Raw genomic sequence first — 115,343 nt, 5'->3', positions numbered from 1 at the left:
GAAAATGCCAAGCTGACAGTCAAGATTCCAGACAATCTGACCGATGATGCCGGTCGCAGCCTGAAGAACCCGCAGGTTTTGGCTAATGGTATGAGCACCACGACGTATCCGCCGCTGGTGAAGTTTGCGGTTGAGCCTTTCGGGATCGTGGAGCGATTTGGTCATGCTGACCGCGACGGCTCGGATGACTCCGATCCGCCCGCCATTGGTTTGAGCTTGCGTAATGTTGAGCCTAATCTACAGACCGAGCAAATGCTGGTGTCGGCCGGTCAGGTAGGCGCAATGGCTGTGACGGACGACAAAGAGGTCCTGGCTTGGTATGCCCGTTTGCGTCAGCTGAACTATTCCTGGATGGTGAGTGCCGAGCATCTGCGCAACATCATGGATAAGGATTTTCACATCACCGCTCCGGTTGACCAGCACGGCCAGCTGGACTTGCGTGGTCAACCTCTATTGATAGGCAAAGAGGTTAAAAAGCTGGATCTGCCGGGTATGGATCAGAAAGACGAACGTCCTTTTGAACTGATCGGTGTTCCTCTGAAAGACCCTGGCTTCCATGTGTTGGAAGTTGCGTCTCCGCGTCTGGGTGCGTCCTTGCTGGAATCGGCTGGCACTATGTACGTGCGCAGCTCTGTCCTGGTGACCAACCTGGGCGTGCATATTAAAAAAGGCGGCGACGACTTGCTGGTTTGGGTCACTACCTTGGATGATGCCCAAGTGGTGCCGGGTGCCAAGATTCGTGTCATGAACTGCCGTGGCGATGAGCTGGTGGTTGGCGAAACGGATAAGGATGGGATGTTCCATCATCCTCAGGCCGTTGGGAGTTCCGATTACTGCAATGACACAGGCCTGTCTGGTCTGTTTGTGACCGCCCGGATTGACAAAGATAATCCGATGGCTCGCGGTAAAGATGAATTCAGCTTTGCTTTGAGCGAGTGGAATTCGGGTATTGAGCCATGGCGCTTTAACGTACCTTACAGCTGGGGTGGCAGTGATGAACCCGTGGCCCACACCGTGATGGATCGCAGTTTGTTCCGTGCGGGTGAAGTGGCGCATATGAAGCACTACGTGCGTGAACGTGTGCGCGACGGTTTTAAAGCCCCCGACCGTTATCCCGACACCATGATCATCGAGCACGATGGGAGCGGCAAACGGATCGAACTGCCCCTGAAATGGCAGAAGACAGCCGGTGGCAGTGTGTTTGCCCTGAGCGATTGGAAGATCCCCAAGGACGCTGAACTGGGCGTGTACCGCCTGCGGACCGAAGGTGATAATCAATACTTCAACTTTGGTGAATTCCGTGTTGAAGAGTTCAAGTTGCCCGTTTTGGGCGGCAGCATCAAGTTGGGTGATGGCCAGGATCGTCCTTATCTGGTGAAACCCAAAGAAATGCAGGCGGATTTGCAATTGCATTATCTGTCGGGTGGTCCTGCTGACTTTCTGCCCGTGCAGTTGTCGGCGGTGGTGCGTAAGCAGTCGCCTTCGTTCAGTGCCTATGATGACTACAGCTTTGCTCCTCCCGAGAAAGTCGAGCAGTCCGATGCCTCGGAATCGCGTGTTTTCTTGAACAAACAGCGTTTCCAGCTGGATGCCCAAGGTGGTTTGCGTGCCAAGTTGGACAGTTTGCCTGTGGTGGACCAGCCGTCCGAGTTCTTGGTGGAAGCCACGTTTGCTGATCCGAATGGCGAAATTCAAACCCTGACGCAAACCGTGGCCGTGTGGCCTGCGGATGTAGTGGCAGGCTTGCGTGCCGGTAGCTGGTTGGCAGCAGGCTCGTCCACTAAGCTCTCGGCGATTGCCTTGAGCCCGGACGGCAAACCACTGAAAAACGTGCCAGTGCGTATTGAAGCGGCCAATGTGCAACGCTTCTCGATCCGCAAGCGCATGGTGGGTGGCTTTTACAGCTACGACAACCAAGAGCAGCGCGAAGACCTGGGCACGATCTGCGAAGGTCGCAGCGATGATCAAGGTCTGGTGCAGTGTGATGTGCAACTGGAGAAGGGCGGCCAGGTCGAGTTGCGTGCGATTGCACGTGATGGCGAAGGACGTGAGTCGGTTTCTGCCAGCAGCGTCTGGGTCAGTGGCTCGGGCTATCTGTGGTTCGGTGGTCAGAATGATGACCGTATCGACGTGATCCCGGCCAAAAAGACCTGGGCTCCCGGTGAAAAAGCTGAGTTCCAGGTGCGTATGCCGTTCCGCGAAGCCACAGCCCTGGTCGCCGTGGAACGTGAAGGTGTCTTGCAGGCTCAAGTGGTTCAGTTGGAAGGCGACAGCCCGAACGTTAGCGTGGAGATCAAGCCTGAGTGGGGCCCGAATGTCTACGTGTCCGTGCTGGTTCTGCGTGGCCGCTTGCGCGAAGTGCCTTGGTACTCCTTCTTTAGCTGGGGCTGGAGTCAGCCTTTGAATTGGTACAAGGCTTATTCGGAAGGCGGCGGTGAGTTTGTAGCACCGACAACAACCGTGGACTTGTCCAAGCCTAGCTACCGTTTTGGTCTGGCCAGCATTGAAGTCAGCAGCCAGCAAGACGCGCTGGATGTGAAGGTGACAACGGACCGCAGCCAGTACGCGATTCGTGAGCAGGCCAAAGTAGAAATTCAGGTTCTCAAGTCTGATGGCACACCGGCTTCTGGTGCCTCCGTGGCCTTGGCCGCGGTGGATCAGGCCTTGCTGGAACTGAGCCCGAACAATAGCTGGAACTTGCTCAACGCCATGCGTGCTTTGCGCGGCTACAACGTGCAGACCGCCACGGCGCAGTCTGAAATCGTGGGTCGTCGTCACTATGGTCGCAAGGCTGTAGCGGCTGGTGGTGGCGGTGGCAAGAGCCCCACCCGCGAACTGCTGGATACCTTGTTGCTGTGGAAGGGCAATGTGGAACTGGATGCACAAGGTCGCGCTACCGTGACCGTGCCGCTGAACGACTCCCTGACCCAATATCGCATCATGGCCGTGGCTGATTTGGCGGGTGATCGTTTTGGTAGTGGTTCGGCCCAGATCGTCACCACGCAAGACCTGCAAATCATTTCCGGTTTGCCTGCGATTGCTCGTGAAGGCGATGATTACCAGGCCCAGGTGACGTTGCGTAATAGCAGCCCACGTGCCATGACTGTGAAGGTGACGGCGCAGTACCGCGGCACCGGTTTGCCGTCGGCTGCTTTGCCTGAGCAAACCCTTGAACTGGCATCGGGTTCGGCCAAGGTGGTGTCTTGGCCCATGACGGTACCTTTGTCCAGCGGTTCGGCCGATTCGCACCAGATGGAATGGACGGTTAATGCGCAGGAAGTCCAGCAGTCCGGTGCCTCGGGTAAAGCAGCGAAAGATAGCCTGGCGATCAAGCAGGAAGTCTTTACTGCGACCCCCATTACCGTTCAGCAGGGCACACTGGTGTCAGTGGGGATCGATCAGCCGCTGAATATGTCGGTGCAGGCACCGGCTGGTGCCTTGAAGAATGAAAAAGGCGTGGTTCAAGGCGGTCTGCAGATGCTGTTCCGTTCCTCCTTGGGTGGTGGTATGGAAGGGGTGCGTGCCTGGTTTGAACGCTACCCCTACACTTGCTTTGAGCAGCAAGCCTCTCGTTTCATGGGCCTGCGTTCCGAGCAGGCCTGGGCGGGTTTGATGCAGCGTATGCCGTCTTATATGGACCAGAACGGTTTGTTGCGTTACTTCCCCAGCAACTATGGTTGGGGCAGCCGTGTGTTGACCAGCTATATCCTGGATATCAGCTACCTTGCCGAATCTATTGGCTTGAACTTCCCCATCCCGGACGGCTTCCGCAATGAGATGTTGCAAGGTCTGGAAAACGTGGTGAATGGTCGCATGCCCAATATGCAGACGGTGTCTCGTCAGGAGCGGGATCTGGAGGTGATTCGTGCGACCGCCGTGTTGGCCAAGTACGACCGGGCTCGCGTCAATATGCTGGACTCGGTGGAACTGAATCTGCAAAGCTGGCCGACGGAAATTCTGCTGGCCTGGGTGGATCTGACCCAGCGTTTGCCTGGCATCAAGAAAGCCGAGCAGACACGTAAAGAAGCCATGGGTCTGATCCAGGCGCGTTTGGTCAGCCGTGGTACCCGTCTGGTCTTTGGTGAGGACTCACTCAATGGCAGCCCTTGGGCCATGACCAGCCGTGTGACCAACCAAGCTCGCTTGATGTTCCTGGCCAATGAGATGCCTGACTGGGAAGAGGATATGCCTCGTCTGGCGCAAGGTCTGTTGGCAGAGCAGCAGCGTGGTGCCTGGCGCATGACCACGGAGAACCTATTGGGTAGCTTGGCGATTGAACTGTTCAGCCGTCATCACGAACAAAACCCTAGCGGCCAGTCCATGGTGATTCTGGGTTCGGAAACTGCTCAAGTGGTGGACTGGGACATGCTGACGCCTGATGGTCAGGGTGTACGTTCTACCAAGATTGACGTGCCTTGGCGCGGCGATCAGGCCGATAACCTGAGCGTTGAGCAAATGGGCGAGGGCAAGGCCTGGATCGAAGTGCGTTCCTTGGCGGCAGTGCCTGTGACCAAGCCGATTTCTGCTGGCTTGAGCATGGAGCGTCAGATTGAAGCGGTAGAGCAGGCCAAGCCAGGCGTGTGGAGTCGTGGCGACATCATGCGCGTGAAGATCAAGGTCAAGGCTCAAGGTCAGGCCAGCTGGGTTGTCGTGTCTGACCCGGTTCCTGCTGGTGCGACCATCTTGGGTAGTGGCCTGGGTCGTGACTCGGCCATGGCTACCGCCGGCGAAGAAAAGTCAGGTCAATGGCCTAGCTTTGTTGAGCGTCGTTTTGATGGTTACCGTGCCTACTACGAGCGCTTTGAAGAAGGCACGACCGAAGTTAGCTATACGGTGCGTTTGAATACAGTGGGTCAGTTTGTGTTGCCAGCCAGTCGTGCAGAAGCACTGTACGAGCCGGATGTATTTGCCGTCTGGCCTAACGAGCAAGTTTTGGAAGTTGTGGATGCACCCGCTCATTAAAGCAGGACCCTTGGTGATGGGACTGGCCCTATGGGCCAGTCCTGGGCAGACCATGCCCAGCTATAAGGAAGTTCGTCAGGCGCACCGATCTTCCGATGTTCAGGTCCTGGATCGCCAGGGCCAGCTTGTCCAGCGTGTGCGCCTGGACTTCGCTCAACGGCGTGGCGATTGGGTCGCACTGGAGCAAATTTCCCCGGCCTTGCAAATGGCGGTCTTGATGTCTGAAGACCGCCGTTTTGAATCCCACGGTGGAGTGGACTGGCTGTCAGTCGGCTCTGCCGCCTGGGACGGTTTGTTCGCTGGGCGTAGCCGGGGGGCTTCCACCATTACCATGCAGTTGGCCGGTCTGATGGATCAAGACCTGGTCGGTGGGCGTGGGGGACGCTCGGCCTGGCAAAAGCTGGACCAAGTGGTTGCCGCCCAATCACTGGAAGATAGCTGGACTAAACCAGAAATTCTGGAAGCGTATCTGAATCAGGTGGCTTTCCGGGGTGAGCTGGTTGGGGTGGACGCGATGGCGCGCACCCTGTTCCAAAAGCAGGCTGCCGCGCTGGATGCGCGTGAGTCTGCGATTGCCGCGGTCTTGTTGCGCGGCCCTAATGCTTCGGCGTTGACCGTCGAGCGTCGAGCATGTTTGACCCTGCAGGAAATGGGGCGTGCTCAACAATGTCGAGAATTAAGCAACTTGGTGCCGGTGGCTTTGCGCCGGGCCGGCCAGCCTCCTTTGGGGCAGGCGCAATTAGCGCCGCACTTTGCCCGCTGGTTGCTGGAACAAAACCCTCAGATTAAAGCCGGAGAGCGGGTGCGCAGCACCTTGGACGCTCGTCTGCAAACTCAGGTACAGGCCAGTATGCGGCGGCATTTGCTGAACCTGCGCAGCGCGCGGGTTCAGGATGCGGCAGTGGTAGTGCTGGATAATCACGGTGGTCAGGTGCTGGCCTATGTGGGTTCCAGCGGAGACTTGTCCGAGGCGGCGGAGGTAGACCATGCCCGCTCCTTGCGCCAGGCCGGTTCAACGCTCAAGCCTTTTCTGTATGAATTAGCCATTGAAAAACGCTTGCTGACGGCGGCCTCCTTGTTGCAGGACTCACCGCTCAATCTGGCGACGGGCAATGGTCTGTATATCCCGCAAAACTACGATAAACAGTTTGTGGGTTGGGTCAGTGCGCGTAATGCCTTGGCCTCGTCGTTGAACATTCCTGCCGTGCGTGTTTTAACCCTGCTGGGGCCGACCACCTTGGTGGACAGGCTGCGCGAGCTGGGCTTGAATCTGCGCCAGGACGGCGACTTTTATGGTTTCAGTCTGGCACTGGGCAGTGCCGATGTCACCTTACTGGAGTTGACCAATGCTTACCGAGCCTTGGCCAATCTGGGAAAGACGCAAACAGTGCAAACACGGATGGATCAGCAGGTGGCTGCGTTTCATCCAGTGATGGACGCAGGGGCCAGCTGGATTGTGGGCGATATGTTGTCGGACCGTCAGGCTCGTGTATTGACCTTTGGTTTGGACAGCGCCTTGAGCACCCCCTTTTGGAGTGCAGTTAAAACCGGAACCAGCAAAGACATGCGTGACAACTGGGCGCTGGGTTGGACCGAGCATTACACAGTCGGCGTATGGGTTGGAAATAGTGCGGGCCAAAGCATGCAGGACGTCTCGGGCGTGAGTGGTGCAGCTCCGATTTGGCATGAAGTCATTAAGGTGCTGAATCAGCGTCGTCCGGGCCGTCAGAGTGCCATGCCCGCTCAGGTTCAGGTTCGTCAAATTGAATTTGTTCCCGCTTTGGAACCCAGCCGTGAAGAGTTCTTTCTGGACGGCACACAAACCGAACGCGTGGAGCTCAGCGATGGGAATCTGGCCTACGCCGGACCAGCACGTATCCATGAGCCCGTGAACGGCACTATTTTGGCCTTGGACCCGGATATCCCACCGCAAAATCAGCAGCTGCGTTTGTTAGCGCAGGGGCAGATTGGCGAACCACTGGTGTGGTGGGTGCAGGGAGTAGAAGCAGGGAAGGGGGCGCAGCTGCGTATTCCATTGGTACCCGGCACGCTGCGCATTGAATTGAAAACAGAACAAGGTCGCTTAATGGATCAGGTCAGCGTGCAAATTAGAGGTGCGCAAATGGCAAGCTTTAACAAAGATTAACCGCTTGCACTTTTACATGACTGATACACTGCTATCCTTATTGATTCTTCGTAAAGAGAGGGGGGATTTCACTATGATGACTTTACGCACACTCGCTCGAATTCTGGCTCCTGTTGGCCTGGTTGCATTGGCCGCTTGTCAAACCGTTCAGGAAAAACCGAGCGATAAAACGGGCACGTCCAGCGCTGCCACACAAACCACTCCCTCCACGCCTGCAACGGGTACGCAACAAGCCGTTGCCCAGCCAGGCGCCGAGCAGCAAGCCGCTCCGGTACAGATCTTTCTGGCCGACACCCAGGAACAAGCCGGTTGGGCTCGCGTAGACGTGCAGCCTAATGGGGCTTTGTTTGTTAATCCGCGTGCCGTCGTGGTACGTGAAGATCTGGTTGGCGTGCAAGCTGGCACCAACGACAGCAAAGAAGGTTTGCTGGCTTTGGATCTGACTCCTGAAGCGGCTCAACGCCTGCTGCAAGTCACCACGCAGTTCCCTAAAAAGCGTCTGGCTTTGGTTGTGGGTGACACCATGTTGGCGGCCCCCGCTTACGGTTCGCCCGTTAAAGATGGTCGTTTGATTTTCATGGTGGGTACGGAAGCCAATGCCTTGGCGGCCGCCCGTGCGATTGCCGGTCCAGAAGCCACGCAGACCAACGGCAAGAAGTAAGCCCTGCTGGCTTGTTTGATGCTGTCCTGGCCCTGGGTTCACCCTTGCCCGGCTTGTTGAAAAATGCGGAGGGCGCAAGCCCACCGCTCTTGTTAATAACAGGAAAGTCGGTATGGTGACCCCGCCAGGCAGCCTTGCTTTTTACATTCTCTCTTTTCGCGTTCTGATCGGCTTACACGGAGCCGCTCTCTTGTTCGTCATGTTGATGGGCACCGGAGCCATTGGATCAGTATTTGTTCCTGCCTTCCTGCGCCTGCCCTTGTTTGTTTTTCTGATGGGACTGGTCTCGGCCTTTCTGGCCCTGTGCTGGAGCCATTGGACTTTGGCGTGGCACAGTTCTAAAGTCGGGCGACGTTGGGCTTGGATACCCGGTTTCTGTTCAGCGTTCTTTCTAGCCTTGAGTCTGGCACTTTTTGTAGTGGGCGTATGGGGCACGCTGGGCTTGGCAGACTTTGCGTATCAGCACAGCGAATGGCTGACTTCGGGCTCGCAAGATTCCGAGGGGTTTTCTTTCCCGAATAACGATCAGGCTGTGCCTTACACCACGCCATATCGGCAACACCCTTAAGGCGTATTAGCTGACTACATCGTGCCGCACGGTAGGCTTATACGTGTGGCCTCTTTGTAAGTAGCGTGCGCCTTGCGCAGTGTGTCGTTGTATTTTCTGCAATAGCCTACATTCCCTCTCGCTTTTTTATCGGCCATAGTCTTAAAATGTGCGCATTGCGTATATTTCATAAGCGAGAGCTGATATGGCCGTCTCCCAACAAGTTTTTTTGCGTGATGCAATGCGTCGCCTGAACCTGACTCGTGACGTTTTTGCGGCGCGTATTGGAGTCAAGCGTCGTGCACTGGATACTTGGCTGTTGCCTGAAGGCTCTTTGGAGTCGCGTGCCATGCCTGAAGTGGTGCAGCGTTTTGTCACGGAAATCGTGGAAAACGAGGCTTTGCTGAGTAAGTATGCGCAAAGCGCACAGTCTGGCCCATTGCGTGACCGTATTGCTACCGGCGGCAAGCATCAGCTTTTGTCCGTCGACCAGTTCACCCGTGAAACTGTGGAAGAGCTGTGCAGTCTGGCCGACATCATGCAGCCTATCGCTCGTCGCCAAAAAGTGTCGCGCGTGCTGGAAGGTGCTGTGCTGGGTAACCTGTTTTTTGAAGCCTCCACCCGGACTCGCGTCAGCTTTGGTTCGGCCTTCTGCCGCCTGGGTGGTTCGGTATGTGACACCACCGGTTTTACCTTCTCTTCCATGGCCAAAGGCGAGTCCATTTACGACACCAGCCGTGTGATGAGTGGTTATGTGGATGCCATGGTGATTCGTCACCCCGAGCAAGGTTCCGTCGCGGAGTTTGCGCGTGCCACTAATATTCCCGTGGTCAATGGTGGGGACGGTGCGGGTGAGCACCCTAGCCAGGCTTTGCTGGATCTCTACACCATCAGCACTGAGTTCTCCCGTCTGGGCAAGCTGCTGGATGGCGCGCACATCGCCCTGGTGGGTGACTTGAAATACGGCCGTACTGTGCACTCCTTGATCAAGCTGCTGGGCATGTACCGTGGCCTGAAATTTACGCTGATTGCGCCTCCCGGCCTGGAAATGCCCGAACACATTGTGGAGCAAGTCGCCAAGCAAGGAAAGCATGTCATCGAGCAAACCACTTCCTTGGAAAAAGGTCTGCCCGGCGTGGATGTGATTTATGCCACGCGTGTACAAAAAGAACGTTTTGAAGAAGGGCAGGACGGCAGCTTCACGGCAGACTTCCAAGTCAATAAAGCGATTATTGACCGCTGCTGCGGCCCTGATGTGATTGTGATGCACCCACTGCCACGCGATAGCCGTGAAGGTGCTCATGACCTGAGCGTGGACTTGAACCACGATCCGCGCCTGGCGATTTTCCGTCAGGCTGATAATGGGATTCCGGTGCGCATGGCTATCTTTGCCGTGCTGCTGGGTGTGGAAACGCTGGTGCAGCATTCCATGCGCGATGTGACTTGGGACCCACCGTCACATATTGGCCCTGAGGATGCGGTTTTTCACGGCATGTATTAATCTGAGTACGCCCTAGCATTGGGTACGTATCAGCATTAAAAAACCGGGGCTCTGAATCAGAGCCCCTTTTTTTTGTCTTTCAAAAAAGCGTTTTTCAAGTCAGGGATGTGTGCAGGCTTGAAGTTGCCGCTCCGAGCTGAAAGATTGCCCTGTTAAGGGGGATTCAGCCCGACAGACCTGCTGTTACTTGGACGTAGGCATGGCAAATTCTGCGCCCTTGCTAATGCTCTCCGGCCAACGCTGCATGATGGATTTCTGACGTGTGTAGAAACGCACGCCTTCTTCACCGTAGGCGTGCATATCGCCAAACAGGCTCTTCTTCCAGCCACCAAAACCGTGCCAGGCCATAGGCACGGGAATCGGCACGTTAATACCAACCATACCGACATGGATGCGGCGGCCAAATTCGCGGGCCACATTGCCGTCGCTGGTAAAGCAAGCGACACCGTTACCGAACTGATGCTTGTTGATCAGCTCAATGGCACTGGCCAGATCGGGTACGCGTACGCAGCACAGTACAGGGCCAAAAATCTCGTCCTGGTACACGCTCATATCCGGAGTGACGTGGTCGAACAGGGTGCCGCCCATCCAGAAGCCGTCCTTGCAACCTTCACCGGCCTTGGCACCATCAAAGTTGCGGCCATCTACCAGCAGCGTGGCGCCTTCTTCTACGCCTTTGTCGATGCAGCCACTGATGCGTTCTCGCGCCTGGGGCGTAACGATAGGGCCCATTTCCGCAGCGGCATTGGTGCCATTTAGAATCTTCAGGGAACGGGTGCGCTCTTGCAATGCAGGCAAGATGCGATCAGCCGAATCGCCCACCAACACAGCTACCGAAATTGCCATGCAACGCTCGCCAGCGGAGCCGTAAGCCGCACCGATCAAAGCGTCGACGGTCAGGTCCAGATCGGCGTCTGGCATCACTACCAGGTGGTTCTTGGCACCGCCCAAGGCTTGCACGCGTTTGCCGCCGGTTGCGCCCATCTCGTAAATACGATTGGCAATCGGGGTGGAGCCTACAAAGGAAACCGCTTGAATATCGGGGTGGTTCACCAAGGCTTCAACAGCATCTTTATCGCCTTGCACTACGTTGAACACCCCGTCAGGCAGCCCGGCTTGTTTCAACAGCTCGGCCATGTACAGGCTGGGGCTTGGATCAATGGGGCTGGGCTTAAGGACAAAGGTATTGCCAGCCGCAATCGCAACCGGGAACATCCACATAGGCACCATGACGGGGAAGTTAAAGGGCGTAATGCCCGCCACGACACCCAGAGGCTGACGCATTGTCCAGTTGTCAATATTGGTGCTGACTTGTTCGGTGTAATCACCCTTAAGCAGCTGGGGAATGCCGCAAGCAAACTCAACAATCTCAATTCCGCGTGTGACTTCACCCAGAGCATCCGACAGAACCTTGCCGTGTTCGGCCGTAATCATGGCTGCCAGCTTTTCCTTGTTCTCGTTGAGCAAGGCTAAAAAGTTGAACAGTACGCGGGCACGGCGCAGCGGTGGGGTATCGGCCCATGCGGGGAAAGCGGCCTGGGCGCTGGCGACAGCGGCATCAATATCTTGCTGGTTGCCCAGTTTGACCTTGGCACTGACTTGGCCCGTGGCGGGGTTATACACCGGCTGAGTGCGTGTACCGGTGCCAGCCTGCTGGCCACCTCCGATGTAGTGAGCGATGTCGGGGGTGTTTGACTCTGTCATGGTGATGCTCCTGCTGGAATGAATTAAAACAAGGGCGGTAGCCCGATCAGGCTGGACTACCGCCAGAGTACCAAGTACTCAGTGAGAGACGGCCGCAATACCTACCGCGGTCTCAGCCCGGACTTGCTGGGCATCAAACCCGGCGCGGTCTTGGCTGGCCCGGCTGCTGCGGTCCAGTTTCGAAACAAGATAAATCGTGATAAATGCCAAAGGCATGGAAATCAAGGTTGGGAAGTCATAAGGGAAGATGGCCTCGGAAAAGCCCAGAATGCGTACCCACACGGCGGGCGAGAGAATGACCAGGCCCAGTGCAACCAGCAGACCGGCCATGCCACCGAAAATAATGCCACGGGTGGTGACATCACGGCAGTACATGGACATCAGCAACACAGGGAAGTTGGCCGATGCCGCAATACTGAAGGCCAAGGCCACCAGGAAGGCAACGTTCTGGTCACGGAATAGCAAGCCCAGGAAAATGGCCACAAAACCGATGCCGATAGAAGCCAGACGGTTGACGCGCATTGCCTGGGAAGGGGTGACATCGTCGCGACGAATAACTTTAGCGTACAGGTCATGAGCCACGGCGGAGGCACCGGCCAGCGTCAGGCCACTGACCACGGCCAGAATCGTGGCAAAGGATACGGCAGCCAGCAATCCAAACAAGAGGTTGCCACCTAACGCTGTTGCCAGATGCATGATGGGCATATTGGAACCACCCAATACCATGCCGCCAACCTTGCCGTCCACGTAGAACTCGGGGAACTTGGGCAGAATCGCCATGGCGCTCAGACCCAAAAAGCAGATCACCACAAAGAACACGCCCATCAAACCCGTTGCCACAAAAACCGATTTACGAGCTGCGCGAGCATCCGGTACCGTGAAAAAGCGCATCATGATGTGCGGCAGGCCCGCAATACCAAACACCAGCGACACGGCCAAAGACAGACCCGAGAAGGGATCAGCCATCAGCTTCCAGGGGCCTTTCATCGCTTCACCAGCCTGATGATGCTCGGCAGCGGCGCTGACCAGGGCTGAAAAGTCGAAGTTGAAGTAATACAGGGCCAGGCCAGCCATCAAAAAGCCGTTACCCATCATCAAAATGGCCTTGATGATCTGTACCCAGGTTGTGGCGACCATACCGCCCACCACCACGTACACCATCATGAGCAAGCCCACAGCGACTACGGCATAGGTGTAGTCGATGCCGAACAGCAGTTGCACCAGTTGACCTGCGCCCACCATTTGCACGATCAGGTAGAACAGGACCACCGTCAGCGAGCTGATGGCGGTAAAGATGCGCGTGCTGCGCTCGTCCAGTCGGTAAGAGACGATATCGCTCAAGGTGTAGCGGCCCAGATTGCGCAAACGCTCGGCAATCAGGAACATGATGATCGGCCAGCCCATAAAAGCGCAAACCGCATACAGCAGCGAGTCAAAGCCGTTAGTAAAGGCCAGGGATGAAATACCCAGCAAGGTGGCGGCAGACATATAGTCACCCACAATGGCCAGGCCATTTTGAGTGCCGGTAATGCCACCGCCCGCGGTGTAGAAGTCCGAACTGGAACGAGTGCGTGACGAGGCCCAGTAAGTGATGCCCAAGGTAACCAGGACAAAGGCCGCAAAGATCAGAATGGCTTGTGTATTCATGCGCGCACCTTCGCCAGTACTCGCTCGCACAGCGGGTCAAAGCGGGTGTTGGCGACATGGATATAGACGCCAGTTAATAACCAGGACACAAAAATCAGTCCTATCCCGTACACCATGCCTGTGTTGACAGCTCCTCCACTGCCCAGGTTATGGGTCAAAACGCTGGGCCAGAAAATAGCCGTCACGATAAACAGGCCAGTCAGCCCCAGGCAGATGCCGGCGCAGGCAAATGCCAGACGCCGACGCTGCGACTTGAGTTGTTCATATTCCTGTAGTCCGGACAGGGCCCGGCTTAACTCTTGTTGCGACAGCATGGTTTTGTCTCCGTATTGTTGTGATTACTGCCCATGTCCGCCTGGCCGATATTATTTGGTCGGCTTCACTTTATGAGCTTTTTTATTAACGAACTCGCCCAAGCGGTCCTGCACATCCCGCCCGGTTTGTACTACGGCTGCCATCAAACCCTCGGCGAAAAGACCGTCGGTGGCAGACATATCGGCAATGCGGCTGATCGAGCTGACAATGGCGTAGTTCGACAAAAGGGCATTGCCTGCAATGCGCTGGGCCAATTCCAGGCTCAGCTCATAGGCTGTTTTGGGGTTGGCTTCGTTGTTGCACACGTAGTGCGCCAGCCCCAGTCGTTCTCCCTCCACGGCGTCCAGCACCCGGCCGGTCAGCATCAGTTCAATCATGCGGTTGGGGGAGATGATCTTGGCGGTACGCACTGTCGCGCCACCACCGGTAAAGATGCCGCGTGTGCCTTCAGGCAGGGCAAAGAACGTGCCGCTATCTGCCACGCGAATATGAGCAGCACTAGCCAGTTCCAGACCACCACCGACCACCGCACCTTGCAGGCAGGCAATGACGGGGATGCCGCCGTGTTCGATCTTGTCAAAAGCACGGTGCCAGCTTTGGCAGACGCGCAGAAAGTCGACGGCACCGCGCTCTTTGTCATGGTGCTCTTTCAGGTCCAGGCCCGCGCAAAAGTGGTCGCCTTCTGCCTTCATCAGAATGACCCGGATGTGCTCGGGAATATTGGAGAAGTACGCATCAATTTCAGCAATGGCATCTTCATCCAGTGCGTTGCGCTTGTGCGCCTTGTTCAGCGTGACAATTCCGATATTGTCTAACTCGGTGGCGAGCAGGAAAGGGGCGGCCATAAAAACTCCTTGTGTTACGTAAAGACGAGGGCTGCAGTGCAATCAGCTTAGATCTGTTTGATCCGCCAGCATTTTGCGCAGTGCCATTTTTTGAATTTTGCCAGTGGCCGTCATGGGCATCTGGTCGATGAAAATAACTTTGTCGGGGACGGACCAGCGGGTGACGCGGTCCTGATAGCGCTCCAGCATATGGGCCTCATCCAGATCGGCTCCCTCGCGTGGAACGACAAACAGCACCGGGCGCTCGCCCCATTTGTCGTCAGCCTGGGCAATGCAGGCGGCCAGCTCGACTAAAGGTTCTTCCATGGCGATGTTCTCGATCTCAATCGAGGAGATCCACTCACCCCCGGATTTGATGACATCTTTGCTGCGGTCGGTAATGTAGACGTAGCCATCTGTGTCGATAGAGCCCACATCGCCGGTGCGGAACCAGCCGTTTTCGCTGGCCAGGTCGGGCTTGCCGTAATAGCGGTCCATAATCCAGTTGCCCTGAATCAGCAGGTGGCCGCTGCTCTTGCCGTCGCGCGGCAAGGTATTGCCTTCGTCATCTATGGTTTTCAGACGAGCACCGAACAGGGCACGCCCTTGTGAGGCCAAGACATGCTGTTTCTGCGCTTCAGGCAGAGCCTGATGTTTGGGTAGCAACTGGCAGACCGTGCCCAAGGGCGAGGTCTCCGTCATGCCCCAGGCGTGGCGCACAGAAATGCCGTAGGACGCCCAGGCAGCAATCATATTGGGTGGGCACGCCGAACCACCAATCAAGATACGGCCCAATGTACTGAACGACTGGCCCTTGGCTGTGGCGTAATCAAGTACGGTTTTCCAGATGGTGGGCACACCGGCGGACAAGGTGACGCCAGCGCGCTCACATAGCGAGTAAATACGGTCGCCTTGCAGGTTGGCGCCCGGCAGCACAATTTTGGCACCGGACATCAGGCTTGAATAAGGCAGGCCCCAGGCGTTGACGTGGAACATGGGAACCAAAGGCATGACAGCATCCGAGCTGGCAATGCACAGTGCATTGGGATGGGCCGAGGCATAGGCATGCAAGAGGGTGGAGCGGTGGGAGTACAAGGCGCCTTTGGGCTCGCCCGTGGTGCCGGAGGTATAGCACAGGCCACTAGCCGTGTTTTCATCGAACACGGGCCATTCAAAACCGGCTGTGTCATTGCCCAGCCAGCTTTCATACTCGTCAGCCAAGGGGCCTTGGGTTTGGCTGCCCATACGCACCCAGTGCTTGACGGTGGGGCACTGGTTTTGCAGATACATCACCAGCTCATTGAAATGTTCGTCGTAGAACATCACCGTGTCTTGCGCGTCATTAATGATGAAGGCAATTTGCTCGCGCGTCAGGCGGGGATTGACGGTGTGGCACACCAGACCTATGCCCGAGGTGGCGTAGTAAATTTCCAGATGACGGTAGGTGTTCCATGCCAAAGTCGCCACGCGCTCGCCGGTTTGCAACTTATGCTGTTGCAATCCCAGGGCTAGATCCTGAACCCGGTGGGCAAATTCAAGATAGCTGTAGCGATGAAGATCGCCATTATCCAAAGCGGTAACAATCTCCTGCTCAGGGTTATTCTCTACGGCGTGGGAGAGAATGGAACTGATGAGCAAGGGCATATGCATCATATTTCCAGTGCCTAACATGGTGATGTCTCCTTGTATTATGCTTGTCAGCATAGGATGGTTTAGCACCTGACCCAATACCCAATACTGACGCTGGATATGCAAAAAGTGACAATCTTTGAAGAGCGTGGAAAATGAATGCCGCATCCGGCACCTTGCCGGTTCCTGTCGATGCGGCCCATACCGCCACTGTGGCACTGGATCTGGTGCAGGACTGGTTTCAGAGTTTGCGCACCAGCTACTCCGAAGAGGTGCTGGATCACTGCTTGAAACAAGCAGGAATCGTGAAAGATTTTATTGATCGTCCTGGGGCTCGCTTGACGCGCGATCAGCTGGTGCGCCTGTATCAGGAAAGCGCTAAGAAGACGGGGGATGAAATGATGGGCTTCTGGACGCGGCCTATCCGTTCTGGAGCCTTGAAATACATTGTGCGTACGGTGCGGGATGCACCTTCCATTAATGTGGCGTTGTACCGCTTCACCCAGTTCTGGAATCTGCTCCTGGATGATTTCAGCCTGAACATGATTCGTACCGACAGAGAGCTGGGCATTGAGTTGGTGCCGCGTTATCCCGCCGCCTATGTGCATCGTTTCGGGCACGCCTTAATGCTGAAATTCACGCACGGCATTGTGTCCTGGTTGATGGGGCGCGAGGTGCCGGTGCAGCAGGTGGCGTTCGCTTTTGCGCGACCGGCTTTTGCCTCTGACTACTCCGTCTTGTTTCCGGCCTCAGTCAGTTTTGATGCCCCGTATTCGCATATTTTGTTCGGGGTGGAATTGGGGCAGGTGCGACCGCAACGTACTCAGGTGGAAGCCCGCGCTTTTTTGGAACGAGCGCCGCGCGACTGGATTTTCACTTCGTATCACGAGCACGCTTTACGCTTGAAAGTACGCGAAATCTTGCACACAGACCTGGGCTATACCTTGCAGGACGTGTCGGGAAAACTGCATATGTCAGCGCGCACCTTGATACGCAGGCTGCACGAAGAGGGCCTGTCTTTTCAAGGTATTAAGGATGAGCTGCGCCGGGATTTGGCAATTTTCAAATTGCTGCGCAAGGATATGTCGCTGGCTGAAATTGCGTATGCCTTGAAGTTCAGTTCGCCAGCGACATTTCACCGGGCCTTCCGCCATTGGACAGGAATGACGCCCGGTGTGTATCGCGCCGCTCAGCAGGAACTGGCCTGATGGGCGTTTAAGGCCCAGATCCGGTCTGGGCCAGGTCTTACTTGCGTTCGCCGCCCAGCACTTCGACCAGATCACTGATCATCTTGGCCAGTTCGGCGGTCATCAGGGTCATGTCAGCATCAAAGATGTCGTCGTCGTTGACGGCAGTGACATCCTGCTTTTCAGTCAGGATATCCAGAGGAGCAACGCGTTTGACGTCCAGGGCATCGGTCAGCACAAAGCTGATGCGATCAGCCCAGGTCAGCGCCAAGCGAGTGCATTGCTTGCCGGCTTCGACGTGCTTGCGCACTTCGTCGATATCCGCGCTTTGCTTCACATAACGCACAGCGGCACCGCTATCGCCGGTAGAGCGCAGTTCGGTGTCCTGGTCCACGGTGAAGTTGGCCAGCTCTTCCTGATCAACCAGCCAAGAGGTCATGGCGGCGCCCGGAGACTGTTCGGTGTACAGCGGCAGAACGGGGAAGGGCTCCACGCTCTTAGCCAGCAGACCCAAGACCTCATCGCTCTTGGCAGTGGCCGCTGCGTCAATTGCCAGCCAGTGGTTGCGGGTATCCAGCCAGACACGGGTATCGCGGGACACGGCAAAGGCACGAGGCATCAAGTCAACAATGACCTGTTCCTTGATTTCCTTCATTTGCTTGCGGCCGGGTTTGTAGCCCTGCTGCTCTTCGATATCACGCGCCTTTTCACGGGCGACCTGATTGATCACCGTGGTGGGCAGCAGCTTCTTTTCGGCGCGCAGCGCGATCAGATATTGACCATTAACTTCATGAACCAGGGCGTTGTTCTCGCGTGGGCTAACCCAGCCCAGGCTCAGCGGTTCCTGGCTGGAACCAGGTGTAAAGCTGTGTTTGGCAAGAGCTTCTTCCAGCTCATCGGCGGAACATACCCAGTCAGGGGAGAGACGATAGATGCGTAGATTCTTAAACCACATGGATACGAAGATAAAAAACAGAGAAAAAGGGTCGGGTTTGGGGCCCGAGGCAATGTTCGATTGTACGCGCAGATCTTCCTGTGTCGTCCCGCCATTTACGGACCCTTGCATTTACTCGGCCGTCTTGTGCTGATGTCCTGCGATGGCGGGATGGGCACAGAACGTCGCTATCGATTGATATCGTTGTGACGGGTTTCACGCACAAAAGGCGCTCCAATGGCGACTGTAATCAGACAGATCAGGATGGGATACCACAAGCCATCATAGATATTGCCTGTTGTTGCAATCATGGCAAAGGACAGGGTGGGCAAAAAGCCCCCGAACCAACCATTGCCTATGTGATAGGGCAGACTCATAGAGGTGTAGCGGATCCGAATCGGGAACATCTCCACCAGCATGGCGGCAATGGGGCCATAAACAGCCGTCACCAGCGCGACCAGATAGGTGAGTAAAACTACCAGCATGACTTTGTTGATCCGGGCCGGATCGGCTCCGTCCGGATAGCCGTACTGACGCATGGTCTCTGTTAGTTCGTTTTTCAGCTCTTGTGAGTGGTGTGCAAATTCGGCCCGGTTCAGGCTTCCGCCTTCAAAGCCATCAATAAGGTGATCACCAATACGTACCTGCGCCACTTGGCCGGGCGCGCCTTTGACGTTGTTGTAGCTGACCGCGTGGCTGGCCATATAGGACTTCACAATGTCACAGGAACTGGTGAAGGCGTGGCTGCCTACCGGGTTGAACTGGAAGGAGCAACTGGCCGGGTCGGTAATAACGGTAACGGGCGCGTTGCGTTGGGCCTGGACCAGTGCGGGGTTGGCAAAATAGGCCAAACCCTGGAATGCCGGGTAATAGGTCAGGGCAGCGAGCAAACAGCCTGTCAGAATGATAGGTTTGCGGCCGATTTGGTCAGACAGCCAGCCAAAAAAGATAAACAGCGGCGTGGCCAGGAGCAGGGAGATCACCATCAGTGTCTGGGCCAAGGTGGCCTGTAGACCCAGCATTTGGGTGATAAAGAACAGGGCGTAGAACTGGCCTGTGTACCACACCACCCCTTGCCCAGCCGTGAGTCCGAAAAGTGCCAGCAAGGCAATACGTAGATTGGCCCAGCGCCCAAAGGACTCGGTAATAGGCGAAGTGGAGAGCGTGCCTTCTTCTTTGATGTGCTGAAAGGCCGGGGACTCTTTCAGGTTCATCCGTATCCAGACAGAAATGGCTAGCAGCAGGACGGAAATCAGGAAGGGGATGCGCCAGCCCCAAACCACAAAGGCCTCTTCGCCCACCAGGCTGCGTATGCCCATGATGACCAGCAAAGACAAGAGCAGGCCCACCGAGGCGGTGGTTTGAATCCAGCTGGTGTAAAAGCCGCGACGGTGCTGGGGGGCGTATTCGGCCACGTAGGTGGCGGCTCCACCATACTCGCCGCCCATAGCCAGACCTTGCAGCAGGCGCAAGACGATCAGCATGATGGGGGCGGCAATACCAATGGCCTCGTAGCTGGGCAGTACGCCAACTAAAAAGGTGGACAGGCCCATTAGCAAGATGGTGATCAGAAAGGTGTATTTACGTCCGACCCGGTCGCCGATGCGGCCAAAAAGAAGGGCGCCAAAGGGGCGCACGGCGAAGCCGGCAGCAAAGGCCAGCAGGGCGAAAATAAAGCCCGCTGTTGGATTGACTGCCGAGAAAAAATGTTGGGCCAGAATGGCGGCCATTGAGCCGTACAGGTAGAAGTCGTACCACTCGAACATGGTGCCCAGGGCAGAGGCAAAAATAACCTTGCGGCCTTGGGCGTCTAGCTTGTCTTTCCCCTGGGGAAGGTCGGCGCTGGTGTGTGTCGGGGGCATCCGCTCAGGCTCTCCAAGGTAAAGACAGAGGGAAACTGACACGCAGGCGCAGGCCGCTTTCCTGGCCCGAGCTCAGCGGCATAAAGTCGATGGTGGCGCCGTGAATATCGGCAATCTCTCGCACAATGGCTAAGCCCAGGCCGCTGCCGTCGGCCTGATTGCCGATGATGCGATAAAAGCGGTCAAAAATGCGCGCCCGATGCTCGGCAGGGATGCCGGGGCCGTTATCTTCAATTTCCAGCCAGCCCTTGCCTGGACTTTGACCCGTGCGTAGGGTGATCCACCCGCCTGCAGGTGTGTAGATCAGGGCATTGTCCAGCAGATTATTGATCAGCTCATCAAGCAGTACCGGATCAGCTTGCAAGAGAATGGCCTTGGCATTGTTTTCCAGACCCAGGTCCAGGCCCAGTTTCAAGGCATCCGGGACGCGCTGGGTCACGTACAACTCGGTCAAGGTGTTCAGGTCCAGCGTTTGCCGGGTGGGAGCGTAAAGCGCATCACTGCTTTCAGCTCGAGCCAGGGCCAACATCTGAGTGACAAGCCGGGTGGCGCGATCAGTGCCACGTACCAGTTGCAGCAGGCTGGATTCCGTCTGCTGGGGGTCGCGTTCGCGTAGGGCCAGCTCGGCCTGAGTGCGTATCCCGGCCAGCGGTGTTTTTAATTGATGGGCTGCATTGGCCACGAACTGGCGTTGGGTGGCTGAAAACTGTGCCTGCTGCGCCAGCAATCCATTCATGGCATCGATCAGGGGCACAATTTCGGCAGGGGCTTGTTCATGATCAACCGGGGACAGATCACCGGGCGCACGGGCACGCAAACGGGCCTGCAGCAGGTTCAGTGGCTCCAGTCCGTGAGTCAGTCCCAAGCCCGCCAGCATGGCAGCCAGTGGAACCAGAATGAATTGTGGTGTCAGCATGCCGATCAGAATTTCTCTGTGTAGCACCGCCCTATGTTCATTGGTTTCGGCCGCTACCGCCAGGAAGGGAGTGTCGTTTTTATCCTTGCCCCCCCAGACATAGGCCAGTCGCAGGCTCTGATCATCCAGGATGACGTCCCGATAACGCAGCAGGTCAGTGTCATAGCCCCAGCTATCAGGCACGGGCAAACTGGCATTGCCTGCGATGGGTTCGCCATTGGCATTACGGATTTGCCACAGCGTGGGTGTGGGGCTGTCCTGGCGCAAAATGGTCTGGGCGCCGTGTGATAAACGAATCGGTTGGCTCAGATCCTGATGGCTGATTTCCACGCGCAACAAATCCAGGTGATCACGCAAGGTGCGGTCATACGGGGAGTTGGCAATGTGCTGGGCAATGAAATAGGTAATGACAATGCCAATCGTCCACAGCAAAAACAGAGGCCCGAAAATCCAGATCATGATCTTGTGGATCAGCGGGCGTGGCGCGACGCGCTTGCCTTTGGCAGGTGCAGTAGAGGGCTTTGGAGAGGGTGGGGGTGAAGCGTGCTGCATGGACGTTCCCTTAGGCTGGAGCGTCTTCTCGCAGTTTTTCCGGTTCCAGGCAATAACCCAGACCACGTACAGTCAGAATGCGCACTCCACTAGGCTCCAGCTTTTTGCGCAGGCGGTGTATGTAGACTTCGATGGCGTTAGGGGTGACTTCTTCACCCCACTCACAGAGCAGGTCTACAAACTGGTTTTTGCTGATCATGCGGCCACTGCGCGATAAAAAAATCTCCAGTAAGCTGGTTTCGCGGGCCGACAACTCCAGGGGCTGGTTATCTATATACGCCATACGACCTTTCAGGTCGAAGCTAAGCCGTTTGTGATGCAGCAAGGCGCTGCTGGTACCGGTGCTACGACGCGTTAGCGCGCGTACTCGGGCTTCCAGCTCGGTCAGGGCAAAGGGTTTGGACATGTAGTCGTCCGCACCCAGGTCCAGCCCGCGCACCCGTTGTTCTACCGTATCGCTGGCAGTCAGAATCAGAACCGGCAAGGTGTCCTGGCGTTGACGTATGGACTGCAGCACCGACAGGCCGGGTTTTTTAGGTAAGTCCAGATCCAGGATCAGAAGGTCAAAACTTTGCAGTTGCAAGGCCGAGTCGGCGCTATCGCCGTCGTGCACGACATCGACCGCATAGCCTTCGTAGCGTAAGGAACGAGAAAGTCCATCCGCGAGAATACTGTCATCTTCAGCTATGAGTATGCGCATGACCCTACACAAACAAATGATTTAACGGCTGTTTGGCATTGTTGCATAAGGCTGTAAGGCCGGTCAGTAGGGGATAACGATGGCGCTTGGTTAATATATTTGAATATCTGTGTATATATACAGTATAATTTGATGCAATAATTAGGTTTGAATTTTAATTGCCGTGCCCGTCCGTTGGGGCGCCATTCCACAGTCAAGGATTTTTCATGGACGATAAAAACAGCAAAGCAGTGGCCTCGGAACGTTCCAAAGCGCTGGCCGCCGCTCTGACGCAAATCGAAAAGCAGTTCGGCAAGGGCTCGATCATGCGTTATGGCGATAACAACGTCGAGCATGACATCCAGGTGGTCTCCACGGGTTCTTTGGGGCTGGACGTCGCGTTGGGCGTTGGTGGTTTGCCACGTGGTCGCGTCATTGAAGTCTACGGCCCGGAGTCCTCGGGTAAAACCACGCTGACGCTGCAAGTCATTGCAGAGATGCAAAAGCTCAAAGGTACTTGCGCTTTTATTGACGCCGAACACGCCCTGGATGTGCAGTACGCTCAAAAACTTGGCGTTAACCTCAGTGATCTGTTGATCTCTCAGCCTGATACGGGTGAGCAAGCCTTAGAAATTACTGAAGCTCTGGTGCGTTCCGGTTCGGTGGACCTGATTGTGATTGACTCGGTAGCGGCCTTGACCCCTAAAGCGGAAATCGAAGGCGATATGGGCGATTCCCTGCCCGGTCTGCAAGCCCGTTTGATGAGCCAGGCCTTGCGTAAATTGACGGCCACCATCAAGCGCGCCAATTGCATGGTTACTGAAGTTCTATTCGTCCGTGCGTCTGGATATCCGCCGTATTGGTTCCATTAAACGTGGCGACGAAATGGTCGGCAATGAAACCCGCGTCAAAGTGGTCAAGAACAAGGTTGCGCCGCCGTTCAAGCAAACCGAGTTCGACATCATGTATGGCAGCGGTATTTCGCGTGAAGGCGAAATTATTGATCTGGGTGTGCAGACGGCTGTGGTCGACAAGGCGGGTGCTTGGTACAGCTATGATGGCAACCGCATTGGGCAAGGTAAAGACAATGTGCGCGAATACCTGAAAGAGCGTCCCGAGCTCGCCCGCGAAATCGAGAACAAGGTTCGTGAAAAACTGGGCGTCGCTTTGATGAGCGCCGCAGTCAGCCGTTCCGCTAAAGCAGCTGCTGCTCCTGCTGCTCCTGCTGCCGCTGCTGCCGCCTCCCCCGCACCTGAGGGAGAGGCCTGATTTTCCCCCCAGAGTTCGATGATGAACCCTTTGAGACGGACCCGGACGAAATCCGGGAACGTAGACAAGCTCAAAGGGAGCGTATTGCTGCCTTGTCTGCTCAGCCCAAACGGGCGAGCAGCAGCGTAGACGGCTCAAACGATTCCCCGGCCCCTGAAAAGAAAGCGGCATCCAAGCGGCCGGGTTTATCGCTTAAAGCCAGAGCATTAAACTTCTTGTCTCGGCGCGAGTATTCCCGCCTGGAATTGGGGCGTCGCTTAGCGGCTCATGCGGAAAGTGCCGAAGAGGTGGAAGCCTTGTTGGACGCCTTGGTCGAACAAAAATGGCTATCTAACGAACGTTTTGCCAATAGCGTTGTTAACCGTCGTGCCTCACGGGTAGGTGCGCGGGTCATTTTGCAAGAGCTGCGTCAGCATGGTGTGGATGTACACCAAACAGAAATAATTAAAGAAGAATTGATGGCAACCGAGCTGGAGCGTGCCAAACAGGTATGGGGCAAAAAATTCAGTGCTCCACCTGAGGATGCTCGTAGCTACGCCAAGCAGTATCGCTTTATGGCCAGCCGAGGCTTTTCGGGCCGTATCCTGCAACAAATCCTAGGTGATTGGGAAGAAGATCCTGCTTGAGCAGGCTCCGTCTTGATCAGGGCCGTGCCGCCACAATTCCTTGCAAGCTCTTGAAGCACGTTTCGCGTGCCTGCGTCAAAAAGGCTTGCACATAATCCGCCTGCAGATCCTCACTGCGCACCGTTGCGTAAAGCGTGCGCCAGATACCTTGTTCTCCCAGACGACACGTGCGGATAGAACCCGGATTCAGAAACTCGGTTAAGGCCCAATTGGGCAGGGCGGCGACACCGCGTTGGCTGGCGACTAACTGCACGATCATGGGGGTCAGCTCTGCTTGCCGGGTGGCGGCGGGTTCGACATCGGCTGGAATCAGGAACTGCGTAAAGATATCCAGGCGATTGCGCTCCACGGGATAGGTAATCAAGACCTGATCTGTCAGCTGGAAAGGCTCGACATAGCGGTATTGCGATAAGGGGTGCTGGTTGGCAACGGCCAGAACCAGCTCATAGCGAAACAAAGGCTCGTAATGCACTGCCGGATTGTCCTGCGGGTCGGAGGTAATCACCACATCCAGATCACCCCGCATTAAGGCGGGCAAAGGAGCAAACGAAAAAGCGGCACTCAGATCCAGTGTGACATCGGGCCATTGCTGCCTGAAAGCGTCCAGAGCAGGCATCAGCCATTGAAAGCAGGAGTGGCAGTCAATGGCTACGTGCAAGCGGCCGGTGCGTCCGGCGGCCAGTCGTTGCAGGTCGCGCTCGGTGGCGCGTAGTCTTGGCAAGATATCGTCGGCCAACACCAGGATACGCAAGGCGGCAGTCGTCAGACGGGCGGGGCGGGTGCGGCGATTCAGCAATTGCACTTGCAGGCGCACTTCCAGATCACGTAACTGATGCGATAGAGCCGATTGCGTGACATGCAATCGTTCGGCGGCTTCTTGCAGGCTGCCGCTATCTCGAATAGCGCTCAGGGTCTCTAAATGTCGAATTTCAAGCATGATGAATAAAGCTCATGATTAGCATGGTGTATTTGATTTTTTTTCAAGTAATTATACAGGCACAATAGGTTTTACACGCCTGATCTGGCGGTCCAATGACTTATTCGTGGAATTATCATGACTATTATTCATAATCTGGGTTTTCCCCGTATGGGTGCGCAGCGCGAACTGAAGCGCTCCTTGGAAGCATATTGGGCGGGGCAAACAAGTCAGGAAGAATTATTGGAAACGGGCAGGTCTTTGCGCGCCCATCACTGGGATCTGCAAAGCAAAGCTGGCCTGGACACGGTACCAATTGGCGATTTTGCCTGGTACGACCAGATTCTGGAGTGGAGCACTCTGCTGGGAGTGGTGCCGGCTCGTTTTGCTCAGGCTGACAACAGCCCTGTTTCTTTGGATACCATGTTTCGTATGGCGCGTGGTCGTGCGCCTAGTGGCACGCCTGCCGTCGCTTGTGAAATGACCAAGTGGTTCGATACCAACTACCACTACATCGTGCCGGAACTGGCTCCTGGTCAAACATTCCGTATCGCTCGCGAATCCTTATTCGAGCAGATCGAAGAAGCCAAGACCTTGGGGTATAAGGCCAAGCCTGTTATTCCTGGCCCTTTGACCTGGCTGTGGCTAGGCAAAGGCGATGCTTACGAGGGTTTGGCAGACGTTGGTAAGTTGGCTTTGCTGGATGCTTTGTTGCCCGTGTACGAGCAAGTGCTGACTCGCTTTAAGGCGCAAGGCGTAGAGTGGGTGCAAATTGACGAACCTATTCTGGTTCTGGATTTACCACAGCAATGGCAGGACGCCTTTGGCCGTGTCTATCAAACTCTAAACCAAGCTGGCTTGAGCGTTCTCTTGGCGACCTATTTTGATGATTTCAGGGAAAATGTCGCCTTGCTGAAAGGCTTGCCTATTGCTGGCGTTCATGTGGACGCCGTTCGCGCTCCTGCTGCTTTGCAGGCTGTTCACGCTGTATTAGGCCAGGAGCAAATATTATCTGCCGGTGTGATTTCCGGACGAAATATCTGGCGTACGGATTTGGACAAAACGGCTCAAACCCTGCAGCCCCTGAAAGAGGCCTTGGGTGAACGTTTGTGGATTGCTCCTTCTTGTTCGCTGCTGCACGTTCCTGTTGACCTGCACGGAGAAACAGGCCTTGATGCCGAACTGACGAGCTGGCTGTCCTTTGCAGTGCAAAAGCTGGATGAACTAAGGCTCTTGCAAGGTTTGCTAGACGGTACTCTGGACGAGGCTGGCAAGCAGGCTGTTCAGGCTCAACGTGCGGCCTTGAAAAGCCGCCGTGAGTCCCGGCGTACGCATAATCCTTCGGTGCAAGCCCAAATGGCGCAGATTGATAAGCTCACGCGTCAACGTGCCCCTTTTGCGCAGCGTATTGAAGCCCAGCGCAATAAGCTGAAACTGCCTGCTTACCCCACCACCACGATTGGCTCCTTCCCTCAGACGATAGAAATCCGTACGGCTCGCCGTGATTGGCGCGGCGGTTCTTTGAGTGACTCTGCCTATGAAAAAGCCATGCAGGCTGAAATCGAGCAGGTCATTCGCTTTCAGGAACGCATTGGATTGGACGTCTTGGTGCACGGCGAGGCCGAGCGTAACGATATGGTCGAATACTTTGGAGAGTTGTTGGCCGGCTTTGCCTTCACGCAAAATGGTTGGGTGCAAAGCTATGGCTCGCGCTGTGTGAAGCCCCCCATCATTTTTGGTGATGTGCTGCGGGTGGCCCCCATGAGTGTGGCCTGGTCTTCGTACGCCCAGTCCCTGACGGATCTGCCGGTGAAGGGCATGTTGACGGGGCCGGTAACCATGTTGCAGTGGTCCTTTGTACGCGATGATCAGCCGCGAGCCGACACCTGCCGCCAATTGGCGCTGGCCTTGCGCGAAGAGGTATCCGATCTGGAGCAGGCGGGTATTCACGTTATTCAGCTCGATGAGCCTGCATTCCGCGAAGGGTTACCACTACGCAAAGGGGATTGGCAGGTCTACCTTGATTGGGCGGTAGATTGCTTCCGTCTGTCCACCAGCGCGGTGTCCGACGAGACGCAGATTCACACGCATATGTGCTATTCCGAGTTTAATGACATCATGCAATCGATTGCCGATATGGATGCGGACGTGATCACTATTGAAACCTCGCGCTCTAATATGTTGTTGCTGGAAGCTTTCGAGAATTTTGAGTACCCCAACGATATTGGCCCTGGTGTGTATGACATTCACTCGCCTAATGTGCCGGACAAAGACTGGATGGTGCGCCTGATGGGGGAGGCGGCCAAGCGTTTGCCAGCTGACCGTCTGTGGGTCAATCCAGACTGTGGCTTGAAGACGCGTGGCTGGACGGAAACCGAGGCATCCTTGCTTGCGATGGTGGACGCAGCCAAGGTCTTGCGCGCGGCTGCCTGAAATAGTGCAGGCTTAAAATAAGTGGCTGACTTTGTGGGGATAGGCAAGCCCTTTTTCAGCCGGACACTCCTATTTAGTCACCCGGACAAAAACGACCGCCCATCAGGTGGTCGTTTTTTTATGCCAATTTGCTACCGATCCGAGGTGATGCCCCGCCAATCCTGGGTTTGGCCGGCTTGAGAGGCGCGGACGGTTTATGTAAGTGGCTGATACGGAACATACGAGGTGCGTTATACTTGATCGGTTTCAATCCTGCCGCCTCGTCCATATCAATGCCTTTGCCCCCGCCGTCCATTGCCCGTGAGCCACTGCATACCCGTACCATCACGGTACAGTCGTTTGCACGGGAAGATGGCCTCTGGGATCTGGAAGCCTCGCTGCTGGATGTGAAGTCTTACGATTTCCCCATACGCAATGGCCAGACCCATAAGGCAGGAGACCCCGTCCATCTGATGCACCTGCGTATCACCATCGATAGCAGCTTTGCCATTGTGGATGCCTTGGCGGTTTATGACGCGGCGCCGTACCAGGACAACTGTTCGTCTATCGCGGACGCCTACCAAAAACTGGTGGGGCTGAACCTGCTCAAGCAGTTTCGCCAGAACGTAAAAGAGCGCTTTGGGCGTTCGGCAGGCTGTACGCACATGAGCGAGCTGGCACAAGTACTGCCAACCGCGGCGGTACAGACTATGGCGGGCCGGCGGCGTAGCAGTGGTGAATCAGAAATCTATCGCACCGATAAGCAGCCCTTCCATCTGGATGGCTGTCATGCCTTGCGTTTGAGCGGTCCCGTGGTTGAGGAGTTTTATCCCGTCTGGTATCGACCCAAAGTCACAGAAGGGATGGATTAGTTTTTTGTTTTAGTCAGGTCTCGGGCTCAGGCCTTGGGTTCCTGCCTTCTTTTTTTATTGTGTTTTTAGACTGACAGGTATCACATGAAAATTCACGAATATCAGGGCAAAGCACTGCTTAAGCAGTTTGGCGTTGCCGTGCCACGCGGAATTCCTGCCTTTTCCGTCGATGAAGCGGTTGCCGCTGCACAAGAGCTGGGTGGCTCTGTGTGGGTAGTTAAAGCCCAGATTCACGCCGGTGGCCGTGGTAAGGGTGGTGGCGTCAAGCTGGCTCGCTCGATTGACGAAGTACGTCAATTGGCCTCGGAAATCCTGGGCATGCAGCTGATCACGCACCAAACCGGTCCAGAAGGCCAGAAAGTAGGCCGTCTGCTGGTGGAAGAGGGTGCTGACATCCAGAAGGAATACTACGTCGGTATCGTTACCGACCGTGCTACCCAGCGCGTTGCCTTGATGGCTTCCCGCGAAGGCGGTATGGAAATTGAAGAAGTGGCCGAGCGTAACCCCGACGCCATTTTGAAAGAATTCGTGGACCCGGCCGTTGGCCTGACCGACGAGCAAGCGACCAAGCTGGCCCGTGGTATTGGTGTGCCTGACGCGTCGATCGCTAAAGCGGTTGGCGAGTTCCAGAAATTGTACAAGTGCTACACCGAAACTGACGCTGAACTGGCCGAGATCAATCCTCTGATCCTGACCGGCTCGGGCGATATCATCGCTTTGGACGCCAAGTTCAACTTCGATAGCAACGCCTTGTTCCGTCATCCCGATATCGTGGCTTTCCGCGACTTGGCTGAAGAAGATCCAGCTGAAGTTGAAGCCAGCAAATACGATCTGGCCTACATCCAGCTCGATGGCAACATCGGCTGCCTGGTGAACGGCGCTGGTCTGGCCATGGCAACCATGGATACCATCAAGCTGTTTGGCGGCGAGCCTGCCAACTTCCTGGACGTGGGCGGTGGCGCTACGGCCGAGAAAGTAACTGAAGCCTTCAAGATCATGTTGGCCAACAAGGGCGTTAAAGCCATTCTGGTTAACATTTTTGGCGGCATCATGCGCTGCGACGTGATCGCCGAAGGCGTGATTGCTGCGTGCAAGGCCGTCAACCTGAACGTGCCTCTGGTCGTACGCATGAAGGGTACTAACGAAGAGCTGGGCAAGCAAATGCTGGCCGATTCCGGTCTGCCCATCATCAGTGCTGACACCATGGCCGAAGCGGCGACTGCTGTTGTCGCTGCCGCCAAGTAAGAAAAGGTTGAGGATTAGCAAATGTCGATTCTGATCAATAAAGACACTAAAGTCATCACGCAAGGGATTACCGGCAAGACCGGCCAATTCCATACTCGCATGTGCCGTGAATACGGTAACGGCATGGAAGCCTTTGTGGCTGGCGTGAACCCCAAGCGTGCTGGTGAAGACTTCGAAGGCATCCCTATTTTTGCCTCTGTATCCGACGCCAAAGCTGAGACTGGCGCGACTGTGTCGGTTATTTACGTTCCGCCAGCAGGCGCTGCCGCTGCCATCTGGGAAGCCGTTGAAGCTGACCTGGACCTGGTTATCTGCATCACCGAAGGCATCCCTGTTCGCGACATGCTTGAAGTGCGTAACCGCATGCGTGCCGAAAACCGTAAAACCTTGCTGTTGGGCCCGAACTGCCCCGGTCTGATCACTCCTGACGAGTTGAAGATCGGTATCATGCCTGGCCACATTCACCGCAAGGGCCGCATTGGTGTGGTCAGCCGCTCCGGCACGCTGACGTACGAAGCGGTTGCTCAAGTAACCGAACTGGGCTTGGGTCAATCCTCGGCTGTAGGTATCGGTGGCGACCCAATCAACGGTTTGAAGCACATTGATGTGCTGAAAATGTTCAACGACGATCCTGATACCGATGCCGTTATCATGATTGGCGAGATCGGCGGTCCAGACGAAGTCAACGCGGCTTTGTGGGCTAAAGACAATATGACCAAGCCTGTGGTTGGCTTTATCGCTGGTGTCACAGCGCCTCCCGGAAAACGCATGGGTCACGCTGGTGCGTTGATCTCCGGCGGTGCCGACACGGCCGACGCCAAACTGGAAGTTATGGAAGCTTGCGGTATTCGTACCACTCGCAACCCATCCGAAATGGGCAAATTGCTCAAATTGGCGCTGTAAGAAAGTAGTGACGGAACCCGCTTCGGCGGGTTCTTTGTCTGGCTGCCTGGCAGTCAGACAGGATTGGCCAGCCGGTTTCGCAAAGAAAAACACCATGTCCCGGCGCATTCCTTCCCGAATCTGGCCTGCCTGACCATGCTCAAACGTATTACGTAAAAAAATAAACCCCCAAGCTGCACAGGTCATCGCCTGTTTGCTGCTTCAAGGGGCACTTATGTCTTGGGAAAGCCCAGTGACAAAAAAGAGTGTCTGCCTGGGTAGGTAGATAAGTAATGTTTAGCAATACGGGAACGAAATGATTGAATTTCTCCAAACCCTTCATTGGGGTTCACTGTTTCAAATTGTATTGATTGATATTTTGCTCGGTGGCGATAACGCCGTCGTGATCGCGCTTGCCTGTCGCAATCTGCCCAAGCAGCAGCGCATGCAAGGCATTTTGTGGGGCACGGTCGGCGCAATTATTCTGCGCGTGATCCTGATTTTCTTTGCCCTGACCTTGCTGGATTTACCTTTCCTGAAAGTCGTGGGGGGTGTGCTGCTCTTGTGGATCGGCGTCAAGTTGTTGATGCCCGAAGATGATGAGCACGGCAGTATTCAAGGTGGTGGCACTATCTGGGCGGCGGTCAAAACCATTATCATCGCCGACTTTGTGATGAGCCTGGATAACGTTATCGCCATTGCAGGTGCAGCTCAAAACGCCCATCTGGATCACCAATTGGGCTACGTGATCTTTGGTTTATTGCTAAGTGTCCCCATTATTGTGTGGGGGAGTACCCTGGTTCTGAAGTTGATTGATCGCTTCCCGGTGGTTGTGACGCTGGGAGGCGCGTTGCTAGGTTGGATTGCCGGTGGCATGCTTGTCACTGACAAGATTGTGGAAAATCAATTTGGTGTCCAGCCCCAGCCTGTTAAACTCGGAATCGAGATTGTTTGTGCCTTATTAGTGGTGGCGCTGGGCAAATGGCTGGCGCATCGTAAAGGCTCTATCAAGGAAAATTAATTCTATGGCATTTTTTAAATCGTCCGACGCCAAAGGCCAGGAAAGCGGTTTGTCCCTGTTGCAAGGTTTAGGGCTGCTGGCCATTATTGGTATTGTTACCGCCGCCATCGTGCGCTACTTCGCTGCGTGATCGCTGTGGCTTCTACCCCTCAGGAATTGGTTATTGCCACTCGTGCTAGTCAACTGGCCTTGTGGCAAGCCAAGCATGTTCGCGACCGTCTGCAGCAGCTCTACCCGCAGTGCAAGGTGTCCTTACTGGAAATGACAACCCGTGGCGACCAGATTTTGGACCGTACATTGTCCAAAGTCGGTGGCAAGGGGCTGTTCGTCAAAGAGCTGGAAACTGCCTTGCTGGATGGTCGTGCCCATCTGGCGGTGCACTCCTTGAAAGACGTGCCGGTGGTTTTGCCCGAGTCTTTTGACCTGCCCATCATCATGGAACGGGACGACCCGCGCGATGCTTTTGTTTCCAATACTTATCCCAATCTTGCGGCTTTACCTGCTGGTGCCATCGTAGGTACCTCCAGCTTGCGCCGTGAGTCCCAGATTCGTGAACGCTATCCGCACCTGGACATTCGTCCTTTGCGGGGCAATGTGCAAACGCGCCTGTCCAAGCTGGACCGGGGTGATTACGACGCCATTATTCTGGCCTCAGCCGGCCTGCGTCGCCTGGAGCTGGCTGAACGTATTCGGGATTACATCTCCATTGACGACAGCTTGCCCGCCGCCGGGCAGGGGGCTTTGGGGATCGAAATTCTGAAGACCCGCAAGGATGTGGCGCAATGGTTGGCTCCCTTGGGTCATGAAACCAGTCACGTTTGCGCCTTGGCCGAACGTGCCGTGTCACGCGCCCTGGGAGGCTCCTGTCAGGTGCCTTTGGCTGCTTTTGCAACCCTGGATGGCGAGCAGCTAAACCTAAGCGGGTTGGTGGCTGAACCCGATGGTTCTACCGTCTACCGTGCCCAGATCAGCGGCCCGGCCGATCAGGCCGAGGACTTGGGCCTGTCATTGGCAGAAGATCTGAAGCAGCAAGGTGCCCAAGCGATCTTGGATCGCTTGCTGATGGAACAGCCTCAAGAAGGCCAGTAAATCGGCATGAATCTGCCCTGTGTATTGCTGACCCGCCCAGCGGGACGGAACGAAACCCTGTCGGTCACCCTGGCCGCGCAGGGTTTTTCTTCTTTGGTTTTTCCGGCCTTGACGCTGGAAGCGCAAAGCATCTCGGAGGCCCAGTGGCAAGATCCCGGTGATTTTGACCTGGTGCTGTTCGTGAGTAGCAGTGCGGTCAATTTTTACTTTGCTGCCTTGCGGGCACGTGCGCAAGCGTGGCCTAGTGGTGTTTTGTTAGCAGCGGTTGGCTCGGCCACCGCCGCCTGTTTACGCGCCCAGGATGGCGTGTCTCCTCAGGATGTACTGCATCCTGAAGGGGCCAATTCCTTACAGGACTCGGAGGCGCTGTGGGCGGTGCTTGAGCCGCGCTTGGGGGGTCTTAAACGTGTTTTGATTGTGCGTGGCCATAGTGGTCGCGAATGGTTGGGACAGCGTTTCGAAGATCACGGTGTTCAGGTCCAGCGTTTAGCCATTTATCAGCGTAGTGCTGCTTACTGGACTCCCGAACAGGGTCGCCAGATTCGTGACAGCTTGCAGTCCGGTCCCTTGGCCGTTTTGCTCAGCAGTTCTCAAAGTGCTGATGCCGTTTTTGCCAATGTGCAAAGACTGGGTTTGATGGATGTTTGGGCGCGTTGTACCTATGTGGTCATTCATCCGCGTATTCAGGAACATTTACAGTCCTTATTGCTGCAGGCTGGAATCGCAACGCCACCAATGGTAAAAAGGTGTACGCCAGACGATGATGACATTGTCGCTGCCTTGATGGCGGTGCTCTCGCGCGATTAGCCTCACACGGATTACAATCTTGCCATGAACGATAAAACAGAGAACGCATCCGCAAGCGAACCGGAGACTCCAATTTCCAGCCCAGCCAGTACAGCGGCTCCTCGTCCGTATTCCGAACCCAAGGAAAGCCCAGCTGCGCCCCAAAAGCGCAAAAGTGGCGCGGGTCCGGCGTATGCACTGAGCGCATTGGTGGTGGTTCTGGCTGCAGCCGGTCTTTGGTATCAGAATTCAATTCTGGAAAAACATAAAGCTGAACTGCAAGCGCAGTTGGCAACCAATGTCAGCACCACCGAGCAGGCTCGCCAAACGGCGCAACAAGCTTTGGCCCTGGCGCAACGTCAGTCCGACAAGCTGGCTCAGCTGGAAAAATCCTTTAACGATTCCACCGAACAGTTTCATGATCTGAGCCAGGCTTTCCAGACCATGACAGATAGCGGCTCGGAATTGGTTTTGCTAAATGATATTGATCATCTGGCCACCATTGCCCAGCAACAGCTGATGTTAGGTGGCAATGTGGCCAATGCCATTGTGTCTTTGGAAGCCGCTCAGGCTCAGTTGGCCCGCGCCAATCGCGTGGGGCTGGCCTCTTTGCAGCAAACCTTAAATGGCGATCTGGATCGCCTGCGCGCGGCCTCTACGGTGGATGTGGCCTCGTTGTCGCGTCAGTTGGACACCTTGTCGCGTTACGTCTCGGAAGCGCCTTTGCTGGTGCCTGACGATGTCGCTGGTGGTGCCAATACTGAAGCCTTGGATTTACAGACAGAAGCTGCCCAGCCCGTCGAGCTGGCGGCGGATGCCCCGTGGTGGGAACGTAGCTGGAATACGGTCGAGGAGTGGAGTGGTTCCGCGTGGCGTTCCCTGAGCCACGATTTGGGCCAGTTTGTGTCCATTCGTCGTGTGGACGATGCTGCTGCCTTGCTGATGTCACCCGATCAGGCCGCACGCCTGCGTGAAAATCTGCGCTTACGCATCATGGCTGCCCAGTTGGCCATGATGATGAATCAGTCCGCTGTCTGGCAGACCGAGTTGACTGCTGTGGCCACGGCGCTGGAAAAACGCTTTGACACGCAATCCACTCAGGTTCAGCAGGCGTTGCGTCTGACACGTCAATTGCAGGACACCCGCATCGGTGCGCGTTTGCCTACCGTTAACAACACCTTGGCGGCGATTGAAAGCTTGCGTCAGGCCCAGGCTGGCCGCAATCAGGAAGGCGCGGATGATGCCGGCACGGAGCCGGGTGATACGGATCCTATTTTGTCCGATCCTCCGCAGTCTGCCGAGCCAGTCAATCAGGAGTCTGGTGCTCCCGCCACTGAACAGCCTGAATCCGCTGATCCGGCCCCATCCGAGGCCGATCAGTCCGCTCAGGCGCAGGGGTAAGGTATGCGTACTTGGTTCTGGACTCTCATCTTATTTATTGCGGCCGTCGCCTTGGCACTGGTTCTGCGTGAACACGCCGGTAATGTCTATTTGGTTACCCCGCATTATCTGGCCCGCGCGTCGCTGACCTATGTGGTCTTGTGCACCCTGGGGCTGTTTATTGTCCTGTACGTGCTGCTGCGCTTGCTGGCCTGGTTTGGCGATGGCCCGGAGCGTTTTCGCCTGTGGCGTGGCCGTCGTGCTCAGCGACGCGATCAAACTCTTTTGGAAACAGGTTGGATCAGCATCCTGGAAGGGCGCTACGAGCAAGCAGAAAAAGACATGATGAAGCTGATGAGCAAAACCCGCTCGCAATCCAGCAAAGTCGTGGCTGGCTTGGCGGCTGCCCGTGCGGCGCATTATCAGGGACAGATTGCTCAGCGTGACCAAGCCTTGGCGGCCGCTCGTGCTGCCGCTGGCGATGATGTGCGCTTGAAAGAAGCCAGTGCGGTCGCGTCTGCCGAACTGTACCTGGATCAAAACCGAACTGAAGAGGCTATCGAGCTGCTGCAGGGCTTGCAAGACGCCAGTTCGCGTCATCTGCATGCGACACGCCTGCTGTTGCGTGCTTATCGTCAGCAGGGAAACGCCGAACGCGTTTATGAATTGACCCGTCTGCTGGTGCGCCGTAGCGGTATTGATCGCCAGGAAGCCTTGAATCATATCGAGTTTGCCGCTGCTGCTCGTTTGCGTGCCGGCGGCAACGAACAGTTCAAGGCCTTGTGGTCAGATCTGAAATCTGAAGAAAAACTCTTGCCTGGCATTGCCTTGGAAGCTGCTCTGATCCAGGAGCGTGAAGGTAATTACGACGAAGCTGGCCGTATTTTGGAACCTGCAATTGCCGTCAGTTTTGATGCTCGTTTGCTGGAAGCCTACGCTCAATGTCCTCCCGAGTTCGTGGGGCGCCGCTTGGCCAAAGCCGAAGAGTGGCTGCGTAGCCAGCCCAATAATCCGGTTTTGCTGTCCACCTTGGGGCATTTGTGCCTGACCAGCCAACTGTGGGGGCAGGGCGAACATTATCTGCTGCGCAGCCTGAAAATTCAGGGCGATCTGCGCAATCACGCTTTGCTGGGCAATCTATACGACAGCCTGGGCCGTCACGACGAAGCCGTTTCTTACTGGCGCAAAGCAGCGTCCATGGCAGGGACTTTGCCAGTACTGGCCATTAGCCGTGCCTTGCCGGCAGCCGATACGCGTCATGACCCCAGCCATACCGATGCTGACAGCCTTCCGTCTCAAGATGAGGATCTGCCGCGTTACACTTATGCAGCCAGTGCTGTGGCCGAGGACTTGCCGGATCATGGTCGTCCTTTGCCTGTCGTGGCCGAGCCTGTGTCACCGGCTACCGCGCCTAGCCAGGACACACTCAGCTCCTCGTCGGATCTGGATGATTATTTCGATACGGCTCCCATACCCGGGGTCGATCTCTCCCAAACTTCGGATCGTCCTCGACGTTCCAAGGATTAATTTCTTTTATTTTTAAAGGTTTGCAAGAATGAGCCTAGACCGCGTACCCGCTGGCGACAAGCTGCCCGACGAGTTCAATGTTGTTATTGAAATTCCCATGAACTCGGATCCCGTCAAATATGAAGTTGACGAAACCGGCGCGATTTTTGTTGATCGCTTCATGTTGACCGCGATGCATTACCCCTGCAATTACGGCTACGTTCCGCAAACCATTTCCGACGATGGCGACCCCGTTGACGTGTTGGTGATCGCTCCTTTCCCCATTCAGATTGGTGCCGTGATTGCTTGTCGCGCCATCGGCGTTCTGCACATGGACGACGAAGGCGGTGGCGATGCCAAGCTGTTGGCTGTGCCCACCGACAAACTCTACCCTTTGTACCGTCACATCCAGTCGCCTGATGATCTGCAGCCTGAAGAGCTGCAGCGCATCAAGCACTTTTTCGAGCACTACAAAGACATCGAAAAAGGCAAATGGGTCAAGGTTAAAGGCTGGGATGGTGTTGAGGCTGCCAAGAAAGAATTGGTGGACGGCGCCAAGCGTTTTGCAGACGGCCAAGCAAAATGAGTACCGTCATCCCCGCGCCAGCAGTAGCGGCACTGAACGTTCAGGGCAGTGATCAGGTTTTTCCTGTCCGCCGCATTTATTGCGTCGGCCGTAACTACGTCGAGCATGCTCAGGAAATGGGTTTTACCGGGCGTGAAGATCCTTTCTTCTTCTGCAAACCGGCTGATTCCATTTTGAATGTGCTGCCCGGCCAAGTCTGCGACATGCCTTATCCTTCTCGTACCCAGGATCTGCATCACGAGATCGAACTCGTTGTAGCTCTGTCCCAGGGCGGGCGTGATCTGACAGTCGAGCAGGCTGCTGAATGTGTGTGGGGATACGCGGTGGGTCTGGACATGACTCGCCGGGATCTGCAGACGCAAGCCAAAAAAGCCGGTCGGCCCTGGGAAGTGGGCAAAGCCTTTGACCACTCCGCACCGACCGGTGCGTTGGTGCCGCGTAGCCGTATTGGCGAGCTGTCCCAAGGTGCCATCACCTTGGACGTCAACGGTGAGCGCCGTCAGACGGGCGATTTGAATCAGCTGATCTGGAATGTGGCTGAATCCATCGCTTATCTGTCTAGCCTGTTCGAGTTGCAAGCTGGCGACATTATCTTCACGGGAACTCCGGCCGGTGTAGGCTCGGTGGAACGCGGCGATGTGATGCACGGTGCTATCGACGGTCTGGGCAGCATAGACGTGCGTCTGGTCTGATCCAAGTCTGAAGAGCAAGTCATGAGCCCGTCTGGAGATCAGTCTCCAGACGGGTTTATTTATTGAGCGAAGGCTTTGTCTCTGTGGAGCAGGGTGGAGCAAGGATCATAGCGTGCCATTCTTTTGTCCCAAGGTTTTGTTCCACTGCACTTAAAATTTAGGAACAATAATGAGAATCGTTGTTATTATTATGTCCCTTTGATCCACTCACCCCATGCTGCTCTATGTCGCGTTTTTCGTCCTCGCGTAAAGCTTGGCTCGTGCATTACCACGAGCTGGTCAAGACGTGGACGCGACGTTCCTCAAACAGCTTTGATGGGGAGGATGTGGCTCATGATGCGATTGCCGGAATGCTGGAGCAAGAGGGGGCCCGGATTAGCAATCCTAAGGCCTATTTGCATCGCAGTGCTGCCAATAGTCTGATACAGCGACAAAAGCGGGAGCAACCCGCTTTAACGATTCCCCTGCAGGATCTGACCGAGCAAGATCATCCGACGGTGTCGGGAGCCGAGGAGGCCGCGTATTGCGGCCAGCTTTCGGAGGCCCTGTTGGCGGCCCTGGATGAGTTGCCGCCCGTCTGTCAGCAGGTATTCTCCTACCACAGGCTGGAAGGCTGGACAGTGCCTGAGATCGCCAGTCATCTGGGCTTGTCTGTCAGTTCGGTAGAAAAGTACCTGACCCGCAGCATGCGCCATTTGCAGCTTAAGTTGCAGCAGTTTTCCTCTTAATATAACGATGCCCGTCATGAACACTTTTCCGTCTTCACCCGCATTGGTACAGGGATTCACCGGCGAGCTATCGTAGCGATTATGAGCTTATCCCATTCACTTCCCATTCCTGACGATCCTCATGACGCCGCCGCGTTCTGGTTTGCGCGCGTGCGAGGCGGTTTGATGCAGGAGGGTGATCAGACCTTGCTCAATACATGGCGTGAGCAGGACCCACGTCATGCGCAGGCCTATCAAGACATGGAAGCCATGTGGTCGATTGCGCAGGCGACACCGGATACCGCTTTCAAGGCGCGTTTGGCACAGAAGAGTCACCCGCAGGCATCGCGATGGGGGCGCAGATCCTTTATCGCCAGTTTGGGTGCCGCCTGTGCTGCGGCAGCGGGTGTGGCTATTCTGGGGCCGCAGCGTTGGCTGGAAAGTGAGCAATTCACCCAGCGTTATGTCAGTCGCAAGGGCGAGCGTCTGGAGCAGAGCTTGCCAGACGGATCGCTGATTAGTCTAAATACTGACAGCGCGGTATATGTGTCTTTTTATCGGTCGGAGCGCCGTGTCGTGCTGGAGAAAGGTGAAGCCTTCTTCCAGGTACGCTCCGAGGCAGAACGCCCCTTCAATGTCGATGCGGGCCAGACCCTGATACGGGTGACAGGTACTCGTTTTAATGTACGACGGGATGTGGAGGCTGTCGATGTGGCGGTCGAATCTGGTTCGGTGCATGTAGAGAGTGGACCTTGGTGGAATAGCGCTCATTACGACCTGGTGGGGCAGCAGGGTTTGCATCTGGGAAATGATCGATTGGCGTCCGTGCAGTCACGAAATATGGTGCAGGCTTTGGCGTGGCGTCAAGGCCGAGCAGTTTTTGATGCCGAGCCGCTGGAACGTATTGTGACCGAACTCAATCGCTACAACGAGCCCGGCATTGTGTTGCATAGCCCTTCCTTGCGCGGACTGCGTATAACGGGTGTTTTCAATGTGAATGACCCCCAGGCTTTTTTGGACGTCCTGCCGTCACTGGCACCGGTGCTGGTTGTCCAGGGGCCCGATGGTCGATGGGGTATTGCGGCTCTTTAGACCGACCCTAGATTTCTCTTTGGATACAATTTCTTTCAATTTAAGAACGAGAATCATTACGGGGTTTGCGCTTAATTGACTCTTATGAAGGAAGGGACTGTTTGCGTCTCTGATCGCCTTTGGCCAAAGGGCTTGACGCTTCGTGCGTTGCTTTCCTTATAACGAGTACTACGGTGTATCTACAGAACACAAATAAACGATGGCCTCTTTTCGCCTTACGTCCGGTGCAGGGCTTAGGGTTAGGCGTATTAGCACTGGCCTTGTCGTTCAGCCCCTTGGAGCAGGTGATGGCGCAGGATGTACCTGCCTTGTCGATCTCTATTCCGGCTCAATCACTGAATCAGGCTTTGCTTGAGTTGGGGCAGCAGGCAGATATTCAAATCTATTATTTGCCCGAGACCGTCAGTGGCTTGCAGGCCGCGCCCGTCAGTGGGCGCATGACGCCGCAGCAGGCCATGCAAAGTTTGCTGAAGGGGACGGGTGTGCAGGCCAGCTGGAAGGGGCGGACGGTTTCATTAAGCCGCCCAGGTCGTGATGACACGACGCAATTGGCTCCTATCACGGTCACTGCCAAGACGGGCTTGGCGACGGAGGGGAGTGGCTCCTACGTTGCCATGGGACCGACCACATCGGCCAGCGGACTGGAACTCTCACTGCGTGAAACACCGCAATCGATGACCGTCATTACGCATCAAAAAATCGAGGACAAGAATTACCGGGCTTTGGACGAGTCCTTGCGTGATGCGTCGGGGATCGTTGCGGTGCAAGGCAATGGCGATTCGCGTTGGGAGTATCTGGCGCGTGGCCACAGCATCTCCAATATTCAGTACGACGGCATCACGACCTCGACTCAAAGCTATTCGCGCGACATCCTGGCTGATGATGATTTGGCTATGTATGACCGGGTGGAGATCGTGCGTGGTGCCACGGGTTTGTTGGAAGGGTCTGGCAATCCATCGGCATCCGTTAATCTGATCCGCAAAAGACCCACCTCGACACCGCAATACTCGGCTCGGGTGACGGCCTCATCGTGGGAAAACGCACGTGGAGTGGTGGACCTGTCAAATTCGCTCAATGAGTCAGGCAGTGTGCGAGGCCGGGCGGTCATTGTTGCCGGGGGTGGCAAACTTTACCGGGACTACAACCGCCAAAAGGAACAGCTGTTCTATGGCGTGGTGGATGTGGATCTTACGGCAGCCACCACACTGAGCCTGGGCTTGTCACGACAGCGACAACATAACGACGGCTACAGCTGGGGAGGATTTCCGACCCGGGCCGATGGTTCGTTTTATGACCTGACGCCCCATGATTTTCTGGGTAGCGACTGGGAATATCTGGATCGCCGTCAGACGACTCTGTATGCAGACCTGGAGCACCGGTTTGACAGCGGTTGGGTGATGAAGGCGTTGACACGCGCAGCGTGGGCCGAGTCCGATTACGTCGCGAGCTACCCATGGTATAGCGGCGGCGCGCTGCGTAAATTTACCCAGAGCGTGGATATGCGTGACAAGCACTATGCTTTTAACGTCAATGCCAATGGTCCCCTGACGCTGTTCGGGCGTGATCATGATTTCTCGATCGGGATCAACGCGAACAAGGAGAATGAGCGGGTGGACGGCAGTTCCGCCGCCAACGTCCCTCTTGACCCACAGAACTGGAATCCCACAGCGCAGGCCAAGCCCACGTTTGGCTTGAATCCCTACTATGTAGACGAGAACAAGGAGGAGCTGGGGCTCTATGCCTCGGCGCGCTTCGATATCGCGGATCCACTGAAACTCATACTGGGTGGTCGTGTGAGCTGGTTCAAGTCCCAGTCGCACTACTACAAGACGGACTATTCGGCGGATGCCGAGTTTGTGCCCTACGTCGGCCTGGTGTACGACCTGAACGAGACTTACTCGGTCTATGCCAGCCACACTGGCATTTTCAAACCGCAAAGTTATTACGACATCAACGGCTCCTTGCTGGATCCGGTAAAAGGCACCAATCAGGAACTGGGTCTGAAGGGCGAGTTTCTGGATAAACGCCTTAATGCATCGATCGCGCTGTTCCAGCTGGAGCAGTTGAATTTGCCCACCCAGGTGGCCGGTGTGACGTATTGCAATCCCGCTGTGCTCTATTGCTATGAGGCGGCCGAGAAAGTGCGCACGCGTGGCTTGGAGTTGGAGGTGGCCGGGGCGCTTACCGATCGCTGGAACGTCAGCGCTGGCTATACCTATGCGCGTTCTCACTATGCTTCGGGCACCAAAAAGGGTGAGTTGTACAACGAACGCAGCAGCCCAGAGAATATGGTGAAGCTCTTCAGTACGTACAAGCTAGGCGGCGCCCTGGAAGGCCTGACCTTGGGCGGCGGCGTGCGCTGGCAAAGCAAAGTGTTCTACAAGGGGTCAAATTTCCGCATTGAGCAGCCTAGCTACGCCATCGTTGACCTCCTGGCCAGATACGACATCAACCGCAATACATCCGTGCAGCTGAATATCGATAACCTGAGCAACAAGCAGTATTACTCAAAGATCGGCTCCAGCATCAGCACTGGCAATTACCTTGGCAAGCCTCGCCAGGTGCTGCTGACGGTGAGTCACCGGTTCTAAATCTGCATGTGTCATTTTCCCTGGCTTTTTCAGCCAAGGATGTTTTCAAAAAGGTTTGTATGTCTGAAAAATTTACTTATTTAATGCGTGGTAAGCGGGCCATTTTTGTTGCCGCACTGCCTCTGTTTCTGCTGACTGGTGTGTCATATGCTGTGCAAGCGACTGCGACGTCTGCCGTATCCGCTCAAGTGTCAGAGGCTGTCCTGCAACGTGAAGTCGCACCGGGCATTTACGAGCTGGTGTATAGCCCGACATCCAAGGCCGTGTTTGTGGCAAGCACGGAAGAGTTGACCAGCAAGGGGGGCGGCACGATTTATCAGCTTGATCCGGTAACACTGGCGGTACAGAAAAAAATCGATTTGCCATTCAAACCGTTTGCCTTGGCCCTGGATGTACGCAGCAACACGCTCTATGCCGGTCATACGAGGGATGGTGCCGTTTCGGCTATTGATGCTTCAAGCGGTATCGTTAAGGGAACGCTGCATCATGGTGTAAAGGATGCCAAGGGCGAACCGGTGCACACGCGCCAGATCGTAGTAGATGAGGCCGCTGGTCAGGTCATCGTCAGCGGTGTGACAGACCTTGGTTTTATCTGGGTCATTGATAGCAAGACCTTCTCAACAAACCGCATCTTGCGCGACATTGAAGCGCCGACAGCGGGTTTGACCCTGGATACGACGAATCATAAATTGCTGGCCAGCGGCACTGCGGCCTACGCGGTGTTCGATACGCAAAGTTGGGAGCTGGTTGGCGACAACCGTATCCCGGAGAAGCTGTTGCCTGGCGATATCAGGCGACGTTTTTTGGTCAATACCGCGCTGGATAGCAAGAGCGAACGGCTGTTTGCCAATCAGCTTAATAATAGTGAGGGTACCTTGGTGTTTGACCTGAAAACGGGCGCTATCCTGCATAAAATTCCCACGGGATACATGCCGGTGGGGATACGCTATAACCCGATTCGCAATGAAGTGTATGTAGCCAGCCGAGGCAGTGGAACGCTAAGCGTGATCGACGCTAGCAGCTATGCCATCAAACATACTATTGAGCTGCCTGTGCATCCCAATACGATTTCTGTGACGCCTGATGGCCAGCAGCTTTATGTCAGTGTGAAGCAGCCATTTGCAAAAAAAGGGGAGCCGGAGCCCATTGATCAGGTAGCTCGTATTGACCTGCAGGCCTTGTGACGCTGACAGTGCCAAGTGCCGCATGAAGTAGCGGGATAGGACCATAGCCGGACAAGCCCATCCGGCTCGGTTTTTGCGAATATTCCGGCCCGCTGCCAAGGGGCAGACTGTGAACTGACTTTTGGGAGATTCCAATGAGACAGTTCATCAGGCGGCAGCGCGGCCAGGGTATGGTCGAGTATTTAATTATTGTGGCGTTGGTCGCTGTGGCGGCCATTGCCGTTTACCAGTCCTTTGGTCAGGTGATTCGCAATCAGACCGCCGCCATGGCCAAGGAGCTGGCGGGCGAGGACGGCTCCGAGCAGACTCAACAGGCTCAATCTGCCGCTTCAGCGGCGGCCGCTCAAGGTAGTGCCAAGAGCCTGAAATCCTTTACGGGCAATGCGCAATGAGGCAGCCCGAGCATCCACAAGAGGGGGCGGTGCTGGCCTGGGGCCTGATAGCGTTGGCGCTCCTGTCCGTCGCCTGGGGCGGCTACTTCCATGTGAACCAGATTGCCGAGCAACAAGGGCGCTTGTCCTTGGTGCTGGATGCGGCTGCGTATGGGGCGGCAACCGAGCAAGCCCGTACCCTGAATCTATTGGCGTATATCAATCGGGCGCAGCTGGGCCATCAACTGGCGCTCGGCCATTTGCTGACTTTAGCCACGTGGGATCGGGCGGCACAGACTCAGTCCGGGCAAGTTCGCCGGGCGAATCCTCCCGCCCATCTGATTGCCATGATGTTTGGTTCGGCGCATGGCTTGGCTTATACGCAGGCGCGTTCTGCTGGGGACAATCAACAGGCCTTGGAACAAGCGTTTCAGGCTCATCAACATTTGATCTACGAGGTGTTGGCTCAAGCTCAGCAGCAATTAGTGCAGGGCTTGCCGCAGCGTCGACAAGCCATTATTCAGGCGACTCTTGAAGGCAGTTTGCCTGATTGGCCTGCCCAGGCTTTGAGCTGGCAGTTCGAACAAGATGAATGGCCTCAGTTTTTGTTGTTGCAGGCAGGGCAGTCGCAGTGGCGGCGTGGTCTGGAGCATTTGGTTTCCTTGTATGGTTTCCTGGCTCCCCGTGATTACGAGGCACGCTCTTACCCCGGCGTAGATCGCCGCTGCCCTTTATGGCGTCACCATTTGCGCCGTTCTGGCCGGACCGAGTTTGATCGCTCCGGGCGCTGGCATTCAAACGATACGCAGTCCATGCATATGGTGCGATCCAATCGTTGGATAGGCTGCTACTTCCGTGAATATGCGATGGCTTGGGCGCTGCAAACACCTTTCCCTGTACCAGGCATATCGGCGCCAGACGACTTCTCAGGGCAGAGTTTTTGGAAATGGGCCCTGGAACAGGGGAATGGCTCTTTATTGTCGGCCCAAGGCAATACCGTGGCGCAATCCTGGGCACAGCGGGATGCCAGACCTTGGAGTCAAAGGCCGTGGGTCGATGGCTATGCCTTGGCTGATCACAGCCAGAGTGCAGGGCCAGACTTTGTTCTGAACTTGCAGGGCCAAGGCCATTTAGGGCAGACCGTTCATACCCGTGCAGCAGCTCAATCTTTTTTCTCTTTGCCACCGGGTAACACCGACTCTGTGGATGATGGACCCAGCCTGTTTGTGCCTTTTTGGCAGGCACGCTTGATGGACTCCGGGGGCCGTGGATCATGAGTAATCGACAAGAAGGCATGGCACTTATTGAGGCCTGTTTGCTAGGCGTAGTGCTGGGTTTAATGGTGATGGCCGGGCGATGGTTGATGCAGCAGCAGTATCGTTTGCAGCAAATGCAGCAAAGTACTCACCTGGCCTTGTTCAGTCATGATGCGCAAGGCAGGCCGGTTTCGGTGTTAAACAAGCCCGCTCAGGATGTGGGGCCCAGCCATTTTGTGGAGTCACCCATATCAACAGGCCAGGTTTTGCAATGGGAACTTCTGAGCCTGCGCAGTGGGGCCTGGACAGTACAGTCCCGTGTTCCTATCCCCTGGCCCCGTTGGCTGATCTCTTTGCCTACCCCTAGCCAATTGCAGCGTCAGTCCCAGTTGTGGGCGGCTGCTGGACAGTCAAGCAGTGCCCAACAGACCCGTCAGCGATTGGAGAGCAGTGAGACTGCCTGGGGTGAGGCCGTGGCTGCAAGCAGGCCTGCTGCCAGGGACACGGTACGGCAAGCGGGGCCTATGGATGCGGCCTGGCGGCGCACTCAGGCTGATCTGGATTGGTTAAGCCGATGGCAGGATGTTGTGCCTGATCGCAGGCACAAGGGGACACCATGAGACAGTTACTCGCCTTGTTTTTACTGGCCTTGTTGATGCTGAGTCCCGTGCCGGCCCAAACGCTGACCTTGCCGGACTCCCTGAAGGACTCCCGAATTCAGTGGGATCAAGCACAAATGACACAGACTGACTTTGGGCCGGTGTATAGCTGGGGGTTGATGACAGACCTGGATGCACAGACTTTGTCTTCCCGTTTAGAGCCATTTTGTGGGGCTCATTATGGCGCGTTCCGGCTGGTAGAGCAGTGGGTGTTTCTGCGTGCCAAAGACGGCAAGAACTGCGTCTTGTGGTTGGAAGACGTACAAGGCGCGACCTCCTTGGGCTTGTTAAGTGTTTCTGAGCAAAGCCCCTCAATTTCCTCGTCTTTTCAATCATCTGCAGCACCTATTGCCGGTCTCGTGTTGTGGCAACACGAACAGCCAGGGCAGGTGCAAAGCTGGCTTCTGCTTGCCGAACCTGATTGGCAAGCCGCTTTACATCAGAACGATTGGGGGGCTGAGGCTGGCGAGCGCTATTGGCGCAAAGGTCCTGCCGAACTGGATGTGGTGGAACTGGAGCATGAGCAGAAGCGCTACTTGCTGTTGATCTGCCGTGCCTGCCAAGCGGAGGTCTCATGATTCGGGCGAAATTCTTGTGGCTGTGTCGCCATCCCAGCGCAGGTTTCGGGCTGTTGGCGCTGCTGGCCGGTTTGTTGGCTGCGGGAACCAGCAGCCGTTATCTGGACCGACAGGAAGAGGCATTGCGGCAGGCCGCGCTGCGCGTGCAGTTGGATCGGGTGGTGGCAGCCTCGGCCTTGGCAGTCGGTACCGTGCTAGAGGCCGAGCACTTGGCGGCTCGTGCTTATCCGGCAGAACTGGTACCCAGTGATAGCTGGGATGCAGCGCAGTTCGAGAGCCTGATTGGCCTGGTGTTAGGCCAGCCACTGCGAGCAGGTGATCTGATCAGCAAGGCTCACGTGCAGGAGGCCAGCAGTCCCTTCTCGCAGCAGCTTTTAGCCGGTAGACGAGCATTGACGCTGCCAGTGGATGCTATCAGTTCCGTTTCAGGGCTGATTCGGCCGGGCGATCTGATTGATATCTATGTCAGTTTTGATGACAGGCAGCGCCGGGTAACGGCTCCTTTGTTGCAGTCGGTGCTGGTGTTGGCTACGGGACAAAAATCAGGAGAGGGTGTAGCGACCTCACGTTTGGATAAAGATGCCTACAGTACCTTGACGCTGGACGTAGGCCCAGATGATGCCTTGAAACTGCTTGCGGCCAGACAGCATGGGCGCATCAGTGCTTTGCTGCGTAATCCTGATGACCATACGCCTCATCAGGCGGCGGTGCGCGGAGAGCTGGCCGATATTCTGGGCTTGGGGCAGGGGATGTCGCCCAGGCCGCCTGTGCAGGTTCTGTACGGGAATCGCCCGGGTGGCCAAGTCAGTCAAGCGGAGCAGGAGCGGTTGGGGTGGTTGGATATGCCCGACAGTTTTTCGATGGGGCAGCAGCCATGAGCAAAACTCGTTATAGGCTTTACCGAGCGGCTTTGGGCTTGTTGTCCGCTGCGCTATTTGGACTCAGCATGCAAAGTCAGGCGCAAGGCTTGGCTTTGCAGGTCGGTGAGTTGCTGGTTCTGCCGGATACACACGTGGAGCGTGTCGCCGTGGGAGATGGCGATATTGTCCATGCTGTTACGACGGAGTCAGGGGAGCTGATTTTATTCGCCCGTAAAGCGGGCAGTACGGTAGTGCAGGTCTGGTCCAGCTCCGGACAAAACCAGTCCTATCAGCTTGAGGTGTCACCCGAAAACCATCGGCAGACAGTAGCCGAGCTAAGAAGTTTGCTGGAGCGCATCCCTGAACTTCGGATTAGTGAATTGGGCGGGAAGCTGGTGCTGGAAGGAGAAGGCCTGAGCGATCAGGATAAGCAAAGAATCCAGGCTTTGAGCCAGGAGCATCCCCAACTGCTGGACTTTACTCAGCAGGACGGCTGGGAACCGATGGTGCTACTGGATGTGCAGGTAGTGGAAGTGCCGCGTAATAGCTTGCGCGAGCTAGGGGTGCGTTGGGATGGGAGTTCTCAAGGTGGCTTGAGTATGGGAGGTGGCTGGGACGCAGCGACACATCAATTTCTGGATCGCCCAGGGGAGGCAGTCTTGCCTTTAGCGTTCCCTGCTCGGCAAGGGGCGGCCTTTTTTGGTGTCGGAGCCTTGATGTCGGCACGTGTGCAGGCCATGGCGCAGGAAGGCCATGCCGTGGTGCTGGCGCAGCCGCAGCTATTGGCGCGTAGCGGCTCGCAGGCTGAGTTTTTGGCTGGAGGAGAACTGCCCTACACCACCACAGACGATAAGGGGAATAGCAAGACCAGCTTTAAGCCCTATGGGGTTTCCCTGCGTATCGTACCCAGAGTCGAGCGTGGAGGTTTGGTGCGCTCAAAGATTGAGGTGGAAGTCAGTTCAGTGGATGCCAGCTTGTCTCAACCTGCGGGGCCATCTTTAAAAACACGTCGGGCTTCAACCGAGTTCAATGTGCGCTCGGGGCAGACTTTGGTGCTGGCCGGATTTATTTCGCGTGAAGAGTCTCGCCATGTCGACCGCTTGCCTGGTTTAGCCAGTTTGCCGGTACTTGGGGCCCTATTCCGTTCCGAGCGCTTTGCCCGTCAAGAAACAGAGCTGGCTGTATTTGTGACGCCTACCTTGGTGGTTGCAGAGCATCCTGATTTGCTGGCCCGCCAAGCGAATGCGGCACAGTGGCTGGATCAAACCTTCCCGGATGCCCCTCGCTTGAATACACCCTTGCGTCCTGCACCCAAGGGATCAGCGGCGTGGCAGGGCAATCGTTCCCAATGGGTGGAGCCAGACAGCGAGGTGTTTCGTGTTGAACCTTGAGCTTGAGTCAGAACTGGGGACGACGCGCCCTTGGCTCGTGAATTTACCGGCTTTGATAGGGCGTGATCCTGCCTGTGACGTGGTCTTGCCGTCCTGGCGTATTGCGCGTCAGCATGCCAGCTTGTTGGAGCGTGCTGGAGCGGTGTACATCCAGGATCATGGCTCGCTGACGGGAGTCCATCTGAATGGTAAACGGGTCTATGACGATGGCCCTTTGCGTCAGGGAGACGTACTGGGGCTGGGCGGTTTCAAGTTGCGGATTACTGGTTTTGGGCAGCAAGTACCGGGTGAGACGGCAGCGCAGAATCAACTGAGCAGTCCTGAGGCTGGGCAAGGTGAGGTTTATGCTCTGGCCGAGCCGGGCTTGCCCATGCCGCGCGACAGTCGCTTGCTGCCGGAACGGAACGAGGCACAGGTTTCCAATAGTGAGCTGTTCAGGCAAGAGCAGCAGCGCCTGCATCACGCTTTACTCGGTGCTTTGGAATTAGAGCGCCGGGATTTATCACGGGTGACAGACATGCAGCTACAGCAGGAGGCCTTTGCTTGTCTGGGACGCCTGATTCAGGAGCAATGCGCGGTGCCAGAGGAAGAGCGCGCCAGACTGCAAGCCAGTGTATGTGCAGAGGCCGTGGGTTTGGGGCCTTTGGAGCCTTTGCTGGCGGATTCCTCAGTCTCGGAAATCATGGTCAATCGTTATGACCGGGTATTTGTGGAACAGGCTGGGCGACTCAAGGCCCATCCTTTGGAATTCAGCAGCGAATCGGCCTTACGGGCGGTTATTGACCGTATCCTGGCCCCGCTAGGCAGGCGGTTGGATATCAGTTCGCCAGCAGTGGATGGTCGATTGGCTGATGGCTCGCGTTTTCATGCGGTGCTCGCTCCCATTGCAGTCAAAGGAACCTGCGTGACCATACGCAAGTTTCCTAAACGCCGCTTGGGGCTAGAGGACTTGCTGCAGGCTGGCAGCCTGTCTCAGGAGATGGCAGATTTTCTACAACAGGCGGTACGGCGTCGTTGCAATATTCTGGTGTCGGGCGGTACGGGCACGGGCAAAACTACTTTGTTGAATGTGCTGAGTACCTGCATTGATGCCGGGGAGCGCCTGGTCACCTTGGAAGATGCCGCCGAGTTGCAACTACAGCACAGTAATTGGGTGGCGTTGGAATCACGGCCAGCCAATGCCGAAGGCCAGGGGCAAGTAGATATACGCAGCCTTTTGCGGCAGGCCTTGCGTATGCGGCCAGATCGGATTGTGGTGGGCGAGTGCCGGGGTGCCGAAGCCTTCGATATGTTGTCAGCCATGAATACTGGCCACGAAGGGTCTATGGGCACCTTGCATGCCAATACACCGCGCGATGCTTTGTCTCGACTGGAAGGCATGGTTTTGATGGCCGGTCTGGATTTGCCCTTGCTGGTCGTGCGGGAGCATATTGCCCGGGCTTTGCACATTATTGTGCAACTGAGCCGTTTGCCCGATGGCAAGCGTTTGGTTCATGAGATTGTGGAAGTGACTGGTATCGAAGCGCAGCGTATTCAATTGCAGACTTTGTATAGCTATGGCCCGGAACTTGGCTTCGCGTCCAGTGGCTTGAGGTCTGAGTATGTTTCCCCCACAGAGGGGCAGCCATGAAGCTTCTAAGTATTTTGCTGACGGTCTTTGGTACTAGCGTTCTGGCGTATCTGTTATTGCGCCTAGGGCAGAGACTGGTCACACGCTACAGACAGCAATTGCTTAGGCAATCAGAGCAGAGCTTGCAGTCGCATTTTGTGTTTGTGCGTAGTCAGTATCTTGCGCTGGGCGCGTGGGCTTTATTGCCTCTTGTTTTTCTGGGCGCCTGGTGGCTGATTCAGTCTGTTTGGCTAGCAGTGATAGTCGCGCTGTTAGCCGCCGTGACGCCCTTATTTGTCTTGCGCTGGATGGGGCGGCGACGATTGGAGTCTTTACGAAGGCAATTGCCGGACTTTGTGCTGTCTTTGGCCTTGAGCCTACAAGCGGGCTTGGCTTTGCAAGCGGCTTTGCAGCAATTGTCTCAATCTTTGCCTGCACCGTTGGGACAGGAGCTGCGTTTGCTGTTGCGTCAGCTGCGTGTGGGTTTGAGCTCCAAGGACGCATATCAGAACCTGTTAGAGCGAATACCGGTGTCCGAGCTGGCTATGTTTGTCAGTGCCTTGCAAATGGGGCAGAGCACGGGGGCCGGACTAGGGGAGCGCTTGAAGGTACTGGCGCAAACGATTCGGGCGCGCTTGACCATTGAGGACAAGATTCTTGCCTTGACTGCTCAAGCACGCTTGCAGGCACGGATTATGTTTTGCCTGCCGGGTTTTGTAGCGGGGGCTCTGTATCTTCTCGATGCCACCGCATTTGAGCAAGCCTGGTTCAACTCCTTGGGCGTTTGGGTGGCCGGGGGGATTGTCGCCATGCTGACGATGGGGCTGTGGTGGATGCAGGTGATTTTGCGAGGAGATGAGTGACTATGCTAGTACTGGTTTGGTCACTCACTGCCTTGAGTACTGCTTTACTGGTGGTCGCACTCCTCTGGTCCTGGCGGGGGCGCTATCTGCTCTTGTTGGAAGGGGGCAGCAGTTTGGGACAGGCGGCTTGGCAGGCCTGGGAAGCACCGTTTTCCAGAGTGTTGAGTCTGTGCCTGTCTTTGCCTTTTGTGCAGGAGTGGTCAGCACGCCTGTGGGGATCGTATGCAAATGAAATACAGGTTTTTCTAAGTAAACGAGTGGCTTTGAGCTGTTTGCTGACTGGCGTGGCGGGTATCTTCTTGTTGAGTCAGGGGGCTGTGCTGGTCGAGATTGTAGGCTTGGTGGCTGTGGGCCTTTTGATGAGCCTAGTGCAGGCCATCTCGCGGGGCAGAGCTTTACAGCGTCAGCATCACTCACGTTGCCGCCGGGACTTGCCGTTTTTTCTGGATTTATTGGTGCTGGCAGTGGAGTCTGGTCAGGGTTTGCAACAAGCCTGGGCTCTTGCTATGGAGGCCGTGCCGCAAGGGAGTTTGTTGCTCAGCCTGAATAAAGTGCAAGGGGAGGTACGGGCGGGGCGGCGTTTGCCGCAAGCCATGCGTAATGTCGCTTTGACTTTCAGGCAAACGGAGTTGGAGGAATTGGCTTTGTCTTTGGAGCTGGCTCAGGACACCGGTTTGTCTTTGGCCTTGCTGCTGCGATCTCAAGCGGAAAAACTGCGTAGTCATCTACATTTGGAAGCTGAACAAAGAGCGCTCAAGCTGCCTGTGTATTTATTGGCGCCCTTGGTTGTTTGTATTTTCCCCTGTACTTTTTTGGTCATTGCCATGAGCTTGTTGGGGCCTTGGCTGGCAGGGGGAGGCTAGGGTGATGCCGATAGCGACTAATCCGCCGTTGACGCGGCCTCTGTATTTGCTTGAGGCCAGCACATTCTGGATGCGTTGGCGTGGCTGGAAGGCGTGCTCACAGGGAGCAGACTTCACGACTGCTGTGTGGCTACGCCCTTGCCGTGCAGTTCATATGTGGGGAATGCAACAGGCCCTGGATATTTGTTTTCTGGATGAAGCTGATCATCCTTTGAGGTTTTGTCCGGCGGTCCCTATCGGGGGAGTGCGTTTGTGTCGGAGAGCCAGATCGGTGCTGGAGGCCCCGGTCAGCTATTTATCTGGACCGGAGCAGTTTGCCCCTTGGGCCGCTGCCCTGCGACAATTACGTCAAACAGGGGGCGGGGTGTGGTTAGACTGGGTTTAGCTATGTTGAGCTTCGCCTGCTGGATCACCAAACACGCTGCGGTAGGCGGGGTAGAAGCTGGCGTAAAGGATAGCGGCCATGGCCAGATTAATAGGGGTCAGGACCATGGTGGCGGTGCTTGGACTTAAGCCTGCGCCCAAGAGCAGTTCACCCAAGGTTTGGATGGCGAAAAAGGCGCCTGCCCAGCATAGGCCGTAGAGCAGGAAGGCGGCCTTGTTGCGCCAGCAGGCGATCATGGAAAAGAACAGCGCTTGTTTGACGGGGACGGCATGCCAGCCTACCAGGGCCGGAGCGTGCCAGAACAAGGCGGACAGGCCCAGATACAGCACAAAGAACAGCAAGATGGGCTTGCGAAAAGCCGCCATGACAGCTTCGGGGCTGGCCGTGCTGCTGTTGTCCATCAACTGCGTCAGTTCATTGACGAAGGGAAAAGTCGCCACAAAACCAACGGCCAGACAAGCCAGCAAATAAATAAAACCCAGCTTGATCAGGCGGTTGCGAACCGGGGCCGGTTTCAAGGGCTGTGTCCACATGCCTAAGCGTATGACTTCACCCTCATAAATTCGACGGCAGGCGTTCTGGATGATGAAGGTCATGGTCGGCACCAGCACGATCAGGACCATCTGGCCGATGATGGGGAAGATATTGCTCAGGTTGATCAGGATGGATGTGATCAGGCTCCAAAAGAACAGAGCAGCGGGTTGCAGCTTGAACAAGCGCACTCCTTCCTGAATCCAGTACCACCCGTAAAGAAAGGGGAGCTTGGCAGCTTGCATAATCAGTATCCGTATTTATCGAGGGAGCGCCGGTACAGCATGGTCGCGACGCTGGCGCAGGACACGCTCAAAATGCCGCGGGTCGTGCGGTTTGAGGGTCTGGGCGGGGCGGGGCAGATAAAAGTCGTACAGGCGCGAGATCCAGAAGCGCAGCGCGGCGGCCTGAATCAGTATAGGCCAGGCGATATGTTCGGCTTCGGTAAAGGGGCGTACCTGCGCATAGGATTCCAGCCAGGCCAGGGCTTTCTCCTGGTTCAGGGCACCGCTCAAGCGGTCAATGCACCAGTCGTTCACGGCCACGGCCACGTCAAACAGCCAGGTGTCGCAACCAGCAAAGTAAAAGTCGATGATACCGCCCATTTGGGGTGCTTCCGAGGTACCGGCAAAGAGCACGTTATCGCGGAACAGGTCGCAGTGGGCGGGGCCTTGTGGCAGAGCGCGGTAGGTGTCGCTATTGGCAAAACGGCTTTGCTCTTGCAATACGTTCTGAATCAGCTCGGACTGGCTTTCGTCCAGAAAAGGCAGCACCTGGGGGACCGTCGTTTTCCACCAGCTCAGACCGCGCAGATTAGGCTGTTCAAGGGGGAAATCCTGGGCGGCCAGATGGGCCTGCGCCTGGGTGCGGGCGATCTGGCGGCAGTGCTCGACCGTAGGCTCGGGTTCATAGCCGCCACGCAAGCGGGTCACAATGGAGCAGGGCTTGCCATGCATGACACAGATACGTTTGCCGTCACGGCGGGTCATGGGTTCCGGAACCGGGACACCCTTGGCAGCCAGATGGTGCATCAGCTCAATGTAAAAAGGCAGTTGCTCCAGCGTCAGGACTTCAAACAAGGTCAGAACGTACTCGCCCTGAGTGGTGCTCAGAAAGTAATTGGTGTTTTCAATGCCGGCGGTAATGCCACGTAAGGAAACAAACTCGCCAATTGTGTAGTGTTCCAGCAGTTCGCGGGCGTCAAGTTCGCTGACAGAAGTAAAAACAGCCATGCTTTCAGTGAGGGTCCGGTTGGGGCGCCCTAATTAGGCGCGCAAGTATGTCAAACGGCCGATTTTAGACCAGTGCGCTCGCTTTTTGGAGCCTTGTAGCGATTTACCGTGCTTTATCTTCATCCTGTGGTCGGCTGAAACCATTAAAATGGCTTCTTTTCCTCTTGAACAGGCCTGGCATTCAGGCTTTTTGTTATCTGTTTATGACTAATTTTGTGATGCCGGACAGCCAGATGTGGCGTTTGAGTGTGGCGCCCATGATCGATGTGACCGATCGCCACAGCCGCTTTTTTCATCGTCTGCTGGCACCGCGTGCCTTGCTGTTTACCGAGATGATCGCCACGGGTGCCTTGACGCACGGTGATCAGGCTCGTCATTTGGATTTTGATCAGACTGAACATCCGGTGGCTTTGCAACTGGGCGGCAGCGATCGAGAGGCCTTGGTCACCAGTGCGCTGGCAGGTGAGAAATGGGGCTACGACGAAATTAATCTGAACTGTGGTTGCCCGTCCGAGCGTGTGCAAAAGGGCGCATTCGGCGCCTGTCTGATGAACGAGCCGCGTCTGGTGGCTGACTGCGTCAAAGCCATGCAGGATGCTGTATCGGTACCCGTTACCGTCAAGCACAGGCTGGGCCTGGACTACAGCGAGTCGTATGATTTTGTGCGGGACTTTGTTGGTATTTTGTTCGAGGCTGGTTGCCGTGTGTTCACGGTGCACGCTCGTAATGCGGTATTGAAAGGTTTGTCGCCTAAAGATAATCGCGAAATTCCACCTTTGCGCTACGACGTAGCTATGCAGTTGAAGAAGGATTTTCCCGAGGCGCTGTTTATTTTAAATGGCGGTATTCACGAAACCGATCAGGCGGTTGCGCTGGAAGAACAGTTTGATGGCGTGATGCTGGGTCGTGCAGCCTGGCATACCCCGGCGGTCTTAGGCGATATTCACCGCCGTTTGTGGCCCGAGGATGCTCTGCTAGATGAGGACACGGTTGTCGAGCAAATGATTGCCTATGCCCGGCCGCACGTTCAGGCTGGCGTGCCCTTGCGCATTGTGATCAAAAGTATGTTGGGTTGGCCGCATGGCAAGAAGGGCGCACGTCAGTGGCGTCGCACTTTGTCGGATCACACCTGGCTGGCTAAAAACGACCCAGGCCTGCTTGCGCAGGCCTGGGAGGAATTGCAACGCCACCAGTAGTGGGCGGCGCTTGACGCGCTGTCTTAGGACGCGCTGGCGGAGTCGGTAGGCCAGTCGCGGATATAGGCTTTGAGCATATTGTTCTCGAACTGTTGGGCGTGAACAATAGCGCGGGCCATATCGAAAAAGGAAATAACCCCCATCAGCACCGGGCCGTCCATGACAGGCATGTAACGGGCGTGGTTGTTCAACATCAGGCGCTGCACTTCGTCGGCGCTGGTGTTGGGGGTGACGCTTACGGGGGCGTCGTCCATGATGCTGCGCACCGTAAAGCCCTGGGCTTTATTCCCTTGGGCGTGCCAGTGGCGAATAATTTCGCGAAAGGTCAACATACCCACCAACTGACCATGTTCCATGATCACCAGCGAACCGATATCGAGCTCGCTCATGCTCTGCACCGCTTTTTCTACGGTCATGTCGGGGGTGCCTGTATAAAGCGTGTCTCCCTTGACACGCAGGATTTCACTGACTTTTAACATACTGGGTCTCCTGACCGGGATCGGCGTTTAGTATGGCTGGTTGTCCTGTCAGAATGCCTTGCGGGGATTCAAACAGTTCTTCCAGATTGGATAGTCGCTGATCGAAAAACTGAGAAAGATAATTGAGTACATATTCTAGCGGACCCTCGTGCGTATGGGCGCGGTCCAGCAAAAATGCGTTAGTGAGTTGTTTCAGGCTGACCAGACGCAGATCGCCGCTCAATACCCAGCGCTCGTCATTGTCTTGCTGGGTATCGGCAATCAGGCCCATAGATTTGAGTTGGCACAAAATGCTGTAGAGCTCATCGGGGTCTCGTTCAAGACTATGGCTGAGCTGGCGTATGCTCAAACCCGGCTGGGCGTCCTTACGGTTCAACCAGAGCTGATAGAGCAGGTTGACGGCGTCGGTAAAGGCGATGCCCGGTACATTTAACTTTACCCAGTTACGACCACGCCAGTCCGGCAAAATAGCCACCATGGATGCGCCCAGCAAAACGATCAGCCAGGAAATATAAATCCACAGCAGGAAAATCGGGAAGGCGGCAAAGGCACCGTAAATAATGGTGTAGGTTGGGAAGCGGGTCAGATAGAAGGCAAACGCGGCTTTCATCAATTCCAGTACGGCGGCGGTCGCAATACCGCCAATCAGGGCGTCACGCCACCAGACGCGCCGGTTGGGCACATACATGAACAGGGCCATCAAACCCAGCGCACTGAACAGGAAGGGCACATAGGCCAAGGCAAAAGACACGATGCCTGACAGATTGCCGATATAGCCTAGGGATTCCCGCGCCAGGATGGAGGTGGCCCATAAGCTGGCACCCGTCAGGATGGGGCCCAGGGAAATAATCGCCCAGTACACCAGCAAACGCTGACCCAGGGGGCGTTGGACATGGACCTGAAAAATATTGTTGAAAGTCTCGTCGATCGTCATGATCAGCATGATGGACGTGACGATCAGGAACAAGCTGCCCACGGCCGTCAGGCTGGAGGCTTTGGCGGCGAACTGGTTCAGGTACATCATGATGTTGTCCGACACGACTTCGGGCATCAGACTGCGAGTCAAAAAGCCCTCCAGAGCCTTTTCAAATTCCTGAAACAGAGGGAAAGCAGTAAACAGTGCCAGCACCACGGTCAGCATCGGCACAATCGCCAAAATCGTGGTGTAAGTCAGGCTGGATGCCACTTTCATCAAGTCTTTTTCTGCCACCCGTTTCACCGCAAAGCGGGCCACACTTAAAACGTGGTGCTTGGTAGTGGGTTCTGGCGGGCGCTCTTGGCTTGCGGCAGGATTGCTTGGGTTCAAGTCGGTCTGCTCGGCTTGCTCAGAGGTCATAGAGGAGTTCTCGTCGTTTTTCATAGCGGTTTGCTGCGGCGGACGCTGCTTTTCGACAGGGTTCAGGTGATAATAACAGCATGCATGAACCTTTAAACCCCATACTTCATCGAGTGGCGGCCGTGGCTTTGGTCGCCTTGATTGCCTTGTGCCTGGCCTGGGAGCTGCATTTTGCGCCCTTGAAACCCGGCGGCTCCTGGCTGGTGCTGAAAGTAATTCCTTTGGTGCTGCCCTTACGCAGCGTGCTCAAAGGCAATTTATATACTTTGCAGTGGACCTCCATGATGATTCTGCTGTATTTCGCAGAAGGTGTCATGCGCGCTTGGTCGGACCCGGTTGCCGACGTGCTGCCTTGGGCGATTGCAGAAATCGTGCTGTCCCTGATTTATTATTTCTGCGCCATTTTTTATCTCTGGCCTGCCAAGAAAGCAGCCAAACAGCGCAGCAAGGCCGAGAAAGCCGAGGCTGCAAAAGCCATTAAATCGGCCTAAGGAGGTCTCGTATGTCCAGCGTATTTGATGACCTCACTATCAGCCATCGTTTTGCGGATTTGCCGCAGGCCTTTCATACGGTCGTGCCGCCTCAGCCTTTGGCTAATTCCCGCTTGCTGCACGTCAATAAAGAGTTGGCGGCGCAGTTAGGCCTGGATGTGTCTCGCTTGGGCGAGCAGGAATTCCTGGATGTGGTCAGTGGCCAGGCCCCTTTGCCGGGCGGGCTGACGGTATCGGCTGTCTATAGTGGCCACCAGTTTGGTGTGTGGGCCGGACAGTTGGGTGATGGCCGGGCGCATTTGCTCGGGCAGATTGACACCCCGAATGGTCCACAGGAACTGCAGCTGAAAGGCGCGGGTAAAACCCCGTATTCCCGCATGGGCGATGGCCGTGCCGTGCTGCGCTCCAGTGTGCGTGAATATCTGGCCAGTGAAGCCATGGCTGGCTTGGGTATCGCGACTAGCCGGGCCTTGGCGTTGGTCAGCTCAGACACTCCGGTGTACCGCGAAACGGTGGAAACAGGGGCGATTGTGACCCGTGTGGCCCCCAGCTTTGTGCGTTTTGGCTCTTTTGAACACTGGGCCAATGACGCCTCCCGTGTGCGTGAGTTGCTGGATTATGTGCTGCGCGAGTTTTACCCCGAATTAATCGTGGATGGCGAGTCCGAGCAAGAGCGCGTGTGCCGCTTTTTGCAGGAAGTTACCCATCGTAGTGCCACCATGGTGGCCGACTGGCAAACCGTGGGCTTTTGCCACGGCGTCATGAATACGGACAATATGTCTATTCTGGGCCTGACAATTGATTACGGCCCTTACGGTTTCATGGACCGATTCCGCGTGAACCATGTGTGCAATCACAGTGACAATCAAGGTCGTTATGCCTGGAATGCACAGCCCGCCGTGGTGCACTGGAATCTGTACCGTCTGGCCAGTGCTTTGATGGTGCTGGATCTGGATGCCGATCTGCTCAAAGAGCGCCTGCAAACCTTTGAAGCCAGTTTCCTGAAACGTTTTCACGCCAATTTACAGGCCAAGTTTGGCCTGCGTACCTGGCAGGAAGACGATGCCCAGTTGGTCGATGACTGGTGGCGTTTGTTGCACAACAGCGGGGCCGATTTCACCTTGTCGTTCCGTGCTTTGGCACAAGCAGGCAAGGCTCCTGAGGCATTTGTAGGCTTGTTTGAAGGTGCTGAAGATCAGGCGCAAGCGTGGTGGCAAGCCTACAGTCAGCGTTTGACCCTGGATGACTCGGACACGGCTGAACAGCGTGAGGCCATGAATCGCGTCAATCCTTTGTATGTCTTGCGTAACCACTTGGCAGAGCAGGCCATTCAGGCAGCGGCCAAGGACGATGCCAGCGAAATCGAAACCTTGATGCTGTTGCTGCGCGATCCGTATACCGAGCGCGCCGGTTATGAGGCCTATGCCATGCCGCCGCCCGAAGGCAGTGCGGAATTGGCTGTCAGCTGCTCCTCCTAAAAGACCGGGCGCGGTGCAGGGCATGTTCTGATCCGGGATCAATGCCATAATCGTGCCTGTTTCTTATTTTCCCCAATTTCTTTGCGTCCAATCCTTCTATGTCCGGCAATACTCTAGGCAAAAGCTTTCGCGTCACGAATTACGGTGAATCCCATGGTCCAGCGATTGGCGCAGTGATCGATGGCTGCCCGCCGGGCCTGGAGCTGACTGAACAAGACATTCAGTTTGAGCTGGATCGCCGCCGTCCCGGAACCTCCCGCCATGTGACACAGCGCCGTGAGCCTGATCAGGTGGAGATTTTGTCCGGTATTTACGAAGGTCGCACGACGGGTACGCCCATCAGCCTGCTGATTCGTAACTCCGATGCGCGCAGCAAGGACTATGGCAATTTGCTGGACACGTTTCGTCCTGGGCATGCCGATTACACCTATTGGAAGAAGTTCGAGAACCGCGATCCACGTGGTGGTGGCCGCTCTTCGGCCCGTTTGACCGCACCTACTGTGGCGGCGGGTGCCATAGCCAAAAAATGGCTGGCCGAGCATTTCGGTGTGAAGATTCGTGGTTATATGAGCCAGTTGGGCCCCATCGAAATTCCTTTCAAAAGCTGGGGTGTGGTGGAACAAAACCCGTTCTACGCACCTGATCTGGACGTGGTGCCACAGTTGGAAGCCTATATGGACGAGCTGCGCAAAGAAGGCGAATCCATCGGGGCCCGTATTGAAGTCGTCGCTGAAGGTGTGCCTGCTGGTTGGGGCGAACCTATTTACGATCGCCTGGATGCCGATATTGCGCATGCCATGATGGGTTTGAATGCCGTTAAAGGCGTGTCGATTGGTGCTGGTTTTGACAGTATTACGCAAAAAGGCTCGGAGCACGGCGATGCGCTGTACCCGGACGGTTTCAAAACCAATCAGGCTGGTGGCGTGCTAGGTGGTATTTCCTCGGGGCAGGCCATTACCGTCTCCTTGGCGATTAAACCAACCGCCAGTATTCGCACCATGCGTCCCTCTATTAACCGTGCGGGTGAGGCGGTTGACGTGCAGACCTTGGGCCGTCACGATCCCTGCGTAGGTATTCGTGCCACGCCGATTGCCGAGGCCTTGCTGGCCATTGTGCTGATGGATCATTGCCTGCGTCATCGCTCGCAGTGCGGGGTCTGAATGTGAAGGATTGCGCAGAGACCTAGCACTGCATTTTCTTGTCAGGTTTGTTGGAGCTGAGCATGAAAGGTATTGCGAACGGAAAACGTTTATTGGCAGCCGGTTTGATACTGGCAACGGCGGGCTGCGCGACCGTACAGACTACACAGAGCGGCACGGTTGGCGTAGAGCGTAAACAATTCATATCCAGTCTGGTGTCCGAGGCTGAACTGAATCAGGCGGCCGCCCAGAACTATGCCCAGGTCTTGTCTCAGGCCCGACAACAAAAAGCGCTGGATACCGACGCGGCACAGACCCGTCGGGTTAAAGCCATTGCTCAGCGTTTGATTGGGCAGGTAGGCGTGTTTCGCGCCGATGCCAGCACCTGGAACTGGGAAGTACACGTCATCAACGAAGATGAGGTCAATGCCTGGTGTATGCCCGGCGGCAAAATGGCTGTTTACAGTGGTTTGATCAAACGTATTCAGCCCACTGACGCCGAATTGGCGGCAATTATTGGCCATGAAATGGCCCATGCTTTGCGTGAGCACTCACGTGAACAGGTATCTCAGAAAATGGCGACGTCCTTTGGTTTGACCGTGTTGTCAGCCCTGACTGGCGTGCAAGCCGTGAACGATTTGGGCGGTACCTTAAGCGAAGTCATGTTTGAGCTGCCCAACAGCCGCACCCATGAATCCGAAGCTGATTTGATCGGGGTGGAGCTGGCTGCGCGTGCAGGTTACGATCCGCGTGCCGCAGTAACCTTGTGGCAGAAAATGGGCGCCTTGGAGCAGGGGAGAGGCCAGCCGGAGTTCTTGTCGACCCACCCTTCTTCCACGACCCGAATTGCAGATTTGCAGGCCATCTCGGAACGGGTCATGCCTTTGTATCAGCAGGCGGGGGCAGGTTCCCGGCCATGAAATCGACGAATGCCCGGACTCTGGGCAGCAGTTGTCGATTGGACGGCCACAATATCCAGAAGGTACTAGACGAACCAGTCCATTCGTCCAGTACCGTCACAAGTCCTCCGTAATCCAGGGCCTGCTTGACGGCGAGGTCAGGCGGGAGTCGCTCAACTGTCCAGTGCGTACGATTGCATCGAAACCTTCGTCCACAACATCCACCAGGCGGTCGCTGAAATTCAGGTCGAGTTCAATTTGTGGATAGTGGCTGGCAAAAGCTGATAACACCGGCCACATCAAACCGCTGACCAACGGCAGCCTTATTCACGCCAGCTAGGCAAGCAGCGACTTCGAGATTTCAGCCACAGCTTTGCCAAGAATGAAGTGCTGCTCAAGATCAAGGTGAACGCCATCGACCTCGCTAGAGGTAATGACGCTGCCGGCATCGAAGAAATGGCAGTTCGCTTCCTCACACACCCTGCGATAGGCGTCCGCCAACCCGACACATTTGTGCTCGCCGCCCTGAAATTTCGGTGCGATTGGCCCTTTCGGCGTTTGAATGGCAGGAGGGGCTACGACCAGGATGGGTGGTACGGGCATGTCCGGCTCAATTGGGGCGGAGCGAATGGTGGATACAAGCGCCAAGATACCTTGCGACGAAAGCCATGCATTGTGTTCGTGCATGGACTGAAAATCATTCGTCCCAAGCATCAAGATCACCAGATCAAGGGGTGAATGGATTTCAATCCGCTGCGCCAAGCCTGCTAATCCGTTGCGGCCTGGCTTGAAAGGGTCATCCCATGCGGTTCGTCGCCCATTCAAACAGTCTTCGATAACCCGGACTTTCAGGCCTGCGGCGCAGAGTGAAATTTCCATGACGCCTGGCCAGCGTTGCTCGAAATGCAGGCGCTTTCGGGTGCTTGGAATAATCCCCCATGACAAGGAGTCAGAGTAGACAAGAACGTGTTTCATGACCGCTCCAAAGCGTTTTTCCAGATACCTTTATACCGTGGCAGGATCGGATTTATTTACGTTAATGCCAGATGTCAGGCCAGCGCATATCGCTTTAATGCTTCTCCCGCCTGCCGCATGGACAAGGTGCCCTCATCGCCAAGCGCCTTAAGCGCAGCAATCACAATCCATTGCGCGCTGGGAAATCCATTCGTTTCCCGAAGCGAGTCGGCCCCTAAGGCGACAAAGGGGGCGGAAACGAAGCTGCCGATCTGGTCGGCAATATGCTGCCCATATCCGGTGACGGCCAGTACAGGCGACTGCCTCGACCCAAGGCAGGTCTGAATATGCGAGGTCTTTTTCTTTGAGAGTGGATGGAGCATGTTCCAGCGCTCGGCCTCGTGACCTTCTCGCATCAGACGGGTATAGCTTGGACAACTCCAGACCTCGCTGGTGATGTTCCAGTCCTCTCGCAGAAGTCTGGCTGCCTCGACCACTTTTCCCAATGTCTGACCGGCTCCCAGCAATCGGATCGCGGGGGCGCTGGACTCGGGTGCAGCGAGGAGGCGGTACATGCCCTTGTACGCATCATGTACGTCGGCTTGCGTTGACGCTGGCAGTTTTCCCTTGTCATCGTGCAGCGTCATATAGAAGAACCCTGGCTCGTCATCTAGGTACATGGCTTGCAGTGCAGAACGCAAAATAGCGAGCGCCTCCTGTCCTGATGCGGGGTCATAGGGGATACCGTTCAAGCTGCTGGCGAGCCACAGCGGAACGGCAGGCTGCACGCTTTTGGGCCACCGTGAAGAAGTGACTTCGGCATCGTTACACAGGATGCCGCGGTCGGCGGCTTCATATATCGCTGCGCGCAGCCCGGCGACGGATTCGGAGCGCAGCAGATAGAGCAATGGCATCTCGAAGTGCTCAGGCCCATCTCGAAACCATAGCGGCCACGCGCTGATATTGCCCGTGCTCATGTCAGCGCCGTCGGATTGGGGCACTTGGGCGTATGGCTTTCCTGGCGAGGCCTGTACGACCCACACCTTGCTGTGAGTCGCATGGTTTTGTGCTAAGCCTTGGGCGATGGCCTGGATAGCACGATAGGGAGAGGCGGCAAGACATGCCCGCTCCATGTCTTGCTCTGCAAGCTTTTCAAGGCACGCAGCCGCTGCTATCCGGGTTTGCGGCGTAGCTGTGGGCGGGCGAAGACGCTCCAAACTCATGGTTGACCTCTGTGATGGGTTTTTTGCACGACTAGGCGTCATGATTTTCGATTGCATTTGCAATGATTGTAATTGCAACGATAGTTATCAGCAAGGATAGACATGACACAGGCAAGCGATCTCGCGTTCTATACGGCGACCAGCACCAAGTGCTGGCCCTGTCCTTGCGCTCATTACCTGTGGGAATGGCTTACGCGATCTGGACAGGCATTGATACGTTTGGATTGCGCCTCCTGGATATTATTTGCGCATGCTGATGGCCAAGCGATTGAAGGCGCTCATCAAGGCAATCGCAACGCTCAGGTCTGAAATTTCTGCATCACTGAAATGGGCTTTTAAAGGCTCGAAGTGCTCGTCGGGGGCATGGGTGCGAGCGACATCCACCACTGATTCTGTCCACTCCAGAGCGGCACGCTCACGTTCGTCGAAGTGTTCGCTGACACGCCATCCTGCCAGGCAATCTAACTTGGTATTGCTCATGCCCGAGCTACGCAAGGAGGCAGCGTGCATTTCCAGGCAGTAGGAGCAGCCATTGATTTGCGAAATACGCAAATTAACTAGTTCAATCAACTCTTTGCCCAAGCTGCTATGGTCCAAGGCTAATTTCGTCTGCAGCAGACCTTGATAGGCTTTGGGAGATAGGGTGTCGTAGGGAAGACGAAGTGCGCTCATAAGATATCCAGTCAAAAGAGAAAGAAAAAAACCAGCCAAGGTAGCGTTTGGATGTGCCTGAAGCTGCATAGCGGAATCACGCAAGTTCCTTTATGCCAGATGACAAGGCGCTATGGCTCGCTGTATTTACTGATTTTCTGTTATTAATGGCCTAGTAGTAAGTGACAAGAAATTAATAAATGAATAGGACATAGGCATGGACTTGAGCCCATGGCAGCCCAGCCGAGAACCGGGCACGCCTATCTATCAACAGTTGTATCTCCGGTTTCGGGATGCCATTGCGGCTGGTCAGTTGCGTCCGGGTGATCGCGTGCCGTCCGTGCGTAGCTTGGCCAGTGAATTGAATCTGGCCCGAGGCACGGTCGAACAGGCCTATCAGATCCTGGTGGGCGAGGGCTATTTTCTGGCCCGAGGACCGGCAGGGACAGTGGTGTCGCCTCAATTGGCAAATCTGGATGCCAGCCGCTATGCCAGCACCGTCGTGTCTGCTGTACGATCTTCGCCCTATACGCCGTCTGAAAACGCGCCGCCTTTACCATTTCAAATGGGCTTGCCGGCTCTGGATGCGTTCCCACGCAAAACCTGGACGCGTCTGGCCAATCATAATCAACGTGCTTGGGGTGCGCTGGCCATGCGTTATCCCGACCCGGTGGGCTATGCACCCCTGCGTCGGGCCATTGCGGCGTATTTGGGGGTTTCGCGTGGCATTGTCTGCCTGCCAGAGCAGGTGTTCATTACCGCAGGATACTGGGGCGCCTTGGGGCTGGTGTGCCGCACAGTGTTAAACCCCGGTGATGTGGGCTGGTACGAAGATCCTGGTTATATATTTGCGCGTCAATTTCTGAAGCAGGCTGGCATGAATGTACAAGCCGTGCCGCTGGACGCTGAAGGCTTGAACGTGGCGTTGGGGCAGGAGCGTTGTGCCCAGGCCCGTTTCGCCATCGTCACTCCGACTCATCAAAGCCCGATGGGTATGGCTATGTCTTTGCCCAGACGCTTGCAGCTACTGGACTGGGCCAGTCAACAACAGGCCTGGATTATTGAGGATGACTACGACAGCGAGTTTCGTTATCACGGGCGTCCTTTACCGGCTCTAAAAAGCCTGGATCGTGATGAACGGGTGCTTTACACCGGCACCTTTAGTAAAGTTCTGCACCCAGGATTACGGTTGGCCTATCTGCTCGTGCCACCGTCTCAAGTCGAACGTTTCCGGCAATCGGCTCATTACGTGGGTGGACCGGGCTCGATGCTGACACAAGCCACAGTGGCTGATTTCATGGAGCAGGGTTACTTTGCGCGCCATCTGCGCAAAATGCGGGTCTTGTATGCCCAGCGACGCAGCTATCTGGTGACTGCTTTGGAGCAGGAGTTTGCTTCTCGTTTGCAGGTCCAGGCGCAGGCAGGTGGTATCCATGTATTGGCTAATCTAGGCCCGCAGGAGAATGATCAGGCCTTGGCCGCGGCTGCGCAGGCCAAAGGCCTGGCCGTTCAAGCCTTGAGCACTTGGCAAATGCAAGCCGGTACACAAAGAGGGCTCTTGATGGGCTTTGCCAATATCAGCGATCAGAACATGGCACAGGAATGGGTGCGACGTCTTCGTCTAGCAATGAACTCAGGCTGAAAACCTTCTTTTGGCGAGCTGCCGCCGCATGACGGTGTCCATTTCCTCGTATCCTAGTAATTCCAATACTAGGATGGAGATTGGCCTTGTCCCAGTTACTGCGCCTGTCATAATAAGAAAAAATTCATCTGCAGCCCCCTTTTTGTGGGCTGTCGTTTCAACTGAATCGCGAGAGCGCAATGGCAAAAACCTTATACGATAAGTTGTTCGACGAACACGTCGTGCATCAGGATACCGATGGCACCTGTTTGATCTACATTGATCGCCACTTGCTGCATGAAGTGACCAGCCCCCAAGCCTTCGAGGGCTTGACCTTGGCCGAGCGCAAGCCTTGGCGCATCAGTGCCAATCTGGCCGTCGCCGATCACAACGTGCCCACCACCTCCCGCGAGAACGGTATTGAAGATCCTATCTCGCGCCTGCAAGTGGACACCTTGGATGCCAACTGCGAAGAATTCGGCATTACCGAATTTCGCATGAATGACGTGCGTCAGGGCATTGTGCACATTGTCGGTCCTGAGCAGGGCGCAACCTTGCCCGGCATGACCGTGGTGTGTGGTGACTCCCACACCAGCACGCACGGTGCCGTAGGTGCGTTGGCCTTTGGTATCGGAACGTCCGAGGTTGAGCACACGCTGGCGACCCAAACCTTGCTGATGAAGAAAAGCAAAAGCATGCTGATCCAGGTGGACGGCAAGCTGCCTTTTGGCTGTACCGCAAAAGATTTGATCTTGTACGTGATCGGTCAGATCGGTACTGCCGGTGGTACGGGCTACGCCATTGAGTTCGGTGGTTCGGCCATTCGTGCGCTGACCATGGAAGGCCGCATGACCGTGTGCAATATGGCGATTGAAGCCGGTGCACGGTCGGGCATGGTGGCGGTAGATGAGCAAACCATTCAGTACCTGCGTGGCCGTCCTTACTCGCCCAAAGGCGTGTTGTGGGATCAGGCCGTGGCGTACTGGGGCACGTTGCACACCGACGAAGGTGCGCAGTTTGATCATGTTGTCCGTATCGATGCTGGTCAGATCACGCCTCAGCTGACCTGGGGTACCTCGCCAGAAATGGTGCTGCCTATCGACAGCCGTGTACCTGATCCAGAGAAAGAAAAAGACGAGGTTGCCCGCAATGGCATGGAACGCGCCCTGGAGTACATGGGCCTCACACCCAATATGCCCTTGACCGATATCCGTATCGACCGTGTGTTTATTGGTTCCTGTACCAATGCCCGTATTGAAGACTTGCGTGCTGCCGCCAGCGTGGCCAAAGGCCGTAAAGTGGCCTCCAACGTCAAGCAAGCCATGATTGTTCCCGGCTCTGGTCTGGTGAAACGTCAGGCCGAGCAAGAAGGCCTGGACAAGATTTTCCTGAATGCCGGTTTTGAATGGCGTGAGCCTGGTTGTTCCATGTGTCTGGCCATGAATGCCGACCGCCTGGAACCCGGCGAGCGTTGCGCATCGACCTCCAACCGTAACTTTGAAGGACGTCAGGGGCAGGGTGGTCGCACTCATCTGGTCAGCCCTGCCATGGCTGCGGCTGCTGCCATTGCCGGCCATTTTGTCGATGTGCGTTCGTTCAACTGAGGAAATCCACACCATGCAAGCATTTACTACTCATGAAGGTCTGGTCGCTCCCTTGGATCGGGAGAACGTGGATACGGACTTGATCATCCCCAAGCAGTTCCTTAAATCCATCAAGCGCAGCGGCTTCGGTCCCAACTTGTTTGATGAATTGCGCTATCTGGATCACGGCGAGCCCGGCATGGATAATTCCCGCCGCCCGCTGAACCCGGACTTTGTGCTGAATCAGGATCGCTATAAGGGCGCTTCCGTGTTGCTGGCCCGCAAGAACTTTGGCTGTGGTTCCAGCCGTGAGCACGCTCCCTGGGCGTTGATGCAATACGGCTTTCGCGCCATTATTGCGCCGTCCTTTGCCGATATTTTCTTCAATAACAGCTTCAAAAATGGCCTGCTGCCTATCGTCTTGAACGAGCTGGATATCGCCCGCCTGTTTGATGAAGTCAAGGCCTTCCCCGGCTACAAACTGCGTATTGATCTTGCCGAGCAGCGCGTGATTACGCCTGAAGGTCGTGAGCTGTCCTTCACGATTGATGCCTCGCGCAAGCACAGCCTTTTGAATGGTCTGGATGAAATTGGCCTGACCTTGCAGAAAGCGGACATGATCCGTCAGTACGAAGCCGAGCGTCTGGCCCGCCATCCCTGGTTGGTTGGCCAACCTTAAGCATGGCTGCAGATTTTGTAGAAGTCTCGCTGTTGCTGCCTTTCTAGGCGGCCAAGATGCTCCGGCCATCAGGCCGGAGTTCTTCACTCTTACTCCCTAATTTTTACGTCCTATTCATCATGACTCATAAAATTGCAGTATTGCCCGGTGACGGCATTGGCCCCGAGATTACCGAACAGGCCCAGCGCGTGCTGGGCGCACTGGGTATGGATCTGGAAATGACGGTGGCTCCGGTGGGCGGCGCTGCTTATGATTTGCACGGCCACCCCTTGCCACCTGAAACCCTGAGCCTGGCCCAGGGTTCGGATGCGGTGCTGTTTGGCGCAGTAGGCGATTGGAAATACGACTCGCTGGAGCGCCATCTGCGTCCCGAGCAGGCTATTTTGGGCCTGCGTCGCGCCATGGGCCTGTTCGCCAATCTGCGTCCCGCTATCTTGTATCCACAGCTGGCGAATGCCTCAACCCTGAAGCCAGAAGTGGTGTCCGGTCTGGATATCCTGATCGTGCGCGAACTGACGGGTGATATCTACTTCGGTCAGCCTCGTGGCGTGCGTACCGTGGAAGAGGGTAACTTTGCCGGCGAGCGTCAGGGCTTTGACACCATGCACTACGCTGAGAGCGAAGTGCGCCGTATTGCCCATGTGGGTTTCCAGGCCGCACAAAAGCGTCAAAAGCGCTTGTGCAGCGTGGATAAGTCCAATGTGCTGGAAACCTCCCAGTTCTGGCGCGATATCATGATTGACGTGGCGCGTGAATACCCAGAGGTGGAATTGAGCCATATGTATGTGGACAATGCGGCCATGCAATTGGTGCGTGCACCAAAAGAATTCGACGTGATCGTCACAGGAAACCTGTTTGGCGATATCCTATCGGATGAAGCCGCTATGTTGACGGGCTCCATTGGCATGTTGCCCTCGGCGTCTCTGAACGCATCCCAGCAAGGTTTGTACGAACCCAGCCACGGCTCGGCACCCGATATCGCCGGTCAGGACAAAGCCAATCCCTTGGCCACGATTTTGTCCGCCGCCATGTTGCTGCGCTATTCGCTCAACGCGGAAGACCAGGCCAAGCGTATTGAGGCCGCGGTTGCCAGTGTGCTCGAGCAAGGTCTGCGCACCGGCGACATCTACGAAGACGGTTGTCAATTGCTGAGCACCAGTGCTATGGGGGATGCAGTGCTCAAGGCTTTGCGATAGTATCTTTTATCGTTTTATTTTTTTATATATCCAGGTGGTATTACCATGACTCAAGCGGTAGGTTTGGTCGGCTGGCGTGGGATGGTGGGCTCCGTGCTCATGCAGCGCATGCGCGACGAAGGCGATTTTTCCCTTTTTCAGCCGGTGTTTTTCTCGACTAGCAATGCTGGCGGCACAGCTCCTTCGTGGGCTGACGGCGCTGGCCCATTGCAGGATGCTCACGATATTGACGCTTTGAAAAAGTTGCCAATTATTGTGACCGCCCAAGGTGGGGACTACACAAGCCAAATCTACCCTAAGCTGCGTGCCGCTGGCTGGAATGGTTTGTGGATTGATGCGGCCAGCACGCTGCGCATGGACGAGAACTCCGTGATCGTGCTGGACCCGGTCAACCGCTCTGTGATTGATGCGGCGCTGGCAAAAGGTGGCAAGCAATTCATTGGCGGTAACTGTACGGTCAGCTGCATGCTGATGGGCCTGGGTGGTTTGTTCAACCAGAATCTGGTTGAGTGGATGACCAGCATGACTTACCAGGCTGCGTCGGGCGGTGGTGCGCAACATATGCGTGAACTGCTGACTCAGTTCGGTCTGATCAACCAGTCCGTCTCCAGCCTGCTGGATGACCCGGCATCGGCCATTTTGGATATTGACCGCGGTGTCTTGCAGACACAGCGCGATCCTAATTTGCCTCATAAGAACTTCGGTGTACCGCTGGGTGGCAGCCTGATTCCCTGGATCGACTCCGATCTGGGCAATGGCATGACTCGCGAAGAGTGGAAAGCCGGTGTGGAAACCAACAAAATCCTGGGCCGTAGCGCACAGGACAAGCACATTCCTATCGACGGTTTGTGTGTACGTATTGGTGCCATGCGCTGCCATAGCCAGGCACTGACCATCAAGTTGACACGCGACGTGCCACTGGATGAGATCGCCGACATCCTGGCTGAAGGTTCCAAGTGGGCCAAAGTGATTCCTAACGAGCGTCAAGCCACGATGGAAGCCCTGACACCCGTAGCCGTGACCGGCACGCTGGATATCCCTGTGGGCCGTTTGCGCAAACTGAATATGGGCCCCGAGTACCTCAGCGCTTTCACAGTCGGCGATCAGCTGCTGTGGGGTGCAGCTGAGCCGCTGCGCCGCATGTTGCGTATCGCTTTGGGCGAGCTTTAATCATGGCTGGCCGTCTGCATCCTGTACGTACGCTGGGTTCGGCCCTGCTATTGGCCGGGATGCTGGCGGCTGCGCCGGTTTCCGCTTTGGAAATTGGCCATAGTCGTTTGGTGTCATCCCCCAACCAGGTATTCAAGCTGGATGTCGGTATCCGACAGATCAGTGCTGAAGAAAGCCTGTCTTTGACGGTGACACCTGCGCCCTTGTCGGCCTGGCAACAGGCCGGCCTGACGCCTCCGGTAGATCTGGCTTCTTTGAAAACCGTGATGGAGCGCGATGCCCAAGGGCAGGTACAACGCATTCGTCTCTCCTCCGAGCAGATGTTCTCGGGCTCGGTAGCCGATGTGCTTTTGCAGATTCAAAGTGACAGCGGGCAGTTCCTGCATCAGGTCAGTGTGCTGGCTCCGGCCCCCGTGGCCGTGAAAGCCGTGACCCAAGCGCAGGCGACGCAGCAGGCGCCGGTGTCTGTACAGGCATCTGGTACGCGTGCGTCCAGTGTGCAAGCCCAAAGTGCGCTGCGCGTGCGCTCGGGCGACACCTTGCATGCACTGGCACGTCGCCATGCAGTAGACGGTGTCAGTTCGTATCAATGGATGATGGCGGTACAAAAGCAAAATCCTGATGCATTTATCGATCAGAATATGCACCGCCTGAAGGCAGGCAAGACCCTGCAGATTCCGGATGCGGCGGCCATGTTGTCCATTGACGAGGCCCAAGCCCGTCGCTTCTATGTCGAGCAGGCCCAGGCTTTGCGCTCTGCCGTACAGGCGGGGCAGGATCAGGCCGACGCCTCTCAAGGTGTGGCACAGACTGGCTCCAGCACGCCGGGCGCACAAGGCCAGGGGCAAGACCGCTTATTGTTGTCGGCGGGGGCTCAGGCCAGCGATGCCAAACAGCAATTGCAAAACGAATTGCGTGAAACGGGCGATCGGGTCTCGCAGCTGGAAGACAATGTATCCACGCTGGGTCGTGCCTTGCAGTCCCAAGGCGAGGCCGCCAAGGATTTGATTATGGACTCAGCCAACGAGCTGGGTCTTAGCGATGCCGGCAGCAAGGCTGCCGCAGGTGAACCCCATTCTGGCGCCCCTGGCGCCGCTTCTTCTGCCGCCGTGGCAGGAGCGATTGCCGTGCCAGCCGAGTCCGAATCGGGCAAGATGGCCGGTGCAGTTAACAAGGCTAAAAAGACCGTGTCCTGGATTCAAGAAAATATGTTGGCCGTTATGGCCGTGGTGCTGGCCTTGATCGTGGTCCTGGTGACCTGGGTCTTACGCCGTGCCAATAGCGAAAATCGCAATGGCGATGATTCCCCAGCGCCTGTCAGCGAGGCCATGGTTCGGGAAAAGCTGGAAAAAATTAATCTGGATCTGGATCAGCCGCCTTCGGACGAGCCTCCTGTGCGACAGTAAGGTAAGCCCACCATGAGACGTATTGCACTGGGTGTCTGCTATGAAGGGACATCCTGGTTGGGTTGGCAAAGTCAGGCCGGTGGCAACACCGTTCAAGATGTTCTGGAGCAGGCACTGGGCCGTTTTACGGCCCAGCCTGTTTCTACGATCTGCGCTGGTCGTACGGACACCGGCGTTCATGCCTTAAACCAAGTCGTTCACCTGGATACCACTGCCGAGCGTAGCTTGGAGTCCTGGGTGCGCGGCCTTAATGCCTTGCTACCCGACTCGGTCTCGGTGCAATGGGTAAACGAGGTGCCCGACGACTTCCATGCCCGCTTCTCGGCTCAAGGTCGTCATTACGTGTATTTGCTTCGTCAGCATCGGGTGCGTTCCCCCTTGTTGCAAGGGCGGGTCGCCTGGGTCTATCGCCCTTTGGATCTGGCTCAGATGCAAGAGGCTGCCCAGCATCTGGTGGGGCAGCATGATTTCAGCGCATTTCGCTCTTCTCAATGTCAGGCGGCCAGCCCGGTGCGCACCATGACGCATATTCGAATTGAACAGCAGGGCGATTTCTTCCTGTTCCGTTTCAGCGCTAATGCCTTTTTGCATCACATGATTCGCAACCTGATGGGCATGCTGGTTTATATCGGTCAGGGCCGTCAGCCCCCGTCCTGGGCGCTGCATTTATTGGCACAGCGGGATCGTCGTTTATCGGCTCCCACCTTTGATGCCAGCGGCCTGTATTTGGCTGGCGTGGATTATCCCGAGCAGTTCGGTATTCCGAGCTCCAAGCCTGATGATTTGCTCTACGAATTAAGTGGTTTGCGTTTTGGTGAAACGGCCCAAAAAAAATGATGATTTAGACCGTTTCTAAAGGGTTTATCCCCGGTATTCGAACCGGTTTCACAGGCGTCTATCGTATAAAATGTGAAGCCATTTTCTTTATTACATTCTTATCTGTATAAGGCCGACAACCTTCGGGGATTAGCCACAAGCGAACCCGGAAGGCGACCATATCCTGAGCAAGGCCATGAAATTCCTCTTACGATTGTCTAGTGTTATCGACCGTCTGAATACGGTCGTTGGTAAGTCCGTGACTTGGCTGACCCTGATCGTGGTTGTGGTCAGCGCGACCAACGCCGTTGTGCGTAAGGTGTATAGCGTCAGTTCCAATCAATGGCTTGAATTGCAGTGGTATTTGTTTGGGGCCATCTTTTTATTGGCCGCCGGCTACACCTTCTTTGTCAATGAGCACGTACGGGTGGATGCCCTGGCGGAACGCTTCCCGCCACGCGTTCAGGTTTGGATCGATGTTTTCGGCGTGATCTTTTTTCTTTTGCCCGCCACGCTGCTCATTTTCTGGCTCTCTATTCCGTTTTTCGAACAGTCCTTTGTACTGAACGAGCAGTCCTCCAATACAGGCGGGCTGGTGCGCTGGCCAGTCAAACTCTTAATTCCGGTAGGCTTTGCCTTATTGGCCTTAGCCGGGATTTCGCATCTGATCAAATGTATAGGCTTTTTACGCGGTGCCTGTCCCAATCCTTTGCTGGGTTCGGGCGGACTGAGTGCGGAAGAGCAACTTGCCGAGGAAATCCGAGAGATCGCTCAGGCAGGTGAAGCAACAACCTCTGTTTCTAAGGTCCAGTAACAATGGAATTCCTGGTTGATAATCTGGCTCCGATCATGTTCTTTAACCTGATCGCATTTTTGCTATTGGGTTTTCCTGTCACCTTTACCTTGTCCGCTATTGGCGTCCTGTATGGACTGGTTGCCATTGAGTTGGACATGATGCAGCCTGCCTTGTTCCAGGCCTTGCCACAGCGGGTATTTGGCATTGTCGAGAACGACACCTTGCTGGCGGTTCCCTTCTTTACCTTGATGGGCCTGATTCTTGAGCGATCAGGCATGGCCGAGGATTTGCTGGAAACCATTGGTCAGCTATTCGGCCCCTTGCGCGGTGGTCTGGCCATTGCTGTGGTGCTGGTTGGTGCCATGCTGGCTGCCACCACAGGTGTGGTGTCGGCCTCTGTAATTTCCATGGGCCTGATCTCCTTGCCCATCATGCTGCGCTACGGTTATGACCGCAGGTTGGCCACCGGGGTGATTGCGGCTTCGGGGACTTTGTCGCAGATTATTCCACCGTCCATCGTGCTGATTATTCTGGCTGACCAGCTGGGCCGTTCCATCGGTGATATGTACCGTGGCGCCATGCTGCCCGGTCTGTTGCTGACAGCGGTGTACATCTTGTACATCGTGGTCATGTCCTACATCAAACCCAAGTCGGCACCGGCTTTGCCGCCCGAAGCCCGTATCTATATTGAAGACAATGGCAGTCGGGGTTTGACCTCGCTGGTCGCCTTGACCATCGTGGCCTCGGCGGTTGCCTACTTTGGTTCGCAGCACTATTTTGCCACCCATCCCAATATCCCCATGGATGAACACATTGTGGTGTTGCTCCTGTTGTGGGGGATTACGGCCTGGACAATTGCACTGCTCAACAAGCTGCTTAAGCTGAAAATGCTCTCGAAGATTGCAGAGCGAGTTGTGTTCGTGATGGTCCCACCGCTGTTCCTGATCTTTCTGGTGCTGGGCACGATCTTCATCGGTGTGGCAACTCCCACCGAAGGGGGCGCCATGGGTGCGGTCGGTGCCATCATCATGGCGGTATTGCGTGGTCGTCTGTCCTGGAAGCTGCTGCGTCAGGCCATGGAATCCACGACCCGTCTGTCCTGCTTTGTGGTCTTCATTCTGGTGGGCTCCACCGTCTTTAGCCTGAGCTTCCGTGGCATTAACGGCGACCTGTGGGTAGAGCATCTGCTGATTGATATGCCGGGCGGCGAATTAGGCTTTTTGATCATCGTCAGTCTCCTGACTTTCCTCTTGGCCTTTTTCCTGGATTTTTTTGAGCTGGCCTTTATTATTGTGCCGCTGCTGGGACCGATTGCCGACAAGATGGGCATTGACCTGATCTGGTTCGGTGTCCTGCTGGCGGTCAATATGCAGACCTCCTTTATGCACCCACCCTTTGGCTTTGCGCTGTTCTTCTTGCGCTCGGTGGCTCCTAAAGAGGACTACACGGATAAGGTTACAGGCGAGCGCATCAAGCGAGTGGCGACCACTGATATTTACTGGGGTTCGGTGCCATTCATTATCATTCAGTTGCTGATGGTGACCGCGGTACTGGCTTTCCCCGGACTGGTGACGCACTACAAACACGGCGAAGTCTTGCTGGAGGATTCGCAAATCCAATTTGGTACAGAATCCATGTATGGATCTGATAGCTATGGATTTGGAACCGATGACGCCGCCAGTAGTTTCCAATAAACGTGTTCTATGATTCATACGGGGGCATCAAGCCCCCGTTTTTTATTTAAGGATGTGAGATGTTCAGCCGTACCCGAGTCAAGATTTGTGGCTTTACCCGAGCGCAGGATATTGATGCAGCCGTGCAGTTGGGCGCGGATGCGGTGGGTTTTGTGTTCTATCCCAAAAGTGCTCGGATGCTTGGCACTGGACAGGCGGCTGCTTTGCGCGCCCGTGTTCCGGCCTTTGTGCAGGTGGTTAGCTTGTTTGTGAATGCCTCGCCGGAGTTTGTGCAGGAAATTCTGGAGCAGGTTCAACCGGATTTGCTGCAATTCCATGGCGAAGAAAGCCCAGAACAATGCCGTCAGTATGCGCATCCTTACCTCAAGGCTTTCCGTGTGGGTGCCCCCGGCCTGGATACGGTAGACGGGCTGCTTGAGCAATGCCTGAAGTATGGTGACGCTCGTGGCTGGTTGATGGATGGCTATCACGATGCCTACGGTGGCACTGGCACTGCCTTTGATCCTGAGCTGATTCAGGGCTTGCAAGCTCGCCTGGAAGGTCGAGACGGCTTGCCACCGTTGATTTTGGCGGGCGGCATGCGCATCGACAATGTGGCCGAGCGTGTGGCCTTGCATCAGCCCTATGCCATTGATGTCAGCAGTGGTGTGGAGCTGGAGCCCGGTATCAAATGCCACACCAAAATGGGCCAGTTTATGCAGATAGTGAGTAGCGCTTCCCTGAGCTAGGGAATCTTTTAGGCCTAACGCTGTCTGTTCCTATTGGCCCGACCCGCTTATGGCGGGTTTCTTTTTATTTGGTCTTGTCAGGATTTATGTTTATGCAAAGCATACAGCTCGGTCCCTTTACCTTTGCCACGTCTTTGTTTGCTTTTATGGTCGCGGCATTACTGGGGCTGTTTCTGGCCGCCTGGCTGGATAGACGCAAGCAAACCCGTGCCGAGTCGGTGTTATGGCGGGCCATTATTTTGGGTGTGGTAATAGGCCGTTTGGGTTTTCTGATTCAGCAATGGAACTTTTACCAAAGTGAACCCTTAAGCTGGCTGGATCTGCGTGACGGCGGCTTGATGATTCCGGCAGCGGTCACCGCAGGTTGGTTCTATGTCTTGTGGCGAGTGCTGCGCGACAAGGCTGTTCTGCCTGCTGCGGCAGGCGGTTTGGCGGTAGGCGTGGCCGCTTTCTCGCTCATTATGGTGGTGACAGGCAAGGGGCAGGCAGAGCCGACTCAGCCTTTGCCCGAAATAGACTTGATCCCCATGCAGGCCCAGTTCAGGGCGCCTGAAAGTCTGGACCAGTATCAGGGCAAGGTGACGGTAGTGAATCTGTGGGCCAGCTGGTGCCCGCCGTGCCGCCGTGAAATGCCTGCCTTCAAACAAGTGCAGTCCAGCCGCTCCGATGTGAATATTGTGTTCGCCAATCAGGGCGAGGAGCTGGATGTGATCCAGAAGTACCTGAATGAGGAGAACCTTGATCTGGGCAATATGTGGCGTGACCCGCAAATGAAGCTGGGCCAGGCTGTACGTAGCCGTGGCTTGCCAACGACCTTGTTCCTGGACGAGCAGGGGCGTTTGGTGGATGTACGGGCGGGAGAGCTCTCGGCAGCGACCTTGAATGACAAGATCAACAAGTTGAAGTAGGCAGGATAGACCGAATACGGCTAAGGGGGCTGAGCCTGGATTGCTCTGCCCATCTTGCTGAAGGTTTGATACTTAGGCTTGGCCGGCTGGTATTGCTTGCGATTGGAATGGGACTGAATAGGGCGTTGGAGCAAAAGGCTGCTCCAACGCCCTAGTTGTTTGCGTTGAGCTCTTGCACTTAGAAAGAAGAATGAGCGTGTGGTTTTGATACCTCTTAGTTATGCAGATGACTGTATTTTTCAATCAATAAAGCGGGTTTTATTGGTGTTTTTATTATTATTTTTATTTTAGGTATTTAATTATTTATTTTTCTATAAGATTGACTTGCTAATTAGGCGCTATTTTATTTTTTGATTATTTAATTCAATCGGTGGATAGTGCTGATTTAGCATTTTTTCGTAATCGCTACTGCTACTATGTGCCGAGGTTTTTCATCTGCTCACAAGGATTTAATCATGAATTTGACAGATAAAGGCACGAAAACCGCCCAGCTTTCCGCACCCGATAGAATTATCTATGCAGATAATCACTTGATTCACGGGCCGGATGATATTACGGCATATATGAAAGGCGTTTGTTATGATGCCGCTGCTTATATGCGTTATTTATATAACGCTAAAATCAGTTTCGGCCAATTAACGACTATCTCAGCGCAGAACTGGCTGCCTTTATTCAACTTCTCCAAAGGCAGAAAGTGGGATGGTCAAAGTTCCTTGCCAGGTGGTAAAGCGATTGGCTTTTGCCGAGTCACCGGTATGCAGTTCTTCCACGCGGCGATTGCAGTCGGTGGAACCGAGATTCGGGCGATCAATGGCGGTTTGCTGGGGGCGGGGTGGTTGTACCCTGTCGATTTACGCAAGGTGCTGACTAAAAAGAATCCTGACGGCTCTTTCAATTACGACGGTACGACTATTTTTGTGTACATCTCGGATCTGTAAACAAGAAAACCGGCGATCAGCCGGTTTTCTTGTGGGATGCTGGTGATGTTGCATGGCTCAGATTTCAAGAATATCCGGGCCATGTTTACATCTGTGTTGATCAAGCCTTTTGCAGGCTGATTTTTTCTTCCGGAGTTTCTGGACGCTGCGCGTATCTATTCGCAATAAAGGCGCAAGCCATCAATTGAATCTGGTGGAAAATCATGATGGGCAGCAGTGCTGGGCCAATCGCGGCACCGGTAAACAGCACCTGTGCCATAGGAACACCGGTAGCCAGACTCTTTTTGGAACCGCCAAAAACAATCGTAATTTCGTCCTCTTTATTGAAGCCGAATTTGCGGGCCATCCAAGTGGTCAGGAACAAAATGATAGCCAGCAGCACCACGCACACGACAGTCAGAATGGCTAAGGACTTGGGCGGCACTGTTTGCCACAGGCCACCGATTACCGAGGCGCTGAAAGCGGTGTAGACCACCAGCAAGATAGAAGACTGGTCTACGCTGCGCAGCCATTTGCGGTTACGGTCCATCCATTTGCCAATCAGAGGGCGCATCAAATGACCCACTACAAAGGGCAAGAGCAACTGCAGGCTAATTTTCTTGATAGCCTCCAGAGTGGAGCTTGCCGAGCCGCCGTCTGCATCCAGTAGCAGTTTCAGCAGTACCGGCGTCAGCACAATACCGATCAGGCTGGAGGCCGAAGCACTGCAAATAGCAGCAGGCACATTACCGCGTGCAATCGAGGTAAAGGCAATAGCCGATTGCACTGTGCCGGGCAGAGCGCACATATACAGAACGCCAATAAACAATGGCATGCCCAGCAAAGGCAACAAGAGGGGTTTGGACACCAGACCCAGCAGCGGGAACATGACAAAGGTGCAGCCAAAGACCAGCAAGTGCAAACGCCAGTGAGTGGCTCCGGCGATGATGGCTTCGCGGGACAGCTTGGCGCCATGCATGAAGAACAGCAGGGCAATAGCCAGGCCAGTGATCACATCAAAGATCACCGCGCCTTGGCCGTAGGCAGGGAAAAAGCTTGCCAGTGCCACAACGCTGATCAGGATCAGGGTGAAGTTGTCAAAAAGCAGTCGCAGTTGAGAGTACATGGGTTTGTTCTAGGCTTGAAAGGCTTGCGTAATGAAAGGCACCACTTTACCGTAGACCTTTTTGGGGGTTTATCGCTAAACGGATATGGATTATCGACAAACGGACATTCTGATGCCTGCCGAACGCATTCCCGAGAGTTTGCAGCAGCTGCGCTATCTGCCCCGGCCTTTATACGGCCAGGAGCGCACCTTGCCTAATCAGGCGATTGCTCGCCCGCATCGGCATCCCTGGGTGCAGTTTTCCTATGCCTTGACGGGGGTGATCGAGGTGCGCACGGCCAAGGGACGATTTATGGCGCCGCCCCAGCAGGCGGTGTGGGTGCCTGCGGGTATCGAACATGGGGTGCGCAGCTCGCCTGATGCACAGATCCGCAGCTTGTATATTGATGTCAGTGCTCTGCCGCAAGCGCCAGAAGTTTGCCGCGTGGTCGTGGTGGACCGTTTGCTGCGCGAGCTGATTCGGGAGTTCAGCCTATTACCTGTGTTATACGAGCGTGAAGGGGCGCAAGGGCGGCTGGTACAAGTGTTGCTGGATCGCTTACTGGCCGCGCCTGAAAGTGGCTTGATTCTGCCGTGGCCGTCGGACCCGCGCTTGTTGCAAGTTTGCGAGCAACTGCAGGCTCAGCCAGCGGGGGACTGGAGTTTGCAGGATCTGGCGGAGCAACAGGGCTTGTCAGAAAAGACCTTGAGTCGTCTGTTTCGACAGCAAACCGGGCTGACCTTTCGGGTGTGGCGTCAGCGCCTGCGAGTCATGAGTGCTTTGCCCTTATTGGAGCGCCAAGAACGGGTGACCGATGTGGCGTTAGCGTGCGGCTATGAAAGTATGTCCGCCTTTGTTGCTGCCTTCCGAGATTTAATGGGTCAAACGCCTGGCGAGTTTTTTCGTCGCCCATTGGGGCCACTGGGCGAGTAAGTCTGCACGAAATTACAGAGCAGGCGATGGGCATCGGGCGTGTCCTGAATGGGGTCCGCTAAGGTTTGCGGATTGATGCCTTTTGTTTTCCAGTACTCGGCCTTGCGCAGTACACAATAGCGCAGCAAACCCGCAAAGAATTCGGGATGAAACTGAATAGACCATTGCGAGGGGCCGTAACGCAGGATTTGATGCGGATCGTGGGCGGAGCTACCCAGGACTTGAACATTCTCTGGCAAGCTCAGCACGCTTTGCTGATGGGTGAGCAGGGCGGGAAATTGTTGTGGCAGATCCGCCAGCAGATCATGCTCGCGCGCCTGTTCGGATAAGTGAATGGGCAGATAACCGACTTCGCTGCCCTTGGGGTGGTAATCAACCTGGCCGCCCAAGGCGTGGGCCATTAATTGATGTCCAAAGCAGATACCGAGTAGCGGCATTTGTGTCTGATAGCGCTCTCGAATCCAGGCAGCCAGATTCTCGCTCCAGCCTAAGCGCTCGGTGACCATACTCCAAGAACCGCTGATGACGACAGGGTCAGGCGAATCGGGAGGGGGCAGGACCGTATCCTGATGCACGCGCCAAGTGCGTACATTCACCTCCAAGGGCTGCAAAGCACGTTTGAACCAGGCGTTCTGATTGCCAAAACGCTGCTCCACATCCGGAGGCGGAGATCCGGCTTGAAGAAAATGCACGTTCATCATGCTTGCCCTCGAAACAGACCCCATGTGGCCATGCCCAGACCCAGCATCAGCAGGGAACCGACAACGTGAATAGCAATGCCGCCCATCGCCCACAGATAACGCTGCTGCATCATCAGGGTCATGATTTCGGCGGAGAAGGTGGAAAAGGTGGTAAGCCCACCCAAAAAGCCGGTCATCACGAACATACGCCAGCCTTCGTGACCCAAGCCCAAACCGCTGAAATAGGCCATCGCAATACCCATCAAATAGCCGCCAATTAAGTTAGCCAGCAAAGTACCGGGGGGCAGGGTAGGAAACAGAGTATTTAGGGCCTGGCTTAAGAACCAGCGTGCCAATGCGCCCAGGGCGCCACCGGCGGCGATGTACAGCATGGCTACGGGCATGAAGGGCCTTCAGGTAGGGGGCTAACTGTCAGCGAGCAGTCAGCCGATCGCGATATATACCTTAGATAGCGTGTCATTATGCGCTTCTACGGTTGAAAAGGCGACCTTGCCCAAAGGCCTGTAGCCAGCTAATGTAAGAGCGCAATTATCAGACGGAACGCCGTGAACTTCGGTAAGCCCGCCCTTTTTTGGAGACTTTGTGGTGAGTATTTACGATCAGGATTTGCCCCAGACAGACGCCAATTATCGTGTTTTGTCCCCGCTGGATTTCATCGAGCGCAGTGCTTTTGTCTACCCTGACTACCCGGCTCTGGTTTATGGGCCCGCCCAAGACGGAATCAAGATGAGCTGGTCGCAGCTTTATGCCCGTACTCGTCAGTTGGGCAGTGCGCTGTCCAAGGCGGGGGTTGGCAAAGGCGATACCGTGGCCGTGATGTTGCCCAATACCCCTCCCATGGTGCAGGCGCATTTTGGCGTACCCATGTGCGGTGCCGTGCTGAACACCTTGAATACCCGTCTGGATGCCAGCACCATTGCCTATATGCTGGATCACGGCGAGGCCCGTGCGGTGCTGGTGGACACCGAGTATGCCGCCGTCATGAAAGAGGCGCTGACCCTGCGTGAACGCATAGAGCCCATCCTGGTTATTGACGTGGTAGACACGTACTTTGAGGCGGGTGCCGAGCGCGCGGGTTCGCAAACCTACGAAGAATTTGTGGATGGCGGGGATCCGAATTACGACTGGCAATTGCCCTCTAACGAGTGGGATGCGATTGCCCTGAATTACACCAGTGGCACGACAGGCAAGCCTAAAGGCGTGGTCTATCACCATCGCGGTGCTTATCTGGGGGCTTTGTCCAATGTGTTGGAATGGGACATGCCCAAGCATGCGGTCTACTTGTGGACGCTGCCCATGTTCCATTGCAATGGTTGGACTTTCCCTTGGGTAGTCGCAGCCCGCGCTGGCGTGAACGTCTGTTTGCGCAGGGTGGAAGCCCAGGCCATGGTGGACAATATGGTCGATTATGGCGTCACCCATTACTGTGGCGCACCTATTGTGCATTCCTTGCTGGTCAATTCGGACGACGCGCTAAAGTCGCGCCTGCCTAAGGGTGTCTCGGCCATGGTCGCTGGGGCTGCACCGCCGGCCACCATGATTGAAGGCATGGAGCGCATGGGCTTTGCTCTGACCCATGTTTATGGCCTGACAGAAACCTACGGCCCAGCCTCGGTCTGTGCGCAGCATGCGCCGTGGAGTGAGCTGGATATCCAGGAACGTGCCAAACGCAATGCGCGTCAAGGCGTGCGTTATCACCTGCAAGGCGACGTACAGGTTCTGGACCCGCACACCATGGAACCCGTGCCTGCCGATGGCGAGACCATGGGCGAGATCATGTTCCGCGGCAATATCACCATGAAGGGCTACTTGAAAAACGCTAAGGCGACGCAAGAGTCCCTGGGCGGCGGCTGGTTCCATACGGGTGACCTGGCCGTGTGTGAGCCCGATGGCTACGTGCGTATCAAGGATCGCAGCAAGGACATTATCATTTCCGGGGGCGAGAATATTTCCTCTATCGAAATTGAAGATGTCATGTACCGCCATCCTGCTGTGCAGGCGGCGGCGGTGGTGGCCCAGCCTGACGAGCGCTGGGGCGAAGCTCCACACGTCTACGTAGAGCTGCGCCCTGGAGCCGAAGTGACGGTTGAAGAGTTGCGGGCGCATTGCCGTCAGTACCTGGCTGGCTTTAAAATACCGCGACATTTCAGTTTTATGGAGTTGCCTAAAACGGCAACAGGTAAAATACAGAAATTCGCACTGCGTCAGCAGGCCAAGCAAGCCGCTTCAGACTGAACGTAGCGTTTTCTAAAAAGCACACAGGTCGCTTTAGGCGGCCTGTCTGCACTTAAGGTACAGGACGGTTAGGAATGCCATCTTTTGACGTTGTATCCGAGGTCAACACCCACGAACTGCGTAATGCGGTCGAACAGGCCAGCCGCGAGCTGAGCACCCGTTTTGACTTTAAAGGTACGGATGCCAAATTTGAACTTGAAGACGAGAACACCATTTTGCAATCGGCTCCCAGCGTGTTTCAGCTAGAGCAAATGATGCAGATTCTGCGTGGCCGCATTGCTGCTCGTGGCATTGATGTGCGCTGCCTAGATACTGAAAAGGTCATGGAGAATGTGGCCGGCGCTCGCCAAAAGGTTAAAGTGCGCCAGGGCCTGGATCAGCCTACCTCCAAGAAATTGATTGCTGCCATCAAAAACGCCAAGCTGAAAGTAGAGACGCAAATCCAGGGCGAAAAGCTGCGTATTACGGGTAAGAAGCGCGATGATTTGCAGGCTGCCATTGCTCTGTTGAAACAGACCGAAGTGGAATTGCCTTTGCAGTACGATAATTTCCGCGACTAGATGAGTGAAACGGCACGGTGGCCTTGTCAGGCCATCGTGTAATGGCTATGACTTTACGAATTGAATTAATGCGTGTGCACGATCTGGGCCAGGTACTGGACGTACAGGCTGATGTGTACGACGCAGATATTCTGGAAGACCGCAGCTTTTATCAGAATCGTCTGGATCTGGCGCCCGATAGTTGCTGGGTGGCTCGTGATGCCGATAATTCATTGCAAGGTTATTTGGTGTCCTATCCCTGGGCGGGACTTTTGCCACCGTCGCTAGGCGATCCCTTGAACAGCCTGCCTGCGCCTGCGGATCAATGGTTTATTCATGACTGCGCGGTGATGCGTCGTGCGCAAGGGCGAGGCGTGGCCGGAGCTTTATTGCGAGCAGGTCGTCGCTATGCCTGGCAACGTGGCTTGCGTCGTTGCAGCCTAGTGTCTTTGGGTCCGGCAGTGGGTTATTGGGAGCGCCTGGGCTATAAGCCTATTGAAGGTGTGCCTGCCCCGGTGCTTGAAGCAAAGCTGCGTCAGTATGGCGATCAGGCCAGCTTTATGGATTGCCCAGTACGCCCGGATTGAATTCCATTGTTTGCTAACTGTGAGCCGTATGCGCTAGGCAATAGACCTTAGGGACGCAATCGGGAGCATCACGCTGTCGCAGGTATTGTCTGCTTTAAAAGAAAGGCCGGAAATATCCGGCCTTTTTTATTTACGGACGCAGCCTATATCCCGTTTTGAAGATCCAGCCTGCCACGCCTAAAAACAGGCTTAAGAACAGCAGCGTCATCCCTAGACTCAGCCACACATTCACATCGCCCAGATCAAAGAAGCTCCAGCGAAAGCCACTGATCAGGTACAGCACTGGGTTCAATAAGGTCAGCTTTTGCCAGAACTCCGGCAGCATATCGATGGAGTAGAACGTGCCACCCAAAAAGGTGAGCGGGGTAAGAATCAGCATGGGCACAAACTGCAGCTTCTCAAAGTTATCGGCCCAGATGCCAATAATGAAACCCAAGAGGCTGAAGGTCAGGGCAGTCAGCGTCAAGAAGCACAGCATCCAGATAGGATGGGCAATGTCATAAGGCACAAAGAGCCGTGCTGTGATCAGGATAATGGCTGCAAGAAACAACGATTTGGTCGCCGCTGCCCCTACAAAGGCCAGGGTCACTTCAAAGTGCGAGATCGGTGCAGACAGAATCTCGTAGATATTGCGGGTAAAGCGCGGAAAATAAATCCCAAATGCCGCGTTGGAGACGCTGTGAGTGAGTACCGATAGCATGGTCAGCCCAGGCACGATGAAAGCCCCGTAAGGCACACCGCCTATCTCGCTGATACGATGGCCGATGGCCGCACCAAACACGACAAAATACAAAGCGGTAGAGATGACCGGTGCCACAATGCTTTGCAGCAGCGTGCGTCGGGTGCGCGACATTTCGTAGCGGTAAATAGCCAGGATGGCATACCAGTTCATGACTGTGCCCCTACAAATTCAACGTAAATATCTTCCAGGCTGCGCTCGCGGGTATGAATATCAGTAATTGTGAGGCCCGCCTGACCGATAGCGGACAGCAAGGCGCTTAAATCATGCTCTTGATCGCGATTGTTCAAGGGGTAGAGCAGGCTCATACCGTCCGCCGCCGTTTGCAGCCCCATCTGATCCAGTGGGGCGGGTAGGGTGCTCAAAGGCTCGGCCAGACTGAGGTTCAACGTTTTACCGCCCAGTCGGCGCATCAGATTATCTTTGGTCTCGACCAGCTGCAGCGACCCTTTATTGATAAAGCCAATGCGGTCGGCCATTTCCTGAGCTTCTTCGATATAGTGCGTGGTCAAAATAATTGTCACGCCTTGCTTGCGCAGACGTTTAACCAACGCCCACATGCCTTGGCGCAAGGCCACGTCCACGCCGGCGGTTGGCTCGTCCAGAAACAGGATCTCAGGCTCGTGCGAGAGTGCTTTGGCGATCAGCACGCGGCGTTTCATGCCGCCGGACAGCGTAATCAAGGGGCTGTCTTTTTTATCCCAAAGCGACAGATCCTTTAGAATTTGCTCGATCAGTTCGGGGTGGGGCGCTTTGCCAAACAGGCCACGGCTGAAGCTGACGGTATTCCAGACCGTTTCAAACGAGTCCGCGCTTAGCTCTTGCGGCACCAAACCAATTTTCTGGCGGGCACGCTTGTAGTCCGTGACATTGTCTGCTCCATCGACCAGGACAGTGCCGCTGCTGCGATTGACTAAGCCGCAGATAATGCTGATCAAGGTGGTTTTGCCTGCTCCATTGGAGCCCAGCAAGGCAAAGATTTCGCCTTGCCAAATGTCCAGGTCCAGAGAATGCAAGGCATGATGGCCGTTTGCGTATTGCTTGCTCAGGCCTCGAACACGCAAAATAGCGTGGGAATCAGGAGTGTTCTGCATAGGCAGTAAAATTACCCTTTTGCTGTGCTGACAGGGTTTGAATAACGCAATGGATTTAACGATGCCAACTAGCTTACCACCGCAGACAGAAGGTGACGTTTTGAGTGATGCTCAGGCTATGGTTTTAGCCCTGGAGCAGGCTCAATGTGCTGCGCAAATGGGGGAAGTGCCGGTAGGCGCCGTCTTATTGGGGGCGGATGGGCGACTCTTGTCCGTCGGGGCGAATCGCACGGTTTGCGATCACGATCCAACCCAGCATGCAGAGATCGTGGCGTTGCGGGCGGCCACACGTAAAGTGGGTAATTACCGTCTGCCTGGTGCCAGTTTGTTCGTGACCTTAGAGCCCTGCATGATGTGTCTGGGCGCTTTGTTGCATGCTCGCCTGTCGCGGGTGGTTTGGGCGGCCGCAGATCCCAAAACGGGTGTGTGCGGCAGCGTGGAGTCACTGCATCTGCATCCAACCTTGAATCACCACACGCGTGTGTCGGGTGGTTTGATGGCTGAGGACGCCGCCCAGGCCTTGCGTGATTTCTTTCGTGAGCGGCGCGAACAAAAGAAATTGCAAAAACAGGCTGAATCTGTCCCGTCTGATCAATCCCCGCTGGATGGGGCCCCGTAGTCTCGCTAAAATAACAGCACTTTCTTTTCAAGGTTCATCATGAGCAGCCCCGAGCACGACCATCACCACCATCATCACGAACATGGCGAATGCCATTGTGGGCAGCAGGACAGTTCGGGTATTTATCTGTTTTCGCCTTCCGGACAATTGTTGGAACCTCAACGCTTGGAACTGGCCCGTCAGCGCCTGAGCGAGCTGGGTTTTGCCGTGGATATTGATCCGGACGCCCTGGCCGTGCACGAGCGCTTTGCCGGAACGGATGAGCAGCGTCTGGGCGCTTTGCAGCGTTCCTTGCAGCAGCCCCAGCCCATTGTGATGGCCACACGTGGCGGCTATGGCTTGAGCCGCCTGTTGGGGCAAATCGACTGGCGCGCAGTGGCGGACAGCGGCAAGCGCTTTGTGGGCATGTCGGATTTTACGGCGTTCAATTTGGCGTTATTGGCGCAAACGGGAGCGATCAGCTATACCGGCCCCACCGCGATTGCTGATTTTGGCGGTGATCAAACCGATGAGCTGACGACTGAGCTGTTTGGCGAATTGATGCGTGGCGAGTTGGAGTTGTTCAGCTTCGAGTCTGAAGACTCGGACGCGGTAGATGGTCACGGTGTGTTGTGGGGTGGCAATCTGGCCATGGTCTGCTCCTTGCTGGGTACGCCGTACTTTCCCCAGATCGATGGCGGCATCTTGTTCCTGGAAGATGTGGGTGAAGCACCCTACCGGGTCGAGCGCATGTTGACGCAACTTTGGCATGCTGGCGTGCTGAATCGTCAAATGGCTGTGGTTTTGGGGCGTTTCACCGCTTACAAAACAGGGGCTAGCGACAACGGTTTTGACATGGATTCGGTCGTGCGGTGGTTGCGTGAAACCGTCAAGGTTCCTGTGGTGACGGGCTTGCCGTATGGGCATGTGGACGTCAAGGTGAGCCTGCCGGTGGGCAAGGAGGTGGGCCTGGCTACCGAGGACGGTATGGCTTATCTGGTGCTGGATGAACACGAACACTAACGGATTTCGCGCCTGCTTGATACACTAGTGGGTTGAACTCAACCTTTTTCAAAGTACGTTTACGTGATCTCCACCGCTAATTTAACGATCCAGTTTGGTGCCAAGCCTTTATTTGAAAACGTCAGTGTCAAACTGGGCGGAGGCAACCGCTATGGCCTGATTGGTGCTAACGGCTCGGGCAAGTCGACCTTCATGAAAATCATTGGCGGCGACCTGGAGCCAAGCGGGGGTAATGTATCGCTGGACCCAGGCGTGCGTTTGGGCAAGCTGCGTCAAGACCAGTTTGCTTTTGAAGACCTGCGTGTATTGGATGTCGTTCTGATGGGCCACACTGAAATGTGGAGCACCATGCAAGAGCGTGATGCCATCTACGACAACCCGGAAGCCACCGAAGAAGACTACATGAGGGCTGCCGACCTGGAAGCCCGTTTTGCCGAATATGACGGCTATACCGCTGAAAGCCGTGCCGGTGAAATGCTGATGGGCCTGGAAATTCCGGTCGAACAGCACCAGTTACCCATGAGCGAAGTGGCTCCCGGCTGGAAGCTGCGTGTGCTGCTGGCGCAGGCCCTGTTCTCCAATCCTGATATCTTGCTGCTGGACGAACCCACCAACAACCTGGATATCAATACCATTCGTTGGCTGGAGGATGTGCTCAACCGTTACCAGAGCACCATGATCATCATCAGTCACGATCGCCACTTCCTGAATCAGGTTTGCACCCACATGGCTGACCTGGACTATGGCGAGCTGCGCGTTTATCCCGGCAACTACGACGATTACATGCTGGCCTCGGTGCAGTCGCGCGAACGTGTCGTGGCCGCCAACTCCAAAGCGAAAGATCGTATTGGTGAGCTGCAGGACTTTGTGCGTCGTTTTGCCGCCAACAAGTCCAAGTCTCGTCAGGCTACGTCGCGTCTGAAACAGATCGGTCGCCTGAAAGCGGACACCATCGAAGTCAAGCCTTCCTCGCGTCAAAACCCTTTTATCCGCTTCGAGCAGAAAAAAGTGCTGCATCGCTTGGCAGTGACTATTGAAGGCTTGAGCAAGTCCTACGATAAGCCCATTATTCGCAACTTCTCGACCATGATCGAAGCGGGCGACAAAATTGCGATTGTGGGTGCCAACGGTGTGGGTAAGACCACCTTGCTGCGTCTGCTGGCGGGTAATCTGGCTCCTGACAGTGGTTCGGTCGTGTGGTCCGAAAATGCGGACATCGGCTATATGGCCCAGGACGTGTCGAACGAATTTGACACCGAAGACAATGTCTTTGATTGGGTCAGCCGCTTCCGTCAGACGGGCGACGACGATCAGTCTTTGCGCTCGGTGCTGGGGCGTATGTTGTTCTCGGCTGACGACATTATCAAACCGGTTCAAGTGCTGTCGGGCGGTGAGAAAAACCGCATGACCTTCTCGCGTTTGATGCTGGGCCGTCACAACGTCATGCTGCTGGATGAACCGACCAACCATCTGGACATGGAATCGATTGAATCCTTGCAGATGGCGTTGGAAAAGTTTGAAGGCACCCTGATCTTTGTGTCCCATGACCGTGAGTTCGTCTCCGGCGTGGCAACGCGCATTATCGAAGTGATGCCAGAAGGCCGCCTCATCGATTACCGCGGTGACTACGAAGACTACCTGGCTAGCCGCGAGCAGGACTGAGGCTAGCGGTGGCCGTCTTTACCCTGCGTGAGCCCACCAGCTTTGAGCAGGACATCAAAAAAAGCCGCTTTCTGGCACTGGCTGCGCCAGTAGACAGTGCCAGTCAGGCCTTGGCTTTCTTTCAAGCTAAGGGCGTCCCCGAAGCCACGCATAATTGCTGGGCCTACAAGATCGGGGCAGAATACCGCTTTAATGATGATGGCGAGCCCGGCGGCACTGCCGGGCGGCCTATTTTGCAAGCCATAGAAGGCCAGGACTGCGACCGGGTCGCCGTGCTGGTGATTCGCTGGTTTGGCGGCGTTAAATTAGGCACAGGCGGTTTGGTGCGTGCCTATGGGGGCGTAGCAGCTCAGTGTCTGCGTCTGGCGGACAAGCTGGAATTGATTCCAATGGCCACCTTACGCTGCCGCTGTTCCTTTGCGGATTTGGCCCTGATTCAATCCCGTTTCGAGAGCTTTGGCGTTCAGGTCCAAGACGAGCAATTCGATGCCGAAGGGGTGCGCTGGGTGTTGAATTTACCTGTCCAGCACAAGACCGACTTTCAGCAATCTTTTATCAATATGACGCGCGGCCAGGGCGAATGTGAGCCCGTGGAGCAAGCGTAGGCAGACGCTCTGCAATACACCTGCACGAATCTATCCGGTTTGCTGCCATTGTCAGGACGATAGGGTATCTTTTTCAGACGATAGTCCCTCTGTGTCGTCCATTCCATCGTCATACTATATATCTTTGATTCGTTCTGAATCCGGTTTAAACCTGCGGGTATGACCGGGTTTGCTCAGCATTGAGGGTGGTATGCCATGTCCTACGAGATCTATGCCAGTCAGTGGCTGAATACGGCCGCGCCATTAAGCTTGGCGTCGTTACGAGGGCGTGTGGTGGTAGTCACCGCTTTTCAAATGTTCTGTCCGGGCTGTGTCATTAATAGCCTGCCGCAGGCCAAGAAGCTGGATACGCTATTTTCGCGTGATGATCTGCGCATTATTGGTCTACACAGCGTGTTCGAGCACCACGAAGTGATGGGCCCCGCAGCGCTGCAGGCTTTTGCGCATGAATATCGACTGAATTTCCCCATTGCCATTGATCAGGCCTGCGAGAGCGGCCCATTGCCGCGCACCATGAAAGAGTGGGGGTTGGGCGGCACACCATCCACCATTATTTTTGATCGGGACGGCAACCTGGCTTTGAAGGAGTTAGGCCATCTGGATGATTTGCGCCTGGGCGCCTTTGTAGGCCAACTGATCGCGCAGCAGGCAAGCAGGCAGGATACGAACACGGGAGCAGCGCAAGCTGCTGTGGACCAGGACGGCACGCAGGCTTGTGGGCCTACGTGCACCTATTAAGTTTTTTGCTGAAAAGGGTCTGTCATGAAGATTGCGGTGTTTGATACTTACGTAGTGCGTCCCGATGGACGTCGCATGCACTTTGATATTTTGGTCAATGATGAGGCCAAGGATCTCGACCAGGTATTGGGTTATGGTCAGCGCTACTTAGCCGCCAAGGGGGTGAATGTAGAAAGTTTCAGCTCGCGCGAATGCCGCTTCTGTCATACCGAAATGGCTTCGGCACCTGTAGAGAACGAAATCAAACGCAGCGGCTTTGCGATTATCGAGCTGGAAAACTGCGAGTAAGTATATTCAGGCAAAAAAAACGCCAGACAAATCGTCTGGCGTTTTTTATGATCGGGGCAATTAAGCCTGATCAGGGGCCTGATTTTGCTGAGCAGCAATTTCGGCGTGAACCTTTTCCATGTCCACAGCCTGGACTTGCTCGATCAATTCGTCCAGCTGGGAAGCGGACAGCGCACCGGCTTGCGAGAACAGCAAGACGTTGTCACGGAACACCATCAGTGTAGGAATGGAACGAATGCGTAGGCCTGCGCTCAGTTCCTGCTCTTCTTCGGTATTGACCTTGGCAAAGGTTACCTCTGGGTGTTTGGCCGCTGCCGCGTCAAAGACGGGGGCAAATTGGCGGCATGGGCCGCACCAAGGAGCCCAGAAATCGATGATCAGGGGCTTGCCGCCTTCTACCGCAGCCTGGAATGTTGCTTCGTTAAGTTCGACGATGCTCATGGGGGAGCCTCCGCAATAAAAAAGCGGCTGATAATGCTCAGCCGCTTTGTTAAACATGCAATTAGTGTACTCGTTTTCAAGACAGCGCTAAAGCGCCAAACGAATCTGACGCCGGGTTTTTCATTCAGTAGCGATTGCGTACTTGATGACGAACAAGATCGCCACAATCAGCGTGGCCAGGTGAATACTGCGCCAGCGGCCAGTGGTCAATTTCAGGATGACGTAGCTGATAAAACCAAAGGCCAGACCATTGGCAATCGAGTAGGTGAAGGGCATGGTGAAGGCAGCCAGGGCAGCAGGCACGGCCTCGGTCATATCGTCCCATTTCACTTCGGTGATCTCGCGCATCATCAAGCAAGCCACGTACAGCAGGGCAGGTGCTGTGGCGTAACCGGGAACGGTGGCGGCCAGCGGCGAGAAGAACAGGGCCAGCAGGAACAGTACGCCAATGGTCAGGGCCGTCAGACCGGTACGGCCACCAGCTTGCACGCCCGAGGCGCTTTCCACATAGGCCGTGGTGCTGCTGGTACCCAGCATGGAGCCGGCCACAATCGCGGTGCTGTCAGCCAAGAGGGCGCGGCCCAGACGGTTGGGCTTGCCTTCTTCGATCAGGCGGGCACGCTTGGCAACCCCGATCATGGTGCCGGTCGCGTCAAACACCTCCACCAGCACCAGGACCAGAATCACGTGGACAAAGCCGGTGTGCAAGGCACCCATGATGTCCAGTTGCATAAAGGTGGGCATCAAGGAAGGGGGCGTGGAGACAACACCTGCGAACTGGCTGTGTCCTGTCAGCATGGACAGAATGGTCACTGCCAGAATGCCGATCAGAATGGCACCGCGCACTTTCAAGGCGTCCAGGGCGGCAATAATGAAAAAGCCCAGAATGGCATACAGAGCGGCAGGCTGGGTCAAATCGCCCAGGCCGATCTTGGTGGCGGGGTGAGCCACCACAATACCGGAGTTCATCAGGGCGATCAGGCCCAGGAACATGCCGATACCGGCAGCAATTGCGCTTTGCAGCGATTTGGGAATGCCCTTAATCAGCCAGGACCGGATGCCGGTCACCGTCAGGATCAGAAAGATCACCCCCGAAATAAAGACCGCGCCCAGTGCTTGCTGCCAGGTGTAGCCCAGGGAGGCGACGACGGTGAAGGCAAAAAAGGCGTTCAGCCCCATGCCCGGCGCCATGCCAATAGGCCAGTTGGCCACGAAGGCCATGATGAAGGTGCCCAGAGCGGCGGCCAGACATGTGGCCACAAAGATGGCATTGCGATCCATCCCGGTTGAAGACAGGATGTCTGGATTCACAAAAATAATGTAGGACATGGTCAGGAAGGTGGTAATACCTGCCAGGACCTCGGTACGAACGTTGGTGCCATGCTCAGAGAGTTTGAAGAGACGTTCAAACATGGGCTGCCTCCTTGTGATTATTAGGCGATCGGAGCGTGAAAATAGTGATGCGGGATTTTAACCACGACTGTGCCACTGCGTCGCCCCCCTTTATCGCGATGTATCGGCACAACTGAGACACTATCAGCTTAATCCGCTGTGGGGATAAATTCCTATTTTCCCCAATACAGCAGGCTAAAATAGCGGCATGAATATTCTTGGATTTGAAAGTTCCTGCGATGAAACCGGCGTTGCGCTGGTCAGCACGGAACAGGGCTTGTTGGCCCATGCCCTGCACAGTCAGATCGCCATGCACCGTGAGTACGGTGGGGTTGTGCCTGAATTGGCCTCCCGCGACCATATCCGCCGGGTGTTGCCTTTGACGCGCCAGGTGTTGGCTTCTTGCAATATGCAGCTGGAACAGGTCGACGCCATTGCCTACACCGCTGGCCCTGGTTTGGCTGGGGCTTTGTTGGTGGGCGCCAGTGTGGCACAGGCCATTGCCTGGTCACTGAAAAAACCAACCATTGCCATCCATCACCTGGAAGGCCATTTGTTGTCTCCCTTGTTGGCCGAGCCTCGCCCGGAGTTTCCCTTTGTGGCTTTGCTGGTGTCGGGCGGTCACACCCAGCTGATGCGGGTGGACGGTGTGGGTCAGTACGAACTCTTGGGCGAAACCCTGGACGATGCGGCGGGTGAGGCCTTTGATAAGAGCGCCAAGCTGATGGGCCTGGGCTACCCCGGTGGCCCAGCCTTGTCGCGTCTGGCCGAGCAAGGCGACCCCAGCGTGTACGATTTGCCACGTCCTATGCTGCACAGCAAGGATCTGGACTTCAGCTTCAGTGGTTTGAAAACTGCGGTGCTGACACGTTTGCGCAAACTGGAGGCACAAGAGGGTGGTATCACGGAGCAACAGCGGGCGGATCTGGCCGCGGCAACCGAGGCTGCCATTGTGGATGTACTGGCTGTCAAGGCTATCAAAGCCTTGAAGCAAACCGGCTTGAAGCGGCTTGTTGTGGCCGGGGGGGTGGGAGCCAACCGCCACTTGCGGGCTCATTTACAAAAAGCCTTGGCGCGTCTGAAAGGGGAGGTGTTCTTCCCGCCGCTGGAGTTCTGTACCGATAACGGTGCCATGATTGCGTTTGCGGCGGCCATGCGGGTCAAGCATGGTCTGGTGGAGCTGGATAATAGCCAGCATGGCTTTGCCATCCGGCCTCGCTGGGATTTGGCCTGCGTCAATCAGCCTGTTTCCCAGCAAGACGTTTAAGACTTATTTTTTCTTGGCGCCGACCTTGCTTTCCTTGCCGGTCATCAGGCGACGGATGTTCTCCTGGTGACGCCATAGTAAAAAGGCGCTGATCAGGATCAGGGCGGTTGCAATCGAGACATTCATGGGCCAGACCACCTTGGCACCGAGCAGGTAATACAAGGGAACGAAAATGGCACTGATAATGGCGGCCAGAGAAGAGTAGCGGCTGACATAGGCAATAATCAGCCATGTGGCAGCGGTTGCCAGTGCCAGCCAGGGCAGCAGGGCCAGGATGACGCCCATTGCAGTCGCGACACCTTTGCCACCTTTAAAGCCCAAAAAGACCGGGTACAGATGGCCCAGAAAGGCAAAGAAAGCGCTGATGCCCAGCAAGGCAGGGGCCCAGCCCCAGTTGCTGATGGCCTGTTGGGTTAGAAAGACAGCCAGCCAGCCTTTGAAGGCATCGCCCAGCAAGGTCAGAATGGCTGCTTTTTTATTGCCGCTACGTAGTACATTAGTGGCTCCCGGGTTTTTCGAACCAAAGGTTCTCGGGTCTTGCAAGCCCATGATCTTGCTGACGATTACAGCAAACGGCAGTGATCCCAGTAAGTAGGACAAGAGGGCGACAAGCGGGGCAGCCACAGCGAAAGAAACGGCGTTCATGAGGATTGAGCTCCACAATTATTGTTGCGCGGATTCTACCGGCCTTGCAGCAAAATACCAAAGGCAGCGGGTACAATTTGCTACCCCGCTTAGATTTTTAACGGAAAGTACAGCATGCGTATTCTGGTCTCTAACGATGATGGCTATACAGCAGCCGGTATTGAGGCTTTGTATGAAGCCTTGCACGGACTGGGCGAGCTGACGGTCATTGCACCCGAGACCAATTGCAGTGGTGCCAGTAACTCCCTGACCTTGAACCGTCCTTTGTCACTGCGCCAAGCCAGCAATGGTTTTTATTTTGTTAATGGTACACCGTCCGATTGTGTGCACGTGGCCTTGACGGGTTTGCTGGATTTTCGTCCGGACCTGATTGTCTCGGGCATTAATAACGGCGCCAATATGGGTGACGATACCTTGTATTCGGGTACGGTGGCAGCAGCGATGGAAGGCCATTTGTTTGGTATTCCCGCAATTGCCTTTTCCTTGATCGAGCGCGGTTGGAAGAATCTGGACAGTGCGGCCCGTGTGGCGCGTGAATTGGTGCAGCGTTGTCAGAAGCAGCCGCTGGCTGCCAATACCTTGCTCAACGTGAATATTCCTTGTTTGCCTTACGAGGCCTTGAAAGGGATGCAAGTCACTCGCCTGGGCAAGCGTCATCCCTCTGAGCCGGTTGTGAAAAGTCAGACGCCTTATGGAGAACCGGTGTATTGGATTGGCCGCGTGGGGGGCGTATCTGACAGCGAGCAGGGAACAGATTTTGGAGCGGTTGACAGTGGTGCTGTGTCGATTACCCCTTTGCGGGCGGATTTGACCCATCACGAGCAACTGGCGGGCTTGCGGGATTGGGTGCAATGACAAGTAAACCAGGCAAGCGCTATCCGTTCGCGGACGGTACACAGAACCGGTTTGGTAAATCCAGCCTGGGCAGTGGCCTGTCTGCCAGCAATAGCAATACGCGTATTGTGCAACGAGGTCAGTTACAACCGACACCGTCGGCCGCTTTGTCACCGCAAGTGTCAACAAGTGTCAATCTGGGTTTGAACTCGGAACGCTCGCGTGGCATGATGATCGAGCGCTTGCGCCGACAGGGAATCAGCGATGAACGCGTGCTGGCCGCCATGCAAATGGTGCCGCGCCATCAGTTCGTGGACCAGGGTTTGGCCAGTCGGGCTTATGAAGATGATGCCTTGCCGATCGGCTTTGCGCAGACCATCTCCCAGCCTTGGGTGGTGGCTCATATGATCAGCCTGGTGTGTGACCAAAAAGTACCGAATAAAGTCTTGGAAGTTGGGGCAGGATGTGGTTATCAGGCCGCTGTTTTGGCACAATTGGTCAAAGAAGTGTATGCGGTAGAACGCATCAAAGGATTATGCGATATGGCACGCGACCACATGCGTCAATTAGGCCTGTCGCAACGTGCTCGAATAATGTTTGGTGACGGAATGCAAGGTTACCCAGCAGCGGCCCCGTATGATGCTATTGTTGTGGCGGCAGCCGGTCCGGTCATTCCCAGAACCTTATTGGAACAATTAACATTGGGGGGGAGACTGATCGCCCCTGAAGGTACGACACAACAGCGCCTGGTTTTGGTGGAACGCACCGGACAGGCTACTTGGCGTCGTGAAGAACTTGATGCGGTTCGCTTCGTGCCGATGCGAGCCGGAACCCAGATTTAGTCAGATATTCTCAGGAGATTTATATGCAGCATGCAGTCAGGTTACCGTTAACCGCTGCTTCCACCGGTACACAGTGGTTCTTGACGCCCCGTCAGTGCCTGGTGGCGGCTGTGGTCACCAGTACCCTGCTGGCTGGTTGTGCAAGCCGCAATGAGCGTGCCCCAGTCACTGACCTGAGTTCTTCGTCGGCGGCGGGCAGCGTCAGCAGTGCCACCGGTTCTTACGTGGTACGGCCGGGCGATACGCTCTACAAAATTGCACAAGCGCACGGCATGGACGTGAACTCGCTGATCCAGTTGAACCAGATTACTGATCCCTCCATGCTGCGAGTGGGTCAAACTCTGCGTCTGGATAGCAACACCTCGATGGCGGCGACCACTTCGCGCCCTGTCAGCAGTGGTGGTACACAGACCTCGCCAGTCAGCCCGGCAACGCCAGTTAAAACAGAAACCTCGGTTTCTGCGCCACGCGCCAGTGATGCGGCTCTGATTGCCTGGGGCTGGCCAGCCAGCGGCAAGATCATTCAGGGTTTCAATGCCTCGACCAAGGGCATTGATATTGAAGGCAAGGTCGGTGATCCGGTTGTGGCCGCTGCGGATGGCAAGATTATGTACGCCGGTAACGGTGTGCGTGGTTTAGGCTCTATGGTTTTGGTGGGACATAGCAACGGTTTTATTACCGCCTATGCGCACAATAGTACTTTGCATGTCAAAACCGGCCAGCAAGTGACTAAAGGTCAGCGCATTGCAGATCTGGGTCAGTCCGACACGACGTCGCCACGACTGCACTTCGAGATTCGTCGCTCCGGTACGCCGGTTAACCCAATCTCGTATCTGCCTACGCGTTAAGCACGGTATCTGGACTCGAAAAAAGCGGCTTCTGGCCGCTTTTTTTGTGCCCGCTGGTGCTCAGGTTTTGGCTGGTTCTTGTTTTTACCCGCTGTCCCGAATGCTCATTGTAAAATCAGCGATTCGCCATCGTTCGCGGCATGCAACTTTGCCACTTTGACTGGCAGGGCGCTTACTTAGGTTTTTATCGAATGTCTGACGTATTGTTTATTGAATCGCTGGATCTGGAAGGACGCGGCGTCGCCCACAAAGAGGGCAAAGTGGTGTTTGTCGAAGGGGCTCTGCCAGGGGAAGAAGTGCTGGCCGAGACCGTGCGCTCCAAGGACTCATACGATAAGGCTCGTATGACGACTTTGCTGAAAGCCTCGTCTCAACGTGCTGTGCCACCCTGTCCCAATTTTGGTGTCTGTGGTGGCTGTGCCATGCAACACCTGGAACCCTCCGCCCAAGTCGCGGTCAAGCAGCGCGTGCTGGAAGATTCGCTGGGTCATATTGGCAAGGTCAGCCCAGGGCGGGTTTTGGCTCCTTTGCACGGCCCGTACTGGGGATACCGTTACCGCGCCCGTTTCTCTATGCGCTACGTCCCTAAAAAGGGCGGAGTGCTGGTGGGTTTCCGGGAAAAGAATGGTCGCTATGTGGTGGACATGACCGAATGCCGGGTGTTGCCTGCCAAGGTGTCGGCTTTGCTGGGACCGCTGCGTTCCTGTCTGGCAGGTTTGTCTCATCCCGACCGTTTGCCACAGATTGAATTGGCAATGGGCGACAAGATCACCACCTTGACGCTGCGCCATATGGAGCCGCTAACTACCGACGATATCCAGCGCTTGCAAGACTTCGGTCAAGAGCACGATATCAGCTGGTGGTTGCAGCCTAAAGGCCCGGAAACGGCACACCCTTTGCTGCGTGAAGATGCAGACAAGCTGGCCTATGCCTTGCCCGAGTTCGATCTGCGTATGCCTTACCGCCCCACGGACTTTACCCAGGTCAACCACGACATCAACCGTAGCTTGATCTCGCGCGCCTTGACCTTATTGGACGTCAAGCCCGAGCATCGCGTGGCTGACCTGTTCTGTGGTCTGGGTAATTTCAGCCTGCCACTGGCACGCCGTGCCGCCGAGGTGGTAGGGATTGAAGGCAGTAGCACCTTGACTGATCGCGCTAGTGAAGCGGCGTTGGCTCACGATTTGCAAGACAAGGCAAAATTCACCACGCTGAACTTGTTCGAGGTGGACGTGCAGTGGTTGCGTGATCTGGGCCATTTCGACCGCATGTTGATCGACCCGCCACGCGATGGTGCATTTGCCGTCGCCACCGCTTTGGCTCAGTTGGAAAAGCACGAACGTCCCGAGCGCCTGGTTTATGTATCTTGCAGTCCCGGCACCTTGGCGCGCGATGCTGGTGTGTTGGTCCATCAGGGCGGCTATACCCTGGAGTCGGCAGGCGTGATCAATATGTTCCCGCATACCGCGCACGTGGAATCGATTGCGGTCTTTACACGCTAACGACGTCTAGCTCAGATCAAGATAAAACGCCCCACAGATTGGAACCCTCTCCAATCCGTGGGGCGTTTTTCTATTGGCGCTGGAGTAAGCTTAGCTCTCTGGGTCTGTCTCAAGTTATTTGGGGATGATTGATTCTGGACGGTGTTGCTGCCTTGCCGGCATGTGCAATCAAACCATCGTGTATCAATTCCATCATCATTTTGAAAACCTGTTCTGATTGCAGGTTTACAAAGCGTGGCAGAATCTGGCGCAGCATGGGCACATCATCGGCGGGCCATTGCTCCAGCTCGTGTAGTTCTTCTTGCGTCACAGGGCGAATCAGCCCACCTAGCTCACCTTGAATCAAACCATATAAGGCGGCATACCAGCCCACACAGGCGGCAGGGATCTCGGCGTCGCTCAAGCCTCCATCGCGCAATGCTTGATACACCTGCTCCAGCACGACATAGTCGGCCTTGCCGGTATTCAGAAAGCGCTGCATTTGCTGAAAGGTCTGTGGGTGCTTTAGGGCAAGCTCGCGATATTGCTGAGCCAGCTCATAGAGACGCGCAGTCCAGGGCAGGCTTGGGTCCACGGCCAGGATGCGGCCCGTCAGGTAATCGGCCATGCCACGCAGCAGACCCTCTTTGGATTTGAAGTGATAGAGCACTGCCATCGGGTCGCACCCGACTCGCTCCCCTAGTTTACGTAAAGAAAAACTGGAGGCTCCAGCTTCTTCCATCAAAGTAACAGCGAGCACGACCAATTCGTCTTTATTCAATTTACGTGTCCGTGTAGCGGGGGCGGAGGATGCTTGGGCCAATAGGGTTCCTTCGTTTTTGGGAAGCAGTGTTAAGACGGCAGATTTGCCAAGTTTAACTCTACAGAGTAGAATAAATTAATTCTACAACGTAGAAGAAGATCGTTCCACTCTGTTTTTACAACGGAGTGTTGATAACGAGACAGAACGGAACGCCGCGTTGACGGGGCGTCACCGGAGCATTCCGCTCTGTGATCCAGGCGGCCAAAGGGCCGTGACAGACACAGGACATTCATGCTTATTTCTAGACCTTCACTTTTAAACGATGTCGCCAGCACAGAGAGTCTGCTCGTCAGTAATCCACGCCTGTGGAACTGGCGCAAAGGCCATCTGAGCGAGGCCACTGCGCCTGCTACCTACTACGAGGCATCCTTAGCTCCCTGGACCCGCTTTGAGCCCCTGCAGGCCGATACTCAGTGCGATGTACTGGTGGTCGGCGGTGGTTTGCTGGGTGCCTCTACCGCCTTGCATCTGGCCCGCTCCGGCTTGGATGTAGTGCTGGTGGAAAAGGACAGCATTGGCTCGGCCGCTTCGGGTCGAAACGGTGGGCAGTTGACACCGGGCTTGGCCCGTTGGGAAGCCGCTGACATGATTGCCCATTTGCCTTTGGATGAGGCCCGTCGCTTGTGGCGTTTTGCCTCGCATGAAGCCATGGATTTGCTGGATCAGATTGCCCAGGACTACGAACTGGATTTTGATCGTCGGCGAGGTCATTTGACGGCGGCGGTTCACGCCGGTCATATGGGGGCTCTGGTCGAAGGCGCTGATGCACGCCGCTACCTGGGGGATACCAGCGTGGAAATTGTGGGCAGTTACGAGCTGGAGCAGGAAATCCGCTCGCCGCTGTATCACGGTGCTGTGGTGGATACTTTGGGTGGTCAGCTGCATCCCCTGGCTTTGCTGCGTGGCCTGGTTTACGGCCTGGTACAGCATGGTGGCCGGGTCTACGAGGGCAGTCCGGTCGAGGCAATTGAACAGACCGAAAAAGGTGCTCTGGCCGTCACGCCGGGCGGCACGATTTTGGCCCGTCAGGCTCTGGTGCTGGCCGTGCATGACACGACCTCTCAGTTTTTGACCACACAGTCCAACACCACTGTGCCGTTCTATACCTATGTGGGGGTGACTGAGCCTTTGGAATGCCCGGTCAGTGAGCTTTTACCCACGGACCGTGCAGTGTACGACACGCAGTTCCAGATCGACTATTACCGTGCGGTGCGCCAAAACCGCTTGTTGTTTGGCGGGCAGGGCACGGGCAGCAGTTGGTCTCCTGAACGCATTAACGACTACTTGCTTGAGCGTATCCAGACTGTGTTCCCACAGCTGGAACAGGTGCAGCTGGAGTTCTCTTGGAGCGGTATCAGTGACTTCACCTTGAACGGTGCGACAGACTCGCGCAAGACCGATGATGCTGTTCCTGTGTATATGGTGCATGGCTGGAGCGGCCACGGTGTAGCGCAAACTGTGCGCATCGGTAAAGCCATCAGTGATGACGTGACGGGGATAAACGAAGACTTTGCCATGCTGACGGATATTACGCATCGCAGCATCCCCTTGGGTCAGCAGTTGTCGGGTTTGGCGATTCCGGTAGTCAAGGCCGCCATTGGCATGATGAGTGCCGTCAATCCAGGACGTCTGGTTTCGTTCTAATACCCGTTGTAGGGCGCAGCGTTTGCCCTGCTGCGCCGGCCTGACTAGGGCAAGCCCCCACTTGTTTTAAGGCTGAAATACTTTAAATTTATGACTTCCTATTTGTATTGGCTTCAATAATTTAGGTTCATAAGAATTTTCAGTATCATAAAAACGAGGGACAAATATGCAGAAAGGGCTTGTTCGTACGGGCGTCGCCGCCGTTGGTCTGGCTTTGGGTATGACGTGGGCACCGGCTTATGCTCAGGTGCAGTCGGTGGAAGTGATGCGAGACAGCTATGGCGTGCCGCATGTGTTTGCCGACAGTCACTATGGCTTGTATTACGGCTATGGTTATGCCGTCGCCCAGGACCGCCTGTTTCAGATGGATATGGCACGCCGCTCTTTTGTAGGCACGACCGCTGAAGTGTTGGGCGCCGGCGAGCAGGATGTCTACGTCAAGTACGACATGCAGGTGCGGCAGAATTTCACGCCCGCATCCATTCAGCGTCAGATTGCTGCTTTATCCAAAGACGAGAGAGATATTTTTCGGGGCTATGCGGACGGCTTTAACGCTTACTTGGAGCAAGTGCGTCGCCATCCCGAGCTGTTGCCTAAAGAATATGTGGATTTTGATTTCCAGCCTCAAGCCCTGACTGACTTTGATGTAGTCATGATTTGGGTGGGCTCCATGGCCAATCGTTTCTCGGACACGAATCTCGAAGTGACTGCGTTGGCCATGCGTCAGTCTTTGGAAAAGCAATATGGCCCCGAGCAGGGACGAGCTTTGTTTGACGAGCTGCTGTGGGTGAATGACACGACGGCACCCACCACGGTCCCGGCTCAAGCTGCCGAGCGCAAGCCACAGGCGCAAGTGGGTGTACAGAATCTGGCTGAGGTTTCCTCGACAGTCTTGGCAGCAGAACTGGAGCGTCAGGATCAGCATTGGGGCGGTCGCGGCCCGGACTTTGCACCCAAGGCCAGTAATCTCTGGAGCACCCGGCCCGAGCGGGTTCAGGATGGCGCTACTGTTCTGATCAATGGCCCACAGTTTGGCTGGTACAACCCGGCCTACACCTACGGTATCGGTTTGCACGGTGCGGGTTTTGATGTGGTGGGCAATACCCCATTTGCCTACCCAATCGTCCTGTTCGGGACCAATAGCGAGATTGCCTGGGGGGCCACTGCCGGTCCCCAGGACGTGGTGGACATGTATCAGGAAAAATTGAACCCGGCCCGCGCCGATCAATACTGGTTTAACAATGTCTGGCGCACCATGGAGCAGCGCAAGGAGCGCATTCAGGTTCGTGGTCAAGCTGATCGGGAAATGACAATCTGGCGCACGGTACACGGCCCGGTCATGCAGTTTGATCATGAGCAAGGCGTGGCCTATAGCAAGAAACGCAGCTGGGATGGCTACGAGGTGCAGTCCTTGCTGGCTTGGCTGAACGTGGCCAAGGCTCGTAACTGGACTGAATTTCTGGAGCAGGCCAGCAAGATGGCCATTTCCATTAATTGGTACTACGCCGACCGACACGGCAATATCGGTTATGTGTCGCCTGCTTTCTTGCCCCAGCGTCCAGCAGATCAGGATATGCGCGTGCCAGCTAAAGGGGATGGCAGCATGGAGTGGCAAGGGATCAAGAGTTTTGAGGCGATTCCCAAAGCCTACAATCCGTCCCAAGGCTATTTGGTCAACTGGAACAACAAGCCCGCACCGGATAAGACCAATACGGATACCTATTACTGGACCTATGGCGATCGCATGAACGAGCTGGCGACCCAGTACCAGCAGAAAGACGTTTTCAGCGTGCAGGAAATTTGGGAGTTCAACAAAAAGGCTTCCTATAGCGATGTGAATTGGCGCTATTTCCGCCCGCATCTGGAAAAACTGGCGCAGCAGCTACCTGCCGGTGATAGCAATAAGGCGGCATTGACGACCTTGTTGGCCTGGGATGGCATGGAGCACGATCAAGCTGGGCAGAACGCTGGACCGGCGCGAGTCCTGTTCAAAACCTGGCTGGAAGAAATGTATAAGCAGGTCTTGATGCCAGTGGTGCCTGAGTCGCATCGTGCCATGTACAGCCAGACGGGTTTTGCGACGCAGCAAGGGCCCAATCCCGGTTCCATCAATTTGAGTATGGGCACCAAGGTCTTGTTGCGTGCCCTGGCCCTGGAAGCTAACCCAGATCCGAAACGTGTGAATGTCTTGGGTGAACAATCCTCCCAAGCCATCATGCATCTGGCCTTGCGGAACGCGCAGACCCGTTTAGGCAAAGAACAGGGCACTGATATGACGCGCTGGACCATACCGACCTCGGTACACCGCTTCAGCGACAAGAACTTCACCGGAACGCCGCAGACGACATCGGGTAATACCTTTGCCTTTACCGGCTATCAGAACCGGGGCACGGAAAATAACCGGGTTGTATTTGATGCCCAGGGCGTGGAGTTTTGTGATGCCATGCCACCCGGTCAAAGTGGATTCACTGACCGTAATGGTGTCCGCAGTCCGCACTACGAGGATCAGCTCAAGATGTACGAAAGCTTCGAGTGCAAGACCATGGATGTGACGCACGCGGATATTCGTCGTAATGCGCAGACCAGCACGATGCTGTTGATTCAGCCTCCGGCACAGCAGTGATCATGGCGCGGCCCTCGCTCTGCTTATAGAGATTGAGAGGCCGCGATTATGACGTCAGCGTTTGCTGCTGGTTGGCCATTTGCAAGATTTATAGCGCATGGGGCTAGCGAGTGAAATACAGACCGGAGTTTGGACTGTTCATACTGATGTGGAGCCCATGCTGAGGGCGAGGGTCGGGGATAGCACCGGTGGCAAGGCGTACGATGCCCTGCTGCCGTCACGCGCGGCACTGGAGCAGTATTTGACGGGACCGTAGTAGGAATCAAGAGCTCCAGCGGTTTGCGAACCGTAGAAAGGGCTATTGTGGCAATGGCTGTCAATGATATTTACCGAGCCACTTATCATCTGGAGATTACCAAGGCCCAGACTGACCCAGACTGTGGTCAGCGTGTGACTGGCATCTATCGGCGTTTCCTTATGCTACGCCATGCTGGATGAGGGCTTGGGGTTCAGTCTGGTGCCCTGGAAACCAGTGATTGAGCAGCGGCTGGGTCAGCAGCTTGCCGCGACCATACGCGGTGGTGGTGTGTCTTGGGAGGTCGGGAGGCAACGCGGGATGTCGATTAGTTGACGCTGTTCATTGAATTTCTTCCCTAGCCATATCGATAAGAGCCCTGAGATTTCCTGGGACATGGCGATTATTCGGAAAGTACAAATGCAAACCCGGAATGTATGGACACCAGCTCTCTAATACAGCAACCAAGTCGCCCCTATCGATATAGGGGCGTGCATACTCTTCCATAACATAAGCAATGCCCACACCGGCCGTTGCTGCTTCCATCATCAATTGATGGTGGTCCAAAGTGAGCGCACCCGGCACATCCAACACGAATTCTTGTCCTTGCTTCGTGAATTCCCAACGATAACGTTTGCCACTGGGAAAACGTTGTCGGATGCACTGATGCTTAACAAGCTCATCCGGTGTTTTCAGTACAGGATGAGCAGCCAAGTAATTGGGTGACGCGACGGCCAAAAACCGAATGTCCGGGCCAAGGCGAACTGCCACCATATCTTTAGGCACAGCGTCACCCAATCTGATTCCTGCGTCAAAGCCCTTCTCGACGATGTCTACCAGTTCTCCCTGTGCGATGAGGTCAAGTTGCACATCTGGATAGCGCACCAGAAATTTCGGCACCAGCGTTTTGAGTAGCAAGCGAATAGCTGGCTCGCTGCCGTTAATTCTCAGCGTTCCCATCGTCCGTCCCTGTGCGCCTGCAACGTCTTCCAGCAGTTGACTCAAATCGCCTAGCAACGGGTCAAGGCGTGCAAGAAACTGTTCTCCTGCCTCAGTCAGCGACACGCTGCGTGTTGTCCGATGCAGTAGACGGGTGCTTAGCTTACTTTCCAGCCCGCGCAGCGTATGACTGAGCGACGACCGTGTAACGCCAAGCAGTTCAGCTGCGCGTCGGAAACTGCGGTGTTCAGCGACAGCCATGAAGGCGTGCAGATCTTTCAGGGTTGGAGAATCAATTGGTGATTTCATTTCACCTACTCATGCTGTTTATTGGTCATTCCAATAACAATCATAGCCGCATACCATCTCTTAAGTTCTTATTTTTTCTCTTTTCTGGACTAACAATATGACTAAGACATGGTTTATTACCGGAACCTCAACAGGGCTCGGTCGACTTCTGACTGAACGCCTGCTGACGCGTGGTGATCGCGTCGTCGCAACAGTTCGTCGGCCTGACGCTCTGGAGACGCTGACAGCACAGTATGGTGATCAGTTGCTTGTTCTCACGCTGGATGTCACCGACACGCACGCCATAAAAAAGGTGGTCACGGATGCTTTTCAACGTGTCGGGAACATTGATGTAGTGGTCAGCAATGCTGGCTATGCGCTATTTGGTGCTGCCGAAGAAGCAAGCGACGCCCAGATTGAACGGCAGATTGCAACAAACCTGATGGGATCCATCCAACTTATACGAGCTGTCTTGCCTCATTTGCGCGCGCAAGGGGGAGGTCGCATCGTGCAGGTTTCCTCGGAGGGTGGACAGATCGCATACCCGAACTTCAGTCTTTATCACGCTACCAAATGGGGAATCGAAGGATTCGTCGAATCTGTTGCTCAGGAAGTTGCACCATTTGGCATCGATTTTCTGATTGTCGAGCCCGGTCCAACCGGCACCAATTTCGTTGATGGACTCGATCGCGCACAGATTATGGCCTGCTATGAAGACACACCGGCTGGCGATGTACGTCGGGGAGTAGCCTCAGGGGCTTTTGCTATTAAAGGTGACGCCGCCAGAACGGTCGATGCCATGATTATGACGGCAGATATGCAGCACCCTCCCTTGCGGCTCGCATTGGGCAGTACCGCCTATTCATCAATTAGCCAAGCACTGTCCCAGCGCTTAAGTCTGCTGGAAAACCAGAAGGACAGAGCGCTGTCCGCTGATCGTCTTAACTAAATCCTGAGCCCTGTACACATGAGTCAACGCTGGTTGTTTACTAGAGCTGCTTTGTACCGCAGTTTTCCACTATTGATGCCGTTGCTGCTGGTGGTGTTTCTTGTTGGTTGCCATAGCCAGGCCGCTGAAGAGCACGCGCCAAATCAACCTTTGGTCAGCATCGCCCCCGTCGTAGAGCGACAAGTTATCCAGTGGGATAATTTTAACGGACGAATCGAAGCTGTTGAGACGGTGGCTCTGCGGCCACGCGTCAGCGGCCATATTGAAAAAATCAACTATCGAGAAGGGCAAACCGTTACGCGCGGCGATGTTTTGTTTGAGATAGACGCCCGCGGTTATCAGGCAGCGTTGACCCGTGCTGAAGCCGACCTCGCCAGCGCTCGCGCGCACGCCTCTTTGGCGCGCAGTGAGGCTTCTCGTGCACAAAGGCTTGCGTCGTTGAAAGCAGTATCTGCCGAGGAGCTGGAGCGGCGTCGCGCCGCTTCAGCCCAGGCCGATGCCACTGTTAAATTTGCACAGGCGGCTGTCGAAACCGCCAGGCTCGAATTGGACTTCACTCAAGTGCGTGCACCGATTTCAGGACGGGCGGGTCGAGCGTTGGTCACAGTTGGCAATCTGGTCTCGTCCGAGGGAATGGCAAACATATTAACCACCTTGGTGTCGCTGGATCCGATGCATGTGCATTTCGATAGTGATGAACGGACTTACTTACGTTATGCGCAGATGGTGCGCGCAGGTGAGCGCCCTGACGAACGCAATGGCGGAGTGCCGGTCAATATCGGACTGCTAGGAGAAGAGGGTCATCCACATGCGGGCCAGGTTGATTTCATTGACAACCGTGTGGATCCAGATACCGGCACGATACGGGCGCGCGCCACGCTATCGAATCCCGATGGTCTGCTTACGCCTGGGCTCTATGCTCGTGTGCGCTTGCAAGGCAGCATCCCGTTCAAGGCCGTACTCGTTGACGATAAAGCGGTGATGACTGATCAAGATCGCAAGTACGTCTATATCGTCGACGAGAACAACGCGGCAAAACGTCGTGATGTCAGTCTGGGGCGCTTAGCCGAAGGACTGCGCATCGTCGAAAAAGGCTTGCAGCCGGGCGATCGCGTGATCGTCAATGGCATCCAAAAAATAACCCATTCGGGCATGCCTGTGCAGGTGCAGGTTGTTGCGATGGAGCCGCAGCACGTCGCGTTGCAATCTGCTGACAGCCAACGAGAGTAATAGTATGCAATTCGCCCGATTCTTCGTGGACCGACCGATCTTTGCTGCGGTACTGTCCATTATCATTTTTATTGTCGGTCTGATATCGATACCGCTGCTGCCTATCAGCGAATACCCCGAAGTCGTTCCGCCCAGCGTGCTGGTGCGTGCCACTTATCCTGGGGCTAATCCGCGCGAAATTGCCGAGACGGTAGCTGCTCCGTTGGAGGAAGCTATTACCGGCGTGGAGGACATGCTCTACATGAAATCCGTTGCCGGTAGCGATGGGGTGATGACATTGACCGCCACCTTCCGCCAAGGCACGGATCCCGATGATGCACAGGTCAAGGTACAAAATCGGGTCGCTCAGGCCGAAGCTCGGCTACCCGAAACGGTGCGCCGCTTAGGGGTGGTTACGACGAAGCAGTCGCCCAACATTACGCTGCTGGTGCAACTGAGTGCGCTCGATGGCCATTATGACGAACTTTACCTTCGCAATTATGCGTTATTGAATGTGCGCGACGAATTGGCGCGTTTGCAAGGTGTAGGGGATGTGCAGTTATGGGGTTCAGGCGATTACTCAATGCGCCTGTGGCTAAACCCCGAAAAAATCGCGGCCTTGGGCATGACCGCGGATGAGGTGCTGGCTGCCGTGCGCGAACAAAACGTGCAGGTTTCGGCTGGACAGCTCGGTGCGCCGCCTAATCCAGCAGGTAGCGATTTTCTGTTGTCAATCAACACCCAAGGACGTTTGGCTACGGAAGCAGAGTTTGGCGAGATCATTATTAAGTCGGGTAGCCAAGGGCAAGTAACGCACTTGAGGGATGTGGCGCGTGTTGAGCTGGGAGCCTCAGATTACTCACTCAAGTCACTGCTCAACAATGAGCCGACTGTGGGAATTCCGATCTTTGCTGTGCCTGGAGCCAACTTCATTGATGTGTCGAATCGGGTTCGGGACAAGATGGCTGACTTGGCGATGCATTTTCCCGAAGGCCTGACATGGTCCGTTGAGTACGACCCTACCGTGTTCGTTCGAGATTCGATCAAATCAGTTGTGAATATGCTGTTTGAGGCTGTGCTGCTCGTGGTCCTCGTAGTGATTTTGTTCATGCAGACTTGGCGGGCGTCTATCATCCCTTTGTTGGCTGTTCCCGTATCGGTGGTGGGCACGTTCGCAGTGCTGCTATTACTGGGATTTTCCATCAATACGCTAACGCTCTTTGGTCTTGCATTGGCCATCGGTATTGTGGTGGATGATGCCATCGTGGTGGTAGAGAACGTCGAGCGAAATATTTCTGATGGCCTGGATCCGCGTACGGCGGCGCACCAAGCAATGCGTGAAGTGAGCGGGCCTATCATTGCGATCACACTGGTTCTGTGTTCTGTGTTTGTGCCCATGGCTTTCCTGTCTGGCGTGACGGGTCAGTTCTACAAGCAGTTTGCTGTAACAATTGCAATCTCAACTGTCATTTCTGCGATCAACTCACTGACGTTATCTCCGGCATTGGCGGCCTTGCTATTGCGTCCGAGTGGGACTCCTCCTGATATGCCTACGCGTATTCTCAACCGAGGACTTGGCTGGATATTTCGTCCCTTCAACAGGCTCTTTCAGCGTAGTGCGCAAGGCTATGGTGGCGCGGTGGCTCGCCTGCTTGGGCGTCGGCGTGCAGTTTTTCTGGTCTATCTGGCGTTGCTTGCGGCAACCGGGTTCTTGTTTAAGGCGGTACCCAGCGGCTTTGTTCCTACACAGGACAAGCTTTATCTGGTCGGCGCAGTCAAGCTGCCTGAAGGTGCGTCCTTGGATCGTACCGAGGCATTGGTGCGGCGCGTGACCGACATTGCGTTAAAAGTAGAGGGGGTTATCACAGCCGTTGCGTTGCCGGGCTTGAATGTGCTGCAATCCACCAATACCTCTAACACGGGCGTAGTCTTCTTTGGCTTGACTCCGGCCAGTGAGCGTTCGCTGTCGGCCATTGAGATTGTCGCTGAGCTCAATACTCGTTTCGCGCAAGAGCAAGACGGGCTGGCTTTTGCCATCATGCCTCCGCCCATCGCGGGTCTGGGTACGGGTTCGGGATATTCACTGTACGTCGAAGATCGCAATGCGGCGGGTTATGGTGCCTTGCAAACTGCGGTGGATAGGCTAGCTAGCGCCGTGTCGCAGCAAGCAGGATTTCCCTATCCGATCAGTTCTTATCAGGCGAATGTGCCGCAGCTTGATGTCCTGGTGAACCGTACTAAAGCCAAGGCACAAGGAGTGGCACTCACAGATCTCTTCGATACGATGCAAATCTATCTGGGATCAAGCTACGTGAATGATTTCACACGCTTCGGCCGTACATTCCAAGTGGTAGCGCAAGCCGATGCACCATTTCGCAGCACGATTGAGGATATTGCCAACTTGCGTACCCGCAATACACAGGGAGATATGGTACCCATTGGCAGCATGGTTGAAGTGAACGCAGCTTATGGGCCAGACCCCGTCATTCGTTTCAATGGTTATCCTGCAGCAGATCTAATCGGCGAAGCTGACCCCCGACTGGTCTCCTCGTCAGAGGCGCTGCGCGTATTGGCCGAGACTGCCGCCGAAGTATTGCCACAGGGAATGGAATTGGAGTGGACAGACTTGAGCTATCAGCAGCTTATGCAGGGTAATGCAGCGCTGATCGTGTTTCCCTTGGCTGTGCTGCTGGCATTTCTGGTATTGGCAGCGCTGTATGAAAGTTGGACCTTACCACTGGCTGTAATCCTGATTGTGCCCATGTGTTTGTTATCAGCGATGAGCGCAGTCTGGCTAATCGGTGGTGATAACAACATCTTCGTGCAGATCGGACTGGTAGTGCTGATTGGTCTGGCGTGCAAGAACGCGATTTTGATTGTGGAGTTTGCGCGTGAACTCGAACACCAGGGCCGTGGAATTGTTGAGGCTGCGTTGGAGGCTTGCAGACTACGGCTGCGTCCCATCATCATGACGTCGATTGCTTTCATTGCCGGTGTGTTGCCTTTGATGATCGGTACGGGGGCTGGTGCTGAGGTTCGCCAGGTAATGGGCGTGACAGTCTTTGCAGGCATGCTGGGTGTAACGCTGTTCGGATTGTTCCTGACACCTGTTTTTTACGTGGCTCTGCGTCGCTTAGCCACCCGAAAATCACGTCGTTCAATCTCGCTTGAGACGTTGGAGTCTTCCCATGTTTAAGTCGTTCCATTGTTCCTTTATCTGCCTACGTGGAGTGCCGGTCTTCCTGTCAGCACTATTATTGTCGGCATGTGCGGTCGGCCCCGACTATCAAGTCCCTGTCATGCAGCTTGAGTCGGCATATGCGCGACAGGACTCGATGGTCAGCACGGTGGAGGTGCCTGAAGCAGACGCACAGTTTTGGCGTGATTGGGGTGACCCTTTATTGGTGTCGATTGTCGATGCAACGCTACGCGCCAATCACGATATACGTATCGCCTTATCACGCTATGAGCAGTCCCGCGCGCTGACACATCAGGCTGGTTTAGATCGCTACCCCACACTAGATGTCTCAGGCGACGTAAGCGACCGGCGCGTCAGCGCTTCGCAGGCGTTTGGTTTGTCGCGTGCTCATCGCGATGGAGAATTACACACGGCTAATTTATCGGTGATTTGGGAATTGGATTTCTTTGGGCGGGTACGCCGTAGTGTGGAGTCTCAGCGGGCAGATACCGAAGCCCATGCAGCTGATTTAGCAGGTGTACAAGTAGCTGTAGTTGCTGAGGTGACTGATGCTTATTTTCGCCTGCTTGGTCTACAGAGGCGACTGCAGGTAGCGCGTGACAACGAAAGTAACCAAGCTGATACGTTGCGCCTGATCACTGCATTGTTCCAGGAAGGACGCGGCACCTCATTTGACACGGAACGTGTGCGTACACAGCTGGCCTTCACGCGTTCACGCATCCCTCCGCTGGAGGCCGAGGCTGCTGTGACCGCTAATCGCATTGCTGTGCTAACAGGTCGTGAACCAGCTGCTGTGGTTACGATGCTGGACAGGTCGGCTGCCTTGCCCGTCTACCCCGCACAGATCAATGCTGGGGTGCCTAGTGAGCTGTTGCGCCGTCGCCCTGATATCGCTGCGGCCGAACGCCGCCTGGCAGCTGCTACGGCACGTATAGGCGTAGCCACGGCCGATCTCTTTCCCCGTTTTACTTTGGGAGGCCTGGTAGGCACTCAAGCGCTGGGTTTCAACACCTTGTTCCAACGTGATAGTGAAACACGCGTGGTTTCTCTGGGAGTAGGAGGTTCGTTTCTGGACGTTGGCCGTGTGCGATCTCGCATTGCTGCGGCCAATTCAGCGGCCGCAGAAAGCTTGGCTGCCTACGAGCAAACGGTGCTGATCGCCATGGAAGAAACCGAAGATGCACTGGTGCGTCTTTCTCATGCTCAGGCCGAAAAAGCCATTCTGGAACAAGCAGCAGAAGCCAGCCGCAGCGCCGCGCTCACCGCGCGCCAGCAATTTGAAGGCGGGATGGTGGGGGTGCTAGAGGTGCTGGATGTTGAGCGTTCTCGACTAGATGTGGAGAATCTGCTGGCGCAAAGCGCTACACAGCAGGCTACGGCGCTAGTCGCTGTGTATAAAACGCTTGCCGGGGGATGGCCTCAGCTGATACCTGAGCCACAGGGCGACGCCATGGCTCAGCGGTAGTGATAACTGAGATTGCCACTAGCCTCATTCCTTGGCACTACGAGCACGACCTTAACGGCTATCTGAACAGCGAAAGGTTGGCTCTATGTGGATGTTGCTATGGATCTACATTTTCGGCATATTGTGGGCAGATCCATGTAGCGGTGTATGACGAGTTAGTGGGTTGCCAAGGCGTTGATGATGGTCACTTGGTGTCGTGGTTACCTTAAAGCGCTGATGTACTATTCAGATTAGGACAGCCAATACGGGAGTCAAGCGGGCAGAATCTGGGTCAGGTTTTAGGCAGTGTCGGCATAAGATGGGATATCTTAAGCTGTTCATAACACTGCTGTATTGGGCTTGGGCGTAGTCCAGCGAATTTCGGCTCTGGAGTCATGGCGAAATAAAAAAGCCGCCCCTGATTTAGGGGCGGCTTTTTAGCTTTCAGCAGGAACTGCTTATCAGCCTGGAATGCGATCCAGAATGCGCTGGGCTTCAATACGCACACGTTCGGGGGCGGTGCCACCAATGTGTTTGCGCGAAGCGACCGAGCCTTCCAGAGTCAGCACTTCAAAAATATCCGACTCGATACGGCTGTCGAATTTTTGTAGCTGTTCCAGGCTCAGATCAGCCAGATCGCAACCCAGTTGTTCGCAGTCGCGTACGGCCAAAGCCACTGTTTCGTGAGCGTCACGGAAGGGCAGGCCCTTTTTGACCAGGTAATCGGCCAGATCGGTGGCGGTAGCAAAGCCTTGCAAGGCAGCGGCGCGCATCGCATCGGGTTTGACCTTGATGCCGGAGATCAGGTCTACAAAAATGGTCAGGGTGTCGCGAATGGTATCAGCCGAATCGAACAGACCTTCTTTGTCTTCCTGATTGTCCTTGTTGTAGGCCAGAGGCTGGCCTTTCATCAAGGTCAGCAGGGCAATCAGGTTACCGTTGACGCGACCTGTCTTGCCGCGGGCCAGTTCAGGAACGTCGGGGTTTTTCTTTTGCGGCATGATGGAGCTGCCGGTGCAAAAGCGGTCCGCCAGATCAATAAAGCCCACGCGTGGGCTCATCCACAGCACCAGTTCCTCGGAGAAACGGGAAATGTGCGTCATGATCAGGGCCGCTGCGGCGCAGAACTCAATGGCAAAATCGCGGTCCGATACGGCATCCAGCGAGTTGCGGCACACATCATCAAAGCCCAGCAGGCCAGCGACCATTTCGCGGTCGATGGGGTAGCTGGTACCAGCCAGTGCTGCGGCGCCCAAAGGCAAGCGGTTGACGCGCTTGCGGCAGTCTTGCAGACGCTCGGCATCGCGTTGGAACATCTCGGCGTAGGCCAGCAGGTGGTGACCAAAGGTCACGGGTTGTGCCACTTGCAAATGGGTGAAACCTGGCAAAATAGTGTCTGCCTGGGCCAGGGCCAGTTCAGCCAGCTTGCGCTGCATTTGGGCCAGCAGGTCCTGGGCAATATCGATTTCATTGCGCAGCCACAGACGAATATCGGTCGCCACCTGGTCATTGCGTGAACGGCCGGTGTGCAGGCGTTTGCCGGCATCACCAATCAGTTCGACCAGACGCTTTTCGATGTTCAGGTGCACGTCTTCAAGATCCAGCAACCACTGGAACTGGCCTTGGGCGATTTCGTCCAGGATCTGACTCATGCCGCGTTCAATGTCCGCTTTGTCCTGTTCGGTAATGACACCGACGGCGGCCAGCATGCTGGCGTGGGCCAGGGAGCCCTGAATATCAAAGCGAGCCATGCGCTTGTCAAAGTCCACCGACGCTGTGTAGCGTTTGACGAGGTCAGAGACGGGCTCGGAAAAACGAGCCGACCAGGCCATGGCTTTATTGGCGAACTGGTCTTGGGAAGAGGAGGGGGTGTTTGTTGACATAGGGGGCAATTATAGTGGATTGGACGGGCTGACGCAGGTCATCCAGTCCCGCAGAAAGTAGACGCTGTGCAGTATATTAGATAGTTTTGAGACTCTAGGAAACCATGCGGGCCCTTTTGAGGGGCTGGCTGGACAAGGAAGAACACATGGAGCAAGAACGCACCTTTGCCGATTTGTTGGGATGGCAATGGATTGAGGCGTATTTACCGCAGGATCGCTGGGTACAGATAATGGCCGGTTTGGCCATGCTGACCGTGCTGGTCTGGATTGTCAGCTGGTTGACCAGTTCCGTGCTCTCGCGCCTGGTGCGCAGGCTGCTGAAAGTGGCCGGCAAGGACGAATGGGCTCGCGCCCTGGTCAAAAAGCGCTTTGTACGTAATGTAGGTTATGCCGTGCCTTTGCTGGTGGTCAGCTCCAATCTGACCTTGCTGCCCTTGGCCACCAGTTTGCTGGAAGTGATAGAACGGGTTGCTCTACTGGGCTTTCTGGTGTTTCTTATCATGGCGATTGTCAGCCTGTTGGGGGCCTGGCAAGAGGTCTATGCCAATTCCAGCAAGGGCCGCACCAAGTCCATCAAGGGCTATGTGGAGGTGGCCAAGATCGCGGTGTGGGCGATTGGCATTATTGTCATGATCTCCATCGTGCTGGACCAGTCTCCAGTGCTGCTGCTTTCCGGTTTGGGTGCGCTATCTGCGGTTTTGCTGTTGGTCTTTAAGGACACTTTGCTGTCGCTGGTAGCCAGCACGCAGATGAGCACTAATGACATGTTGCGCATCGGTGACTGGATTGAGATGAAGCAGGCCGGAGCCGATGGCTTTGTGATCGATATGGCCTTGCATACGGTCAAAGTCCAGAACTGGGACAAGACCGTCACTACAATTCCCACCTACAAGCTGTTCTCGGAGAGCTATCGCAACTGGCGGCAGATGTTCGAGTCGGGTGGCCGGCGCATCAAACGAACACTTAGTATTGACGCCTCCAGTGTGCGTTTTCTGACTCCAAGCGAGGTGGATAGCCTGTCGCGCTTTGCGTTGCTGCGCGACTACCTGAACGAGAAAAAAGAAGACCTGGAGCGCTCCAACCAAGAGTTGAGCCGTGCGGGTATGGATGCAGTCAATTACCGTCGCCTGACTAATCTGGGGACTTTTCGTGCTTACTGCATGGCCTATATCAAGCGTCACCCCGAAATTCACCAGGATATGATCCAGATGGTGCGCATGATGGAGCCCACCGCCGAAGGGATTCCTATCGAGGTGTATTGCTTTACCAATAAAACCGCCTGGGTAGACCACGAGCGCATCCAGGGCGACATTTTTGACCATATTCTGGCTGTGCTGCCCGAAATCGGCTTACGCCTGTTCCAGTCGCCTACCGGACGCGACTTGAGCCTGGGCTTGAGCCTGGCAGCAGAAAGTCACCGACCCCTTCCGGGTGTCAAAGACCCTCTTTAAATTTGACGTGTGAGTAACCATGAAACAAATTACGGCCATTATCAAACCCTTCAAGCTGGATGAAGTTCGCGAAGCACTGGCAGAGCTGGACGTCAATGGCCTGACCGTTACCGAAGTCAAAGGCTTTGGCCGACAAAAAGGCCATACCGAGCTGTATCGCGGTGCCGAATATGTGGTGGATTTTCTGCCTAAAATTCGCGTGGATATCGTGGTGGCAGCGGATCGCTGTGAGGCGATTATCGAGGCCATTATCAAAGCGGCCCATACCGGCAAGATTGGTGACGGCAAAATTTTCGTAACGCCGGTTGAGCAGGCCATTCGGATTCGCACTTCCGAGAGCGGCCGCGACGCACTGTAAGGCTGTCTCCGTCTGAACCTTGGCTTGGCAGCTTGGATTAAAGGACAAACTGATGCGATATGAAAAGCTGGGGTCCGCCCCACAAGTCTCGCGTGTGGGACAAGGCAGCTGGTATGTCGAGCAGGCCGATTGGTCGCAGAGCATTGCGGCCTTTCAAGCCGGTTTGGACGCGGGCATGAACCATATCGATACGGCTGAAATGTATGGCGATGGTCAGGCCGAAACCTTGATCGGACAGGCGCTGCAAGGCCGCCGTCATGAAGCCTTTTTGGTGTCCAAGGTTTTGCCTTCCAATGCTAGCCGTCAGGGGGTAATGCGCGCCTGCGAAGCCAGCTTAAAGCGCCTGGGCACAGACTATCTGGATCTGTATTTATTGCACTGGCCCGGTCAGGTGCCTTTGGAAGAAACCTGTGCGGCGTTTGATCAACTTAGGCAGCAAGGCAAGATCAAGCAGTGGGGCGTCAGCAATTTTGATGCTCCTGACTTGGAAGAGCTTTACGAGATCGTGGGGCCTGGCGAGATCGCCTGCAATCAGGTCTTATATCATCTGAACGAGCGTGCGATTGAACATGCGGTCATGCCCTGGTGCCAGAAGCACAAGGTCAGCGTAGTGGCTTACAGCCCGTTCGGGCACGATGATTTTCCTGAGCCCGAATCAAGCGGTGGCGCTTTGTTAGCAGAGATCGCCAGTTACTATCAGGCGACTTCACGACAAGTCGCCTTGGCTTTTTTACTACGCGACCCCAATGTGTTTGTCATTCCCAAAGCATCGCGGGCTGTGCATGCCCAGCAAAATGCAGCGGCAGGGGATTTGATCTTG

General features: G+C 55.5%; 103 protein-coding genes and 3 pseudogenes (1 of these 106 cut by a window edge). 76 read left to right on the top strand and 30 right to left on the bottom strand.

Features of this window, described 5'->3' with window-relative positions:
* The 5 genes from IE156_RS01695 to IE156_RS01675 all read left to right on the top strand — a co-directional run.
* Positions 1-4,962, top strand: partial view of an alpha-2-macroglobulin family protein gene (locus tag IE156_RS01695; RefSeq protein ID WP_189390758.1) — the 3' portion only. 948 nt of this gene lie to the left of the window's left edge; the window shows 4,962 of its 5,910 coding nt (coding positions 949-5,910); its start codon lies off the left edge, out of view; its stop codon occupies positions 4,960-4,962.
* Positions 4,946-7,108 carry a penicillin-binding protein 1C gene (pbpC, locus tag IE156_RS01690; RefSeq protein WP_189390757.1) on the top strand — a complete coding sequence of 721 codons (2,163 nt, stop codon included), beginning with the start codon at positions 4,946-4,948 and terminating at the stop codon, positions 7,106-7,108. The genes IE156_RS01695 and pbpC overlap by 17 nt, the downstream gene beginning before the upstream one ends.
* Before the next feature lie 73 nt (positions 7,109-7,181).
* Positions 7,182-7,769, top strand: coding sequence for a hypothetical protein (locus IE156_RS01685; protein WP_189390756.1), 588 nt, complete (start codon positions 7,182-7,184; stop codon positions 7,767-7,769).
* 112 nt (positions 7,770-7,881) lie between these two features.
* Positions 7,882-8,337, top strand: a complete 456-nt coding sequence (locus tag IE156_RS01680) for a hypothetical protein (protein WP_189390755.1) — start codon at positions 7,882-7,884, stop codon at positions 8,335-8,337.
* Positions 8,338-8,521: 184 nt separating this feature from the next.
* Entirely contained in the window at positions 8,522-9,817 is a 1,296-nt protein-coding gene (locus IE156_RS01675) for an aspartate carbamoyltransferase (protein ID WP_189390754.1), read from the top strand.
* A gap of 183 nt (positions 9,818-10,000) precedes the next feature.
* Here IE156_RS01675 and IE156_RS01670 read toward each other — a convergent pair whose 3' ends face one another.
* The 5 genes from IE156_RS01670 to IE156_RS01650 all read right to left on the bottom strand — a co-directional run bounded on the left by IE156_RS01670 (position 10,001) and on the right by IE156_RS01650 (position 15,978).
* Positions 10,001-11,521, bottom strand: a complete 1,521-nt coding sequence (locus IE156_RS01670; RefSeq protein ID WP_229840861.1) for a CoA-acylating methylmalonate-semialdehyde dehydrogenase — start codon at positions 11,519-11,521, stop codon at positions 10,001-10,003.
* A 78-nt stretch (positions 11,522-11,599) separates the two neighbouring features.
* A complete protein-coding gene (locus IE156_RS01665) occupies positions 11,600-13,168 on the bottom strand; it encodes a sodium:solute symporter family transporter (protein ID WP_189390753.1) in 1,569 nt (522 codons plus the stop codon).
* Positions 13,165-13,482 (bottom strand): DUF485 domain-containing protein, encoded by a 318-nt coding sequence (locus IE156_RS01660; RefSeq protein ID WP_189390752.1) that lies wholly within the window; start codon positions 13,480-13,482, stop codon positions 13,165-13,167. The genes IE156_RS01665 and IE156_RS01660 overlap by 4 nt, the downstream gene beginning before the upstream one ends.
* A gap of 51 nt (positions 13,483-13,533) precedes the next feature.
* A complete protein-coding gene (locus tag IE156_RS01655) occupies positions 13,534-14,328 on the bottom strand; it encodes a crotonase/enoyl-CoA hydratase family protein (protein ID WP_189390751.1) in 795 nt (264 codons plus the stop codon).
* Positions 14,329-14,370: 42 nt separating this feature from the next.
* Positions 14,371-15,978, bottom strand: coding sequence for a long-chain-fatty-acid--CoA ligase (locus IE156_RS01650; RefSeq protein ID WP_189390750.1), 1,608 nt, complete (start codon positions 15,976-15,978; stop codon positions 14,371-14,373).
* Between the two features lie 113 nt (positions 15,979-16,091).
* Between IE156_RS01650 and IE156_RS01645 the strand changes: the two genes are divergently transcribed.
* A complete protein-coding gene (locus tag IE156_RS01645) occupies positions 16,092-17,144 on the top strand; it encodes a helix-turn-helix domain-containing protein (protein ID WP_189390749.1) in 1,053 nt (350 codons plus the stop codon).
* A gap of 37 nt (positions 17,145-17,181) precedes the next feature.
* Here the strand turns inward: IE156_RS01645 and IE156_RS01640 are convergent, their stop codons facing one another.
* The 4 genes from IE156_RS01640 to IE156_RS01625 form a co-directional block, all read right to left on the bottom strand.
* Entirely contained in the window at positions 17,182-18,078 is an 897-nt protein-coding gene (locus IE156_RS01640) for a recombination-associated protein RdgC (protein ID WP_189391362.1), read from the bottom strand.
* A 167-nt stretch (positions 18,079-18,245) separates the two neighbouring features.
* Positions 18,246-19,919 carry an MFS transporter gene (locus tag IE156_RS01635; RefSeq protein WP_189390748.1) on the bottom strand — a complete coding sequence of 558 codons (1,674 nt, stop codon included), beginning with the start codon at positions 19,917-19,919 and terminating at the stop codon, positions 18,246-18,248.
* 4 nt (positions 19,920-19,923) lie between these two features.
* Positions 19,924-21,387: a sensor histidine kinase gene (locus IE156_RS01630; RefSeq protein ID WP_189390747.1), complete on the bottom strand. Its 1,464-nt coding sequence runs from the start codon at positions 21,385-21,387 to the stop codon at positions 19,924-19,926.
* 10 nt (positions 21,388-21,397) lie between these two features.
* Complete coding sequence (locus tag IE156_RS01625; protein ID WP_003799515.1) at positions 21,398-22,087, bottom strand: response regulator transcription factor; 690 nt, start codon at positions 22,085-22,087, stop codon at positions 21,398-21,400.
* 206 nt (positions 22,088-22,293) lie between these two features.
* Here IE156_RS01625 and IE156_RS01620 point away from each other — a divergent pair.
* Positions 22,294-23,335 (top strand): annotated as a pseudogene (locus IE156_RS01620) (recombinase RecA).
* A 92-nt stretch (positions 23,336-23,427) separates the two neighbouring features.
* Positions 23,428-23,961, top strand: a complete 534-nt coding sequence (recX, locus tag IE156_RS01615; RefSeq protein ID WP_189390746.1) for a recombination regulator RecX — start codon at positions 23,428-23,430, stop codon at positions 23,959-23,961.
* Positions 23,962-23,977: 16 nt separating this feature from the next.
* Here recX and IE156_RS01610 read toward each other — a convergent pair whose 3' ends face one another.
* Positions 23,978-24,898, bottom strand: coding sequence for a LysR family transcriptional regulator (locus tag IE156_RS01610; protein ID WP_189390745.1), 921 nt, complete (start codon positions 24,896-24,898; stop codon positions 23,978-23,980).
* A gap of 117 nt (positions 24,899-25,015) precedes the next feature.
* On the opposite strand from IE156_RS01610, the gene metE reads away from it, so the two are divergent.
* From metE to IE156_RS01490, 25 genes are all read left to right on the top strand, one after another.
* The gene (gene metE, locus IE156_RS01605) at positions 25,016-27,310 is read left to right on the top strand and encodes a 5-methyltetrahydropteroyltriglutamate--homocysteine S-methyltransferase (RefSeq protein ID WP_189390744.1); all 2,295 of its coding nucleotides are present in this window, start codon (positions 25,016-25,018) and stop codon (positions 27,308-27,310) included.
* Between the two features lie 272 nt (positions 27,311-27,582).
* Positions 27,583-28,161, top strand: coding sequence for a DUF2889 domain-containing protein (locus IE156_RS01600; RefSeq protein WP_229841002.1), 579 nt, complete (start codon positions 27,583-27,585; stop codon positions 28,159-28,161).
* Positions 28,162-28,245: 84 nt separating this feature from the next.
* Positions 28,246-29,406: an ADP-forming succinate--CoA ligase subunit beta gene (gene sucC, locus IE156_RS01595; RefSeq protein ID WP_189390742.1), complete on the top strand. Its 1,161-nt coding sequence runs from the start codon at positions 28,246-28,248 to the stop codon at positions 29,404-29,406.
* A gap of 21 nt (positions 29,407-29,427) precedes the next feature.
* On the top strand, positions 29,428-30,309 hold the full coding sequence (sucD, locus tag IE156_RS01590; protein ID WP_189390741.1) for a succinate--CoA ligase subunit alpha: 882 nt from the start codon (positions 29,428-29,430) through the stop codon (positions 30,307-30,309).
* Positions 30,310-30,604: 295 nt separating this feature from the next.
* Positions 30,605-31,309, top strand: a complete 705-nt coding sequence (locus tag IE156_RS01585; RefSeq protein WP_189390740.1) for a TerC family protein — start codon at positions 30,605-30,607, stop codon at positions 31,307-31,309.
* Between the two features lie 4 nt (positions 31,310-31,313).
* Complete coding sequence (locus IE156_RS18475; protein ID WP_268248086.1) at positions 31,314-31,439, top strand: hypothetical protein; 126 nt, start codon at positions 31,314-31,316, stop codon at positions 31,437-31,439.
* Positions 31,436-32,398 carry a hydroxymethylbilane synthase gene (gene hemC / locus IE156_RS01580; RefSeq protein ID WP_189390739.1) on the top strand — a complete coding sequence of 321 codons (963 nt, stop codon included), beginning with the start codon at positions 31,436-31,438 and terminating at the stop codon, positions 32,396-32,398. The genes IE156_RS18475 and hemC overlap by 4 nt, the downstream gene beginning before the upstream one ends.
* 6 nt (positions 32,399-32,404) lie before the next feature.
* Positions 32,405-33,205 (top strand): uroporphyrinogen-III synthase, encoded by an 801-nt coding sequence (locus IE156_RS01575; protein WP_189390738.1) that lies wholly within the window; start codon positions 32,405-32,407, stop codon positions 33,203-33,205.
* A 24-nt stretch (positions 33,206-33,229) separates the two neighbouring features.
* A complete protein-coding gene (locus tag IE156_RS01570; RefSeq protein ID WP_189390737.1) occupies positions 33,230-34,585 on the top strand; it encodes a uroporphyrinogen-III C-methyltransferase in 1,356 nt (451 codons plus the stop codon).
* 3 nt (positions 34,586-34,588) lie between these two features.
* The gene (locus tag IE156_RS01565) at positions 34,589-36,091 is read left to right on the top strand and encodes a heme biosynthesis HemY N-terminal domain-containing protein (RefSeq protein ID WP_189390736.1); all 1,503 of its coding nucleotides are present in this window, start codon (positions 34,589-34,591) and stop codon (positions 36,089-36,091) included.
* A 28-nt stretch (positions 36,092-36,119) separates the two neighbouring features.
* Positions 36,120-36,656, top strand: coding sequence for an inorganic diphosphatase (ppa, locus tag IE156_RS01560; protein WP_189390735.1), 537 nt, complete (start codon positions 36,120-36,122; stop codon positions 36,654-36,656).
* Complete coding sequence (locus IE156_RS01555; protein WP_189390734.1) at positions 36,653-37,348, top strand: fumarylacetoacetate hydrolase family protein; 696 nt, start codon at positions 36,653-36,655, stop codon at positions 37,346-37,348. The genes ppa and IE156_RS01555 overlap by 4 nt, the downstream gene beginning before the upstream one ends.
* Before the next feature lie 224 nt (positions 37,349-37,572).
* Positions 37,573-38,076, top strand: a complete 504-nt coding sequence (locus IE156_RS01550) for a sigma-70 family RNA polymerase sigma factor (protein WP_189390733.1) — start codon at positions 37,573-37,575, stop codon at positions 38,074-38,076.
* A gap of 81 nt (positions 38,077-38,157) precedes the next feature.
* Entirely contained in the window at positions 38,158-39,147 is a 990-nt protein-coding gene (locus IE156_RS01545; RefSeq protein WP_189390732.1) for a FecR family protein, read from the top strand.
* Positions 39,148-39,434: 287 nt separating this feature from the next.
* Positions 39,435-41,738 (top strand): TonB-dependent siderophore receptor, encoded by a 2,304-nt coding sequence (locus IE156_RS01540; protein WP_189390731.1) that lies wholly within the window; start codon positions 39,435-39,437, stop codon positions 41,736-41,738.
* A gap of 59 nt (positions 41,739-41,797) precedes the next feature.
* Positions 41,798-42,922, top strand: a complete 1,125-nt coding sequence (locus IE156_RS01535) for a YncE family protein (RefSeq protein WP_189390730.1) — start codon at positions 41,798-41,800, stop codon at positions 42,920-42,922.
* Between the two features lie 134 nt (positions 42,923-43,056).
* The gene (locus IE156_RS01530) at positions 43,057-43,314 is read left to right on the top strand and encodes a hypothetical protein (RefSeq protein ID WP_009462197.1); all 258 of its coding nucleotides are present in this window, start codon (positions 43,057-43,059) and stop codon (positions 43,312-43,314) included.
* Complete coding sequence (locus tag IE156_RS01525) at positions 43,311-44,570, top strand: hypothetical protein (RefSeq protein WP_189390729.1); 1,260 nt, start codon at positions 43,311-43,313, stop codon at positions 44,568-44,570. Before IE156_RS01530 ends, IE156_RS01525 begins: the two co-directional genes overlap by 4 nt.
* Positions 44,567-45,169: a pilus assembly protein TadE gene (locus IE156_RS01520; RefSeq protein ID WP_189390728.1), complete on the top strand. Its 603-nt coding sequence runs from the start codon at positions 44,567-44,569 to the stop codon at positions 45,167-45,169. The genes IE156_RS01525 and IE156_RS01520 overlap by 4 nt, the downstream gene beginning before the upstream one ends.
* Positions 45,166-45,786: a hypothetical protein gene (locus IE156_RS01515; RefSeq protein ID WP_189390727.1), complete on the top strand. Its 621-nt coding sequence runs from the start codon at positions 45,166-45,168 to the stop codon at positions 45,784-45,786. The genes IE156_RS01520 and IE156_RS01515 overlap by 4 nt, the downstream gene beginning before the upstream one ends.
* Positions 45,783-46,664, top strand: coding sequence for a Flp pilus assembly protein CpaB (gene cpaB / locus IE156_RS01510; RefSeq protein WP_189390726.1), 882 nt, complete (start codon positions 45,783-45,785; stop codon positions 46,662-46,664). The genes IE156_RS01515 and cpaB overlap by 4 nt, the downstream gene beginning before the upstream one ends.
* Positions 46,665-46,732: 68 nt before the next feature.
* Positions 46,733-48,037, top strand: coding sequence for a type II and III secretion system protein family protein (locus IE156_RS01505; RefSeq protein ID WP_189391360.1), 1,305 nt, complete (start codon positions 46,733-46,735; stop codon positions 48,035-48,037).
* Complete coding sequence (locus tag IE156_RS01500; protein ID WP_189391359.1) at positions 48,027-49,667, top strand: TadA family conjugal transfer-associated ATPase; 1,641 nt, start codon at positions 48,027-48,029, stop codon at positions 49,665-49,667. The genes IE156_RS01505 and IE156_RS01500 overlap by 11 nt, the downstream gene beginning before the upstream one ends.
* Positions 49,664-50,509, top strand: a complete 846-nt coding sequence (locus IE156_RS01495) for a type II secretion system F family protein (protein WP_189390725.1) — start codon at positions 49,664-49,666, stop codon at positions 50,507-50,509. Before IE156_RS01500 ends, IE156_RS01495 begins: the two co-directional genes overlap by 4 nt.
* Positions 50,510-50,511: 2 nt before the next feature.
* Positions 50,512-51,372 (top strand): type II secretion system F family protein, encoded by an 861-nt coding sequence (locus tag IE156_RS01490; RefSeq protein ID WP_229840847.1) that lies wholly within the window; start codon positions 50,512-50,514, stop codon positions 51,370-51,372.
* A 381-nt stretch (positions 51,373-51,753) separates the two neighbouring features.
* Here the strand turns inward: IE156_RS01490 and IE156_RS01485 are convergent, their stop codons facing one another.
* Entirely contained in the window at positions 51,754-52,533 is a 780-nt protein-coding gene (locus IE156_RS01485; RefSeq protein ID WP_189390723.1) for a BPSS1780 family membrane protein, read from the bottom strand.
* A gap of 15 nt (positions 52,534-52,548) precedes the next feature.
* A complete protein-coding gene (locus IE156_RS01480) occupies positions 52,549-53,520 on the bottom strand; it encodes a homoserine kinase (RefSeq protein ID WP_189390722.1) in 972 nt (323 codons plus the stop codon).
* Positions 53,521-53,723: 203 nt separating this feature from the next.
* On the opposite strand from IE156_RS01480, the gene dusA reads away from it, so the two are divergent.
* Positions 53,724-54,716 (top strand): tRNA dihydrouridine(20/20a) synthase DusA, encoded by a 993-nt coding sequence (gene dusA, locus IE156_RS01475; RefSeq protein WP_229840845.1) that lies wholly within the window; start codon positions 53,724-53,726, stop codon positions 54,714-54,716.
* Positions 54,717-54,739: 23 nt separating this feature from the next.
* On the opposite strand, the gene IE156_RS01470 is transcribed toward dusA, so the two are convergent.
* Positions 54,740-55,195: a CBS domain-containing protein gene (locus IE156_RS01470; RefSeq protein WP_189390721.1), complete on the bottom strand. Its 456-nt coding sequence runs from the start codon at positions 55,193-55,195 to the stop codon at positions 54,740-54,742.
* Positions 55,179-56,531: a YihY family inner membrane protein gene (locus IE156_RS01465; protein WP_444541878.1), complete on the bottom strand. Its 1,353-nt coding sequence runs from the start codon at positions 56,529-56,531 to the stop codon at positions 55,179-55,181. The genes IE156_RS01470 and IE156_RS01465 overlap by 17 nt, the downstream gene beginning before the upstream one ends.
* Before the next feature lie 80 nt (positions 56,532-56,611).
* Between IE156_RS01465 and IE156_RS01460 the strand changes: the two genes are divergently transcribed.
* The 4 genes from IE156_RS01460 to IE156_RS01445 all read left to right on the top strand — a co-directional run bounded on the left by IE156_RS01460 (position 56,612) and on the right by IE156_RS01445 (position 60,559).
* Positions 56,612-57,022: a DUF2069 domain-containing protein gene (locus IE156_RS01460; protein WP_189390719.1), complete on the top strand. Its 411-nt coding sequence runs from the start codon at positions 56,612-56,614 to the stop codon at positions 57,020-57,022.
* Between the two features lie 11 nt (positions 57,023-57,033).
* A complete protein-coding gene (locus IE156_RS01455) occupies positions 57,034-58,500 on the top strand; it encodes a protein adenylyltransferase SelO (protein WP_189390718.1) in 1,467 nt (488 codons plus the stop codon).
* 98 nt (positions 58,501-58,598) lie between these two features.
* A complete protein-coding gene (gene aroC, locus IE156_RS01450) occupies positions 58,599-59,660 on the top strand; it encodes a chorismate synthase (protein WP_189390717.1) in 1,062 nt (353 codons plus the stop codon).
* Positions 59,661-59,722: 62 nt separating this feature from the next.
* Positions 59,723-60,559: a M48 family metallopeptidase gene (locus IE156_RS01445; protein WP_189390716.1), complete on the top strand. Its 837-nt coding sequence runs from the start codon at positions 59,723-59,725 to the stop codon at positions 60,557-60,559.
* Here IE156_RS01445 and IE156_RS18330 read toward each other — a convergent pair.
* The 4 genes and pseudogenes from IE156_RS18330 to IE156_RS01430 all read right to left on the bottom strand — a co-directional run bounded on the left by IE156_RS18330 (position 60,516) and on the right by IE156_RS01430 (position 62,715).
* Complete coding sequence (locus tag IE156_RS18330; RefSeq protein WP_229840843.1) at positions 60,516-60,659, bottom strand: hypothetical protein; 144 nt, start codon at positions 60,657-60,659, stop codon at positions 60,516-60,518. The two genes, IE156_RS01445 and IE156_RS18330, sit on opposite strands and share 44 nt — an antisense overlap.
* Positions 60,660-60,691: 32 nt before the next feature.
* Positions 60,692-60,841 (bottom strand): annotated as a pseudogene (locus tag IE156_RS18325) (LysR substrate-binding domain-containing protein); the annotation flags it as partial.
* 33 nt (positions 60,842-60,874) lie between these two features.
* The gene (locus IE156_RS01435) at positions 60,875-61,513 is read right to left on the bottom strand and encodes an SGNH/GDSL hydrolase family protein (protein WP_189390715.1); all 639 of its coding nucleotides are present in this window, start codon (positions 61,511-61,513) and stop codon (positions 60,875-60,877) included.
* 74 nt (positions 61,514-61,587) lie between these two features.
* Positions 61,588-62,715, bottom strand: a complete 1,128-nt coding sequence (locus IE156_RS01430; RefSeq protein WP_189390714.1) for a transketolase-like TK C-terminal-containing protein — start codon at positions 62,713-62,715, stop codon at positions 61,588-61,590.
* A 62-nt stretch (positions 62,716-62,777) separates the two neighbouring features.
* Here IE156_RS01430 and IE156_RS18510 point away from each other — a divergent pair, with 62 nt between their 5' ends.
* On the top strand, positions 62,778-62,972 hold the full coding sequence (locus tag IE156_RS18510; RefSeq protein WP_189390713.1) for an SMR family transporter: 195 nt from the start codon (positions 62,778-62,780) through the stop codon (positions 62,970-62,972).
* On the opposite strand, the gene IE156_RS01420 is transcribed toward IE156_RS18510, so the two are convergent.
* Complete coding sequence (locus IE156_RS01420) at positions 62,956-63,387, bottom strand: carboxymuconolactone decarboxylase family protein (RefSeq protein WP_189390712.1); 432 nt, start codon at positions 63,385-63,387, stop codon at positions 62,956-62,958. The two genes, IE156_RS18510 and IE156_RS01420, sit on opposite strands and share 17 nt — an antisense overlap.
* A gap of 196 nt (positions 63,388-63,583) precedes the next feature.
* Here IE156_RS01420 and pdxR point away from each other — a divergent pair, with 196 nt between their 5' ends.
* From pdxR to IE156_RS01360, 12 genes are all read left to right on the top strand, one after another.
* Positions 63,584-65,008 (top strand): MocR-like pyridoxine biosynthesis transcription factor PdxR, encoded by a 1,425-nt coding sequence (gene pdxR / locus IE156_RS01415; RefSeq protein ID WP_189390711.1) that lies wholly within the window; start codon positions 63,584-63,586, stop codon positions 65,006-65,008.
* Positions 65,009-65,187: 179 nt separating this feature from the next.
* Entirely contained in the window at positions 65,188-66,591 is a 1,404-nt protein-coding gene (gene leuC / locus IE156_RS01410; RefSeq protein ID WP_189390710.1) for a 3-isopropylmalate dehydratase large subunit, read from the top strand.
* A gap of 13 nt (positions 66,592-66,604) precedes the next feature.
* The gene (gene leuD / locus IE156_RS01405; RefSeq protein WP_189390709.1) at positions 66,605-67,249 is read left to right on the top strand and encodes a 3-isopropylmalate dehydratase small subunit; all 645 of its coding nucleotides are present in this window, start codon (positions 66,605-66,607) and stop codon (positions 67,247-67,249) included.
* Between the two features lie 119 nt (positions 67,250-67,368).
* Positions 67,369-68,445 (top strand): 3-isopropylmalate dehydrogenase, encoded by a 1,077-nt coding sequence (gene leuB / locus IE156_RS01400; protein ID WP_189390708.1) that lies wholly within the window; start codon positions 67,369-67,371, stop codon positions 68,443-68,445.
* A 45-nt stretch (positions 68,446-68,490) separates the two neighbouring features.
* Positions 68,491-69,615 carry an aspartate-semialdehyde dehydrogenase gene (gene asd / locus IE156_RS01395; RefSeq protein WP_189390707.1) on the top strand — a complete coding sequence of 375 codons (1,125 nt, stop codon included), beginning with the start codon at positions 68,491-68,493 and terminating at the stop codon, positions 69,613-69,615.
* Positions 69,616-69,617: 2 nt separating this feature from the next.
* Positions 69,618-71,021, top strand: coding sequence for a type IV pilus assembly protein FimV (locus IE156_RS01390; protein ID WP_189390706.1), 1,404 nt, complete (start codon positions 69,618-69,620; stop codon positions 71,019-71,021).
* Positions 71,022-71,033: 12 nt separating this feature from the next.
* The gene (gene truA, locus IE156_RS01385) at positions 71,034-71,858 is read left to right on the top strand and encodes a tRNA pseudouridine(38-40) synthase TruA (protein WP_189390705.1); all 825 of its coding nucleotides are present in this window, start codon (positions 71,034-71,036) and stop codon (positions 71,856-71,858) included.
* 175 nt (positions 71,859-72,033) lie between these two features.
* Complete coding sequence (locus IE156_RS01380) at positions 72,034-72,651, top strand: TRAP transporter small permease subunit (protein ID WP_189390704.1); 618 nt, start codon at positions 72,034-72,036, stop codon at positions 72,649-72,651.
* Between the two features lie 2 nt (positions 72,652-72,653).
* Entirely contained in the window at positions 72,654-74,327 is a 1,674-nt protein-coding gene (locus tag IE156_RS01375) for a TRAP transporter large permease (RefSeq protein WP_189390703.1), read from the top strand.
* A gap of 59 nt (positions 74,328-74,386) precedes the next feature.
* Entirely contained in the window at positions 74,387-75,055 is a 669-nt protein-coding gene (locus IE156_RS01370; RefSeq protein WP_189390702.1) for a phosphoribosylanthranilate isomerase, read from the top strand.
* A gap of 92 nt (positions 75,056-75,147) precedes the next feature.
* Positions 75,148-75,963 carry a TlpA disulfide reductase family protein gene (locus tag IE156_RS01365; RefSeq protein WP_189390701.1) on the top strand — a complete coding sequence of 272 codons (816 nt, stop codon included), beginning with the start codon at positions 75,148-75,150 and terminating at the stop codon, positions 75,961-75,963.
* A 455-nt stretch (positions 75,964-76,418) separates the two neighbouring features.
* The gene (locus IE156_RS01360) at positions 76,419-76,901 is read left to right on the top strand and encodes an urea amidohydrolase (protein WP_229840840.1); all 483 of its coding nucleotides are present in this window, start codon (positions 76,419-76,421) and stop codon (positions 76,899-76,901) included.
* Positions 76,902-77,001: 100 nt separating this feature from the next.
* Here IE156_RS01360 and IE156_RS01355 read toward each other — a convergent pair whose 3' ends face one another.
* Positions 77,002-78,006 (bottom strand): bile acid:sodium symporter family protein, encoded by a 1,005-nt coding sequence (locus IE156_RS01355; RefSeq protein ID WP_189390700.1) that lies wholly within the window; start codon positions 78,004-78,006, stop codon positions 77,002-77,004.
* 85 nt (positions 78,007-78,091) lie between these two features.
* On the opposite strand from IE156_RS01355, the gene IE156_RS01350 reads away from it, so the two are divergent.
* Entirely contained in the window at positions 78,092-78,919 is an 828-nt protein-coding gene (locus IE156_RS01350) for an AraC family transcriptional regulator (RefSeq protein WP_229840839.1), read from the top strand.
* Here the strand turns inward: IE156_RS01350 and IE156_RS01345 are convergent.
* Positions 78,868-79,620 carry a glutamine amidotransferase gene (locus IE156_RS01345; RefSeq protein WP_189390699.1) on the bottom strand — a complete coding sequence of 251 codons (753 nt, stop codon included), beginning with the start codon at positions 79,618-79,620 and terminating at the stop codon, positions 78,868-78,870. The genes IE156_RS01350 and IE156_RS01345 overlap by 52 nt on opposite strands.
* Positions 79,617-80,003 (bottom strand): fluoride efflux transporter CrcB, encoded by a 387-nt coding sequence (gene crcB, locus IE156_RS01340; protein ID WP_189390698.1) that lies wholly within the window; start codon positions 80,001-80,003, stop codon positions 79,617-79,619. The genes IE156_RS01345 and crcB overlap by 4 nt, the downstream gene beginning before the upstream one ends.
* 199 nt (positions 80,004-80,202) lie before the next feature.
* Here crcB and IE156_RS01335 point away from each other — a divergent pair, with 199 nt between their 5' ends.
* From IE156_RS01335 to IE156_RS01325, 3 genes are all read left to right on the top strand, one after another.
* Positions 80,203-81,855, top strand: coding sequence for an acyl-CoA synthetase (locus tag IE156_RS01335; RefSeq protein WP_189390697.1), 1,653 nt, complete (start codon positions 80,203-80,205; stop codon positions 81,853-81,855).
* Positions 81,856-81,929: 74 nt separating this feature from the next.
* Positions 81,930-82,415: a YajQ family cyclic di-GMP-binding protein gene (locus IE156_RS01330; RefSeq protein WP_189390696.1), complete on the top strand. Its 486-nt coding sequence runs from the start codon at positions 81,930-81,932 to the stop codon at positions 82,413-82,415.
* A gap of 47 nt (positions 82,416-82,462) precedes the next feature.
* A complete protein-coding gene (locus tag IE156_RS01325; protein ID WP_229840837.1) occupies positions 82,463-82,981 on the top strand; it encodes a GNAT family N-acetyltransferase in 519 nt (172 codons plus the stop codon).
* 130 nt (positions 82,982-83,111) lie between these two features.
* Here IE156_RS01325 and IE156_RS01320 read toward each other — a convergent pair whose 3' ends face one another.
* A complete protein-coding gene (locus tag IE156_RS01320; RefSeq protein WP_189390695.1) occupies positions 83,112-83,873 on the bottom strand; it encodes an ABC transporter permease in 762 nt (253 codons plus the stop codon).
* A complete protein-coding gene (locus IE156_RS01315) occupies positions 83,870-84,814 on the bottom strand; it encodes an ABC transporter ATP-binding protein (RefSeq protein WP_189390694.1) in 945 nt (314 codons plus the stop codon). Before IE156_RS01315 ends, IE156_RS01320 begins: the two co-directional genes overlap by 4 nt.
* A gap of 61 nt (positions 84,815-84,875) precedes the next feature.
* Between IE156_RS01315 and tadA the strand changes: the two genes are divergently transcribed.
* The 6 genes from tadA (at position 84,876) to IE156_RS01285 (ending at position 89,728) form a co-directional block, all read left to right on the top strand.
* Positions 84,876-85,433 carry a tRNA adenosine(34) deaminase TadA gene (tadA, locus tag IE156_RS01310; RefSeq protein WP_229840834.1) on the top strand — a complete coding sequence of 186 codons (558 nt, stop codon included), beginning with the start codon at positions 84,876-84,878 and terminating at the stop codon, positions 85,431-85,433.
* Between the two features lie 39 nt (positions 85,434-85,472).
* A complete protein-coding gene (locus tag IE156_RS01305) occupies positions 85,473-86,435 on the top strand; it encodes an LD-carboxypeptidase (RefSeq protein ID WP_189390693.1) in 963 nt (320 codons plus the stop codon).
* A gap of 63 nt (positions 86,436-86,498) precedes the next feature.
* Complete coding sequence (locus IE156_RS01300; RefSeq protein ID WP_189390692.1) at positions 86,499-88,097, top strand: ABC-F family ATPase; 1,599 nt, start codon at positions 86,499-86,501, stop codon at positions 88,095-88,097.
* A gap of 8 nt (positions 88,098-88,105) precedes the next feature.
* On the top strand, positions 88,106-88,702 hold the full coding sequence (locus IE156_RS01295) for an IMPACT family protein (protein WP_189390691.1): 597 nt from the start codon (positions 88,106-88,108) through the stop codon (positions 88,700-88,702).
* Positions 88,703-88,897: 195 nt separating this feature from the next.
* A complete protein-coding gene (locus IE156_RS01290) occupies positions 88,898-89,440 on the top strand; it encodes a peroxiredoxin family protein (protein WP_189390690.1) in 543 nt (180 codons plus the stop codon).
* A 24-nt stretch (positions 89,441-89,464) separates the two neighbouring features.
* Positions 89,465-89,728, top strand: a complete 264-nt coding sequence (locus tag IE156_RS01285; RefSeq protein WP_189390689.1) for a DUF2024 family protein — start codon at positions 89,465-89,467, stop codon at positions 89,726-89,728.
* 60 nt (positions 89,729-89,788) lie between these two features.
* On the opposite strand, the gene trxA is transcribed toward IE156_RS01285, so the two are convergent.
* Both trxA and IE156_RS01275 read right to left on the bottom strand, forming a co-directional pair.
* The gene (gene trxA, locus IE156_RS01280) at positions 89,789-90,169 is read right to left on the bottom strand and encodes a thioredoxin (protein ID WP_189390688.1); all 381 of its coding nucleotides are present in this window, start codon (positions 90,167-90,169) and stop codon (positions 89,789-89,791) included.
* Positions 90,170-90,289: 120 nt separating this feature from the next.
* Positions 90,290-91,582: an NCS2 family permease gene (locus IE156_RS01275; protein WP_189390687.1), complete on the bottom strand. Its 1,293-nt coding sequence runs from the start codon at positions 91,580-91,582 to the stop codon at positions 90,290-90,292.
* 187 nt (positions 91,583-91,769) lie between these two features.
* Between IE156_RS01275 and tsaD the strand changes: the two genes are divergently transcribed.
* Positions 91,770-92,828 (top strand): tRNA (adenosine(37)-N6)-threonylcarbamoyltransferase complex transferase subunit TsaD, encoded by a 1,059-nt coding sequence (gene tsaD / locus IE156_RS01270; protein ID WP_189390686.1) that lies wholly within the window; start codon positions 91,770-91,772, stop codon positions 92,826-92,828.
* Between the two features lie 3 nt (positions 92,829-92,831).
* Here tsaD and plsY read toward each other — a convergent pair whose 3' ends face one another.
* Complete coding sequence (gene plsY, locus IE156_RS01265) at positions 92,832-93,473, bottom strand: glycerol-3-phosphate 1-O-acyltransferase PlsY (RefSeq protein WP_189390685.1); 642 nt, start codon at positions 93,471-93,473, stop codon at positions 92,832-92,834.
* A gap of 114 nt (positions 93,474-93,587) precedes the next feature.
* Here plsY and surE point away from each other — a divergent pair, with 114 nt between their 5' ends.
* The 4 genes from surE to rlmD all read left to right on the top strand — a co-directional run bounded on the left by surE (position 93,588) and on the right by rlmD (position 97,499).
* Positions 93,588-94,328, top strand: coding sequence for a 5'/3'-nucleotidase SurE (gene surE / locus IE156_RS01260; RefSeq protein ID WP_189390684.1), 741 nt, complete (start codon positions 93,588-93,590; stop codon positions 94,326-94,328).
* A complete protein-coding gene (locus tag IE156_RS01255) occupies positions 94,325-95,149 on the top strand; it encodes a protein-L-isoaspartate(D-aspartate) O-methyltransferase (protein WP_189390683.1) in 825 nt (274 codons plus the stop codon). The genes surE and IE156_RS01255 overlap by 4 nt, the downstream gene beginning before the upstream one ends.
* A gap of 23 nt (positions 95,150-95,172) precedes the next feature.
* Positions 95,173-95,997 (top strand): peptidoglycan DD-metalloendopeptidase family protein, encoded by an 825-nt coding sequence (locus tag IE156_RS01250; RefSeq protein ID WP_189390682.1) that lies wholly within the window; start codon positions 95,173-95,175, stop codon positions 95,995-95,997.
* A gap of 191 nt (positions 95,998-96,188) precedes the next feature.
* Positions 96,189-97,499 (top strand): 23S rRNA (uracil(1939)-C(5))-methyltransferase RlmD, encoded by a 1,311-nt coding sequence (rlmD, locus tag IE156_RS01245; protein ID WP_229840831.1) that lies wholly within the window; start codon positions 96,189-96,191, stop codon positions 97,497-97,499.
* Positions 97,500-97,608: 109 nt separating this feature from the next.
* Here the strand turns inward: rlmD and IE156_RS01240 are convergent, their stop codons facing one another.
* On the bottom strand, positions 97,609-98,259 hold the full coding sequence (locus IE156_RS01240; protein ID WP_229840823.1) for a TetR/AcrR family transcriptional regulator: 651 nt from the start codon (positions 98,257-98,259) through the stop codon (positions 97,609-97,611).
* A 273-nt stretch (positions 98,260-98,532) separates the two neighbouring features.
* On the opposite strand from IE156_RS01240, the gene IE156_RS01235 reads away from it, so the two are divergent.
* The 3 genes and pseudogenes from IE156_RS01235 to IE156_RS01225 form a co-directional block, all read left to right on the top strand.
* Positions 98,533-99,945, top strand: coding sequence for an NAD(P)/FAD-dependent oxidoreductase (locus IE156_RS01235; protein WP_229840820.1), 1,413 nt, complete (start codon positions 98,533-98,535; stop codon positions 99,943-99,945).
* A 166-nt stretch (positions 99,946-100,111) separates the two neighbouring features.
* On the top strand, positions 100,112-102,568 hold the full coding sequence (locus tag IE156_RS01230) for a penicillin G acylase (protein WP_189390679.1): 2,457 nt from the start codon (positions 100,112-100,114) through the stop codon (positions 102,566-102,568).
* A 381-nt stretch (positions 102,569-102,949) separates the two neighbouring features.
* Positions 102,950-103,139: pseudogene (locus tag IE156_RS01225) on the top strand (DUF3363 domain-containing protein); the annotation flags it as partial.
* 6 nt (positions 103,140-103,145) lie between these two features.
* Here the strand turns inward: IE156_RS01225 and IE156_RS01220 are convergent.
* Positions 103,146-104,051, bottom strand: a complete 906-nt coding sequence (locus IE156_RS01220) for a LysR family transcriptional regulator (protein WP_189390678.1) — start codon at positions 104,049-104,051, stop codon at positions 103,146-103,148.
* A gap of 97 nt (positions 104,052-104,148) precedes the next feature.
* Between IE156_RS01220 and IE156_RS01215 the strand changes: the two genes are divergently transcribed.
* The 4 genes from IE156_RS01215 to IE156_RS01200 all read left to right on the top strand — a co-directional run bounded on the left by IE156_RS01215 (position 104,149) and on the right by IE156_RS01200 (position 110,852).
* A complete protein-coding gene (locus tag IE156_RS01215) occupies positions 104,149-104,979 on the top strand; it encodes an SDR family oxidoreductase (RefSeq protein WP_189390677.1) in 831 nt (276 codons plus the stop codon).
* A gap of 75 nt (positions 104,980-105,054) precedes the next feature.
* Positions 105,055-106,209, top strand: a complete 1,155-nt coding sequence (locus IE156_RS01210; protein ID WP_189391351.1) for an efflux RND transporter periplasmic adaptor subunit — start codon at positions 105,055-105,057, stop codon at positions 106,207-106,209.
* Between the two features lie 4 nt (positions 106,210-106,213).
* Positions 106,214-109,384: an efflux RND transporter permease subunit gene (locus IE156_RS01205; protein WP_189390676.1), complete on the top strand. Its 3,171-nt coding sequence runs from the start codon at positions 106,214-106,216 to the stop codon at positions 109,382-109,384.
* On the top strand, positions 109,377-110,852 hold the full coding sequence (locus IE156_RS01200) for an efflux transporter outer membrane subunit (protein WP_189390675.1): 1,476 nt from the start codon (positions 109,377-109,379) through the stop codon (positions 110,850-110,852). Before IE156_RS01205 ends, IE156_RS01200 begins: the two co-directional genes overlap by 8 nt.
* A 440-nt stretch (positions 110,853-111,292) precedes the next feature.
* Here the strand turns inward: IE156_RS01200 and argH are convergent, their stop codons facing one another.
* Positions 111,293-112,714, bottom strand: coding sequence for an argininosuccinate lyase (gene argH, locus IE156_RS01195; RefSeq protein WP_189390674.1), 1,422 nt, complete (start codon positions 112,712-112,714; stop codon positions 111,293-111,295).
* 146 nt (positions 112,715-112,860) lie between these two features.
* Between argH and IE156_RS01190 the strand changes: the two genes are divergently transcribed.
* The 3 genes from IE156_RS01190 to IE156_RS01180 all read left to right on the top strand — a co-directional run.
* A complete protein-coding gene (locus IE156_RS01190) occupies positions 112,861-114,165 on the top strand; it encodes a mechanosensitive ion channel family protein (RefSeq protein WP_189390673.1) in 1,305 nt (434 codons plus the stop codon).
* A 19-nt stretch (positions 114,166-114,184) separates the two neighbouring features.
* Positions 114,185-114,523: a P-II family nitrogen regulator gene (locus IE156_RS01185; RefSeq protein WP_189390672.1), complete on the top strand. Its 339-nt coding sequence runs from the start codon at positions 114,185-114,187 to the stop codon at positions 114,521-114,523.
* A 52-nt stretch (positions 114,524-114,575) separates the two neighbouring features.
* On the top strand, positions 114,576-115,343 hold a 768-nt coding region (locus tag IE156_RS01180), incomplete at its 3' end, for an aldo/keto reductase (protein WP_189390671.1).

The sequence above is a fragment of the Alcaligenes pakistanensis genome (assembly GCF_014652815.1).
GTDB lineage: Bacteria > Pseudomonadota > Gammaproteobacteria > Burkholderiales > Burkholderiaceae_B > Alcaligenes > Alcaligenes pakistanensis.
Note: the sequence above shows the minus strand (reverse complement) of the source record. Positions and strands in the feature narration are given on the sequence as shown.

Coding starts and splice junctions, on each gene's coding strand:
- crcB (WP_189390698.1), bottom strand. CDS start 80,003: ATGCCCGTAGCCATGCTGTACATCGCCGCCGGTGGCGCCCTGGGCGCA.
- IE156_RS01565 (WP_189390736.1), top strand. CDS start 34,589: ATGCGTACTTGGTTCTGGACTCTCATCTTATTTATTGCGGCCGTCGCC.
- IE156_RS01255 (WP_189390683.1), top strand. CDS start 94,325: ATGACAAGTAAACCAGGCAAGCGCTATCCGTTCGCGGACGGTACACAG.
- IE156_RS01610 (WP_189390745.1), bottom strand. CDS start 24,898: ATGCTTGAAATTCGACATTTAGAGACCCTGAGCGCTATTCGAGATAGC.
- surE (WP_189390684.1), top strand. CDS start 93,588: ATGCGTATTCTGGTCTCTAACGATGATGGCTATACAGCAGCCGGTATT.
- IE156_RS01365 (WP_189390701.1), top strand. CDS start 75,148: ATGCAAAGCATACAGCTCGGTCCCTTTACCTTTGCCACGTCTTTGTTT.
- IE156_RS01305 (WP_189390693.1), top strand. CDS start 85,473: ATGAGCAGCCCCGAGCACGACCATCACCACCATCATCACGAACATGGC.
- aroC (WP_189390717.1), top strand. CDS start 58,599: ATGTCCGGCAATACTCTAGGCAAAAGCTTTCGCGTCACGAATTACGGT.
- IE156_RS01525 (WP_189390729.1), top strand. CDS start 43,311: ATGAGGCAGCCCGAGCATCCACAAGAGGGGGCGGTGCTGGCCTGGGGC.
- dusA (WP_229840845.1), top strand. CDS start 53,724: ATGACTAATTTTGTGATGCCGGACAGCCAGATGTGGCGTTTGAGTGTG.
- IE156_RS01420 (WP_189390712.1), bottom strand. CDS start 63,387: ATGAGCGCACTTCGTCTTCCCTACGACACCCTATCTCCCAAAGCCTAT.
- sucC (WP_189390742.1), top strand. CDS start 28,246: ATGAAAATTCACGAATATCAGGGCAAAGCACTGCTTAAGCAGTTTGGC.
- cpaB (WP_189390726.1), top strand. CDS start 45,783: ATGATTCGGGCGAAATTCTTGTGGCTGTGTCGCCATCCCAGCGCAGGT.
- IE156_RS01330 (WP_189390696.1), top strand. CDS start 81,930: ATGCCATCTTTTGACGTTGTATCCGAGGTCAACACCCACGAACTGCGT.
- IE156_RS01660 (WP_189390752.1), bottom strand. CDS start 13,482: ATGCTGTCGCAACAAGAGTTAAGCCGGGCCCTGTCCGGACTACAGGAA.
- IE156_RS01285 (WP_189390689.1), top strand. CDS start 89,465: ATGAAGATTGCGGTGTTTGATACTTACGTAGTGCGTCCCGATGGACGT.
- IE156_RS01435 (WP_189390715.1), bottom strand. CDS start 61,513: ATGAAACACGTTCTTGTCTACTCTGACTCCTTGTCATGGGGGATTATT.
- IE156_RS01200 (WP_189390675.1), top strand. CDS start 109,377: ATGTTTAAGTCGTTCCATTGTTCCTTTATCTGCCTACGTGGAGTGCCG.
- tadA (WP_229840834.1), top strand. CDS start 84,876: ATGCCAACTAGCTTACCACCGCAGACAGAAGGTGACGTTTTGAGTGAT.
- leuD (WP_189390709.1), top strand. CDS start 66,605: ATGCAAGCATTTACTACTCATGAAGGTCTGGTCGCTCCCTTGGATCGG.
- IE156_RS01345 (WP_189390699.1), bottom strand. CDS start 79,620: ATGATGAACGTGCATTTTCTTCAAGCCGGATCTCCGCCTCCGGATGTG.
- IE156_RS01505 (WP_189391360.1), top strand. CDS start 46,733: ATGCAAAGTCAGGCGCAAGGCTTGGCTTTGCAGGTCGGTGAGTTGCTG.
- IE156_RS01350 (WP_229840839.1), top strand. CDS start 78,092: ATGGATTATCGACAAACGGACATTCTGATGCCTGCCGAACGCATTCCC.
- IE156_RS01210 (WP_189391351.1), top strand. CDS start 105,055: ATGCCGTTGCTGCTGGTGGTGTTTCTTGTTGGTTGCCATAGCCAGGCC.
- IE156_RS01360 (WP_229840840.1), top strand. CDS start 76,419: ATGAATTTGACAGATAAAGGCACGAAAACCGCCCAGCTTTCCGCACCC.
- IE156_RS01455 (WP_189390718.1), top strand. CDS start 57,034: ATGTCCAGCGTATTTGATGACCTCACTATCAGCCATCGTTTTGCGGAT.
- IE156_RS01220 (WP_189390678.1), bottom strand. CDS start 104,051: ATGAAATCACCAATTGATTCTCCAACCCTGAAAGATCTGCACGCCTTC.
- IE156_RS01585 (WP_189390740.1), top strand. CDS start 30,605: ATGATTGAATTTCTCCAAACCCTTCATTGGGGTTCACTGTTTCAAATT.
- IE156_RS01655 (WP_189390751.1), bottom strand. CDS start 14,328: ATGGCCGCCCCTTTCCTGCTCGCCACCGAGTTAGACAATATCGGAATT.
- IE156_RS01540 (WP_189390731.1), top strand. CDS start 39,435: ATGGCGCAGGATGTACCTGCCTTGTCGATCTCTATTCCGGCTCAATCA.
- IE156_RS01390 (WP_189390706.1), top strand. CDS start 69,618: ATGGCTGGCCGTCTGCATCCTGTACGTACGCTGGGTTCGGCCCTGCTA.
- IE156_RS01555 (WP_189390734.1), top strand. CDS start 36,653: ATGAGTACCGTCATCCCCGCGCCAGCAGTAGCGGCACTGAACGTTCAG.
- IE156_RS01185 (WP_189390672.1), top strand. CDS start 114,185: ATGAAACAAATTACGGCCATTATCAAACCCTTCAAGCTGGATGAAGTT.
- pbpC (WP_189390757.1), top strand. CDS start 4,946: ATGCACCCGCTCATTAAAGCAGGACCCTTGGTGATGGGACTGGCCCTA.
- trxA (WP_189390688.1), bottom strand. CDS start 90,169: ATGAGCATCGTCGAACTTAACGAAGCAACATTCCAGGCTGCGGTAGAA.
- IE156_RS01485 (WP_189390723.1), bottom strand. CDS start 52,533: ATGCAAGCTGCCAAGCTCCCCTTTCTTTACGGGTGGTACTGGATTCAG.
- IE156_RS01230 (WP_189390679.1), top strand. CDS start 100,112: ATGCAGAAAGGGCTTGTTCGTACGGGCGTCGCCGCCGTTGGTCTGGCT.
- IE156_RS01290 (WP_189390690.1), top strand. CDS start 88,898: ATGTCCTACGAGATCTATGCCAGTCAGTGGCTGAATACGGCCGCGCCA.
- IE156_RS01445 (WP_189390716.1), top strand. CDS start 59,723: ATGAAAGGTATTGCGAACGGAAAACGTTTATTGGCAGCCGGTTTGATA.
- IE156_RS01545 (WP_189390732.1), top strand. CDS start 38,158: ATGAGCTTATCCCATTCACTTCCCATTCCTGACGATCCTCATGACGCC.
- IE156_RS01430 (WP_189390714.1), bottom strand. CDS start 62,715: ATGAGTTTGGAGCGTCTTCGCCCGCCCACAGCTACGCCGCAAACCCGG.
- asd (WP_189390707.1), top strand. CDS start 68,491: ATGACTCAAGCGGTAGGTTTGGTCGGCTGGCGTGGGATGGTGGGCTCC.
- IE156_RS01275 (WP_189390687.1), bottom strand. CDS start 91,582: ATGTTTGAACGTCTCTTCAAACTCTCTGAGCATGGCACCAACGTTCGT.
- IE156_RS01670 (WP_229840861.1), bottom strand. CDS start 11,521: ATGACAGAGTCAAACACCCCCGACATCGCTCACTACATCGGAGGTGGC.
- IE156_RS01325 (WP_229840837.1), top strand. CDS start 82,463: ATGACTTTACGAATTGAATTAATGCGTGTGCACGATCTGGGCCAGGTA.
- IE156_RS01235 (WP_229840820.1), top strand. CDS start 98,533: ATGCTTATTTCTAGACCTTCACTTTTAAACGATGTCGCCAGCACAGAG.
- IE156_RS01480 (WP_189390722.1), bottom strand. CDS start 53,520: ATGGCTGTTTTTACTTCTGTCAGCGAACTTGACGCCCGCGAACTGCTG.
- plsY (WP_189390685.1), bottom strand. CDS start 93,473: ATGAACGCCGTTTCTTTCGCTGTGGCTGCCCCGCTTGTCGCCCTCTTG.
- IE156_RS01685 (WP_189390756.1), top strand. CDS start 7,182: ATGATGACTTTACGCACACTCGCTCGAATTCTGGCTCCTGTTGGCCTG.
- IE156_RS01375 (WP_189390703.1), top strand. CDS start 72,654: ATGGAATTCCTGGTTGATAATCTGGCTCCGATCATGTTCTTTAACCTG.
- IE156_RS01645 (WP_189390749.1), top strand. CDS start 16,092: ATGAATGCCGCATCCGGCACCTTGCCGGTTCCTGTCGATGCGGCCCAT.
- metE (WP_189390744.1), top strand. CDS start 25,016: ATGACTATTATTCATAATCTGGGTTTTCCCCGTATGGGTGCGCAGCGC.
- truA (WP_189390705.1), top strand. CDS start 71,034: ATGAGACGTATTGCACTGGGTGTCTGCTATGAAGGGACATCCTGGTTG.
- IE156_RS01575 (WP_189390738.1), top strand. CDS start 32,405: ATGAATCTGCCCTGTGTATTGCTGACCCGCCCAGCGGGACGGAACGAA.
- IE156_RS01215 (WP_189390677.1), top strand. CDS start 104,149: ATGACTAAGACATGGTTTATTACCGGAACCTCAACAGGGCTCGGTCGA.
- IE156_RS18475 (WP_268248086.1), top strand. CDS start 31,314: ATGGCATTTTTTAAATCGTCCGACGCCAAAGGCCAGGAAAGCGGTTTG.
- leuC (WP_189390710.1), top strand. CDS start 65,188: ATGGCAAAAACCTTATACGATAAGTTGTTCGACGAACACGTCGTGCAT.
- IE156_RS01520 (WP_189390728.1), top strand. CDS start 44,567: ATGAGTAATCGACAAGAAGGCATGGCACTTATTGAGGCCTGTTTGCTA.
- ppa (WP_189390735.1), top strand. CDS start 36,120: ATGAGCCTAGACCGCGTACCCGCTGGCGACAAGCTGCCCGACGAGTTC.
- IE156_RS01530 (WP_009462197.1), top strand. CDS start 43,057: ATGAGACAGTTCATCAGGCGGCAGCGCGGCCAGGGTATGGTCGAGTAT.
- IE156_RS01635 (WP_189390748.1), bottom strand. CDS start 19,919: ATGCCCCCGACACACACCAGCGCCGACCTTCCCCAGGGGAAAGACAAG.
- leuB (WP_189390708.1), top strand. CDS start 67,369: ATGACTCATAAAATTGCAGTATTGCCCGGTGACGGCATTGGCCCCGAG.
- IE156_RS01490 (WP_229840847.1), top strand. CDS start 50,512: ATGCTAGTACTGGTTTGGTCACTCACTGCCTTGAGTACTGCTTTACTG.
- IE156_RS01680 (WP_189390755.1), top strand. CDS start 7,882: ATGGTGACCCCGCCAGGCAGCCTTGCTTTTTACATTCTCTCTTTTCGC.
- pdxR (WP_189390711.1), top strand. CDS start 63,584: ATGGACTTGAGCCCATGGCAGCCCAGCCGAGAACCGGGCACGCCTATC.
- rlmD (WP_229840831.1), top strand. CDS start 96,189: ATGTCTGACGTATTGTTTATTGAATCGCTGGATCTGGAAGGACGCGGC.
- IE156_RS01550 (WP_189390733.1), top strand. CDS start 37,573: ATGTCGCGTTTTTCGTCCTCGCGTAAAGCTTGGCTCGTGCATTACCAC.
- IE156_RS01650 (WP_189390750.1), bottom strand. CDS start 15,978: ATGTTAGGCACTGGAAATATGATGCATATGCCCTTGCTCATCAGTTCC.
- IE156_RS01460 (WP_189390719.1), top strand. CDS start 56,612: ATGCATGAACCTTTAAACCCCATACTTCATCGAGTGGCGGCCGTGGCT.
- IE156_RS01370 (WP_189390702.1), top strand. CDS start 74,387: ATGTTCAGCCGTACCCGAGTCAAGATTTGTGGCTTTACCCGAGCGCAG.
- IE156_RS01600 (WP_229841002.1), top strand. CDS start 27,583: ATGCCTTTGCCCCCGCCGTCCATTGCCCGTGAGCCACTGCATACCCGT.
- IE156_RS01465 (WP_444541878.1), bottom strand. CDS start 56,531: ATGACCTCTGAGCAAGCCGAGCAGACCGACTTGAACCCAAGCAATCCT.
- IE156_RS01640 (WP_189391362.1), bottom strand. CDS start 18,078: ATGTGGTTTAAGAATCTACGCATCTATCGTCTCTCCCCTGACTGGGTA.
- IE156_RS01470 (WP_189390721.1), bottom strand. CDS start 55,195: ATGTTAAAAGTCAGTGAAATCCTGCGTGTCAAGGGAGACACGCTTTAT.
- argH (WP_189390674.1), bottom strand. CDS start 112,714: ATGTCAACAAACACCCCCTCCTCTTCCCAAGACCAGTTCGCCAATAAA.
- IE156_RS01495 (WP_189390725.1), top strand. CDS start 49,664: ATGAAGCTTCTAAGTATTTTGCTGACGGTCTTTGGTACTAGCGTTCTG.
- IE156_RS01625 (WP_003799515.1), bottom strand. CDS start 22,087: ATGCGCATACTCATAGCTGAAGATGACAGTATTCTCGCGGATGGACTT.
- IE156_RS01570 (WP_189390737.1), top strand. CDS start 33,230: ATGAACGATAAAACAGAGAACGCATCCGCAAGCGAACCGGAGACTCCA.
- IE156_RS01320 (WP_189390695.1), bottom strand. CDS start 83,873: ATGAACTGGTATGCCATCCTGGCTATTTACCGCTACGAAATGTCGCGC.
- IE156_RS01515 (WP_189390727.1), top strand. CDS start 45,166: ATGAGACAGTTACTCGCCTTGTTTTTACTGGCCTTGTTGATGCTGAGT.
- IE156_RS18510 (WP_189390713.1), top strand. CDS start 62,778: ATGATTGTAATTGCAACGATAGTTATCAGCAAGGATAGACATGACACA.
- IE156_RS01315 (WP_189390694.1), bottom strand. CDS start 84,814: ATGCAGAACACTCCTGATTCCCACGCTATTTTGCGTGTTCGAGGCCTG.
- IE156_RS01675 (WP_189390754.1), top strand. CDS start 8,522: ATGGCCGTCTCCCAACAAGTTTTTTTGCGTGATGCAATGCGTCGCCTG.
- IE156_RS01630 (WP_189390747.1), bottom strand. CDS start 21,387: ATGCAGCACGCTTCACCCCCACCCTCTCCAAAGCCCTCTACTGCACCT.
- sucD (WP_189390741.1), top strand. CDS start 29,428: ATGTCGATTCTGATCAATAAAGACACTAAAGTCATCACGCAAGGGATT.
- IE156_RS01355 (WP_189390700.1), bottom strand. CDS start 78,006: ATGTACTCTCAACTGCGACTGCTTTTTGACAACTTCACCCTGATCCTG.
- IE156_RS01205 (WP_189390676.1), top strand. CDS start 106,214: ATGCAATTCGCCCGATTCTTCGTGGACCGACCGATCTTTGCTGCGGTA.
- IE156_RS01250 (WP_189390682.1), top strand. CDS start 95,173: ATGCAGCATGCAGTCAGGTTACCGTTAACCGCTGCTTCCACCGGTACA.
- IE156_RS01190 (WP_189390673.1), top strand. CDS start 112,861: ATGGAGCAAGAACGCACCTTTGCCGATTTGTTGGGATGGCAATGGATT.
- IE156_RS01665 (WP_189390753.1), bottom strand. CDS start 13,168: ATGAATACACAAGCCATTCTGATCTTTGCGGCCTTTGTCCTGGTTACC.
- IE156_RS01380 (WP_189390704.1), top strand. CDS start 72,034: ATGAAATTCCTCTTACGATTGTCTAGTGTTATCGACCGTCTGAATACG.
- IE156_RS01535 (WP_189390730.1), top strand. CDS start 41,798: ATGTCTGAAAAATTTACTTATTTAATGCGTGGTAAGCGGGCCATTTTT.
- tsaD (WP_189390686.1), top strand. CDS start 91,770: ATGAATATTCTTGGATTTGAAAGTTCCTGCGATGAAACCGGCGTTGCG.